Origin of the sequence: Acidovorax sp. sic0104, from assembly GCF_019219095.1 — a bacterium.
Lineage (GTDB): Bacteria > Pseudomonadota > Gammaproteobacteria > Burkholderiales > Burkholderiaceae_C > Acidovorax.
The window spans coordinates 1-112426 of record NZ_JAHUWH010000013.1 but is presented as its reverse complement, the minus strand read 5'-3'; the positions used below and the strand labels follow the sequence as shown (position 1 = coordinate 112426).

The following is a 112426-nucleotide window of genomic DNA, read 5'->3' as shown; positions in this document are numbered from 1 at the left end:
ACCTGCACCCCATCGAACGCCAGGACCTGCCGCCCCACCGGCACGGCGCTTTGCGGCAGCACCAGGGCGGTCGCCGATGGCGCAGCCAGGCGCAGCGCCGCGTCGCGCACCGCGTCGTTCAGCCGCTGCCGCTCCTGCTGCCGGCGCTCATGTTCGCGGCCAGCATGGGCCTGCGCGTTGTTCTTCTGGCGGCCGAGCAGGATGGGCGACTGGTTGGCCGCGCGCGCAGCCTCCTGCCCCCGTGCCGCACGGCGCTGCTGCGCATCGTGTTCGCGCTGCTGCGCGCGCAGGCCCCGGCCACGCTCGGTGCGGGCATGGTCCAGCGCGGCCTGCGCAGCATCGGTCTCGGCCTGCCGCTGCGCTTGGTACAGGTCCCAGTTGCCACCGTAGCTCTGCAGGCCCGCGGGAGACAGCTCGAGAATGCTGTCGGCGGCGGCCAGCAACTCGCGGTCATGGCTGGCCACCAACACGCTGCCCCGCCACTGCCGCAGCGCGGCGATGAGCCAGCGGCGGGCCGGCCGGTCCAGGTGATTGGTGGGTTCGTCCAGCAGCAACAGGTCGGCCCCGGACAGGAATGCGCCCGCCAGCGCCACGCGCATGCGCTCGCCGCCGCTGAGCCGCGCGGCGGCATGCCCGGGCGACAGCTGCGGCAGACCGATGGCGTGCAGAGCCTGCTGCCAGCGTGTGGGCAGGTCCCACCGCCCATCGGCCAGCAACAGATCCCCGGGCGATCCCTGCCCCGCCGCAAGCCGTGCCAGCGCCCCCAGCACGGGGCCCAGGCCGGCGATGCAGGCCACGGTGGCGTGGGGCGCCGCAGCCACCTCCTGCGCCACAGCGTGGACCGAATCACTGCCCTGCACCACGCCGCCAGCCGGCTGCAGCGTGCGGGCGGCCAACTGCAGCAAGACGCTCTTGCCGCTGCCATTGGCACCCACCAGGGCCGTCACGCCAGGCCCCAACGCCACGGTGACAGGCCGGGCCCACAGCGGCTGTCCATCAGGCGTGTGCCAGGAAACATCGCGCAGCTGAAGCACGCAGCGGTCTCGGTGCGAATCCGCACCACCCGCCAGCCCCGAGGCCCGGCAGTCGAAAGAAGATGATGATGAAGAATCAGAGGAAGACGCTGCAGCAGGGGCTGCGGCAACGCTGCGAAGGGCGCACTGGCCCCGTGGTGGTATCGCCATACAAAAGCACTCCAGACAAGACATGCAGCCCTCGCCCGGCCACAGGGGCAGGCGGGGGAACGGCTTGGAGGGGGCTTACAGGCGCATGGGAGTCGAGCCTCGGCAAAAAACAGGAAGGGCGCAATGTACCCGAATTCGCGCGCACACAAATTAACTTAACGTAAACCAATTACGAATAGTAGAATTACCTCCATCCATCTGAGGAGACATTGCATGAACGCCGTCCTGAAGCCCGACCTGGCCGCGCTGCCCGCGCCCGCTGCCATCCAGCAACTGCACCACTACGCCTACAAGGCCCGCGACGCCGAGGAAACGCGCCACTTCTACGAGGACATCCTGGGTCTTCCGCTCTACCACATCATCCAGAGCGACTACGTGCCCAGCACGGGCGAGTACTGCCCGTACACGCACTTCTTCTTTCGCCTGAAGGACGGCTCGTTCATCGCCTTCTTCGACCTGGGCGACGACGTGAAGGCCGAGCCGTCGCCCAACACGCCGCTGTGGGTCAACCACATCGCCTTCCGCGTGAACACCATCGAAGAGCTGGAGAACACCAAGCAGCGCCTGCAGGCCCACGGCATCGAGGTGCTGGGCGTGACGGACCACCACATCTTCAAGAGCATCTACTTCTTCGACCCCAACGGCATCCGCCTGGAGCTGTCGGCCCAGCTGGCCAATGAGGAGGCAATGGAGAAGGACAGCACGGTGGCGCATGCGCGCCTGAAGGAGTGGACCGCGCGCAAGGAGCAATGGCGCAAGGAGCGCGCCGAAGGCAAGGCGGCCCAGCCCCTCAAGCCGCAGCAGAACGACCGGCCGGAGTACGCGCGGGGCTGACCCTGGGGGCTCAGGGGCGCGGTGCGCGGTGCGCCACCGGGCGGATTTTCAGGTTTTCGGTGACCTCCGCCTTGACTGACAAGCGCCGACAGCTACAAATAGCATAGCAAACGATCAACGCTGTGCGCCCTTGCGGGCGCATGGCGTACCCCCCCCCCGGCCATCAGCCGCCTTGCTGCTGCGCCCGCATGATCTGATGCCGTTGCCAGTAGTGGCTCACCGTGGCGTTGAACCGGTCCTTGTCCTTCTTCAGGCCGCCGAGTTTGATCTTGCTCGTCCTGGCGCCCAGGCCCAGGGCGTTTTTCTCGGGGTGGGTCACGATCAGCGCGTTGCCGAAGCTGCTTTCCTTGAATTCCAGGCCCTTCACGGCGTCCCAGAACACGGTGGTCTCGTCGGCGCTGGTGCGGATGCCTTCGATGCTCACCTCCACGGTATCGTCGCCCTTGAGCGGGAACACCACGGGCGGGAAGTACTGCAATACGACGGCGCGCTCGGCGTCAGTGGCCGGCTCATAACGGTAGGCCAGGCTGCGCTCGTGGTCCTGCGCGAACTGCTGCTCGTAGTCGCTCCACAGGCGCTGCTCAATGGCATCGGCCGTGAGGATCTGCTGCACCCAGGTGGCCGCCGGCACGCGCACGGCGATGCCGCCCCAGTCCTGCTCTTTGAGGGCCATGCCGACATTGCGCAGGCGCTCGGGCATCGCCGGGTGGGTGTCGTAAGGGTGGGGCACGTTGGCCGTCTTCATCGCAGCCACGAAATCGTCCGACGCGGCATAGGGCGCCAGGCCCTGGGCCACGAAGCTCGCGATCCCCAGCGTGGCGTTGTCGTGCCGCTCGTTGCGGCCGAACAGCTCGTCCTCGATCTTGGCGCGGTACTGGGCGTAGGCGGCGATCTTGACGAGCGACTGCGCGATGGCTGCGGGCGAGATCAGCCTGGCGGCGATGCGGTCGGCCTTGAACTCGCGCTCGCGGCTGTCCCGGGCCAGCGCGATCTCGAAGATCATGCGGTACAGGTCCAGCAGCGGCAACACCACGGCCGAGAGCCCGCCCGCGCGAATGGCCTGGCGGTAGTGGTCGAACTGCACGAGCTTGGGGCCCAGCAGCGCGCTGTTCCTTGTATCGCCGCCACGCAGGTGGGCCAGTTCGTGGCCAAACACCGCGTCGGCTTCGGCCTGGTCGAGGATGCGCAGCAACGGCAGGCTGACGAACAGCGTGCGGCCGGTGAGCAGCTTGTCGCCCACCGCCAGCGGCGCTTCGGTCACGAAGAAGTTGGCATCGATGCCCGCCACGATGTGCCGGGGCGGCACAGTCTTCAGGCGCTCGGCCATGTGGCGGATGCGCTTCCACAGCAGGGGCGCATCCTCCTCGGACACCAGTTCGCCGACGGCGCGGCTCTGGGAATGCACGCGCTTGAAAATGCCCGCCACCGCCACCAGCACGCCCGCCAGCACCGCGAAGCCGACGAAGAGGACCAGTTTCGGCGAATACTGGTGAAAGAAGAACGCAGTGACCCAGAATGACAGCCATGCCGCCATCGCGCCCTGCACGGCAAGCGCGGCAGCGCTGGCCCAGGTGGTCAGGCGCCAGCCAGCGACGAAGCTGGCGTACTGCAGCGTGCGGTCGGCGAAGGCCAGCGCCCCCAGGCCCAGCACCGCGAGCAGCAGCAGTGCGCTGGCCACGATGGTCCACAGCGACGCCCTGCGCGCCATGTCGAACTGCCAGTTGTCCGAGAACCGGTCGCACAGCGCGTCGCGGTAGTGCTGTGCTGCGGGATCGGTGCCACGGCAGATGGTGGACGGGGGGTTGAGGCGAAAGTAGTCCTTGCGCGCCTGCTTCTCGGCGGCCGACATGCCTCTTTCAGCATCGATGCGCTCGCTGACGCCCGCCAGGAAGCCGGCGTCCTGGTCGCGCTGCACGTAGCCGCTGAAGACAAAGGTCACTGCCGGCACCAGGAACAGTGCGAGCAGCGCAGACACGAAGACCTTGGCCAGGCCTTTGCGGAAATCAGATGAAACGGTCATGGTTCGGATGGCTGTCATGGCAGCGCGGCCCCGAAACCGGCGCCCGGCGCGCCTTCTTTCATGGGTCACGCCACCGTTGTTATAGGTGGTGATCCGACGGGCGCCGTGCGCCCTCGACAGGAGCCCGGGCCGCTGCGCAGCGGCCGCCCCTCGCTCCTTGCGGCGGGATTATCGGCACACCCCAGCCAGCCGCCACAGGCTCAAGGTCACCATTGGCGAGAAGGACTGGACAGACGGCATGTGGGGCCGTACGCCACGGGCGCCCGGCAGGCACCAGCGGTCCCGTAAAATGCCCGGTCCATCTTGTCCGACCCGGCGCCGCACACCGTGGCCGCCGGGTCCCACCGCCCCATACCCCATGAGCTCGCCCCTGCAACAACCCGGCCTCGAAAGCCTGTCCAAGTCGTTTGAACCTGCCGCACTGGAAGCCCACTGGGGCCCCGAATGGGAAAAGCGCGGCTATGGCACCGCAGGCCACCGTGGCACGGGCCAGCCCCAGGCGGGCGAACCGGCCTTCTCCATCCAGTTGCCCCCGCCCAACGTCACGGGCACGCTGCACATGGGCCATGCGTTCAACCAGACGATCATGGACAGCCTCACGCGCTACCACCGCATGCGCGGCTTCAACACCGTCTGGGTACCGGGCACCGACCACGCCGGCATCGCCACGCAGATCGTGGTGGAGCGCCAGTTGCAGGAGCAGGGCATCAGCCGCTACGACATGGGCCCGACCCCGCCCGAGGCGCGCAAGAACTTCGTTTCCAAGGTATGGGAGTGGAAGGAAAAGTCCGGCAACACCATCACCACCCAGATGCGCCGCATGGGCGACAGCGTGGACTGGAGCCGCGAATACTTCACCATGGACGACAAGCTGAGCGCCGTGGTCACCGACACCTTCGTGAAGCTGTATGAACAGGGCCTGATCTACCGCGGCAAGCGCCTGGTGAACTGGGATCCGAAGCTGCAGTCCGCCGTGTCCGACCTGGAAGTCGAGAGCGAAGAGAAAGACGGCTCGCTCTGGCACATCGCCTACCCGCTGGCCGACGGCTCCGGCAGCCTCACGGTGGCCACCACCCGCCCCGAGACCATGCTGGGCGACGTGGCGCTGATGGTGCACCCCGAGGATGCCCGCTACACGCACCTCATCGGCAAGATGGTCAACCTGCCGCTGTGCAACCGCCAGATCCCCGTGATCGCCGACGAATACGTGGACAAGGAATTCGGCACGGGCGTGGTCAAGGTCACCCCCGCGCACGACCAGAACGACTACGCCGTGGGCCAGCGCCACAAGCTGCCCATGATCGTGGTGCTGACGCTGCAGGCCACCATCAACGAGAACGCGCCGCCCAAGTACCAGGGCATGGACCGCTTCGTGGCCCGCAAGGCCGTGGTGGCGGACCTCGAAGCCCTCGGCGCGCTGGTCGAGGTGAAGAAGCACAAGCTCATGGTGCCCATCTGCACCCGCACAGGCCAGGTGATCGAGCCGATGCTCACCGACCAGTGGTTCGTGGCCATGAGCAAGGTGTCCGAGCAGGACCCCACGGGCAAGAGCATTGCGCAAAAGGCCATCGATGCCGTGGCCAGCGGCGATGTGAAGTTCGTGCCCGAGAACTGGGTGAACACCTACAACCAGTGGATGAACAACATCCAGGACTGGTGCATCAGCCGCCAGCTGTGGTGGGGCCACCAGATCCCGGCCTGGTACGACGAAGACGGCAACGTGATCGTCGCCCGCACCGAAGCCGAGGCCCAGGCCAAGGCCCCGGGCAAGCAGCTGCGCCGCGACGAGGACGTGCTCGACACCTGGTACTCGTCCGCCCTCGTGCCCTTCAGCACCATGGGCTGGCCTGACCAAGGCACCGCCGAGACCGACGACTTCAACCTGTACCTGCCCAGCACCGTGCTGGTCACGGGCTACGACATCATCTTCTTCTGGGTCGCCCGGATGATCATGATGACCACGCACTTCACGGGCCGCGTGCCGTTCAAGCATGTGTACATCCACGGCCTGGTGCGCGACGCGCAGGGCAAGAAGATGTCCAAGTCCGAGGGCAACGTGCTCGACCCGGTGGACCTGATCGACGGCATCGCTCTGGAGCCGCTGCTCGACAAGCGCACCACCGGCCTGCGCAAGCCCGAGACCGCGCCCACCGTGCGCAAGAACACGCAAAAGGAATTCCCCGAAGGCATCCCGGCCTATGGTGCCGATGCGCTGCGCTTTACCTTCGCGGCGCTGGCCAGCCTGGGCCGCAGCATCAACTTCGACAGCAAGCGCTGCGAGGGCTACCGCAACTTCTGCAACAAGCTCTGGAACGCCAGCCGCTTCGTGCTGATGAACTGCGAAGGCCAGGATTGCGGCCTGAAAGAGCACACCAAGGAAGAGTGCCAGCCCGGCGGCAGCGCCCACGGCTACATGGAGTTCAGCCAGGCCGACCGCTGGATCACGTCGCTGCTGCAAAAGACCGAGGCCGAGGTCGCCAAGGGCTTCGAGGAGTACCGGCTGGACAACGTGGCCAACACGATCTACGACTTCGTCTGGAACGAGTACTGCGACTGGTATCTGGAGATCGCCAAGGTGCAGATCCAGAACGGCACCGAAGCGCAGCAGCGCGCCACGCGCCGCACGCTGATCCGCACGCTCGAAGCCATTCTGCGCCTGGCCCACCCGATCATCCCGTTCATCAGCGAAGCCTTGTGGCAGGTGGTGGCGCCTGTGGCCGGCATCCCTGGCGAGTCGGTCAGCATCGCCCGCTATCCGCAGGCCCAACTGGAAAAGATCGACGAAGCCGCGATCGCCCACATGGGCCGCGTGAAGGGCCTCGTGGACGCCTGCCGTGCCCTGCGGGGAGAGATGAACGTCTCGCCCTCCACCCGCCTGCCGATGTACGTGGTGGGCGACACCGACTTCATGCGCGGCGTGGCCCCCGTGCTGCAGGCGCTGGCCAAGCTCAGCGAGGTCAAGGTCTTCGACGACGAGGCCGCCTGGGCCGCCGCAGCGCAGGCCGCGCCCGTGGCCGTGGTGGGCGACGCCCGCATGTGCCTGTACATGGAGATCGACGTGGCGGCCGAGAAGGCCCGCCTGGCCAAGGAGATCGCCCGCATCGAGGGCGAGGTCGCCAAGGCCACCAACAAGCTCTCCAACGAGGCTTTTGTGGCCAAGGCACCGCCCGCCGTGATCGACCAGGAAAAGAAACGCATCGCCGACTTCGGCGCCACGCTGGGCCGCTTGCGCGATCAGCTGACACGGCTGGGCTAGAAACTACCGCCATACTGTCCGGCACCACGGGCCTGCCCAGCGGCGGCCCGGCCGGCCTCACCCCATTCCAATCCGCGAAGGTAAATCTCCATGTCCGTTGCCACCACCGTCCGCAAAGCCGTGTTCCCCGTCGCCGGCCTGGGCACCCGCTTCCTGCCCGCCACCAAGGCATCTCCGAAGGAAATGCTGCCCGTGGTCGACAAGCCGCTCATCCAGTATGCGGTGGAAGAAGCCTACGCTGCCGGTATCCGCCACATGATCTTCGTCACGGGCCGCAGCAAGCGCGCCATCGAAGACCACTTCGACACCGCCTACGAACTGGAAGCCGAGCTCGAAGCCGCCGGCAAGAAGGAGTTGCTGGACCTGGTGCGCTCCATCCAGCCCGACGACATGGACTGCGCCTTCGTGCGCCAGCCCCGCTCGCTGGGCCTGGGCCACGCCGTGTTGTGCGCCGAACCCCTGGTGGGCAAGGAGCCCTTTGCCGTGCTGCTGGCCGACGACCTGATGGTCGGCCCCCAGGGCGGCCAGCCCGTGCTGGCCCAGATGGCGACCGCCTTCCGCCAGCAGGGCCGCTCGGTCATCGCCGTGCAGGAAGTGCCGGAAGACCAGGTGCACAAGTACGGCATCGTCGCCGGTGAATCCGCCGGGGGCCCGCTGATCCGCATCGAGCGCATCGTCGAGAAACCCAAGGCCGACGTGGCCCCGTCGCGCATGGGCGTGGCCGGCCGCTACATCCTCACGCCCGGCGTGTTCGACGAGATCCGCAACCAGCCGCGCGGCGTGGGCGGCGAGATCCAGCTCACCGACGGCATCGCCCGCCTGATGCAGAACGAAGCCGTGTACGCGTTCCAGTACCAGGGCAAGCGGTACGACTGCGGCAGCAAGGAAGGCTTTCTGGAGGCGACGGTGGAACTGGCGTTGCGCCACCCGCAGGTGAGCAAGCACTTCCGCGAATACCTGAAGACGCTGGAGCTGTAAGCGGGGATTCGAGAATCGGGCGGGCTCGGGAATCGGGGTCCATCACCCCACCCGTTCGGGCTGAGCTTGTCGAAGCCAGCCACGGCCCTTACGCCGTCGACAGGCCCGCGATGTCAAGGCGATATCGGAGCGGAGCCTCGACAGCAAAAAACCCTCTCGCAGTGCATGAACGCTGCAGGAGGGTTTTGTTTTTTGCCTTGCAGGACACCGCTGAGCTGCCTGCAACGTGTGGCGTGTCAGCTCAGCGCCGCCGCAGCACGTGGATGTACTCCTCGCCCACCGTCTGCTGCTCCACCAGTTCGTTGCCCGTCTGCTTGGCAAACGCCTGAAAATCCCGCAGCGAGCCGCTATCGGTCGCCACCACCTTGAGCAACTGGCCGCTGGCCATGTCGGCCAGGGCCTTCTTGGCCTTGAGGATGGGCAGTGGGCAGTTCAGGCCCCGCGTGTCGACTTCTTTGTGGATGTCCATGGTGTTGTGTCCGTATCTTCTCTTGTGCGTCAGTCCTTGGGCGGCAGGTTCAGGCCGCGGCGGCGCTCCTCATTTTCCTCTGCCGTGAAGAACACCGGCTCATGCCCGCGCGTGCGCAGCCAGTCGGCCAGCGCATAGCCGGTGCCGGCGGGCCAGCACTTGAGTTCGTGCAGGTCATAGAACCGCCAGTCCACCAGCTCGGGCGACAGCCGCACCTCGCCCCGGGCCACCACATGGTAGGCAATGATGACCTGGTTCATGCGCAGAAACTCGTACGCCCCCACCATCGTGGTGGACAGCACATCGAGGTTGGTTTCTTCCTTCACCTCGCGCGCAATGCCCTCTTGCGGCGACTCGCCCGCCTCCATGAAGCCCGTGATCAGCGCGAACATCTTGGGCGGCCAGGCCGCATTGCGTGCCAGCAGCACCTTGCCATCCACCTCCACGATCGCGGCCAGCACGGGCGTGGGGTTGTTCCAGTGCGTCCAGCCGCAGGCGGGGCAGCGCAGGCGCTCCTTGTCACCGCCGTCTTCGGCCAGGGTGATGGGCTGCAGCGCGGTGCCGCAGTGGGTGCAAAAGCGGGTCTCGTAGTGCATATGCTCTTTTTTTGATAGCTATCAGCGCATGTCCATCAAGCGGCAGCGGCCATTTTCATCTCAAGAAAGCGGCACACAACCCGCCCTCCTCTCACCCACATCACGCGGGGAACACGCCTGTCGACAGGTAGCGGTCGCCCCGGTCGCACACCACGAAAACGATGGTGGCGTTGCTGTCGCGCGCGGCGATCTGCTGGGCCACCCAGCAGGCGCCGGCCGCCGAGATGCCCGCGAAGATGCCCTCTTCGCGCGCCAGGCGGCGGCACATGTCCTCGGCGTTGTCCTGGTTCACGTACACCAGCTCGTCCACGGTGCTTGCGTCGTAGATCTTGGGCAGGTATTCCTGCGGCCACTTGCGGATGCCGGGGATGCGCGAGCCCTCTTCGGGCTGCGCGCCGATGATCTGGATGGCTGGGTTTTTTTCCTTGAGGAACCGCGACACCCCGGTGATGGTGCCCGTGGTGCCCATCGCGCTCACGAAGTGCGTGATGCGCCCGCCGGTCTGCTCCCAGATCTCCGGGCCGGTGGTTTCATAGTGGATGCGGGGGTTGTCGGGGTTGCCGAACTGGTCGAGCACCTTGCCTTCGCCGCGCTTTTGCATGGCTTCGGCCAGGTCGCGCGCGTGCTCCATGCCGCCGCTCTTGGGCGTGAGCACCAGTTCTGCGCCAAAGGCCTTCATGGTCTGCGCCCGCTCGATGGACAGGTCCTCGGGCATGACGAGCACCATGCGGTAGCCCTTGATCGCGGCCGCCATCGCCAGCGCAATGCCCGTGTTGCCCGACGTGGCCTCGATCAGCGTGTCGCCGGGCCGGATGTCGCCGCGCTCCTCGGCCCTGCGGATCATCGACAGCGCCGGCCTGTCCTTCACCGATCCCGCCGGGTTGTTGCCCTCGAGCTTGCCCAGCACCACGTTGCCGCGCGCGGCATTTTCCTGGGCCCCAATGCGCTGCAGCGCGACCAGCGGCGTGCGGCCTACCGCGTCTTCGATCGTCGGATATTTCATGATCCCTACTGTGCCATAATTCCCGGCTTCACTCAGATACCCGCCCGGGTGGTGAAATTGGTAGACGCAGGGGACTCAAAATCCCCCGCCGCAAGGCGTGCCGGTTCGATTCCGGCCCCGGGCACCACGGCTTTTCGCGTCTGGTCAGCGTCATGTTGGTGACGGCCCAGCGAAGCGAGCCAGCAAGGCCCCTCCACCTGACGTGGAGGGGCCTTTTTTCATTTGCGGGAGCGGCCATCGCGCACATGCAGGCATGTCCCCAGACCATCGACCTTCTTGAAAAGACAGAGAGAACGCCCATGCAATTGAACGATGACCGCAGCCAAGCCACCCTGGCCATCAACCAGACGCTGACCGCAGCTGAAATCGAGAACCTGATCCGGGAGCTGGCCATCCTGCGTTCGCAGATGACCCCGGAAGTGCGCATGACGCCGAACGAAGGCGGGGAAGGCCAGGCGCCTGCCATCGCCCAGAACGAGCCCGCGCTGGCCTTCGAGCACCCTGCCCGCGACCCGCATGTCACCATGTACCTGCGCAGCACGGCATTGGGATGGACGGCCTGGCGCCTGCATCCTCAGACGCAGAAAGCCCTGGCGGAGTTCTTCCTTGCGCGGCTGCCTTCAGTGGGCCTGGGCAAGCCTGCCATCCCCAGGAAGTAAGCCCGCCTTGCGCAAAGTTACCTGCCCGCCTGCGCGGCGCGCAGTTCCTCCAGCGCTTCCTCGACGGCCCGCCGGTACTCCGGCGTGAGATCCTCGGTCTTGAGTTCGCGCTCGTGAAAGTGGGCGCGGTGCGGGTCCTTCTGCAGATCCTGAATCACTATGCCCTTGAGCTTCACATAGACAGCGTTGTCCATCGGGGTCTCCTGCAAGTGCCAAGAGCCCCGATGATCTACCCAAAAGCGCAAAGGGCGCCAGGGGGAATTGCCAGGACTCCGCCCGCAGCGCAACTGCGGCACCGCATTGTCCGCACAGGGTCACTGCGCGGCCAGGGTCATGAAGTCCTGTTCGTAGGATCTGGCGGACGCCACGGCCTTCAAGCGCTGCGAAGGCGTGGTGGCGTTGTGCACCTGGGCAAAGCCGGCGCAGCCTTCGGACACCAGCGTCTGCGCGTAGCTGCGATAGGCCGGGTCGGGAGATTGGTCGAACCGGGCCAGGTACTCGCGCAAAAGCTTCTTTGCCTGGGCGGTGTTTTGCCGGTCGCGGGCGATGGCCTGCAGCACCTGCACCAGGTCTTTCTGGCGGCGCAAGCGTTCGTTGTAGACGCGCTCGGGGTTGAAGGATGACCGAGCGATGAACTCGCGCAACGCGGCCTTTTGCGGCTCGTCCAGCCGGCCGTAGAAGCCTTCGGCCCGCGAGAGCAGTTCCTTGAAGCGGTGTTCACGAAGTTTCTCGGGCGTGGGGTCGAGCCATTCCTTGCGCCAGTCGGCATTGCTGTCGGCCTGCTTGCGTTCGAGCTGGCGGATCTGGCTGTCCGTCAGCTGCGAGGCCAGCCACAGCATCTTGGGCTCGGCCTGGCTGACCACCTGGTCGAGCTGGGTGCGGATATCGGCGTAGGTGCTGCAGGCCTGCTGCGCGGTCACGTCGTCCGCCAGCTGGCGCTGGACCTTTTGCAGCACCTGGGCATGCAGGGGCAGCATGGTGTCGCGGTGCCACTGGTGCAGGTCATCCAGCTCGTCGCGCACGCGTTCGCTCTGTGCGTCCGACAGGCCCAGGTAGCGGTTGATCTGCCACGCCATGAGCTGCGGCGCCTGGTTGTAGGCCAGCTTGACGGTGCTGCAGCCCTGGAGCAGCAGCGCCATCGCGGCGCCCAGAACGATAGCCCCCACGGCGCGCGCGACCGCGGCCTTGCCCAGCGCTGCCGGGCGCCGCTGGAGCGCTTGATCGGACTCGTTCACAACGGTCAGTTGTCTTGCCGTCGTATCAGCTGCCGCCCGTTGGCCGTGATGACCAGATCCCCGGATGCACCCTTGGAGATGAAGCCCCGCTCCAGCAAGCGCGCGGACACGTGTTCCTTGAGCGCATGGGGCATGGTGAGGGTCTCGCCCATTTCGAGTTGCTTCAAGGTCTCGATCTCGTCGACGGTGGGATCGAAATGCGGTGCATGGTAGGTCGTCATGGAAGGCACTCCCGGGTTGTGATGTTCAACTGACTCCCAGAGCGCCAGATTAGTTCAGCCCGGTGGCGCGTGCAAGCGCATTAACCTGGCGCAGGCATGGGACTGCTCCCTGCCTCGGCCACATCCTGCAGCCAGCGCGAAAACGCCGCCAGCACCGGGGACTGGGCTGGCTGCGCTGGGCTGACCAGGTAGTAGCCACGCTCGCCGCGCAGGGGCCGGGCGCAGGCCACCACCAGTTCGCCGCTGGCAAGCTCAGCCTCGATCAGCAATGGCGGGATCAGCGCCACACCCATGCCATGGCTGGCGGCCACGGCCAGCATGGAGAACAGCTCGTAACGCGGACCGTCCAGCGCGTGCGGCGCCTCCACTGCCATCGCGTCGAACCACTGGCGCCAGCCATAGGGGCGGGTGCTTTGCTGCAGCAGGGGCAACTCGGCCAGCGCTTCGGCCGCCACGGGCTGGTGGGCACGGCCGCGCCCGCGCGGCGCGGTGGATTCGAGCATGCGGGGGCTGCACACGGGCACCACGTCCTCGTGCATCAACAGCTGCGCCTGCACCCCGGGCCAGTTCGCCACCTGCTCGGGCGTGCCGGCATACAGCGCGGCGTCGAAGGTGGTGTCGGCGAACAGGAAGGGCCGCGTCTGCGTGTCGATGTGCACCACGATGTCGGGGTGCAACTGCGCGAGCTGCGGCAGGCGCGGGATGAGCCAGCGGGTGGCAAAGGTGGGCACGGCGGCCAGCGAGATGGTGCCGCCTTCACCCTGGTGGGCCATGACATCCAGCGTGTCGCGCTCCAGCCCCTGCAGCCAGCGCGCCACCTGGCGGCCGTAATGCGCGCCCGCGGGGGTCAGCACCACGCCGTGGCGCGTGCGGCGAAAGAGCTGCACCCCCAGGAATTCCTCCAGCGCCTGGATCTGGCGGGACACGGCGCTTTGGGTGAGCGACAGTTCCTGCGCCGCGCGCGTGTAGCTTTCGTGGCGGGCAGCGACCTCGAAGCACGCCAGGGCCTGGGTCGAAGGGATGTTGCGACGCATGATGGATGTGAACTTTTAATCCGGCAGCTTACAAGGCCGGGTGCAGGGCAAAGTATTCCATACATTCCAAAAGCGCATGTCTGGATGAAAACAACTCGCTTGCTACCGGTAGGGCACGAGCCTACGATGCAGCCCAGATCACCTTTCTTGCCACCCTTTTCTTTCGACCTGGAGACACGCACATGGCCCACGCCGCTTTTCAATGGGATGACCCGTTCCTTCTGAGCCAGCAACTGACCGACGACGAGCGCGCCATCCGCGATGCTGCCGCAGCGTATTGCCAGGACAAGCTGGCGCCCCGCGTGCTGGACGCCTTCCGCCACGAGAAGATGGACGTGAGCATCTTTCGCGAGATGGGCGAAGTGGGCCTTCTGGGCCCCACCATCCCCGAGCAGTACGGCGGCCCCGGCCTGTCGTACGTGGCCTACGGCCTGATCGCCCGCGAAGTCGAGCGTGTGGATTCGGGCTACCGCTCCATGGCCAGCGTGCAGTCGTCGCTGGTGATGGTGCCCATCCATGAATTCGGCACCGAAGCGCAAAAGCAGAAGTACCTGCCCAAGCTCGCCACCGGCGAGTGGATCGGCTGCTTCGGCCTGACCGAGCCCGACCACGGCTCCGACCCCGGCAGCATGGCCACGCGCGCCTACAAGGTCGATGGCGGATACAAGCTCAAGGGCAGCAAGATGTGGATCACCAACAGCCCCGTGGCCGACGTGTTCGTGGTCTGGGCCAAGGAAGTCTCCGAAGGCGGCGCCGTGGGCACCATCCGCGGCTTCGTTCTGGAAAAGGGCATGAAGGGCCTGACGGCACCCGCCATCCATGGCAAGGTGGGCCTGCGCGCCTCCATCACCGGCGAGATCGTGATGGACGACGTCTTCGTGCCCGAAGAAAACGCGTTTCCTGAAGTGCAGGGCCTCAAGGGCCCCTTCACCTGCCTGAACAGCGCCCGCTACGGCATCGCCTGGGGCGCCCTGGGTGCGGCCGAGTTCTGCTGGCACACGGCCCGCCAGTACACGCTGGACCGCAAGCAGTTCGGCCGCCCCCTGGCCGCCAACCAGCTCATCCAGAAGAAGCTGGCCGACATGCAGACCGAGATCGCCATCGGCCTGCAGGCCTGCCTGCAGTTCGGCCGCATGAAGGACGCGGGCACGGCCAGCGTGGAAGGCACCTCCATCATCAAGCGCAACAGCTGCGGCAAGGCGCTGGACATTGCCCGCCTGGCGCGCGACATGATGGGCGGCAATGGCATCAGCGACGAGTTTGGCGTGGCCCGCCACCTGGTGAACCTGGAAGTGGTGAACACGTACGAAGGCACACACGATGTGCATGCGCTGATCCTGGGCCGCGCGCAGACAGGCATCGCCGCGTTCTCGAACTGACCCCTGCACCAGCTCCCCTCTCCCCACCCTCTCCCGCGAGGGGAGAGGGTGTTGAGCGGGGTTCTCATACGCATATTTCAAGTATTTTTGGCTACTAGCGCTTGATAGATCAGCGCAAATAGCTATTAATTTAATAGCACATCGATCCTCCATGACCACACCCTCCCCCAACGCAGGCGCCCTCGCGGGCATCAAGGTGCTCGACCTCTCCCGCGTGCTGGCCGGGCCGTGGTGCACGCAGATCCTGGCCGACCTGGGTGCGGACGTGGTCAAGGTGGAGCGCCCCGGCGTGGGCGACGACACGCGCCAGTGGGGCCCGCCCTTTTTGAAAGACGCCGAGGGCAACGACACGGACCAGGCCAGCTACTACACCGCCTGCAACCGCAACAAGCGCTCGGTCACCATCGACATGGCCTCCCCCGAGGGTCAGGCGCTCATCAAGCAGATGGCGCTGGAGGCCGACATCGTGGTGGAGAACTTCAAGGTCGGCGGCCTCAAGCAGTACGGCCTGGACCAGACCAGCCTGCGTGCACTCAACCCGCGCCTCATCTACTGCTCCGTCACCGGCTTCGGCCAAGACGGGCCCTACGCCGAGCGTGCAGGCTACGACCTGATGGTGCAGGCCATGACGGGCCTGATGAGCATCACCGGCCAGGCCGACAGCCAGCCCGGCGGCGGCCCCATGCGCGTGGGCGTGGCGGTGATCGACCTGTTCACCGGCCTGTACGCCAGCAACGCCATCCTGGCCGCGCTGCACGTGCGCGACAACGCCGTGAGCGGAACGGGCCAGGGCCAGCACATCGACATGGCGCTGCTCGACGTGGGCATGGCCGTGCTGGCCAACCAGGCCTCGGGCTTCCTCGCCACCGGCAAGGCACCCGGCCGCATGGGCAACAGCCATCCCAGCCTCGCGCCCTACCAGGACTTCCCCACGCAGGACGGCAACATGCTGCTGGCCATTGGCAACGACGGGCAGTTCCAGCGCTTTTGTGCCGCAGCCGAGCAGCCCGAGTGGGCCGCCGACCCGCGCTTTGCCACCAACACGCTGCGCGTGAAGCACCGCGCCGACCTGATCCCCGCCATGGAGGCCGTGACGCGCACGCGCACCACCGCCGACTGGATCGCGCTGCTGGAAGACAAGGCCGTGCCCTGCGGCCCCATCAACACCATCGCCCAGGCGTTTGACGACGCGCAGGTGCAGGCCCGTGGCCTGGCCGTGACGCTGCCGCGCTGGAAGGACGGCGAGGCAGCCACCGACAAGGTGCAGCAGATCACCGGCGTGGCCAGCCCGCTGCGCCTGTCGGCCACGCCGCCCGTGCTGCGCAATGCACCACCGGCGCTGGGGCAGCACACGGATGAAGTGCTTGCCGAGATGGGGCTGGATGCGGCGCGCATTGCCACGCTGCGGGCCCAGGGCGTGGTGTAGCGGCACGCTTTTCCATCCACGCCGCAACGCCCCGCTCCGACAGGATGCGGGGCGTTGGTGCTTCCGGGGTTACTGCACGGGCTGCGCGGACTGCACCGGCAGTTCTGCCGCCGCCAGCAGGCAGTCCGTCACCTCGTCCGAGAAGTGCATCAGGCGGCCATCCAGCCAGACGGCATCTGACCCACTCGTGTCCGGCGCCGCAGGGGGCAAGCCATGGTCCAGCAGCGCCTGTGCGCAGCCTGCCCAATCGCCGCCTGGCTCCGGCGTGTTGATGGAACCCCAGGCGAGCGCACCGCAGGCGTTGTCCTCAAAACCATGCCGTGCCTGCCAGCGCGCGCCGTGCTCCAGCAGGAAACGGGTGAGCACCGCATCGCCCCGGAAGATGGCGTGGTGCAGCGCCGTGCCCTCCCAGTCGCCGCCCGGCGTGTCGATGGGCCAGCCCAGGCGCACCATCAGCCGCACGGCACTACCGCAGTCCGGCTGCGCCGCCAGCTCGGGCAGCAGTCGCTGCTGGATGGGCGTCAGCCGCCGCACAAAAACCGGCTGGGCGGCCAGCAAAGCATTCGCCTGCGCTTCGTCGCCCTGCGCACATGCCGCCACAAAAGCTTCGTCGGCGGGTATGTCGCCCACGCCCAGCACCCCGCGCAGAAAGGCCGCGACCTCTGGCAGGCCGTAGCGCAGCGCCTGGATGTGCGCAGGCGTGCCCTCGGCAGTGACCGCCTCAGCGTCGGCCCCAGCCGCGACCAGCGCCTGCACATGGGCCAGCGACCGGCGGCGGCGCAACGCCCACTGCAGCGGCGCCGCGCCGGAGGCGCTACCACCCAGGGGCTCGTTGGGGTCCGCGCCATGGGCGAGCAGCAGTTGCAGTGCGGGCAGGTCGTCCATGTCGAGAACGCGGTGCAGCGCGTGCGTGCCCGGCACCCGCGCACCCGCCGCCAGCAAGAGTTGCAAGCACTCCAGGCTGCCCAGCGCGTGGTACAGCGACTCGCCATCGTTGGGGTCTGCCCCCGCCGCCAGCAGCAGGCGGGTGATGCCCGCGTGGTGGTGCGCCCCGGCCGCACCATACAGGGCCGACAGCGGGTGCGAGGCATCGGGCGCCTGCAGCGATGCTGGCGGCCAGCGGCTGCCCACGCGCTGATGGGGGTCGGCGCCCGCGCGCAGCAGCAGGTCGACGCAGGCCAGCAAACCGTCGGCAAACGCGGGCAGCCGCGCCAGGCTGGAATGGGTGACGGCGATCAGCGGTGGCAGCTGCAGCGGGCCGCCGTGCCGGTGCACCCAGGTCGGGTCGCGCGCCACGTGTTCGCGCAGCCGGGCCACGTCGCCCACGGCGCAGGCCAGCCAGATGTCCTGGTCCGGCTGTGGCACAACGCCCTGCGCCCACAGCTGCTCGGCCAGCGCGGGCCGTGCGGTGTGATTGCCACCGGCAATATCGCCTGCGTACACCAGCCGCAGCCACAGCAGCGCGGCGCGCGCGGGATCATCCGCCAGCGCGCAGCGCGCCAGCACAAAAGCCTGGAACTGCGGCCATGAAGCAAAGCCGTGCTCGCGCGCCAGGCACCACTGCGCGTGGTGCAGCCGCAGGTCGGTGCCTGCAGGCAGGCCCAGCGGCTGCAGGCGTGCCAGCGCAGCGGCATCGCCCGCACGCGCCTCGGCCAGCAGCGTTTTGGCTTGTTTCTTGAGGTGGCCCAAGTCGGGCCGGGGGGGAAGACGTTTCACGAGAACCTCCGTGCATGGAACGCCGACGGCCTGCAGTTCCGGCAGCACAAAGGGGGGAACGAACTCAAGGAGTCGGCAAGTGGGTTGCACCCTGTCCGCAGGCCCGGGCGCGGCTTGCTTCCGCGCTGGGCGGGATCTTACCCGCGCCGTCCACCAAAATGCTTGTACAAAAAATTACAAACGGCCCACAATGCACGAGAACGGGTCCGAGACCCCTGTTGCACCTCCCCACGGGCTGGGTGGTGCGCATCTGCAGTCTTCTTCGCTCCCCCCGCGTTGGTTGCCACGAGACCAAGGAGTCCGCCATGAAGCTCAGCCTCAAGCTCCCCCTGGCCTTTACCGCCGCATTGCTGCTGCTGTTCGCGGCGGCGCTGTTCGGCATCAGCCGCCTGAACCAGGCGCTCGACACCTACCAGACCACTGTGGCGCAGAGCTTCGAGCACGAGCGGCTGGCGTCCGGCATGCTCAATGACTTCAAGGTGCAGGTGCAGGAGTGGAAGAACGTGCTGCTGCGCGGCAAGGACCCGGCCCAGCTGACGCGCTACTGGGCAGCGTTTGAAAAGCAGGAAAAGGCCATCAAGGACGGGGTGCAGAAGCTGATCGCCGCCCTGCCCCCGGGCGATGGGCGCGAGCGGGTGAGCCAGTTTGCCCAGGCGCACGAGCGCATGGGTGCAGCCTATCGCAAGGGATTTGAAGCCTTCAAGGCCGCCGATCACGACCCGCAAGCGGGCGACAGGGCCGTGGCAGGCATGGACCGCGAACCCTCGCAGCTGCTGGACCAGGCAGGTGAGCTGATCGCCAAGGCCAGCAGCGAGGTGGCCGAGCGTGCCGCCGCCACCGCGCAGCGCGCCACCACCATCAGCCTGGGCGTGATGCTGGTCGTGTGTGCCCTGGGCATCGCCGGGGCCGTGGCCTTCAGCCGCACCGTGGTGAACCCGCTGGACAACGCTGTGCGCGTGTCGCAGGCCGTGGCCGGGGGTGACCTGACCGTGGCGCGGCATGTGCAGGGCAAGGACGAGATCGCCTTGCTGCTCAACGCGCTGCATGCCATGCAGCAAAGCCTGTCGCGCGTGGTGAGCAACGTGCGCAACAACGCCGACAGCGTGGCCGCCGCCAGCACCGAGATCGCGCAGGGCAACAACGACCTGAGCGCACGCACCGAGCAGCAGGCCAGCGCGCTGGAGGAGACCTCGGCGTCGATGGAAGAGCTGAGTTCCACCGTGCAGGCCAATGCCGACAACGCCCGACAGGCCAACCAGCTGGCGGTGAGTGCGTCCTCCGTGGCCGTGCAGGGCGGCGACGTCGTGGCCGAGGTGGTGAGCACCATGAAAGGCATCAACGACAGCAGCAAGAAGATCGCGGACATCATCAGCGTGATCGACGGCATTGCCTTTCAGACCAACATCCTTGCGCTCAACGCCGCCGTCGAGGCAGCCCGTGCGGGTGAGCAGGGCCGGGGTTTTGCCGTGGTCGCCAGCGAAGTGCGCAGCCTGGCCGGCCGCAGCGCCGAGGCGGCTCGGGAGATCAAGAGCCTGATCCACACCAGCGTGGAGCGCGTGGAGCAAGGCACAGCCCTGGTCGACAGGGCCGGCGCCACGATGACGGAGGTGGTGGCTTCTATCCGCCGCGTGACCGACATCGTGGGCGAGATCAGCGCCGCCAGCAGCGAGCAGAGCGCGGGCGTGGCCCAGGTCGGCGAAGCCGTGATGCAGATGGACCAGGCCACGCAGCAGAACGCGGCGCTGGTGGAGCAAAGCGCCGCAGCGGCCGACAGCCTGAAGGTGCAGGCGCAGCAGCTGGTGGACGCGGTGTCGGTGTTCCGCCTGTCGCCGGGCGAGCCGGGCGCAGCAGCACAAGGGCGGGTGGCGCGGGCGCCGCGGCTGGCGGCGGCCTGAGCATCGGCGCAGAGCCTGGGTGGAAGCAAAAACTGCCGCCAGCGCCCACCCATCAAGCGCCAGTAGCTACATTTTTCATAGCATTCGGTACTTGAAGTGCTTGTGAAGCGCCGGCGCACCAGCGCCCGCAGGCACGTCAGTCGCCGTGCGCCGGCTCCAGCGCCTTGTACTGCGCCATGGTGCGCAGACAGGCATCGGCGACCTCGGTGCCCTTCTTCACGAAGTGCTCGCGGAAGAACTTCAGGTGGTCTTCGTGTTCGTGGAAGTCGCGCGGCGTGAGCACGGCGGACATCACGGGCACCTCGGTATCGAGCTGCACGCGCATCAGGCCGTCGATGACGGCGGTGGTCACGAACTCATGCCGGTAGATGCCGCCGTTGACCACCAGCGCACAGGCCACGATGGCGTCATAACGGCCGCTTTGCGCCAGACGCTTGGCCAGGAGCGGGATCTCGAAGGCTCCGGGCACTTCGAACTGCTCGATCTGCCCGGCGGGCAGCCCGTTGCGCGCGAACTCGGCCACGGCGGCATCACGGGACTTGTGGACGATGTCCCGGTGCCAGCCCGCGCAGATGATCGCGACGCGCTCGCTGCGGCGCACCGTGGCTGCGGCAATGGCTGACTGGGAAGGAATGGACTGATTCATGGACTTGTCTCAAAACGAGGAAGGATTACCAGAATCAGGGCGCGCGAACAGGACTGCCGCACGCCGGCAGCACCACGCGCACCACCCCACGCCACACCGGCCTGCCAACGGGGACGGTGACGGATCACCACCCCGAAGCACACAACACCGGACACGCCGCGCAGGCGCACGCACGGCACCACCCTTGCGGGCAGCCCATGGTTTCGCGGTCTCTTTCATCCGGACTGTGACCGTCGGCCCTGGCATCTCACCAGATCTGCTGACCCCGGGCCGCCGCCACTTCTGGCAAGGCCCAGGCGCTCGCGGGCTGCTGCGGTACAGCTGTGAACACAGCCGCCTGCAGATACCGCCGGTGGGGAATTTCGCCCCGCCCTGAGAACGCTGCCGGCCTGCAGAGCGATTTCACGATCGTGCAGGCCGGCCGACGCATTTTAGGGGGTTACCCGTAGCGCCTGCAGTCGCTCAGGCGATGGCCCTGTTGCCACTGTTTACGCACATCACCCTTCAGCGCACCTTCTCGCAGCCGCCCTCGACCCAGGCCGTGGCGCTGGCGGGCGTGAGCTTGAAGGTCGGCGGCGCAGACGCCCGCGCCAGTTCTTCGCCCAGCTCGTTCTGGGCGCTCAGCGTGGCCGTGGCGCCCTCTTCGTCGGGCACGATGGTCAGGGCCACCTTCAGGCGCTGCCCGTTCACGGTGACCGACACGTTCTTGTGGAGTTGCGCATGCAGCTGCTGCTCGTGGCGGCGCAGCACCTCGCTGGCGGTCTTGACCAGCGTGTGGAAGGCCGAGACGTCGAGCGGCTTTGGGTTCTTCTTGTCGCGCCCCATGGTCCAGGGGCCCACCAGCGCGGGCTCGGCCTCGCCCTTGAGTGTCATGGCCACGGCCCAGCCGTCGTCGTCCTCGTTCTTGATGACCTGCGCGGTCCACTGGCCGTCGCTCCAAAGGCGGGGCTCCTGGATGGTGTCGGGCGTGTCAGGGGTGTCTTGCATGGAGAGGGGGTCACAGAAGGTTCAAGGGAAAGGGCGCAGAGCATAACGGCCCGGGGCGGGCCCCTCTGCAAGGCATTTTCAATAACCTCTGGTTATCGATAACCGTGTGCTCGCAGACTCCAGATGCATTCCGGTCAGGGTCCATCGGCGGCAGGGCTTGCCACCTCGCGCAGCACGTCGGTGAAGGCCTGCATCGCGGGCGTGGGCGGCTCGCCCAGCCGGGTGATGAGGCCGTAGTCGGGCATGCGGTCCGGCAGGTCCACTGGAATGCGTGCCAGCAGGCCCTTGGCGATGTACCGCTCCACCAGCGCCTGGGGCTGCAGCGACAGCATGTCGGTGGTCTGCATCAATTCCAGAGCGAACAGGAACGACGGGGTCTCCACCACGCCCGAGCTCAGCGCCAGGCCGCGTTGCCCGAAGATGTCGTCCGACACCTTGCGCACCGCGGTGGACGTGGGGTACAGGATCCACGGCCAGTGCGACAGCTCCGCCATGTCCAGGTCGCGCGCGCCGCGCAAGGGGTGGTGCAGGCCGCCCACCGCCAGCAGCGGCTCGCTCGACAGGCGCTCGTAGTGGAACTGCGCACGCTGCGCCTCGTCGGTGAAGCGGCCGATCATCAGGTCGATCTTGCGCTCGGCCAGCCACACGATCAGCTGGTCGCTGCTTTGCTCGAGCACCTTCACCACCAGCAGCGGGCGCAGGCGCTGGATCTCGGCCACCGACGCCGTCAGCACGTGCGCGGCCGACCCCGTGATGGCGCCAATCGTCAGGTGGCCATGGCCTCCCTCCTTCAGCGCATTGAATTCATCGACGAACTTGCGGTGGCCGGCGAGCGCGCTGGCCGCGTAGCGCAGCGTGAACAGACCCAGCTCGTTGGGCCGCATGCCGCGCGAGAGGCGCTCGAAGAGGCGCGATTCGAGGATCTCTTCGATGTCCATCAGGATCTTGGTGGCCGCCGGCTGCGTGATGTGCATCTGCTCGGCGGTCAGGCGCAGGTTGCGCGTCTGGCCCAGGATGTCCAGGAACTGCAGATGCCGAAAGCGCAGCCGCGCGCAGGCCTGCGCCATCGACAAGGGTTTACCCGAAACTGGAACAGAGGCCACGGCAACTCATCAGCATTTGGAATGGATGCTAGCAAAAAAGTGAGTGGACCCAGGGCCTGTCGAAACCTAATCTCTCGCCTGCGTCGGGAGGGTCCCGCAGAGACCCGATGGCGCCGGTGGGCCGTCTTCTTTGACATGCGCCACCGTGCCCCAGCCATTCCATATCCGGAGACAAACACCATGCAATTCAAAGCCCTGGCCCTGGCGGCCACGATCCTGGCCGCCGTGGCCGCCCCCGTGTCGGCGCAGATCAAGGACCATGTGTTCAAGGTCGGCATCGGCCTGAACGACGACCACCCCCAGGCGCAGGCCGTCAAGCACTTTGCCGAGCAGCTCTCGGCCAAGAGCGGCGGCAAGCTGGTGGCCAAGCTGTACGCCAGCGGCTCGCTGGGCAACGACGTGAGCATGACCTCGGCACTGCGTGGCGGCACGCTGGAGATGACGGTGCCCGACAGTTCCACGCTGATGTCGCTGATCAAGCCATTCGGCGTGCTGAACCTGCCGCTCACCTTCAACAACGAACAAGAAGCCGACGCCGTGCTCGACGGCCCCTTCGGCCAGAAGCTGCTGGCCAAGCTGCCCGAGAAGGGCCTGGTGGGCCTGGGCTTCTGGGAAAACGGCTTTCGCCACGTGACCAACTCGCGCCGCCCCATCACCAAGGCCGAAGACCTGGCCGGCCTGAAGCTGCGCGTGATCCAAAGCCCGCTGTTCCTGGACACCTTCAACGCGCTGGGCGCCAACGCCACGCCCATGCCCTTTACCGAGCTGTACTCGGCCATGGAGCAGGCGGCGGTCGATGGGCAAGAGAACCCGCCCGCCACCATCCTGTCCAGCAAGTTCTATGAAGTGCAAAAGCACCTGGTGCTCTCGCGCCACATGTACAGCGCCTGGGTGCTGCTGATGTCCAAGAAGACCTGGGATGGCCTGTCGACGCAGGAGCAGAAGATCGTGCAGGAGGCCGCACGCGAGGCCACGCTGTTCGAGCGCAAGACCATCCGCGCCTTCAGCGACAAGGCGCTGGGCGAGCTCAAGAAAGTGGGCATGCAGGTGACCGAGCTGGCCCCGGCCGAGCAGGCCAAGATGCGCGCCAAGCTGCAGCCGGTGCTGGCCAAGTACGCCAAGGAATTCGGCGAGGAGACCACGGGCGAAATGAACGCCGAGCTGGCCAAGGTGCGCGGCGGAAAGTAGTTTTTCGGCTCTGCCCCACCGTTCACCGAGCGCAGTCGAATCGCTGCGCAAGGCTTCGACAGGCTCAGCCTGAACGGGTTGGGTTTGATCGAAGCGCCGTGCAGAGCTTCGACAAGCCTGTCCTGAGCCTGTCGAAGGGCTCAGCCCGAACGGATGGGGTTCGATTTCAAGCATGCCAACGCCCTGGCGCTGCGCGCCTCCCGCCTTCTGACACATCGCGATCCATGACCAAAACACCCCGCCGCCCCTTCCGCTCCCGCGAATGGTTCGCCGACCCTGCGCGCTCGGACATGACCGCGCTCTACCTCGAGCGTTTCATGAACTACGGGCTCACGCCCGAAGAACTGCGTTCGGGCCGCCCCATCATCGGCATCGCGCAGACCGGCAGCGACCTGTCGCCCTGCAACCGCATCCACGTGGAGCTGGCGCGCCGCGTGCGCGAGGGTATCCGCGATGCCGGGGGCATCCCGATGGAATTTCCGGTGCACCCCATCTTCGAGAACTGCCGCCGCCCCACGGCCGCGCTGGACCGCAACCTCGCCTACCTGGGGTTGGTGGAGATCCTGTACGGCTACCCCATCGACGCGGTGGTGCTGACCACCGGCTGCGACAAGACGACGCCGGCCGGCATCATGGCGGCGTCCACGGTGGACATCCCGGCCATCGTGCTCTCGGGCGGCCCCATGCTGGACGGCTGGCACGACGGTGACCTGGTGGGCTCGGGCACGGTGATCTGGCGCAGCCGCCGCCAGCTCGCCGCGGGCGAGATCGACGAAGAAGAATTCCTGCAGCGCGCCTGCAGCAGCGCCCCGTCGGCCGGCCACTGCAACACCATGGGCACCGCATCGACCATGAACGCGGTGGCCGAGGCGCTGGGCCTGTCGCTGCCGGGCTGCGCCGCCATTCCGGCCCCCTACCGCGAACGCGGGCAGATGGCGTACGAGACCGGGCGGCGCATCGTGGACATGGCCTTCGAGGACCTGCGCCCTTCGCGCATCCTGACCCGCGAGAGTTTTCTCAACGCGCTGTCGGTGATCAGCGTGGCCGGGGGCAGCAGCAATGCGCAGGTGCACATCATGGCCATGGCCCGTCACGCGGGCGTGGACCTGCGCCCCGAGGACTGGACGCAGCATGCCTACGACCTGCCACTGCTGCTGAACATGCAGCCCGCCGGCAAATTCCTGGGCGAGCGGTTCTTTCGCGCCGGAGGCGTGCCCGCGCTGATGTGGGAGCTGCAGCAGGCCGGCCGCCTGCATGCCGATGCCTTGAGCGTGACCGGCAAGTCCATCGCCGACAACCTGCAGGGCCGCGAGACGCGCGACCGCGAGGTGATCTTCCCGTTCAACGCACCGCTGATGGAAAAAGCCGGCTTCCTGGTGCTGCACGGGAACCTGTTCGACTTCGGCATCATGAAGACATCGGTGATCTCCGAGTCCTTCCGCCAGCGCTACCTGAGCAAACCGGGCGCTGAAGGCATCTTCGAAGCGCGCGCCGTGGTGTTCGAGGGCGCCGACGACTACCACGCACGCATCAACGACCCGTCGCTCCATATCGACGAGGGCTGCATCCTGGTGATGCGCGGCGCGGGCCCCATCGGCTGGCCCGGCTCGGCGGAGGTGGTCAACATGCAGCCGCCCGACGCGCTGATCCGCCGCGGCATCACCGCCCTGCCCACGCTGGGCGACGGCCGCCAGTCGGGTACGGCGGACAGCCCGTCGATCCTGAACGTCTCGCCCGAAAGCGCGGTGGGCGGGGGCCTCTCCTGGCTGCACAGCGGCGACACGATACGCATCGACCTGAACGCTGGCCGCTGCGATGCGCTGGTGGCGCCCGAAGAGATCGAGCGCCGCCGCCGCGAGCTGCCCGCGCCGCCCATCCCCCAAAGCCAGTCACCCTGGGAGGCGCTTTACCGCGAGAAGACCGGGCAGCTGGTCGATGGCGCAACGCTCGACTTTGCGCTTGACTACCGGCGCATCTCGGAACACACGCCGCGGCACAACCATTGATGGGGGCGTGCGGTGCAAAGCGTGTGACCTCATACCCACCGCCACTCCACATCCAACTCGGCCCCACCCGTTCGGGCTGAGCCTGTCGAGGCCTTGCGCAGCGTTTCGACAAGCTCAACGTGAACGGATGGGGGGTGATGCAGGGACTGGATGCCGAACATCTGGCGCAACCCTCACCAAGCCGCGACCGTGAACACATCGAGCACAGCACGAGAACTTTTCTTCAAGGAATCCAATGAGCGACACCTCCGCATCCGCTGCCCCACAACGGGCGACGCAAGCGCCAGCCCTGCCCCGCGACACCCTCCCCGAGGACGGCCTGGCCGGCACGCTGGTCGGCCGCGCCTGGGTGCCCGGCGATGTGCCGGGCCCCGCAGTGATCGCCCTGCGCACCGACGGCGTGTTCGACCTGAGCCGCCATTACCCCACCATGAGCACGCTGCTCGACACCCCGGCCCCCGCCGATGCGGCACGTGCTGCGCCAGGCCAGTACTTGTGCAGCGTGGACGAGTTGCTGGGCCACAGCCTGCCGGGCACACGCGATGCCACGCGCCCCTGGCTGCTCGCTCCCTGCGACCTGCAGGTGGTCAAGGCCGCAGGCGTGACCTTCGCGGCCAGCCTGATCGAGCGGGTGATCGAAGAGCAGGCCCGGGGCGACGCCAGCCGTGCGCAGGCCTTGCGCAACCAGGTGGTCGGGCTGATCGGAGAGAACCTGGCCAACATCCGCCCGGGCTCGCCGGAGGCGATGGAACTCAAGGCATTGCTGCAGGCGAAAGGCCTGTGGTCTCAGTACCTCGAAGTGGGCATCGGCCCCGACGCGGAGGTCTTCACCAAGGCCCCGGTTCTCGCGTCAGTGGGCACGGGCGAGGACATCGGCATCCGCGCGGATTCGGCGTGGAACAACCCCGAGCCCGAGGTGGTGCTGGCGGTCAACAGCCGGGGTGACATCGTGGGCGCCACGCTGGGCAACGACGTGAACCTGCGCGACATCGAGGGCCGCAGCGCGCTGCTGCTGGGCAAGGCCAAGGACAACAACGCTTCGTGCGCCATCGGCCCGTTCATCCGGCTGTTCGACGCGGACTTCGGCCTGGCCGATGTGCGCCGCGAGACGGTGCACCTGCGCGTGGCGGGCACCGACGGCTTCACGCTGCGCGGCATCAACACCATGGCCAGCATCAGCCGCGACCCGGCAGACCTGGTGGCCCAGACGCTGGCCGCGCACCAGTACCCGGACGGCTTCATGCTCTTCCTGGGCACGCTGTTCGCGCCCATCGAAGACCGCGACCAGCCCGGCGGCGGCTTCACCCACAAGCTGGGCGACGTGGTCACCATCCAGAGCGCCTGGCTGGGCGCGCTGCACAACACCGTGACGCACAGCGAGACGGCGCCGCCCTGGCGATTCGGCCTGCGGGCATTCATCAGCAACCTGGCTGCGCGGGGGCTACTGCAAGGCGCGGCGCTGTGAGCGCGCAGCAACCAGACCCTGCAACCGCCCGCCGCAAAAACCACCGTCTCCGGAGATCGCCATGCTCAACACCCTCATCGACCGCTACGTGCGGGCCATCAACCTCTTCATCGCGCTGGCGCTGGGCGTGATGGTGGTGCTGGTCTTTGGCAACGTCGTGCTGCGCTATGCCTTCAACTCGGGTATCACGGTCAGCGAGGAGCTGTCGCGCTGGCTCTTCGTCTGGATCACCTTCCTGGGCGGTGTCGCTGCCATCAAGGAAAACGCGCACCTGGGCACGGACATGCTGGTGTCGCGCCTGCCTGTGCGGGGCAAGAAGGCCTGCATGGTGGCGGGCCACGTGTTGATGCTCTACATCACCTGGCTGTTCTTCGACGGCAGTTGGAAGCAGACGCAGATCAATTGGGACGTCGAGGCCCCGGTCACCGGCGCGTCGATGGCCATCTTCTACGCCTCGGGTGTGGTGTTTTCGGTGTGCGCCGGTTTCCTGCTGGTGTTGCAGCTGCTGCGCGTGGTGACCGGCAAGGCCAGCGAAGACGAGCTGGTGATGGTCAAGGAATCCGAAGAGCAGGCCGAACTCGAGGCGCTGCAGGCCGAGCTGGCGCGCGAGAACGCGGCTGCGCAGGCGTCGGGCCAGACACCGCCACGCAGCGACCGCGGATCCTGAGACGGCACAAAAAGAACGGAGACAACAACATGACCGTGCTGATTTTCCTGGGCAGCCTGATCGGCGCCATGGCCTTGGGCATCCCCATCGCCTATGCATTGCTGGCCAGCGGCGTCGCCTTGATGTGGCAGCTGGACCTGTTCGACGCACAGATCCTCGCGCAGAACTTCATCAACGGCGCCGACAGCTTTCCGCTGCTTGCCGTGCCCTTCTTCATGCTGGCCGGCGAAATCATGAACGTGGGCGGGCTGTCTCAGCGCATCGTCAACTTCGCGCTGGCCCTGGTGGGGCATGTGAAGGGCGGCCTGGGCTATGTCGTCATCCTCGCTGCGTGCCTGCTGTCGTCGCTGTCGGGTTCGGCCGTGGCCGATGCGGCAGCGCTCACGGCGCTGCTGCTGCCGATGATGATCAAGGCCGGGCACAAGAAGGAGGTATCGGGCGGGCTGATCGCGGCCTCGGGGGTCATCGGCCCCATCATTCCGCCCTCCATCGGCTTCGTGATCTTCGGCGTGGCGGCCAACGTGTCGATCAGCAAGCTGTTCATCGCGGGCATCGTGCCCGGCATCATGATCGGTGCGGGCTTGGCCGCGACGTGGTGGTGGGTGGGCCGCAAGGAAAAGCTGGCCCTGCCCGAGAAGAAAAGCACGGTCGAAGTCTGGCGCGCCGCGCGCGAGTCGATATGGGCGCTGACCTTGCCGGTGTTTATCCTGGTGGGCCTGCGCATAGGTGTCTTCACGCCGACCGAGGCCGCCGTGGTGGCGGCCGTGTACTCGCTTTTCGTCGCGAGCGTGATCTACCGCGAGCTGCCGCTGCGCGCGCTGCTGCCCATCCTGACCACCGCCGCCAAGACCACGGCGGTGGTGATGTTCCTGGTCGCTGCGGCCATGGTGTCGTCGTGGCTCATCACCGTGGCCAACCTGCCCGCGCAGATGGTGGAGCTTCTGAAGCCCTTCATGGGCAACCAGACGCTGCTGCTGATCGCGATCATGGTGCTGGTGATGCTGGTGGGCACGGCCATGGACATGACGCCCACCATCCTGATCCTGACTCCCGTGCTGATGCCCGTGATCAAGGCCGCGGGCATCGACCCGGTGTACTTCGGCGTGCTGTTCATCATCAACAACTCCATCGGCCTGGTCACGCCGCCGGTGGGCACCATCCTGAACGTGGTGGCCGGCGTGGGGCGCATGAAGATGGACGAGGTGACGCGCGGTGTGCTGCCCTTCATGGCGGCCGAATTCGCGGTGATGTTCATCATGGTGCTGTTCCCGCAAACGGTGCTGGCGCCGCTGCGCTGGTTCACTGGCTGACGCATGCACCCACGCCACGCAGCGCTCTTGTTCAACCCCTATCACGCCCATCCGACCATGACACTTCGACTTGCAGGAAAGACCGCGTTTCTCACCGCCGCCGGCCAGGGCATCGGGCGCGCCACCGCCATCGCCTTCGCCGCCCAGGGCGCGCGCGTGATCGCCACCGACATCAACGCTGCCGCTCTGGCCAGCCTGCACGCCGACACCGGCTGTGAAACCCGCGTTCTGGACGTGACACAGGCCCGGGCCGTGCGCGATGCCGCAGCGGCCGTGGGGCCGGTGGACGTGCTCTTCAACGGCGCTGGCTTCGTGCATGCGGGCAGCCTGCTCGACTGCACGGACGATGAGTGGGACTTTGCGTTCGAGCTGAACGTGCGCGCGCAATTTCGCACCATCCGGGCGTTCCTGCCCGGCATGCTGGAGCGCGGCGCAGGGTCCATCATCAATGTTGCTTCGGTGGCGGGGAGCATCAAGGGCGCGCCCCGGCGTTTTGTCTACGGCACCACCAAGGCGGCGGTCGTGGGCCTGACCAAGTCGGTGGCCGCCGATTTCGTGGCCCAGGGCATCCGCTGCAACGCCATCTGCCCGGGCACCGTGATGTCGCCGTCGCTGCAGGACCGCATCACCGCACAGGCCCGCGCCACCGGCCAGAGCCTGGCCGCCGTCGAGGCCGGCTTTGTCGAGCGCCAGCCCATGGGCCGCCTTGGCCGCGCCGAGGAGGTCGCGGCGCTGGCCGTGTACCTGGCGAGCGACGAGTCATCGTTCACCACGGGCACCGCCCAGGTCATCGACGGCGGCTGGTCCAACTGATTTCATCTACGCTCTGCGTTTCTCCCCCCCAATCACCCCACCACTCACGGCAAACACCATGAAGCTGCTTCGCCACGGCCCCAAGGGCCATGAAAAACCCGCCCTGCTGCACACTGATGGCACGGTGCGCGACCTGTGCGGCGTGCTGCCCGACATCGGCCCCGCCACCCTCGCACCGCAGGGCCTGGCAGCGCTGGCCGCCATCGACGCCGGCACGCTGCCCGTGGTGCCCCCGGGACGCCTGGCGGTGCCGTGGACGGGAATGCGCAAGTTCATTGCCATCGGCCTGAACTACGCCGACCACGCCGCCGAGGCGGGTATGGCCATCCCGCAGGAGCCCATCGTCTTCACCAAGACCGTCGATTGCGCCGTGGGCTGCAACCACCCCGTGGTGCTGCCACAAGGCTCGGTCAAATCCGACTGGGAGGTGGAACTGGGCGTGGTGATCGGCACGCGCGCCCGCTACGTGAGCGAGGCGGACGCACTGCAGCACGTGGCCGGCTACTGCACCATCAACGACATCTCCGAGCGCGAGTACCAGCTGGAGCGCGGCGGCACCTGGGACAAGGGCAAGGGCTGCGACACCTTCGGCCCCATCGGCCCCTGGCTGGTGACCGCCGACGAAGTGGGCGACCCGCAGAACCTGGGCATGTGGCTGGACGTCAACGGCGAGCGCCAGCAGACCGGCAACACCCGCACGATGATCTTCACCGTGGCGCAGCTGGTGAGCTACCTGAGCCGCTTCATGACGCTCGAGCCCGGCGACCTGATCACCACCGGCACTCCCCCCGGCGTGGGCATGGGCAAGAAGCCTGCGGCGCAGTTCCTCAAGCCCGGCGACGTCATGCGCCTGGGCATCGAGAAGCTGGGCGAGCAGGAGCAGACCGTGTTCGCGTGGGACCCGAAGCTGATCGACGGCTGAGCCGGCAGGCCGAGTGCGGCGGGGGCGTTTCCCCTTCAAAACGCCTTTCAATGCTTTCTGACAAAGCGCCAATAGCTATCAAAAATAGAGCAATCGTTGTGACTCAAAACGCCAAGCCGTAGCGCAGCTGCACGAAGTCCTCGCCAGGATTGGGCTTGCGGATGCCACCGTTGGAGACATGCCGCACGATGAGCATCACCTCGTGCTGCCGGCGCGCGCCGAAGTTGAAGCCGACGCCTTGGTGGTCGGTGAAGTTGAAGCGCGTGCTGAAGGTCTTATGGCGTGTGGCGTAGTGCCCGTCGAGCACCGACACGCCGATGCCCCCTTCCATGAACCACGCGGACCGCCCGCCATCAAAGCGCAGACGCAGCGTGGGCACCAGCGCCAGCTGGGTCCAACTCCGCCGCTCGGACGCTGCCGTGCCCGCCGGGGCCCGCCAGTGCGCGATGTGCGCGTCCCAATGCCCCGAGAGAGCGCCCCCGAGAAACGACCGGCGCCAGTCCCATGGCAGCTGCACCCCGAACGATGCCAGGCCCACATCCCCTGCTGCGCGGGCCCCGTCGATGAACATACGGCGCGGCTCCGGCGGCGCCTGCTGCGCGTCGGCCATGGCGGATGCCAAGCCAAGCGCAGCCGCCAAGGCGCATGGCACCAGCCGGCGCCATGAGCGCTGGAGTGCGGGCGAGCGGGTTGAAAAGGGGGTGTGCCGAGCGTTCGGCAAAGAAAGAGTGTGCACAGGGACTCCGAAAGCACTGGGTTGCCGGCGGACTGTGCAAGCCGCCCCCAGTACACCGACCGCGCGTGGACACTCTGGCACTGGCGTCCAGCCACGAGGTTCGGGCAGCCGTTGGAGTCTTCTTGCAATTTTTTACCGCCTCCGACATATCGTGCCGCTGCTGCAGGTTAGCGCTCTGTAGGACAAGCGCTTTTCAATCCCCGTGAGCACCCGGTCGCTCCACGCAGTGGCGCTGCCGGGTCCCGGCGCCTACATTGCTCAATGCGCCACGGTGAACCGCTGCTGCACGTGGCGCGGGGCTTCCAGTTCGTCGGCGATTGCCACGGCCAGGTCCTTCACGCTGATGCCGCCGGGCTGTTCGCCGTTCATCAGGGGCGCTTCGGTGCCCAGGCGGTACTTGCCGGTGCGCTCGCCGGGCGCCAGCAGGATGGGGGGCGAGAGGAAGGTCCAGTCCAGGGTGTTTTCCGTGCGGATCCAGTTCAGGGCCTCGCGGGCGGCCAGCGCGCCCTGCTTCCATTCGGCCGGAAACTCCGGCGTGTCCACCAGTTGCACGCCGGGCGCGACGAACAGGCTGCCGGCACCGCCCACCACCAGCAAGCGCCGCACGCCCGCCTGCTTGGTGCCATCAATGATGGCGCGCGTGCCCTTGAGGAACTGGTCGTGGATGTCGGGCACCGTCCAGCCGGGGTTGTAAGCACTGACCACGGCGTCATGGCCGGCAGCGGCCTTGGCGATCTGGCCGGCATCCTGGGCGTCGGCCGCGACGACCGTCAGGCCTTCACGCGCAGTCAACTTGGCCGGATTGCGGGCCAGCACGGTCACGCGGTGGCCGCGCTGCAGCAGTTCATCCAGCACGGCCGAGCCGACAAAGCCGGTGGCACCGATCAGGGCGATGTTCATGGGAATGGTCCTTGAAGTCAGAAGTTGGGATGCAGTGAGAATAGGGGCTTGTCAAAGTGCGCGGTAGAGGCCATAAAACGCCTTATCCTTGAAGCCCCACTTCACAATGAAGCCAGATTGACGGATGGACGACCTCAAACGCATGGCGGTTTTCGCCGCCGTGGTGCAGCATGGCTCGATGAGCGGCGCAGCGCGGGCGCTGGGCATGAGCACATCGGCGGTAAGCCAGCAGGTACGCAAGCTCGAGAGCGATGGAGGGGTAACGCTGCTGCACCGTTCCACACGCAAACTGGCGCTCACCGAAGCCGGCCAGCGCTACCACGCGCGCTGCGCCGCCATGTGGGCGGCGGCCGAGCAGGCGCGGGCCGAGCTGGCAGCATCCCGCGACGCGCCCAGCGGCGAGCTGCGGCTGTCGGCCACGGTGGGCTTCGCGCGGCACATCGCCCCCGCGCTGGGCGACCTGCTGGCCGCGCACCCGGCGCTGCGCCTGCGGCTGCTGGTGGATGACGCCACCATCGACCTGATCAATGCCCGCATCGACCTGGCGGTGCGCTACGGCCGCCTGGCCGACTCCACCTGGGCCGCCCGCCGCCTGGGCGGCATGCAGTGGCGGCTGTGCGCATCCCCCGCCTGGGTGGCGGCGCATGGCCGGCCCGAACACCCTGACGCCTTGCTCGCGCACAGCTGGCTGGGCTTTGCACGCGAGAACGGCGGCCTCGTCATCGACCTGCGCAGCCCTGCGGGCGAGCCCCGCGCGCTGCGGGTGGAGCCGCGCATCGCCAGCAACAACCAGCTGTCGATCCAGCAGATGTGCGAGGCGGGGCTGGGCCTGGCGCTGGTGGGCAGCATGGACTCGCACGACGCGCTGCAGGCCGGGCGGCTGGTGCAGCTGCTGCCGGACTGGTCGTTCGGCACCATGGACATCTGGGCGGTCACGCCCCAGCGCGACGCCCAGCCGGCCAAGGTGCGCCAGGCCATCGCCGCACTGCAGGCCTACCTGCGCCAGGTGCCGGGCGTCACGGACTGAGCGGGCCGCGCCACAGGCGGTGGACGAAAACTTCTGGCCGCCAGCCCGCACGATGGGGTACAAAGCCTGGGGCAGACCCCACCGTTGCGGATCCAGGGCGTGTGGCCTTGCCGTGGGCAGGGATATGGAGCCCTGTCTGTGTCGGCGCCGCGACGGCACGATGCTGCAGCGCACTATTCGGGTATTGCCTGAAGATTTAGCGTACTGCGCACCCCGTTCTCCTCCTAGAATTTGTAAAAGCGCGTATCTTTTTTCTGCGCGAAGGATCCATCATGAAAGCAGTGCAGCAGGACATCGACGAGCGGACCAATCTCACCAGCACCAACAAGTTCGAGCTGCTGCTGTTTCGCCTGGGGGTCGACAACGTTCTCGGGAAATCCGAGCTCTTTGGCATCAACGTCTTCAAGATCCGCGAGATCGTGGCCATGCCCAGCATCACCCCGATCGCGGGCACCACAGCCCACTCGCTCGGGGTGGTCAATCTTCGCGGCCAGGTGATCCCGGTGCTGGACATGCCCTCCATCGTGGGGTGCAAGCCGCAAACGGGCCTGAACATCATGCTGGTGACCGAGTACGCGCGCACCACGCAGGCGTTTGCGGTCGAATCGGTGGAAGACATCGTGCGGCTGGACTGGAAGCAGGTGCTCTCGGCCGAAACCAGCGGCGCCAAGGGCAAGCTGGTTACCAGCATCGCCCGCCTGGACGGCAATACCGACGAATCGCGCCTGGCCCAGGTGCTGGACGTCGAAGCCATTCTGCAGATGGTGTCGCCTTCCGACGGCCATGAGGTCACCGAAGAGAAGGTGGGCGCCAAGCTCAAGCTCAAGCCTGGCACGATGATCCTGGCGGCCGATGATTCCTTTGTCGCCCGCTCGCTCATCGAGCAGGAACTGAAGGCGCTCAAGGCACCTTATGAAATGGTCAAGTCCGGCAAGGAAGCCTGGGACCGGCTCAACGTCATCGCCAAGAACGCAGAAGCCGAAGGCAAGACGGTGCTCGACCGCGTCGCCATGGTACTGACGGACCTGGAGATGCCCGAGATGGACGGTTTCACGCTCACCCGCAACATCAAGCAGGATGCGCGTTTTCACGGCCTGCCAGTCGTCATCCACTCATCCCTGTCAGGTTCGGCCAACGAAGACCACGTGCGCAGCGTCGGTGCCGACGGCTACGTCGCCAAGTTCGTGGCGGAAGACCTGGCTGAAACCATTCGGCGCGTGCTGCCCAAGTAAAGAGCGGCGTCTGCCATCCGGCGCTTTTGCCATGCGCTGGATTGTCATCGAAGCACTTTTCAGCACCCACCGCTTGCCAGTCAAGCGGTGGGTGCTATGCATTTTGATGATGGCGCCGGCGACACTTGCTGCGATGTCCAGCAGCATGGGAATCTGTCCTACCTGCAGGATCGCAGTCCGGTCAACCAAACCCCTCCCTCGAACGCTAAAGTTACGACGCGTGAACACGCAGTCCACGAATTTGTAACATCCCGCCGGGGTGCTTTTCGGGGGCTTTACGAGCAGGTTGGAACGCCCACGCCCTGCCGGGGGTCTGAACAGTATGAAAAACACATTCGCCCGCATCATCTCCATCGCGGTCCTGGGCGCCGCAGCGACCGGTTGCGCCACTGTGCCGGGCGACCCGTACTATGAGCCGTCCTACCAGCAGCCTGGGTATTACACCTCGCAGCCCGTGTACTCCAGCCCCCCGCCGGTCTACCCCGCGTATTCGGCGCCTCCTTCGGTCATCTACTATGGTGGCCGTGACCGCGACGACCGCTGGGAGCGGGACCGCAACCGCAACGACTGGCGCGAGCGCGAACGCGACCGGGAACGCATGGAACGCGAACGCGAGAGGGACCGCGCTGAACGCGACCGTGCCGCGCGTGAACGCGACCGCCGCGACCAGCAGGCCCGCGATGCAGACCGCCGCCAGCGTGACCGTGAACAGGCCATGCGCGAGCAGGCCGAGCGCGACCGCCGCGCCGCGGAAGACCGCCGCAACCGCGAGTCCCGCCCCGGTCGCATCGCGCCTGGCAGCTACACGCCTGACGGCCATGACTGGCGCGCGCGGCAGGGCTCCAACAACCCTGACAAGCCCTGATGCACAGGACACGCAGTGACTGCAACCGGCGACCCGCTGCACGGGTTCGCCTTGCACCTGTGGCCTGTGTGATGAGTGCAGCGCGCTGAGCGCCTGCGGGTTGCGCAGGCGCACCGGCCACCGCCATGCTGTCGCGCGGTCAGCTTTGGAGCGAAAATCCGCGCACCCTTCGCCTTCTTTCTCAGGTCACCGCCATGACGATCCGCCTGCAACACCTTCTGCTGTGCCTGTGTGCAGCCACCTTGGGGACCACGGTGCAGGCGCAGGTGCTGCGCTGTACCGATGCCCGCACCGGAAAGGTGACATACACCGACGGTGAATGCGCGGGGGGTACGGCGGCCCGCGAGGTCGAGGCGCGCAAGACCCCGCAAGAGATCCAGCAAGAGCGCGAACAGGCCGCCGAGGCGCTGGAGCGCAAGCAGCAGCGCCAGCAGGCGGAAGCGCTCGCCGCCGAGACGGACGCCCGCCGCACTGCCGAACGCGACCGCGCCAGGGCAGCGCAGGCCGCCGCAGCCGTTCCCCAACCGCAAGACTACGCCCGCTCCGCCGAATGCGCACGCTCGCGGCGCAACCTGGACATGGTGGCATCGGGCTTGTCCCGGTCCAACTACGAGCAGGACGTGCGCCTGGAAACCGCCCAGCGCCAGGTGGACCTTGATTGCCTGGGCCCACAGGGCTATGCCGACGTTGAACGGGCGCGCGCCAACCAGCCCCGCGTGGTGGTCGTGCCCCCGCGCTATCCGCCCGTTCAACTGCCGCCTCAATCCCCCCCGCGCTTGACGCATTGCGGAGACTTCCGGTGCACCGACAACCAGGGCAACAGCTATCCCCGCGTGGGGCCGGGGCGCTTTCCCGGCCCAGGCGGCGTGTGCCGCACCAACGGCGGCCAGGCCCCTTGCTGAAGCAGATCTGGCCGCATCAAGCAGCCACCGCGCCCGAGGGGACCTACGGGGGCCAGCGACGGGCCCGCTAGCGCCCGCGCAAGCCCTCTGTCACCGTCGGATAGCGCAGCACCAGCCCCAGCTCTGACAGCATGCGCCGGTTGTCCAGCCTGCGCGATTCGCTCATGAAGCTCAGCAGCATCACAGACAGCTGCTCCCGCGCTGCGCTGCGCTCAACGCGCGCCGGGCGCGGCAGGCCATACAGGTCGGCCGCCAGGTCAAAGTAGTCGCCCATCTTGAGCGATGTCTGGTCGCTCACGTTGTAGATGCGCTGCGGCCGGGCGCGCCACAGTGCAGCCAGGCAGGCGCGCGCCAGGTCGTCGGCGTGGATGTGGTTGGTGAACACATCGTCCTCCGGCACCAGCACCGGGGTGCCGCGGCGCAGGCGGGCCTCCGGCGTGCCACCTTCGCGGTCGGGGGCGTAGATGCCCGGAATGCGCAGCACACTGGCGCGCACGCCCGCACGGCCCAGGTGGCGCACTGCGCGCTCGGCGTTCACGCGGCGTTGTGCACGCGGCGTGCCGGGGGCCACGGCACGCGTCTCGGGCACCAGGGCGCCGCCGCAGTCGCCGTACACGCCGGTGGTGGATGCGTACACGAACGACACCGGCAGGCTGCGCAGCCGAAGCGCCCGGGCCAGTGCCACGGTGCGTGGATCGCGCCACCAACCCTGGCCGCCAGCGCCTTCACCGGGCGGCGGTGCCAGGTGCAACACCCGCGTGGCAATGCCCGACAGCCGCCTGAGCGTGGCCGCGTCGTCCAGGTTGCCGCGCAGCGGGCGGATGCCTTGGGCGCGCAAGGCTGCAGTGCGCTCGGGGCTCGACGTGAGCGCCAGCAACTGCATGCGCTCGGCTCCCGGGCCGGTGTGCAGTTGGCGCGCCACGCGTTGACCCACGTCACCGCAACCCACGATCAGCAGGCGCTCGCGGCGGAAACGCGCCGGCAGGGCGCCAAGGGGGTTTTGGTTTGAAGGCAAAATCGGTCCGTTTACTCAGCCGGGTGAATGCGAAGAACACCGGTTCTTGAAGAAGTACGTTCCCAAGGATACCCACAAGATGACCAGCGCCGAGACCGCGAGCCCCAGAGCCTTCCAGATCACCGTACAGCCCAGCGGCCGCGCTTTCACCGCCAACGCCGGCGAAGCCATCCTGGCCGCCGCCATCCGCAGCGGCGTTGGCCTGCCCTACGGCTGCAAGGACGGCGCCTGCGGCTCGTGCAAGTGCAAGAAGATCAGTGGTGCCGTGCACCACGGTGCCCACCAGTCCAAGGCACTCACAGCCGACGAAGAGGCCGCTGGCCTGGTGCTCACCTGCTGCGCCGAGCCACTGACCGACGTGGTGCTGGAATCGCGCCAGGTCACCGACGAGAGCGCCTACCCCATCAAGAAGATGCCAGTGCGCGTGTCCACCCTCACCAAGGCATCGCACGACGTGATGCAGGTGCGGCTGCAGTTGCCCGCAGCCGACACCTTCCGCTACCACGCGGGCCAGTACATCGAGTTCATCCTGCGCGACGGCGCACGCCGTGCGTACTCGATGGCCAACGCGCCGCACACGCAGGCCGAGGCGCCGGGCGTGGAGCTGCACATCCGCCACATGGCGGGCGGCAAGTTCACCGACCACGTGTTCGGCGCGATGAAGGAAAGGGAGATCCTGCGGGTCGAAGGCCCGTTCGGCAGCTTCTTCCTGCGCGAGGACTCCGACAAGCCCATCGTGCTGCTGGCGTCGGGCACAGGCTTTGCGCCCATCAAGGCGCTCATCGAGCACATGCAGTTCAAGGCCACCACGCGGCCCACGGTGCTCTACTGGGGCGGTCGCCGGCCCGGCGACCTGTACATGCATGACTGGGTGCTGGCCCGCGCGGCCGAGATGCCGCACCTGACCTATGTGCCCGTGGTGTCCGACGCAGAGCCCGAAGACGGCTGGACGGGCCGCACGGGTTTCGTGCACCAGGCCGTGCTCGATGATTTCGCCGACCTTTCGGGCCACCAGGTGTACGCCTGCGGCGCGCCCATCGTGGTCGAGTCCGCACGGGACAGCTACAGCGCGCAGCGCGGCCTGCCGCCCGAAGAGTTCTACGCCGACGCCTTCACTTCCGAAGCGGATAAGCATGGTCCCCCCTGAGGCGCTGCGCCTGGGGTTTCCGCCAGAGGCGTCAACTCTGCGAAGACGTCCAAGCCTGCACTGGCAAGCTCGGAGCCGCGGCTTCTCAGCCCCCGAGCGGGGACGCACCCGGTGGACTGGCGCAGCCAGATCCACGGGTGCACTGGCCTTGACCGCGCCCGTTTTTCGGGCCGGGGATGCTGTCGAGCAACACCCTGGACCATTGAAATGATCAAGCTGCGCCGTGCGCTGCGGGGCGCGGGCTCCACGGTCACTGTTCTGTGCGTGGCCGTGCTGATGGTGCTGGGGGCTGGGGAATGGGCCACGCGCAATGAGCTCGATAGCCAATGGGACAACCTGCGCCGCTCGGCCGAGGTGCAGGCGCTGGCGCTGCGGGGCGTGGCCACGCGTTACAGCTATCTGCCCTTCACCGCCGCGCAGCAGCCCCTGGTGGCGCAGTTACTGCGCAATCCCACCTCGCCGCAGGTGCGCGAGGCTGCCAACGCCTACTTGCAGACCGTCAACACCCGCGCGGGCTCCGACACGCTGTACGTGATGGATGTCCAGGGCATGACCCTGGCGTCGAGCAACTGGGACACCCCGAGCAGCTTCGTCGACCAGAACTATGGCAACCGGCCGTATTTTCGCGACGCGCTGCACGGGCTGACAGGCCGCTTCTACGGCGTGGGCAAGACCACGGGCGAGCCCGGCCTCTTTGCGTCCGCACCCGTTCAGCAGGCCGACGGCAAGGTGATCGGCGTGGTGGCCGTGAAGGTGCGCATGCAGCCCATCGTGGACACCTGGTCGCAGCTGCGGGACCCGGTGTTCGTGGCCGATGAGCGCGGCATCGTGTTCCTGGGCTCGGTGGCGCCCTGGCTCTACAAGACCACCCGGCCACTGCCGCACGATGCAGTGCAGCAGGTACAGCACGACGAGCAGTACGGCGCTCAATGGTCGCCGGAGCCGGTGCCCTGGAAGCTGGAGCTGCCTGCCGACCAGCCCGGCGGGCAGCTGCGCGTGCCGGACACCGGCAAGGAATACCTGGCGTACGAGGAGCCCCTGCCCGACCTGGGCTGGTCGCTGACCATCACGGCCGACAGCAAGGTGGTGGCCGTGGCCCGCCAGCAGGCCTGGGCGCTGGCCAGCCTGGCTTCGGGCCTGCTGGTGCTGGGCGCGCTGTACTGGCAACTGCGCGAACGTCGCCTCGCCGAGAATCGCCAGGCGCGCATCGAGCTGGAGCAGCGGGTGCACGAACGCACCCACGCGCTGCAGCAGGCGCAGGCGTTCCGCCAGTCGATGGAAGACTCGCTGCTGGTGGGCATGCGGGCACGCGACCTGGACGGCCGCATCGTCTATGTGAACGCCGCGATGTGCGACATGGTGGGCTACACAGCTTCCGAGCTCATCGGCCAGCGCCCACCCTATCCCTACTGGCACCCCGACGATCTGGACCGCCACTGGCACGACGTGGATACCGTCCAGGCCGGCAAGGCCTCACCCCAGGGCCGCGAAAACCGGCTGCGGCACCGCAACGGCTCGGACGTGCACACCATGTTCTACACCACACGGCTCATCGATGGCAGCGGCCACCACATCGGCTGGATGAGCTCGGTGGTGGACATCACGGCACAGAAGCGGGCCGAAGAGCAGCAGCAGCAGCGCGAAACCCAACTGCAGCGCGTGCAGCGAGTTATCACCGTGGGCGAGATGGCCTCCACGCTGGCGCACGAGCTCAACCAGCCGCTGGCGGCACTGGTCAACTACGCGGCCGCCGCCAAGTCCCTGGCAGCGCAGGGCAAGGCACAACTGTTGCACGACACCCTGGCCGCCCTTTCGACCCAGGCGCTGCGCGCGGCCGACATCGTCGGGCGCATCCGCCGCTGGGTACGCCAGCACCCCCAGGCGCGCGAGGCCTGCGACCTCAATGCTGCCGTGGACCAATCGCTCGCCCTGCTGCTGCGCGCCGAAGCCCGCCGGCACGGCGTGGCCGTGCGGCTCGACCTGGCCCGCGAACCGGTGCAGGTCAGTGCTGACCGCGTGCTGCTGGAACAGGTGGTGATGAACCTGGGCCTGAATGCGCTGCAGGCCATGCAATCGCATGCGACGCCGCCTGCAGGGCACGAGCTGCTGCTGCGAACCACCACCGAAGCGGGCCGTGCGTCCCTGCAAGTGCTGGACCGTGGCCCGGGCCTTTTGCCCGAAATCGCCGACCGCCTGTTCGAGCCGTTCTTCACCACCCGCTCCGACGGCCTGGGTCTGGGCCTGAACATCTGCCGCTCCATCGTCGAGAGCATGGGAGGCGAGCTGCTGGCCCGCAACCGCGAAGGCGGCGGCGCGATCTTCGAGATCCGGCTTCCTCTGCAAACAGCGCCGCCCTCAGACCTGCCATGACAGACCATCGCCCCACCCCCACCGCAGTCGTTGACGCACCAGCGCTGCACGTCTACATCGTGGACGACGACGAAGGCGTGCGCCATTCGCTCGCCGCGCTGCTGCTGGCCGGCGGCCATGTGGCCGAGCCCTTTGAGAGCGGTGCCGACTTTCTGGCCCGTGCCGACCTGTCGCGTCCCGGCTGCGTGCTGCTGGACCTGCGCATGGACGGCATGAGCGGCCTGCAGGTCTTCGACGCGATGCGGCAACGAGGCTCGGTGCTCAAGACCGTGTTCCTCTCCGCCCACGGCGAGCTGGCCTCCGCCGTCGCAGCCGTCAAACAGGGTGCGGTGGACTGGCTTGAAAAACCCTGCGACGAAGCCACGCTGCTGGCGGCGGTGCACCGCGCGGCCACCCTGTCGCAAGAGGTGGCCGTCCACACACAGCGGCGCGCCTTGCTGATGGAGCGGTGGACCGCCCTGAGCCCGCGCCAGCAGGAGGTGGCGCGCCTGCTGGCCACCGGCATCAGCAGCAAGGAGGCCGCCCGAGCCCTGGCCCAGCGCGACCCGGAGCGCCCCATCGACCCGCGCACCGTGGACACGCACCGCTCGGCCATTTTTCTCAAGCTGGACATCCGCTCGTCGCACGAACTGGGCATGCTCGTGGAAGACCTCGGGCTCTCCAGAACCCCGCCATAACCCCAATGAACGCCCTGCCCGAAGGTTTTCGTAAGCCTTCTTACGATTTTTTTGCACAATGGCACCCATGAACCGCAGAAACATCCTCATCGCCAGCGCCACTGCCACCGCAGCGGCTTTCTTCTCCCACGGCGCGCTCGCGCAGGACTCGGGCCAGCCCATCCGGCTGATCGTTCCCTATGCAGCGGGCGGCCCCATCGACGTGACGGCCCGTGCGCTGGCCGAGCGCGTGCGCGACTCGCTGGGCACGGTGATCATCGACAACAAGGGCGGAGCGGGCGGCAACATCGGTGCCGACGCCATCGCCAAGGCCGCACCGGACGGCCTGACCATCGGCATCGCGGCCACCGCAACGCACGCGGTCAACCCCTGGCTGTACACCAAGATGCCGTACGACGCCGCCAAGGACTTTGCAGGCATCACGCAGATGGTGCGCGTGCCCAATGTGCTGGTCATCAACGCGGCAAAGGCCGAGCAACTCAAGATCCACACTGTGGCCGATCTGATCGCCTACGCCAAGGCCAACCCCGCCAAGCTGAACTACGGCAGTGGCGGCAACGGCAGCGCCGGCCACCTGGCGGGCGAGATGTTCAAGCAGCGCGCGGGCATCTTCGCGCTGCACATCCCCTACCGTGGCGCCAACCCTGCCCAGCTCGCGCTGCTGGCGGGCGAGGTGGACTTCAACATCGACAACCTGGCCGCCGCCGCGCCCAACATCCGCGCGGGCAAGCTCAAGGCGCTGGCCGTGACCTCGCTGGACGCATCGCCCTCGCTGCCCGGCGTGCCGCCGCTGTCGGCCACGTTCAAGGGCTTTTCCATCGACACCTGGTGGGGCCTCGTAGCGCCCGCGGCCACGCCCAAGCCCATCATCGACAAGCTGAACAAGGCTTTCGTGGCCGCCCTGAACGCGCCGGAGACCAAGACCCGCTTTGGCGCCCTGCTCGCCGAACCCGTGGCCACCACGCCCGCGCAGTTCGACAGCTTCATGGCCGCCGAGCGCGCCAAGTACCAGCAGGTGGTGAAGGCCTCGGGCGCGAAGGTGGATTGAGAACTTCGATCTCCACCGGCCTCTGGCGCTTTCCCAGAAAGCGCTTGTTGCTATCATTAATATAGCATTTCATTCAACGGAGACGGACCGCCCACACCGACGGCCCCCATCCTTGCGCCAGGGGCCGCAGGCTATGCTTGAGCGGCAAGCCACGCGCCATCCTGGCCGGGCGTTGTCCACAACGTACGGCGGCAATACCTGCGCAGCAGGTCGATCACCGTGTCGACCTGATCGAGGGGCAGTTGCAGGTGCAAGGCGCCGCCTCCAGGTCCCTGGGTGAGCAGATTCAGGGTGTACGCGCCGTTGTATTCGTAGCAGTGCACTTGCGCGACTTCCGACCCGCAGTCCAGCAGCGGCGCATGGCACATGGCGATGCCGTACAAGTTGCCTGCTTCAGAGAAGCGCATGGATGCCAGGTCCGCCTCCAGCGCATCGACGATGCGCATGTATTCGGGGAGATAGCTGTGCCAGAGCCGCTGGCTCCACTTCTCGCGGATCTCGGCATAGCCCAGGGTGGCTTTGGCCTCGCCGCCGTACTCGCCTCGGAGGTCCAGCCCCCGCAGGCGCTGCGCCAGTTCCAGGGGCGATTCGCCATGGCGACTGGGCAGTGCGGGAGCTTCGAGCAGCTCATAGGCACTCATGCATCTGTCCGTGTCCGCCTCGGACTTGAGCAGCGCGGTCAGCAGGCTGTCGCCGTCGCGGGTATAGCCCGCCTTCAACTGCCAAGGCAGGCTCTCCCCTGCTTTGATCAGGTCGCTCTGGGATGCGCCCTCCACCACGAACTGCACCAGCGCCTCGACGCTATCAAAGGTGCGCGTCTTCTTCTGAATCTGCGCAACCACCTTGTGCGGTAAATAGACCTCGGTGGCCAGATCGCTGCCCACGCTCAGGTAACTGCCGCTGAGGTGCTTCTTGCAGAACTTGCGCAGTTGCTCGTAAAAGTCGTCGGCCACCCAGCGGCCTTCCTGCGTGAACTTGAAGCGGATGGCCTGCCCTGCATGCAGGAACTCCAGCACCATCTTGCCGCCGACGCTCCCTTCGGCTCGCGCGTTTTCGGGGGCGAACTCTCCCTGGGTGGCCTGTGCGAATTCCTGGAGCACCCCCACGTAGTCGGCCGCCTCGGCGATGCACTTCGGGTCCAGCTCGCAGATCCGCTCGGGAACCATGTGATGGAAGATCTGGCCCAGGTGGGCGCCGTCCCAGTCCTTGGGCAGGGGCTGAAAGGCGATGCCAGCTTTCTTGAAGATGGCGGCAATGGTTTGGGACGTTTTGGTCATCAAAAACAGTCTCTCTGCTTACTCTGGAAAGCGCTTTGCGCTACGTTTTGCATAGCGTTTCGTCAATGGCCCAGGTGATTGCCAGCGGCGCCAGCCGTGCCCTGCTGCCTTCCGGCGAGAGGTCGCCGATGTCGCGGTAATAGGCCAGATAGGCCGGCAGGAAGGCCTGCTCGAACGCAGTGGGCGCGCTGGCAGTGGCGATGTCGATGGTGAAGCACCCGTCGAACTTGCGGTCCGGCACGTCATCGCCCTGTTGGTACGCGCCTTTGCAGGTGTCGCCCAACAACCGGCCCAGCTCCAGCGCGGCACAGCGGATCGCACGGTTGGGGCAAGCATCCTGGATGCGCAGGCGGTAACCGTGTTTGCCCTTGACGGTGGAGCGCGTCTGGCTGACTTCGACGACCGGGCTCGCATCCGTCTGGAGCAAAGCGGGGCTCAGCACATCGCCGGGCTGCCACAGCACCACCGCGTTGTCCGCCAGCAGCGTCTTGCGCTTGAGCTGCAGATAGTTCTGCCCCGCCAGGAAACCGCCTTGGAACGTGATGATCCAGGTATCGGACCACTCCATCTCCTGCACCGTGGCGTTGACACCGTCGAGCGGCAGGGCGATCAGGCTCTGTCGCTCCCGATCATGGTCGATCGCCGCATAGATGCGTTGCGTGTCGTGCCACAGCAGCAGCTTGGCCTGCCCCACGTCCAGGGGCTCGGCGAAGCGATGGAGCGTCTGCGGCGACGGGTCTTGGCCTTGCGGCGCCAGCCGGTGCATGCCCTCGGCATCCACCCACAGGTTGCTGCCATCCGGCAATGCGCAGACCCCCAGGATCGCGCCCGCGACGGGCAGGAGGCCGCGGGCCTGCAGGCTGCGCAGGTCGAAGAGCTGGTACGTGGAGGGGGCGTTGCCCGTGCGCAGAAAAGCCAGTGCGTCCGTGAAGTGCGCCAGTTCCTGTCGCCCCGCTCCGTGCCTTTGCAAGGTGTAGCGGGCGTGGAGTTCGCCATCCGGGCGATAGATCTCCGAGTATTCGCTTTCGGGATATGTGTAGGTGTCGGTCATCACGATGGCGGCACGGCCGAAGTGCTTGGGGCCCAGCCGTTGGGGTAGCGATGCCAGGCGTTCGCCATTCCAATCGTGCAGGATGACGAGGCGTTCATTGCGCGGGGACGCCGCGCAATAGGCATCCGAGCCCCCCAGCAGCACGCCGTGAAGGTGCCATTCCTTGTCGCCATGTCGGACGATGGTCGGCGGGCCCTCGGCGTAGTGCACGCGGGCAGCAACGCCCGGCGCGCTGAAGCGCAGGAAGGTTGGCTCCGGGGGCACCAGCCGTGCGTGGCCGTTGCAGATCAGCGCCGCCGATTCTTCGGTGCCGATGAACATCGCATCGCCGCGCTGCTCGAAAGTGAAGTTGCCGACGATGTTGATCAACATGGTTTTCCGTGCCGGGCACGCCCATCAAAGCAATCTTCTCCCTCCAGGCAGCTCCGCAGGGGCTCTCGCGTCAAGGTTTGCGTCAAGGTTCGCGTCAAGAAAAACTTCTCCTCATGACGTCCTGGCTGCAAGGGACACTTTTGCAGTCGGCCAGGACCCAGGAAATATACGGAGAATGGCGCCCGTTCCAGGCGTTTGCCGGTGGACAAGTTGTCAGCCGCCAAACTGCCTTGCGCTTGCAAAAAGGCGGCTCCTGCAACGCCGCGACCCTGGCCCTTCCAAGAACCTGTTGGAAGGGGCCGCACACATCACCATGAATAGAAACGAACGACGGGCCCTGCTCACCTGGACGCCGGCGTGCTCGACGTGGACGCACCTTGGGACGACAGCTCGCGGGTGCTGCACCGCATCTGCCAGGGCAACAACCGCTATGTGCCCGAGCTGATCCGCCTGTCGCGCGACGTGCATGCCCCCGAAGCCGGCGACCCGCTGCGCACGCCGCTGTGGATGGCCGTCGTCTCCTGCAGCGACCTTGCCGTAGGTGCACTGCTGGCCTGCGGTGCCGACCCGTCCACACCGGCCTCGTACGGCCAGCCCCTCCTGGACCTGGCACGGAACGCTCAGAAGATGAAGAAGCACAAGAACCTGCGCGGCCAGGTCGACCGCATCGTCACCATGCTGGAGACGGGCGGCGCCTGGCCGCAGGCCGCGTGTTCCGCATGAGCGGTGGCGGTACCGGTCAGCAAGACCCTGCAACTGCAACTGAGCGATCTTTTGAACCCGGCCCGACTCCACCCCGTCGATAGCATCCGCCGCTACCCAGTGCTGCGAAACTGCTGCCTGTACGCCGACGGCGCAATGCCCAGCGTGGCCGCGAAGTGCTGCCGCAGGGATACGGCCGAGCCGAAGCCGGCCTCGATGGCCACAGCCTCGACGGATTGGTCGCCACCCTCCAGCAGTTGCTGCGCGAGCGCGACGCGCTGGTTCTGCAGCCACTGGCCCACCGTGGTGCCGGTGACCTGGCGAAAGCGCCGCGTGAAGGTGCGCGGGCTCATCACCGCGCGCTCGGCCAGCGACTGCAGCGTATGGGTCTCGTGCAGGTGCTCGCCCAGCCACTGCAGCAGCGGGGCCAGGCGGTCGCCGCGCACCGATGGGGCCACGGGCTTCTCGATGTACTGTGCCTGGCCGCCCTGGCGGTGGGGCGCCACCACCATGCGGCGCGCGGCACGGTTGGCGGCCTCGGCGCCATGCTGCTGGCGCAGCAGGTGCAGGCAGCAGTCGATGCCCGCAGCCGTACCGGCCGACGTGAGCACCGTGCCATCCTCCACGTACAGCACCTCGGGGCGCGGCACGACCCGCGGATAGCGCCGCGCGAACTCCTGCGCCAGCGCCCAGTGCGTGGTCGCTGCGCGGCCATCGAGCAGCCCCGCTTCGGCCAGCACGAAGGCGCCCAGGCACAGGCCCACGATGCGCGCGCCCCGGCCGTGCGCGGCCCGCAGCGCAGCGAGCAGCGCGGCCGGCGCGGGCGCCAGATCGTCGCGCCAGGACGGCACCACGACCACCTGCGCGCGCCGCAGCGCCGCCAGGCCGTGCTCCACGTCGATGCCGAAGCCGGCCGAGGTGCGCAGCCGCCCGGGCTGCACGCCGCACACCACCACCCGGTAGCGGTGCGCGCCCTTGTCCGTGCGGTCCTCGCCGAAGACCAGGCACGGCACCGACAGGTGAAAGGGGCTGATGCCGTCGAAAGCCACGACCGCCACGGTGCCCGGCGCGGGAGGCATTGCAGCGGGGGTTGCGGTGGGCCTTCCTGGGGCTGGGGTAGCGGTTTGCATGATGGCTTGATTTTATCGATCAGTGGCAATCAGGCCACTTTCGGCCCACGCGCGCAGCACGAACAATCACCCCATCCATTTCAACCCGCACCCGTTCCTCCATCCAACTTCAAGGCCCCATCCATGACTGCAGCCCCCTCCACCCCCCGCCGCGCCCTGATCGTCATCGACGTGCAGAACGAATACTTCGAAGGCGGCAATCTGCCCATTGAATTCCCGCCCGTGGCCGACACGCTGCCCCGCATCACCCAGGCCATGGACACTGCCCGCGCTGCCGGTGTGCCGGTGATCGTGGTGCAGCACACCGCCCCACCCGGCGCCCCCGTGTTCGACAAGGCGACCGAGCGCTGGCAGTTGCACCCCGAAGTGGCGCGGCGCCCCGCAGACCACCGCATCGAAAAGAGCCTCGCGAGCGCCTTCACCCACACCGGCCTGGCCCAATGGCTGGCCGAGCGCGGCATCGACACGCTGACGGTGGTGGGCTACATGACGCACAACTGCGATGCCAGCACCATCTACGAAGCGTCGCACCGCGGGCTGGCGGTGGAGTTCCTGGCCGATGCGACCGGTGCCCTGCCTTACACCAATGCAGCGGGCAGCGCGAGCGCCGAAGAGATCCACCGGGTGTTCAGCGTGGTGTTCCACAGCAACTTTGCCGCCGCGGTGTCCACGGCCGACTGGGTTGCCGCAGTGCAGGCCGGACAACCGCTGGCCAAGGACAACGTGTACGCATCGAACCTGCGCGCTCGGCAGGCCGCCTGATTGCGCCCAGACCGCACTATTTACAGTGAATTCGGGCCACAGCGCTTACCCACAAAGCGCCGGCAGCTACTGAATAAATAGCAAATCGATGGTCGCTACCAGGCCTGGTCCAGGCGCTCGATGTGCTGGCTGCGCACCGCGTCCAGCCAGGCGGGCTCGACCAGCCCCGGTGCGATCTCGGCCAGGGGCACAAGGACGAAGGCCCGCTCCCGCATGCGTGGGTGGGGCACCGTGAGCGTGGGTGTGCTGATGGCCAGGTCGCCGCAGAGCAGGATGTCCAGGTCCAGCGTACGTGGTGCGTTGCGATAGGGGCGTTCACGCCCGGCCGTTGCTTCGATGGCCTGCAGCGCTGCCAGCAACTCCTCGGGCGCAAGAGTCGATCGCAGCGCTACGACGGCGTTGTGGAAGTCGGGCCCGGCGGCGTCCACGGGTGCGCTGCGGTACAGCGCCGAGCACTGCAGCACCTGCGCGCCCGGCAGGGCCTCCATGGCCTGCACGGCGCCGCGCAACGCCGCAGGGGCGTCGCCCAGGTTGGCACCCAGGCCGATGTAGGCAAGGAATTCAGGCATCCGTGGCGGGGCCGGGGCCGGAGCCCGCGCTGTCACCCCCACCGCCACCCGGCTTGCGGCGACGCCGGCGGCGCTTCTTGGGCGCGGCGGCTGCGTCGCCCGAGAATTCGGCCGCATCCTCGCCTGGGTCGGCAGCGTTCGCAGCACCATCTTCGCGCGGCGTGGCAGCAGACGCAGACGCAGGCACCGGCGCAGGGCGCGGCACCCGCTTGACCACGGGCTGCTGCGCCTTCTGGCGAGCCCGCTGCTCTTCCTTGGCCTGATCCATCAGGTCTTCGCGGCGCTCGTCGTCAGCGCCCTGGAAGTCCTGCCACCACTCGGCCAGGGCTTCGTCCACCTCGCCCACATCGGCGCGCAGGCGCAAGAAGTCGAAGCCCGCACGGAAGCGTGGCTGTATCACCATGCCAAACGGCGTGCTGCCCACACGCTTTTCAAAGCGGGGCTGCATGACCCAGATCTCGCGCATGTCGGCGGCCAGCTTGCCACGGCCCGACACATCGCCGATGCGCTTGTCGAACACGTCGTCAATGGCATCCTGCAGCGCGGGCAGAGGGTGCTGGCGCTGGGCCAGGCGCTCCGTCCAGCTCTTGCGCACGTCTTCCCACAGCACGCAGGCGAGCAAAAAGCTGGGGGCCACAGGCTTGCCCTCGTTGACGCGGCGGTCCGTGTCGAGCAACGCGGCCTTCACGAACGGGGTGTCCGCACGCTCCACCGCCACATCCAGCAGCGGGTAGATGCCCTTGGCCAGGCCCAGCTTGCGCAGTTGCTCGACGCTGGCGATCGAGTGCCCGGTCTGCAGCAGCTTGAGCATCTCGTCGAACATGCGGCTTTGCGGCACGTCGGCCAGCAGGGCCTGCGACTGCACCAGGGGCGCCACGGTCTTGGCGTCGATGGTGAAGCCCAGGCCGCTGAGCTTGGCGGCAAAGCGCACGGCGCGGATGATGCGCACCGGGTCTTCGCGGTAGCGCGTGGCCGGGTCCCCGATCATGCGCAAGGTCTTCTTCTTCGCGTCCTGGATGCCCTTGTGGTAATCCACCACAACCTGGGAAACGGGGTCGTAGTACATCGCGTTCACGGTGAAGTCCCGGCGCGTGGCGTCTTCGTCCTGCGGGCCCCAGACGTTGTCGCGCAGCACGCGGCCGGAAGCATCCACCGCATGCTGCATGCCCGCCAGCGCTGCCTTGGAGGTCTTTTCATTGCCGCTGACCTGCCCTGCCGCGCTGTTGTCCAGGTATGCGCGGAACGTGGAGACTTCGATCACCTCATGCTCACGGCCCCGGCCATGCACGACGTGCACGATGCGAAAGCGCTTGCCGATGATGAAGGCGCGGCGGAACAGCCCCTTGACCTGCTCGGGCGTGGCGTTGGTGGCGACGTCAAAGTCCTTGGGCCGCAGGCCCAGCAGCAGGTCGCGCACGGCGCCCCCCACGATGTAAGCCTCGTAGCCGGCCTGCTTGAGCGTGGCCACCACATCGGCGGCACGGCGGTCCACCAGTTCGGGATTGATGCCGTGCACGGCGGCGGACACCTCTTCGCGCTTGCCGAAATGCGGCTTGCCGCCCGAGGTGCCGGGGGTCGATTTGCCCAGCAGTTTGTCGATGAACTTCTTGATCATGGGTGCGAGTGAAGCAAAAGGTCTGGCGCCAGGGCGCGGGGGTCAGGACGCGGGGTCCTCGTGGGCTTCAGTCTGGGAGAACAGGTCCAGTATGCGCCAGCCGCGCTCCTGGGCCATCGCGCGCAGGCGCGGGTCGGGGTTGGTCGCCACGGGACGGTCCACCTTTTCGAGCAGGGGCACGTCGTTCATGGAGTCGCTGTAGAAAGTGCTGTCCACGTCCGCCCAGGCCAGCCCGCGCTCCGCCAGCCATGCCTCCATGCGGCGAACCTTGCCCTCGCGCATGGTGGGCACGCCTTCGATCTCGCCGGTATACCAGTGGGTGAGCGGGTCGCGGGCCAGTTGCACGGCCAGCAGCGCATCATCGGCCACGCCCAGCGCCTGGGCGATGGGGCGCGTCACGAACTCATTGGTGGCGGTCACGATGAGCACGGTGTCGCCCGCATCCTGGTGCTGGCGGATGAGGTCAAGCGCCTGGGGCTTGATCGCCGGGCCGATCACGTCACGCATGAACTGCGCATGGGCGGCCGCCGAGGCCTCGGGCCCGCGCAGGCGCACGGCTTCGGTCGCAAAGCGCACGTAGTCGTGCACATTGAGCGTGCCGGCCTGGTAGTGGGCGTAGAACTCGCCGTTGCGGCGCGCGAACTCCACCGGGTCGTTCCAGCCGATGCGGATGGTGAATTCGCCCCATTCATAGTCGGAGTCGAGCGGGAGCAGCGTGTGGTCGAGATCGAACAGCGCAAGCCGCAGGCGGCGGGTATCAGAGGTCATTCAGGTTCACAAAAGGCAAAGAAGGGCGCCTCGTCATTCCGACTCGAGCATGGTCTTGAGCAAGGGTATGGTGATGGCCCGCTGGGTGCGCAGCGCAAAGGCATCAAGCTGGTCGAGCAGCAGCATCAGGCTGCCCAGGTCGCGCGAGAAGCGATTGAGCATGTAGTCCATCACGTCGTCGCCCAGAAACACGCCCCGCGCATCGGCCTCCTGGCGCAGCACCGAACGGCGCTCGGCCTCGCCCAGCAGCTGCAGCTGGAATACATGGCCCCAGCCCAGGCGGCTGCGCAGGTCGTCGCGCAGAGGCAGGTCGGCCGGAGGCAGGTTGCCGGCGGCCAGCACCCAGCGCTGGCTGCCGCTGGCAGGGCTGATCGCATTCACGAACCAGTTGAAGGCGGTGGCCTGCTGGGCGGTGTCGTACAGGTGCACGTCGTCCATGACGATGGCGGCCCAGCCCTCGTCGAAATCCGGGGGCTCGGCCACCGACGGGTCCAGCCAGCCGACGCTCGCGCCCTGCTCCTTGAGGGATTGGCGCACGGCCTTGAGCAGGTGGGTCTTGCCGCTACCGGGCTCGCCCCAGAGGTAGGTGGGCACCGGCGAGCGGGTGGCCTGGCTGCTGCCGTCGCCCGCTGCCAGGCGCAGATGCTGGAGGGCCGCCTCATTGGGGCCGGCAAAGAAACGCGCCAGGGTGGGCCCCGTGGCCAGGCCGATGTCCAGCGCCAGTTGCTTCATCATGCGCAGCCCTCCGCACGGCGCGGCTGGCGCTTGGCGAGGGGTGCGGGAGCGGCGGACAGGGAAGGAATCAGCAGCGGCATCACATGTGGGTGGGAAGGCGCCTGGCCGTAGGTGACTGCGGCGGCACGCGGCGGCAAAGTGGCTTGGGGCGCATTGTCGGGGCACCCTTCTCTTGCGAAGAGGCCGAACGACATCAAGCGATTTTAGACTGCCCCACAGGCCGTGCGGCCCGGCCCGGTGCGGGCGACCCGCCGCCGAGCCCTCGTCGCCCGCCCGCACATCGCCAACCGGCACCCGCCTGGCGCGGGAGCGATGCCGTGCGGCCGCTCGACACCGCGTCGTCAGGCCACAGCTTCCCAGCGGCCGGTGCGCTCGGACCGCCACAGGGCGTCTATCACCCGCGCCTGCGCCACCGCATCTTCCACGCCGGCGCCTTGCGGGCCGTGCCCTGCGTCGCGCACCCGCCGGGAAAAGTCCTCCACCTGCAGCCGGTACTGGTCGGCCGCAGGCAGGGTTTCGACCGTGACGCTGCTGCCGTCGAGCCGGCCCCCCTCATCCAGCGCCAGGTGCATGGGCTCGCCCCGGGCCGCATTGAAGGGTATGAACAGCTCGATGCGGCCCAGGGTGCCCACCACCTGCACCCGCTGGAAACGCACGCTCTGGGTCGAGACGGTGAAGTTCAGCTGCCGACCGGCGCCGAAATCCAGCAGGGCGCTGGTGAGCCGGTCGGTGCCCATGCGCGGGTCGCGATCCACGAGCGAGACGGCGCGCAGCGGCTCGGCCTCGAACAGATAGCGCCCCGCCAGCACGGCATAGCAGCCGATGTCGTACAGCGCCCCGCCGCCGATGCCGGGCTGGTTGCGGATATTGCCCGGGTCGTCGTTGAAGTACGAGAAGAACACCTGCACCGCCTGCAGCTCGCCGATGCGCCCGGCCCGCACCAGCTCACGGGCGCGCCGCCACTGCGGATGGTGGCGCACCATGAAGGCCTCTTCGATCAGGACCTGGGCGGATGCAGCCCGCAGGGTCTCGGCTTCGGCGGCGCTGAGCGCCACCGGTTTCTCGCACAGCACGTGCTTGCCCGCTGCGGCTGCCTGCAAGGTCAGAGGCACATGCAGGTGGTTGGGCAGCGGGTTGTAGATGGCTTCGATCTGCGGGTCGGCCAGAAGCGCTTCATAGCTTCCATAGGCCTGAGCGATGCCCAGGGTCCGCGCCGCCTCCTGCGCGGCCGGCAAGGAGCGCGAGGCAATCGCCCGCACCTCGACCAGCGGGCTGGACTGCATCGCAGGGATCACCTGCTGCAGGCCGATCCTGGCGGTGCTCAACACACCCCATGCGACGGGTTTCATGTTCTCTCCAACGAATGGCGGCCAGAGGCGGATCACAGGTAGCTGTTGAGCAGGTTTTCCAGAAGCTCCTGCCGCCCCGACGCGGGGCGCGTGTCGCGGTTGCGCTCCAGTGCCCGCTCTGCCACCTGGCCAAGCCCCAGCCGGCCGGCCAGCAGGTCCTGGCCGAACTCGCCGCCCCAGCCAGCATAGCGCGCATCGACATGGCGGGCCAGGCGCCCGTCGGCGAGCATCTTCTCGGCCACCAGCAGCGCACGCGCGGACACATCCATGCCGCCGATGTGTCCGTGGAACATGTCTTCGGCGTCAATCGACTGGCGCCGCACCTTGGCGTCGAAGTTCAGCCCTCCCGTGGTGAAGCCGCCGGCCTGCAGGATCAGGTACAGCGCCAGCGCGGTCTCGGGCACGCTGTTCGGGAACTGGTCGGTGTCCCAGCCGCACTGCATGTCGCCGCGGTTCATGTCGATGGAGCCGAAGATGCCCAGGTCGATGGCGGTGGCGATCTCGTGCTCGAAGCTGTGGCCCGACAGCGTCGCGTGGTTGGCTTCGATATTGACCTTGACCTCCTTGTCTAGGCCGTAGCGCGCCAGAAAGCCATAGACCGTGGCGGTGTCGAAGTCGTACTGGTGCTTGGTGGGCTCCCGCGGCTTGGGCTCGATCAGGATCGTGCCCTTGAAGCCGATCTTGTGCTTGTACTCCACCACCATGTTCAGAAAGCGCCCCAGCTGGTCCAGCTCCTGCCCGACGCGGGTGTTGAGCAGGGTTTCGTAGCCTTCGCGGCCGCCCCAGAGCACGTAGTTCTCACCGCCGAGCTTGAGCGTCGCGTCCATCGCCTCTTTCACCTGGAGCGCGGCCAGTGCGAATATCTCGGGATCGGGGTTGGTGGCCGCGCCCGACATGAAGCGGCGGTGGCTGAACAGATTGGCCGTGCCCCATAGCAGCTTCATGCCGGTGGCAGCCTGCTTGGCCTGCAGCACGTCGATCATTTCGTGCAGGTGGTTCACGCTCTCGCGGGGCGTGCTGCCTTCGGGCGCCACGTCCCGGTCATGGAAGCAGTAATACGGAGCGCCCAGACGGGCGAAGAAGTCGAACGCTGCATCGGCCTTCAGGCGCGCAGCGGCCATGGGGTTGGCCACCTGCTGCCAGGGGCGCTCGAAGGTGCCGTCGTAACCGAACGGGTCGAACCCGTTCCAGCAGAAGCTGTGCCAATAGCACACCGCAAAGCGCAGGTGGTCTTCCATGCGCTTGCCCAGCACAAGGCGGTCCTTGTCGTACCACTTGAAGGCCAGCGGGTTGGTGGACTGCGGCCCTTCGTAGGCGATGGGGGCCATTTCGGAAAAGTAAGTGCTCATGAAGGTTCTCGGCGAGGGACATCAGGACCTGCGGTACAGGCTGCGAAAAAGGGCATGGCGCGGCGCGAGCAACACGCGCTCGCCGGCGTCGGGCTGGTAGACGGTGTCGATGGGCGGTGGCAGGCAGATGGACTCCATCGAGGCACCCGTACTCAGCGCCGCAAGGCGGGCCGCGCCCAGAGCACCGCCGACGGCCGAATCGCCGTGCGTGGCGATCTCCACGTTCAGCGCGCTGGCCAGCATCTGCGCCCAGAAGGCGCTGCGCGCACCGCCGCCCACCAGCGAAAGGCGGTGCACCTGGCTGCCTGCGGCGTGCAGCGCGGTCAGGCCATCCAGCAGGCCAAAGCTCACGCCCTCCATCACCGCATAGCCCAGGCGCGCGGCGTCGGTGTCGAAGTCCAGGCCGTGAAAGCTGCCACGCACCTGGGCGTCGTTGTGGGGGGTCCGCTCACCGCTCAGGTAGGGCAGGAACAGCGGCGCCGCTGCGCGGTCTCTGGCGCTCAATGCCTGCGCGCGCGCCGCAATCTCTCCCGCGTGCGCGGACCCGAGCAGTTGGGCGACCCATTGCAGCGCGCTGGCGGCCGCAAGCATCACGCTCATCTGGTGCCAGCGGCCCGGCACGGCGTGGCAGAACGCATGCGTGGCACTGGCGGGGTTGGGCTGATAGGTGGGTGTGACGACGAACAGCACGCCGCTGGTGCCCAGCGAGAGAAAGCCCTGGCCGCGCGCTACTGCGCCCATGCCCACGGCGCTGGCTGCGTTGTCACCCGCACCGCCCGCCACCAGCGTGCCGGCTGGCAGGCCCAGCGCCTGCGCCACATCGGCGCGCAATGTGCCGCTGGCGGCACTGCCCTCCACCAGGCGCGGCATGTGCCGGCGGGCAAGTCCGGTCAGCGCGAGCAATTCATCCGACCAGTCGCGGCGCTGCACGTCCAGCCACAGCGTGCCGCTCGCATCCGACATGTCGCTCACATGCTCGCCCGTCAGCATCAAGCGAACGTGGTCCTTGGGCAGCAGCACCTTGTGCACGCGCCGGAACACCTCGGGCTCGTGGCGCGCCACCCAGCGCAGCTTGGGGGCGGTGAAGCCCGGCATGGCCAGGCTGCCGCCCAGGGCGCTCAGGGCCGGCAGCTCGCGCATCATGGCTGCGCACTCGTCGGCGCTGCGGGTGTCATTCCACAGGATGGCGGGGCGCAGCACGCGGTCGTGTGCGTCCAGCAGCACGGCACCGTGCATCTGTCCCGACAGGCCGATGCCCTGGGTGGCCGCGTATTCGCGGGGGTGCGCGGCCCGCAGGCCGGCCAGTGCCGCCAGGGTGGCGGCCCACCAGTCGGCTGGATCCTGCTCGCTGTGGCCCGGGTGTGGGCGCGACACCGACAGGGCCGCGCCCGAAGACCCGACGACACGCTGGTCCGGGGCGAGCAACAGAGCCTTGACTTCCGAGGTGCCGATGTCGATGCCGATATACATGGATGATGGATGGAAAATTTCAGTGGGAAGCGGCTGAGGGCAGATTGCGCAATGAAACTCTGGATGTTTCCGCAGGTGCGCAGGCACCCGATGCGCCCACGGCAGCCGGTGCATGCATGGGCCGCAATTCGTGGTGCAGCACCAGAGCAGCAGCGCCCACCGCGGAAGCCAGCAGGCCGTAGCGGGCTGCGCGCACCGGGGGCGCTGCCACGCCGGCGCTGGCTGCGTATGCCGACAGCGTGTCGCCCGCAGTACGCACCAGGGCCGGATACCGCTCACACGACGGGCCACCCACCACCAGGGCACCGGGGTTGAATGTGGTCCAGAGGTTCTGCAGCACGACGCCCAGGTAGACACCGCCGCGCGCAGCGTCCGCATCGCGGCCCAATGCGCGGGCGCCGAAGAAGGTTTCGGCACAGCCCTTGCGTCCGCACGAGCAAGGTGGCCCGTCGATCTGAAGGATGCTGTGGCCGATTTCGCCGGCCATGCCTTGCAGCCCGGTGAACAGCCGGTCGTTGAGCACGATGCCCGCGCCAACGCCCACGCCGCAGGTCACGAAGATCAGCGAGTCCATCGCTTCACCGTCTGCAAACTCGTACTCGCTGAGCGCGGCGGTGTCCGCCTCGTTCTGCACATGCACCGCCACCGGCGGGCTGCCCGCGTCGGCCAGCGCACGCGTGATCAGCGGCAGGAAGGCAACGTCGCGCCATCCCAGGTTGGGCGCAAAGCGAATGGTGCCGGTGGCCTCGTCGAACGCACCGGGCACACCGATGCCCACGCCCGATACCGTGGCCTGCCTGGCCGCCAGCTCGGCCTGCGCGCGCACCACCAGGGCCGCCACCTCGCGGCACACGGCGGCGGGGTCGCGGTCAGCCAGGGGCTCTTCGGCGGAGCACAGCACCTCGCCGGTGACCGACACGCCCACCACCCGCAGCGACTCGACGCCGATCTCCACGCCCACCATGGCGCGGCGGCTGCCATCAAGGCGCAGCGGGGTGGACGGGCGGCCCATGCCTTGCGCGGCTGCCAGCCCGGTCTCTGCGAACCAGCCTTCTTCGATCAGCTCCCGCACCAGCAGGCTGACGGTGGATTTGGTCAGGCCGCTCTCCTGGGCCAGTTGCGCGCGCGAGAGGCTGCCGCGCTGGCGCAGCAGCCGCAGCAGCACGCTGCGGTTGATGCGCTTGACAAGTTGCTGGTCGCCGGTGGTTTTCATGCAAAGTGGGTTGAAAGGCGCGGACCGCGGGCTCACAGGCCGTGGTACTGCGCTTTTCCTTCAGGTTGTTTGCCAGCGATGATCATGCCCAGGACTTCGTCCTCGGTGACGTCGGCGGTGCGGTAGGCGCCCACCAGCCGGCCGTTCTTCATGACGGCCAGCCGGTCGCTCAGGCCGAACACGTCGGGCATGTCGTGGGTGATGAGAAAGATGCCCACCCCCTCGGCCTTGAGCTGGCGCACCAAGCGGCCCACCATGGCGGTCTCCTCGGGGCCGAGCGCAGCGGTAGGCTCGTCCATGATGAGGATGCGGGCGTTGAAGTAGATGGCGCGCGAGATCGCCACCACCTGGCGCTGCCCGCCCGACAGGCGCCGCACCGGCGTGCGCACGTTGCGGAAGTTCTTGTTCAGCCGCTCGAAGACCTTGCGGGCCTCGGCGTCCATGCGATGGTCATCCAGCGTGCGCCAGCGCGTGAGCAGCTCGCGGCCGAGGAACAGGTTGGCCACCGCGTCCAGGTTGTCGGCCAGCGCCAGCGTCTGGTAGATCGACTCGATGCCGCGCCGCTGCGCGTCGGCCGGCGTGCGGATGTTCGCGGCCTCGCCCTGCACCAGCACTTCGCCACTGTCGATGGGGTAGGCACCGGCCAGCATCTTCATCAGCGTGGACTTGCCCGCGCCGTTGTGGCCCAGCAGGGCCACGACCTCGCCGGGGTGCAGGGTCAGGCTCACGTCGTCCACCGCACGCACGCCGCCGAAGGCCTTGCGGATGTTGCGCATCTCGACCAGCGGGGCGCTCATGCGGCATCTCCCGTCACGCGGCGGTATACGACATCGAACACCACCGCCGCGATCAGCACCTGGCCGATGATCACGTAGCGCAGGCCGATGGAGATATCAAGCAGCAGGAGGCCGCTGTCGATGCTCTGCATGATGAGCGCGCCCAGCACCGACCCCAGGATGGAGCCGCTGCCGCCGGCCAGCGCCGTGCCGCCGATTACGGCGGCCGCGATCACGAACAGCTCCATGCCCGTGCCCAGCGAGTTGGTGCCGGCATTGAGCCGTGCGATCGACACCATGGCGGCGATGGTGATGAGCACTCCCATCAGCGCGAAAAGCATCAGCGTGACCTTGCGCACCGGAATGCCCACCAGCGCCGCCGCCTCGGGGTTGCCGCCAATGGCGAACACATAGCGCCCGAAGCGCATGCGCCGCACGATGAAGGACAGCACCACAGCCACCCCGCCCCATATCAGCACCGGGATGGGCACGCCCTGGGGCGTGTCCTTGGTCGGGATCTGGTAGGCGTTCATGGTGGCGACAAAGCCCACGGCAATGACGGCCGGCACCGCCGCCACAAGCGCATCCAGCCACAGGGGCGGGCTGGGCACGCCGTACGCAGCCTGGGCCCGGCGGCGCATCCAGGTCTTGAGGCCCAGCAGCGCCACCAGCACTGCAGCGAGCACCCAGCCGGCCTGCACGCCGATGGCGCCGTCGAAGCCGCCGCCCAGGCGCTGGAAGAACGCATCGCTCACCGGCTGCGTCTTTCCGTCAGCCACCAGGAACGCAGCACCGCGAAACGACATCAGCCCGCCCAGCGTGACCACGAACGACGGCACGCCCAGCATCGCCGTGAGCGCGCCCTGGTACAGCGACACCCCGATGGCCACGGCCAGGCCCGCCAGCGAGGCTTCGACCCAATGCCAGCCGGCGGTGTACATCAGCGTGGCGATCAGCACTCCGACGAAACCCATCACCGAGCCCACGGACAGATCGATGTGCCGCGCCACGATGACCAGCACCACCACCGTGGCCACGATGCCCACCACCGCTGTCTGCTGCGCGATGTTGTAGAGGTTCTCGGGCGACAGGAACAACCCGCCCGAGAGGATGTTGAACACGATGGCGGTGGCCACCAGCACGGCACCCATCAACACCAGCCGCCAGTCGATGGACAGCTGCCTCAGGGCATTGGGAACAGGGCTCACAAGCGCACTCCGCCAGAGATATGAGAAGAGATCAGGGCAGCCCGCGGGCTGCGGGCTTTCTGCTCATTGAGAAATCTTCTTCGAACTTGAAACATCCGTTCGGGTTGAGCTTGTCGAAACCTTGCGCGGCGCTTCGACAAGCTCAGCGTGAACGGTTTGAGTAGGTTCGTGTCTGATCAACAAGGGGACACACAGCCCCCCGGCGCGACTACCAGCAGAGCGCCGTCACTTGCAGGCGGCAGGCGCCCTGGCCGCGTCCACGCCCTTGCACAGCGCATCCTTCTTGATCCAGCCCGCCGTGACCACCAGGTCCAGGTTCTTGGCGGTGATGGGCACGGGCTTGAGAAACTGCGCCTGCAGCGACACCTTCTTCTCGCCGCCGTTCCAGGTCTGAGCGCCGGCCACCTTCTGCCCCTTGGCCAGCGACACTGCGGCCGTTGCGGCGTCGCGCCCCAGGTCGCGGGCATCCTTCCAGACCGACACGGTCTGCGTGCCCTGCGCCACGCGGTTGAGCGCGGCGTGGTCGCCGTCCTGGCCCGAGACGGGGATGCCCTTGATGCCCTTGGCCGTCAGCGCCGCCACCACGCCACCGGCCGTGCCGTCGTTGGAGGCCACCACGGCGTCGATCTTGCCGCCGCTCTTGGTGATGATCTGCTCCATGTTTTTCTGCGCCACTTCGGGCTTCCAGCCCTCGGTGTATTCCTCGCCAACGATCTTGATGTCGCCCTTGGTGATGGCCGCCTCGATCACCTCCTGCTGTCCGCCGCGCAGGAAGTTGGCGTTCGGGTCCGTGGGCGATCCCTTGATCATCACGTAGTTGCCCTTGGGCCTGGCCTCGAACACTGCGCGCGCCTGCATGCGGCCGACCTCGACGTTGTCGAAGGTGATGTAGAACACGCCCGGCGCCTCGATCAGGCGGTCGTAGGCGAGCACCGGAATCTTCTGCTGCGCGGCCTTATTGACGGCGGGCAGGATGGCGTCCTTGTCCATCGCCAGCACGATCAGCACCTTGGCGCCCTTGGCGATGAGCGAGTCCACATCCGACAACTGCTTTTCGGGCGAGCCGCCCGCGTCGGCGCTGATGTAGCTGGCGCCCAGCTTGGCAAGCTGATCCTTGATGGCCTTCTCGTCGGTCTTCCAGCGCTCTTCCTGGAAGTTGGACCAGCTCACGCCCACGACCTGGGCCCACGCTCCGGCGCTGGCCAGGCCGAACGCCAGTGCGGCCAAAGTTGTCTTCAGTTTCATTCTTGTCTCCATAGGACGGCCTCGTGCGGGCCTTGGGTTTTGGTGAACGATTCGCTGACTGCCTGCCGCGCCGCGACCCCTCTCGCCGCCCCCGGCAACCAGGGGCCAGCCACCGACATAGTGCGAGCGACGAACAAATTATGGAATCTTCACGCGAGGGCCCGCATCCGTGCAAACCCGACATAGTTTGATGAGTGAACTTATATGTGTGCGGCGACACGAGAATATGGCGATCGAGTGGGTAGCGCAGCCCTTTCCGACCTCAAAGCCCCCGCCCAGACAGGGCTGAGGCAGGGCGCCCTTGCGGTGCCCCTTAAAATCGCCGGATTCCAGCCCGCCCGGCGGGTCTACCAGCACCAAAGCCTTTCCATGAGCTCCTCTGCCTCCTCCACCCCCATCTCCTACAAAGACGCCGGCGTCGACATCGACGCGGGCGACGCGCTGGTCGAGCGCATCAAGCCGCTGGCCAAGAAGACCATGCGCGAAGGCGTGCTGGCGGGCATCGGCGGCTTCGGCGCGCTGTTCGAAGTGCCCAAGCGCTACCAGGAGCCCGTGCTCGTGTCCGGCACCGATGGTGTGGGCACCAAGCTCAAGCTGGCGTTCGAATGGAACATGCACGACACCGTGGGCATCGACCTGGTGGCCATGAGCGTGAACGACGTGCTGGTGCAGGGAGCGGAGCCCCTTTTCTTCCTGGACTACTTCGCCTGCGGCAAGCTGGACGTGGACACCGCTGCCGCAGTGGTCGGCGGCATCGCCAAGGGTTGCGAGCTGTCGGGCTGCGCGCTGATTGGCGGCGAAACGGCAGAAATGCCCGGCATGTACCCCGCCGGTGAATACGATCTGGCCGGCTTCGCAGTGGGTGCGGTGGAAAAGTCCAAGATCCTGACCGGCAGGGACGTGAAGCCCGGCGATGTGGTGCTGGGCCTGGCGTCCGCCGGCGTGCACTCCAACGGTTTCAGCCTGGTGCGCAAGTGCATCGAGCGCGCAGGCGCCAGCGCTCCCGCCACACTGGACGGCAAGCCCTTCAAGCAGGCCATCATGGAGCCCACCCGCCTGTATGTGAAGAATGTGCTGGCCGCGCTGGCACAGCATCCTCATTCTGGGGATGCCGACGCGACCGGCGGGATCAAGGCCCTGGCCCACATCACCGGTGGCGGCCTGCTGGAGAACATTCCCCGTGTGCTGCCCGAAGGCACCGCCGCCCACCTCCAAAAGGGCAGCTGGCCCCAGACAGAGCTGTTCGCATGGCTGCAGAAGACGGCCGGCATCGATGACATCGAGATGAACCGCACCTTCAACAACGGCATCGGCATGGTGGTGGTGGTGCATGCCGCCGCTGCCGAGGCCGTGGCCGCCACGCTGCAGGCTGCGGGCGAGCAGGTGTACGCCATCGGCAAGATCGCCGCACGCGGCGACGGCGCCGCCGTGGTCGTGGCCTGACGGGCGGCCCTCATCGAGACCGCAACCCACGTCACGCCCCGCGCATGGCGCAGCGCCCTCCCCTGCCCGCCCTCGCTCCGCAGCCTGAGCCTGTCACGCTGCCGCCCCGGCCGCTGAGCCGGGGCATCGTCGTGGCCAGCTACCTGCTGGTGGCGGGCGTGCTGCTGCTGGTGATGTGGCGCGGTCTGCTGCCGGGCCTGCTGTGCGTGTGCCTGGGCTTTCTCGTCACCCGGGCCTTCACCCGCTGGATGGCGGGCGGACTGGGACGGTTGCAGCGCCAGGCCATGCCATCGCCCGCCACCCTGCGGGTGGCTCAGGTGGCGGCAGCCGCCCTGGTGATGCTGCTGCCGCTGGCCCTCCTGGCAACCGGCCTGACACACTCGCGCGGCTACCTCGTCAGTGCACCACAGCAGTACCAGGAACTCCTCACCTACATGGCCCGCACGGTACTGGAACTGCGCCTGAAGCTGCCGGCCGACATGGCCTCGCACCTGCCCGAGGGAGCGGCCGACATCCAGCGCATCATCGCCAGCTATCTGGGCGCCAAGGCGGGAGCGCTGGCGATGGCGGGGCGCGCCTGGCTCGGCAGCGTATTGTTCGCCTACGTGGGCCTGCTCATCGGGGCGCTGGCGGCCGTTCGCCCCCCGGCACTGGCGCGCGGACCGCTGGCCCAGCAGCTGAAGCTGCGCATCACGCTGTTCGGCGAAGCCTTCCGCCAGATCGTGGCCGCCCAGTTCTGGATTGCCACTTTCAACACCCTGCTCACGGCGATGTTCCTGCTGTTCGTCCTGCCGCTGTGGGACCTGGAGCTGCCCTACACGCCCATGCTCATCACCTTCACCTTCGTCGCGGGTCTGGTGCCGATCGTGGGCAACCTGGTGTGCAACGTGGTAATCACCATCGTGGGCCTGTCGGTCTCACCGCTGGCGGCGGCTGCCTGCCTGGGCTTTCTGATCCTGATCCACAAGGCCGAGTACGTGATCAACGCCAAGGTGGTCGGCCGCCGCACGCAGATGGGCGTGTGGGAGCTGCTGTCCGTGATGTTCGTCGCCGAGGCCGTCTTCGGCCCTGCAGGACTGGTGGCGGCGCCGCTGTTCTACGCCTACCTCAAGAAAGAGCTGGTGGCTGCGCGCCTGGTGTAGACGTCTCAAGCCCCTGGTGCCGTGGCACCCCGCGCACCGTTCATTGCGCGCCCGGTTCCCCCGGGATTGCCCGCGCAGCCAGCATCCCTGCGGGTTTGTGCCAAGCGAGCCCCACTGTATCCAGCAGTAACCTGACGCGGTGCGGCGCCCCTTGCCGCGGACAGAAGGCTCTCGATGACGATCGCAAGAAAACTGGCCCTTCTGGTGCTGAGTGCCGTTCTCGGCATCGCAGTGATGACCGCGTGGTTCCTGGTCTCCGAGCGCAAACTCATCCTGGAGGAGCGCCAGACCGGCGTGCGCCAGGTCGTGGAGGCTGCGCATGGCATCGCCACGCATTTCCATGAATTGAGCACCAAGGGCGGCATGCCCGATGAAGAGGCGCGCAAGCGCGCGGCAGCCGCGATACAGGCCGTGCGCTACAGCGGCACCGAATACGTGTGGATCAACGACATGCACCCGCGCATGGTGATGCACCCCGTGCGCCCTGAGCTCAACGGCCAGGATCTGACCGCCAACAAGGACCCCAACGGCAAGCAGCTGTTCGTCGAGTTCGTGCGGACCGTGCAGTCCAGCGGCGCGGGTTTCGTGCCTTACCTGTGGCCCAAGGCGGGCAGTGACACGCCGGTAGAAAAAACCTCATACGTCAAGGGCTTCGCGCCCTGGGGCTGGGTGATCGGGTCGGGCGTGTACATCGACACCGTGGACTCGGCCATCTGGAAGCGCGCCCTGGGGTTTGGCGCCATCGCGCTGGTGCTGGGCGTGGCGCTTCTGGTGGTGGGCACGCTGATCTCGCGCAACCTGCTCGGGCAGCTCGGCGGCGAGCCCGACTATGCACGCGGTATCGCGCGCAGCATTTCCGAGGGCGACCTGTCCGTGGCCGTGGCCACCCGCCAGGGCGACCGCTCGAGCCTGCTGGTGGACATGCAGGCCATGCAGGGCAACCTGCACCGCATCGTGCAGCGCGTGCGCGACGGCACCGAGCACATCGCCAGCGCCTCGCAGGAGATCGCCCTGGGCAACCAGGACCTGTCGGGCCGCACCGAGTCGCAGGCGAGCGCGCTGGAGCAGACTGCCGCGTCGATGGAGGAGATGACCTCCAACGTGAAGCAGAACGCCGACAACGCGCGCCAGGCCAGTGTGCTGGCACAGTCTGCCTCGGAGGTGGCGCGCCAGGGCGGCGCGGTGGTCGAGAAGGTGGTGCAGACCATGGGCTCCATCGACGCGTCCTCGCGCAAGGTGTCGGACATCACCGGCGTGATCGAGGGCATCGCGTTCCAGACCAACATCCTGGCGCTGAACGCCGCCGTGGAAGCCGCGCGCGCCGGCGAGCAAGGCCGCGGCTTCGCGGTGGTGGCCACCGAGGTGCGCAACCTGGCGCAGCGCTCGTCCGAGGCGGCCAAGGAGATCAAGGCCCTCATCAGCCGCTCGGCCGACGAGGTCCGCCAGGGCACGCAGCTCGCTCAGGAGGCCGGCACCACCATGCAGAACGTGGTGAACAGCGTGCAGCGCGTGTCCTCGGTGATCGAGGAGATCAGCCAGGCCAGCCGCGAGCAGACCGACGGCATCGAGCAGATCAACCAGGCCGTGGCGCAGATGGACCAGGGCACGCAGCAGAACGCGGCCCTGGTGGAGCAGGCCACCGCCGCTGCCGCCGCGCTGCAGCAGCAGGCACACGACCTCCAGCAGGTGGTGGCGGCCTTCCACCTGCAGGCCGGGCATGGGGGCGACCATGGCGCACCCGCCCTGCCCACCACAGGGGCGCCGCGCCAGCTCCGCTGAGGACAATGGCACACGGGGCTGCGCTGGCGCAATAACGCCCTGCCGGGCACAACGCGGTGTCCCACCACAGCAGCGTGCGACCGTGCGGCTGGACGCTACTCTATTGATAGCTGGCAGCGCTTACCCATCCAGCGGAAGAGCGCTTTTCTCCTCAGATCCTCCGCCGGTCGAATTGCCGGGCCACGAACGACCAGACCAGCGCCGAGGCGTCCGGCCCCGCTGGGTCGCTGTAGGGCTGATGGGCCGCGCCGCCGCTCCAGGCGTGCGCGAGGCCCGCCACCTCGCGCAGGGCCACCACGGTGCGCCCCCGGGCCTTGAATTCCGTCACCTGCATGGCATGCCGCTGGCCCCGTTGCAAGGTGCGCACGGCCCCGGCACGGGCACCCAGCGCCTCGGCCCAAAGCGCCGCCGTGGCCGAAGCATTGCGCACCGACACCACATTGTCCGCATCTCCATGCAGGACCAGGAGCGGGGGCAGCGCGGGGCCCGTGCCTGACGGGGAGGCAGAAGGCACCGCGGCGGACGCGGCAGCCGCCGCCTTCGACAGCAGGCCGGGCAACCGGTGCAACCGGGGCTCAGGCAGTTGCGCGTCGCGCCGCCCATGCATCGCGGCCAGGGCAGTAGCTGCCGATTCGGCAGTGCCAGGTGCCACGCCCGAATGCATGGCCACGGCGCAGAATCGGTGCGGGTACGTGCCCGCCATCAGCACGGCCATGCTGGCACCTGCCGACAGGCCGGCCACCGCGACACGCGCAAGATCCACCGGCTGACGCCGCGCGACCTTGTCGACTGCGGCGAGCAAGGTGGCTGCCTCGGCATCCGCCTTGCCGTTGCGGCGCTCAAACCAGTTCCAGCAGCCGTGCGCGTTGGCCACGCGCTCCTGCTCCGGGTACAGCACCAGGAAGCGCTCTCGCGCTGCCAGACGATTCATGCGCGACGAGACCGCCAGGTCCCAGCCCGTCTGCCCGCAGCCGTGCAGCATCACCAGCAGTGGAAAGGTCTCGCCAGGGCGCGGCCCCAGCCCCGGCGGCACGAAGAGGTGGTAGCGCCGCGCGCCGGCCGGCCCCGGCGCAACGCCGGCGAGCCAGTCGCCCCGAACGGGGTTGCGCGGCTTGCGTGCGCCACGCACGGCGGCCGGCAGGGCGCCTGGCGCCGATGCCTTGCGCAGCGGTGCCACCGCCTTGGCCGGACGCACAGGACGTGTGGCACGTACCAGCGCCTTCAGGTTGCGCTGATACGCCCGCGTCAGCGCTGACAGGGAGAACATGCGAGAGCGTCGGGCCATGGAGATGTGAGGTTGCTAGCCGGTCGTTGAAGCTTGTGCGGGGCAGGCCGGCTTTGCGGAATGCGCCCACCGAATAAGGGAAAACCCTAGCCACCATAACAGCATCCAGGCCACCACGCACGAACACTATCAATTTAATAGCTATCCGCCATTTACCAGTATGCGCTGATAGCAATTTCGGCTGGTATTTTCAGTCCGGAGGGTGCTGCTCCACAACGTTGCCTCGCTCGCCCGACCCTGGTTGCCTACCTGTTGCAGCAGCGCTCCTGATCGATGTCGCAATTTGATCGGAATTTGTCCTGCCGGGTTCGGACACCCACTGCGGTGAGAGGCAAGATAAGCGCCATGGCATCACGCCGGACGATGCGGCCAGCAACTGATTTCGTCCGATAGTGATGGATTCAAGTGAGTTGAAGCTACCCGCCCCGCCGGAAGGACACCCCGATGCGCATCACCGTCTGCGAACTCCCCTACCAGCCCGCGCTGCTCGACCCCGCCTGGGCCGCGCTGTGCGCGCACACCCGCGCCGAACGCTCCGAACTCGTGCTGCTGCCCGAGTTCGCGTTTGCCGAACCCGTGTGGGAAACCTTGCCCATGGACCCCGCCCGCTGGGACGCCGCCGTGGCCTTGAGCGACGCCTGGCAGACCCGCCTGCACGAGTTGGGCGCCCGCTGGGTGGTGGGTGCGCGCCCGGTCACCGATGGCGCTCGGCGCTTCAACGAAGGCTTTGCGTGGTCGCCCGAAGGGGGCCATGTTCCACTGCGGCGCAAGTTCCACCTGCCCGACGAACCGGGGGGTTGGGAGGCGCGCTGGTTCGAACGCGGCGATGCGGCCTTTTCCCGCTTCGAAGCCGGGGAGTTGGCGTTCGGACTCAACATCTGCTCCGAGCTCTGGGCGCTGGAGACCTACGGCACATACGCCGCGCAAGCACCCGTGCAGGCCATCCTTTCGCCACGCGCGACGGCCGCCGCCACCACCGCCAAGTGGCTGGCCGTGGGCACCGTCGCCGCTGTGCGCACCGGCGCCTACAGCCTGTCATCCAACCGTGTGGACAGCACAGCCGGCACCTACGGCGGCACGGGCTGGGCCATCAGCCCCGACGGCGTGCTGCTGGCGCGCACCTCGCCCACGCAGCCGTTCGTCACCGTGGACCTGGACCTGCAGGCCCCGGCCGCAGCGCAGTCCACCTACCCGCGCTACGTCTTTTCTGCCACTGCCCCATCGCAACCCGCTCCCGCACCATGACCGACGCCACTGCAGCCCGTACCCTCACTGCCAACACACTGAACATAGCCATCCTCGTCTTCGACGAAGTGGAGGCCCTGGACCTCGCTGGCCCCTACGAGGTGTTCACTACCGCCACCCGCATGCACAAGCGCCTGCAGCCTGGCGCACCCGCGCCGTTTGCCGTGCAGTGCGTGGCCCGCAGCCTGGCCCCCGTGCAGGCGCGTGCCGGCCTGCGCGTGCTGCCCGACGCCGACTTCGCCACTGCCATCGCGCCCGACGTGCTCGTCGTGCCCGGCGGCGTTGTGGACGCCACAGCGGCCTGCGCCGAAACCCGCGCCTGGGTGGCCCGGGCCGCACAGGGCGCGCAGATCACGGCGTCGGTGTGCACCGGGGCGTTCATCCTGGCGGCGGCCGGTGTGGTCACCGGCGGGCCCGTCACCACGCACTGGGAGGACATCGCCGACCTGCGCGCGCAGTTTCCGGCGCTGCAGGTGCAGGAGAATGTGCGCTGGGTGGACCGCGGCACGCTCGTCACCTCCGCCGGCATCAGCGCCGGGATCGACATGAGCCTGCACCTGGTCACGCGCCTGGCGGGTGCCGGGCTGTCGCAGCGTACCGCCCGCCAGATGGACACGCCATGGAAGGAGTGAAGCCCCCTGAACCGCTTCGCGGCTTCCGCCGAGGGAGACGCCACCCGTGGCCCGGCAAAGCCGGTTCCCCGATGGCGCTGGCCTGCAGGCGCGCCGGTTTTGACGGGCGGTGAACCAACCCACCCGTTCGGGCTGAGCCTGTCGACGCCAGGGCACTGCACGCGCTCAGCCCTTTCACCAGTGGGGGCGAACGGTTAAAACGATGCCGCCGCCTGCCATCAACCAACAACCATCCCACTGCGATGCCCGACACCCCGCTCGCCGCCATCCACGTCTACTTCGCCCTGCTCCCCGGCAGCCTGGTGCTGGACTGGGCAGGCCCCGCTGAAGCGTTGCGCATCGCCAACCAGACCTTGCGCGCACGCGGACTGCCCGAGCGCTTCGTGCAGCACTTCGTGAGCCCCACGCCCGATGCCATGTCCTCGGTGGGCGTCGCCCTCTCCGGCCTCGCGCCGCTGCCCGACACCCTGCCCAGCCCCGCCTGGGTGGTGCTGGTGGGCCTGGCGGGCCAGCGCATCGATGTGGCCGGCACCGAAGCACAGGCGCTGCTGCACTGGCTGCGCGGCCTGCGGCTGGCGGCCGGGCAACTGGAACTGGTGACGGTGTGCGCTGGCGCGGTGCTCGCGGCGCACGCAGGGCTGCTGACGGGCCGCCGCGCCACCACGCACCATCTTCATCTGGATGAGCTGGCCGAGGTGGACCCGCGCTGCGACGTGGCTGCCAACCGCGTGTTCGTGACTGACGGGCCCGTGTACACCAGCGCGGGCGTGACCACCGGCATCGACCTGCTGCTGCACCGCATCTCGGACCTGTGCGGCCCCACGGTGGCTGTGCAGGTGGCGCAGGCCATGGTGATCGGGCTGCGGCGCGGACCCGACGACCCGCAGTTCTCCCCCTTTCTGCACCACCGCAACCACCTCCATGCGGCTTTGCACCGCGTGCAGGATGCCGTGGGCCAGCAGCCCCAGGCCGAGTGGAGCGTGCCAGCCATGGCCGAGATCGCGCACACGTCCCCGCGCCACCTGACACGGCTGTTCCTGGAGCATGCGGGCATCGCGCCGCTGTCCTACCTGCGCCGCATCCGCCTGGCCACGGCCGAGGCGGCGCTGCAGTCCGGGCGCAACGTGACGCAGGCGGCACAATTGGCCGGCTTCAGCTCCGACACGCAACTGCGCCGCGCCTGGCATCAGTTCGGCCGGGGCGGCACGCCCTCCCAGAGCCCGGCGCGCAAATCGCCGCGCTGACAGGAATGGGCTGCCGGGGCTGCGGCCCAGCCCATAATCAAGGCCCATCGCGACTGCCTCCCCACCGCCATGAAAGAGCCCCCGCGCCCCGCCAACGAGGACGACCGCCTGCAGGCCCTGCGGCAGTTGCTGATCCTGGACACCCCGCCCGAAGAGCGCTTCGACCGGCTCGCCGCCTTCGCCGCCGAAGAGTTCGACATGCCCATCGTGCTGCTGTCGCTCATCGACGAAGACCGGCAGTGGTTCAAGGCCCGCGTCGGACTGGACGTGTGCGAGACCGGGCGCGGCATCTCGTTCTGCGGCCACGCCATCCTGCAGGACGAGACCATGGTGGTGCCGGATGCGACGCTGGACGACCGCTTTGTCGACAACCCCATGGTCACGGGCGATCCGCACATCCATTTCTACGCGGGTGCGCCGCTCAAGATGCCGGGCGGGCAAAACATCGGCACGCTGTGCCTCATCGACCGCGCACCGCGCCAGCTCGACGAGGTCGACCTGGCCATCCTCGCGTCGCTGCGCGACCTGGCGGTGGAGGAGCTGGTGCGCCGCGCCCACGAGGAGGCGGCCCCATGAGCGCCACCTCGCAGCAAGACATCCTGCTGGTCGAGCCCAGCTCGCTCACCGGCAGCATCATCGTGGCCACCGCACGCCAGCTGAACCTGCCGCCGGTGCGCCAGGTCAACAGTGTGCGCAACGCGCAGCAGCAGTTGACGAACAAGGGCTTCTCGGGCGTCATCGTCTCGCTGGACGAGACCGCCGAGGCTGTGGGGCTGCTGGAGCAGTTGCGCAACGCCCAGTTCGCGGTGGACGCCCAGGTGCCCGTGGCCGTCACCACCGACCGGGTCGACGCCTCCACCGCCGTGCAGATGAAAGCCCTGCAAGTGCGGCGCGTGCTGCTCAAGCCGTTCAAGGTGCGGGATGTGATCTCGACGATCCAGATGCTCAAGGGCGCGGCGCAGAGGCCCTGAATCTTGCCTTTTCAGGGCTCTGCGGCTTGCCTCCCTAGCGCGAGTAGCTACAAAAACAGGAGCTGCTCGACGGGGCGCCTGGTGCGTGGCACCACGGTGCCCCAGCGCAGCTACGTCGTCTGGGTGGGCCTCAGTACACCTCGGGCACGTACATCGACGCGGGCACGGGCTGGCGCAGGTATTCGGGGTTGCGCACGCGCTCGGGCAGCACGACGGGGGGGTGAGGCACTTCCTGGTAGGGCATCTGCGAAAGCAGGTGCGCGATGCAGTTCAGGCGCGCCTTTTTCTTGTCCACGGCTTGCACCACCCACCACGGCGCCTCGGGTATGTGGGTGCGCTCGAGCATGGTTTCCTTGGCCTTGGTGTAGGCCTCCCAGCGCACGCGGCTTTCCAGGTCCATGGGGCTCAATTTCCACTGCTTTAGCGGATCGTGGATGCGGCCCAGGAAGCGCAGGTGCTGCTCCTCGTCGGTGATGGAGAACCAGTACTTGACGAGGCGGATGCCCGAGCGCACGAGCATCTTCTCGAACTCTGGCACGGTGCGAAAGAACTCCTCGTACTCGTCGTCGGAGCAAAAACCCATCACGCGCTCCACTCCCGCGCGGTTGTACCAGCTGCGGTCGAACAGCACCATCTCGCCCGCAGCGGGCAGGTGCGCCACATAGCGCTGAAAGTACCACTGCGTGCGCTCGCGGTCGTTCGGCGCGGGCAGTGCGGCCACACGGGCCACGCGGGGGTTCAGGCGCTGGGTGATGCGCTTGATCACGCCGCCCTTGCCGGCTGCATCGCGACCCTCGAACAGGATCACCACCTTCTCGCGGCTGTGCTGCACCCAGTCCTGCAACTTGACCAGTTCGCCTTGCAGCCGGAACAGGTCCTTGAAATACTGCTGGCGGGCCAGCTTGTCTGCGGCCGTGGGCGCGCCGATGTCGTCCACCTCGCGGTCTTCGATCTCCAGCTCCAGCTCCTCGTCGTAGCTGTCGATCAGGTCATTGGCAATGCGTTGCATCAGTTCCTGGGTGTCGAGGGCGTTGTTGTAGAGCATGGCTTTGAAAATTGGGCGTCGAAAAGACGGCCATGGTCGCCAGGGCCGATGACGCTGTCGTGACAAAGAGATGACTGGCGCGTGATGTGTCACGGCAGCGTCATACCCCAGAGCCACCATGCATGTCCGTGTCCACTCCAGCCGCATCCCATCCTACTCCTGGCCCGCCCGCCATGGCCGGACTCAATACCAGCCTCAACTATGGGGGTGATGCCGCCGGACTCATCTGCGGCTACCTGCTGGGCGAGGACGGACCGCCGCGCGGGGTCGACTCGGTGCAGGCGGCGCAGTGGCTGGCAGCAGCCGGGCCGGGCGACGCCCCCAAGCCGCGGGGCGAATTCCTGTGGCTGCATTTCAACCTGAGCCAGGCCCAGGCCGTGCGCTGGATGGAGCGGCATGCGGATCTGCCAGAGGCGTTCTTCGATGCGCTCAAGGATCGGTCCGTCTCCACGCGCATCGAGCGCGACGACGACACGCTGATCGCCGTGCTCAACGACGCACACTTCGACTTTGCATTCGAGCCCTCGGACATCGCCACGCTGTGGACCAGCGTCGCGCCACACCTGATGGTGACGGGGCGCACCCGCCCGTTGCGCTCGGTGGACGCACTGCGCACCGCGGTGCGCAGTGGCCAGGCGCCGCGCTCCAGCGTGGGCCTGCTCGCTGAGCTGATGCGCACGCAGGCCGAGGGCCTGGTGGACATCGTGCGCGGCGTGACACAGCGCATCGACGACGTGGAGGACGAGCTGCTGGCCGGCCGCCTGGACCACAAGCGCGCCCGCCTGGGCGTGCTGCGGCGGCTGCTGGTGCGCCTGCAGCGGCTGCTGGCGCCCGAGCCTGCGGCGCTGTTCCGGCTGCTGCAGCATCCGCCCCTGTGGATGAGTGCGGACGACGCGCAGGAGCTGCGCGACTCCACCGAAGAGTTCTCGGTGGTGCTGCGCGACATGCAGGGCCTGCAAGAGCGCATCAAGCTGCTGCAGGAAGAGATCGCCGCGAGCGTGCAGGAGGCCAACAGCCGCAGCCTGTTCGTGCTGACGGTGGTCACGGTGCTGGCGCTGCCCATCAACATTCTGGCGGGCCTGTTCGGCATGAACGTGGGCGGCGTGCCGCTGGCCGATGAGCCCCACGGCTTCTGGATCATCGTGGCGGTGGTGGTGGCCTTCACGGCGGTGGCGGGCTGGCTGGCACTGCGGGACGCACGCGAGCGGTAGGCAAAGCGGCGCTCTCCCCGGGGCTGAGGCCGGGCATGTCTACAATGCCGCCCCTTGCCCGCATCCGATTCGCCCTCCCCTGCCCCGCGCCTCCTGCCATGAACATCGTCGTCAACGAAGAACTCAAAGCCTACATCGAACCCCTGACCCCCGACGAGCACGAGGCGCTGGAGCGCAGCATCCTGGCCGAAGGCTGCCGTGACGCGCTGGTGCTGTGGGGCGATGTGCTGGTGGACGGCCACAACCGCTACGGCATCTGCCAGAAGCACGGCCTGCCTTTCCAGACGGTGCAGAACCCGCGCTTCCAGTCGATGGAAGACGTGCACCTGTGGATGATCGACCAGCACCTGGGGCGCCGCAGCGTGTCCGACTTCCAGCGCGGCGTGCTGGCGCTACGCAAGCGCGAGATCATCGCGGACCGCAAGACGCGGGCCGCCACGGCGGCCGAACCCGCCGAATCAACCGCCGCAGCCACGCCCGATGTGCTGCCGGCAGCCGCCCCCGAAGCGATGGCCGCCTTGCCCGCGCCGGACCCGTTGAGCAGCCGCGAGGCCATCGCCAAGGCCGCCCGGCTGAGCAGCAGCCAGGTGGTGATGATCGAAAAGATCCAGAAGCAGGCCGCGCCCGAGCTGGTGGCTGCGGTGAAGTCCGGCACCATCTCGATCAACGCCGCCGCCGCCGTGGCCACACTGCCCGCCGAGGAGCAGGTGGCCGCCGTCGCCGCCGGGAAGGACGAGCTCAAGCAGGCCGCCAAGCGCGTGCGCGAGCAGAGCAAGCGCAAGCCCAAGGAAGATGCCCCATCGCCAGAGATCGAAGGCGCTGACTCCGACACTGGCGCAGGCGCCGACGAACTACAGGCGCTGCGCCACCGCGTGGCCGAACTCACGGCCGAAAACACCGAACTGCGCCGGCAGTTGTCGCAGCTGCAGGCCGCCATGCCAGCGGACAGCGCGCCGTTCTAGGCACTGGGCCACGCCACGTTCGGCCCCGACCCCAGCGTTCCCAGAGCGCGGGCGCAGGCGGCAGGTCTGCCTGCGCTGCAGAAGATCAGTTCGCGCTGCGCAGGGCGCTCAGGCGGTCGGAGATCAGGTCGATGTCAAGCCCGTCCTCGACATGGTCGAGGTAGGTCTCCAGGTCCGCCACGGCCTCGGCGGTGTTGCCCCTCTCGGCATGCGCCAGTCCCCGGTCGCGCCACTCGCCCCAGGCTTGGGGCTGCAGCACGATCAGGCGGTCCAGCACGCAGATCAGGCGCTGCCAGTCCTGCTGGGTACGGTGCACTTCCTTCAGATTGCGCAACATGCGAGCGATGATGTCGCGCGGCGTGGCGGCCTGCAAATACAGGCCCAGCGGCACGTCGTAGTCGTCCACCAGGCCGCTCTGGCGCTTGTAGGGCTCCAGCCGCTCTGACAGCTCCTCGCGGCTGAGCGACTGGCCGGAGATGGGGTCGAGCACCACCTGGCCCTTGGGCAGCAGCACCTTGACCATGAAATGCCCGGGAAACGCAATCCCGCGCACATGCAGGCCCAGGCCCTGGGCCAGCTCCATCCATAGAACTGCGAGCGAGATCGGGATGCCCCGGCGCGTGCGCAGCACGGCATTGAGGTAGCTGTTCTCGGGGTCGTAGTAATTGTTGACGTTCCCGCCGAATCCCATGTCGGCGAAGAAGAATTGATTGAGCGTGCGCAGACGCTGCAGCGCCGGCGCATCGGCCGGCAGGCGGCGCCTGATGCGCGCGAGCAGCTGGTCCATGTCTCCCAGCAGCAGCTGCACATCCAATTCGGGGTACTCGTCCTGGGCCAGGCTGGCGGCGGCTTCCAGCAGCGGAAAGTGGTCGTCGCTTTGCACCAGCGATGCAAAGTACTCCAGCGAAGTGGGCACGGAAAGACTCAAAGGCATGGCACGGTTGTAAGTGCACCCTGCCCTGGCGTCAAGCTGCAGAAAACCAGGTTTTACCGGGCTGTTGCCGATACCGCCAGGGTCAGCGCCGCAGCAGTTGGCGCAGCTTGAGCCCCGCCGCCCACAGCGCGCCGAAGTACAGCACGGCGGCAGCCGCCATCAGCGCGGCCAACAGCCCTATGCGTTGCAGGGCCTGCCCCTTCATGTCCACCCAGTCGAAATGCTGCGAACCCCAGAGCAGCAGCACGGCCAGCAGGGCACTGGCGGCGATCACCTGCAAGGCAAACAAGCCCCAGCCCGGCAGGGGCTGGTAGCTGCCGCGCCGCAGCAGGCCCGCCAGCAGCCACAGCGCATTCACCAGCGCGCCCAGGCCTATCGACAAGGCCAGCCCTGCGTGTGCGATCCAGGGCACCAGGGCGATGTTGAGCAATTGGGTGATCACCAGCACGATGATGGCGATCTTGACGGGGGTGCGCACATCCTGGCTGGCGTAGTACCCGGGCGCCAGCACCTTGATGGCCACGATGCCGAGCAGCCCCGCACCATAGCCCGACAGCGCCAGCGCGATCTGCCCCACATCGCCATCGGTGAGCTTGCCGTAGTGGAACAGCGTGGCCACCAGCGGTGTGGAAAAGGTCAGCAGCGCCACCGCGCAGGGCACGGCCAGCAGCACCACGATGCGCAGGCCCCAGTCCAGCATGGCCGAGTATTTCTCGGCGTCGCCCGCCGCCTTGGCCGCCGTGAGCTGCGGTGTGAGCACCACGCCCAGCGCCACGCCCAGCAGCGCGGTGGGGAACTCCATCAACCGGTCCGCATAGAACAGCCAGGTCACGCTGCCCGGCGCCAGGTACGAGGCGATCTGCGTGTTGATCATGAGCGAGATCTGCGCCACACCCACGCCCAGCACCGCCGGCCCCATGAGCGTGAGCACGCGGCGCACGCTGGGGTCGGCCCAGGCTGCGCGCACCGTGCCCCAGGTGACGCCGATGCGCGGCATGAGACCGAGGCGCACCAGCGCCGGCACCTGCACGGCCAATTGCAGTACGCCGCCCAGCATCACCCCGCCCGCCATGGCAAAGATGGGCTCGATGCCGCGTGCCTCGAGTTGCGGCGCGCCCAGCCAGGCGGCAGCGATCATGCACACATTGAGCAGCACGGGTGATGCGGCGGGAACGGCGAAGTGCTTCCAGGTGTTGAGAATGCCGGCCGCCAGCGCGACCATGGACATGAAGCCGATATACGGGAACATGAAGCGCGTCATCAGCACCGCTGCGTCGTAGGCCTCGGCGTTCTGGCGCAGGCCGCTGGCCAGCGCCCATACCAGCAGCGGCGCGCCGACCACGCCCAGGATGCAGACCAGCAGCAGCACCCAGGCCAGTGCGGTGGCCACGGCCGAAATGAGCTTGTGCGTGGCTTCCTCGCCGTGCTGCGTCTTGGCGGTGCCCAGCACCGGCACGAAGGCCTGGCTGAATGCCCCTTCGGCAAACAGCCGTCGGAACAGATTGGGGATGCGGAAGGCGACCTGGAAGGCGTCGGTCAAGGCGTTGGCCCCGAACATCGAGGCCATCAGCAGCTGGCTCATGAGTCCCGTCACACGGGAGGCCAGGGTCAACAGAGATACGGTGGAGGCGGCTTTGAGCAGTGACACTGAAGGAGTGTAGCCCCCTTGAGCCGCGGCGCGCCTTCCCCCTCATGGGAGACGCAGCCGGTGGCCTGGCGAAGCCCACGCCCTGGTGCGCTGGCGATGGCGCGGCGCCAGTTTTGACGGTTGTAGCCTCGAAATCTGCCCTGGGCTATAATCGCGGGCTTTGCTGGCATCATCCTCAGACCCAAGGAACTAAACAATGGCATCCGCTAAACCCAAGAAGAAGAACCCACGCCTGGCGTCGGGCCGCAAGCGCGTCCGTCAGGACACCAAGCTGAACGCAGCCAACACCTCGCTGCGCTCCAAGTACCGTACCGCTGTCAAGAACGTCGAGAAGGCTGTTCTGGCTGGCGACAAGACCAAGGCAACCGAACTTTTCGCCAAGATGCAAGCCGTGGTGGACTCCGTGGCCGACAAGGGCATCTTCCACAAGAACAAGGCTGCTCGCGACAAGAGCCGTCTGTCCGCCAAGGTGAAGACCCTGGCTCTGGCAGCCGCTTAATTTCATTCTCCGCCTGATTCACTTCAGGCAAACAGCCCGAACGGCACCTGCCGTTCGCCGTTTGTAACGGGTGCGCTGCCAGCAAACGAACAAAACCGCCTTCGGGCGGTTTTTTCGTTTCCGAATGCTTTGTGCCGATTCGGCGCGCCGTATCCTGAACCGTCGCGCCAGAATGCACTCCGTCAGGCTTTACGGTCAATTATGGATTGATCATAATTATTGAAATTTCATAAAAAACCATAAACCATGACGTTCCGCCGCACCGCCCTTGCCGAGCAGATGGCCACGCAGTTGCTCAGGCCCTCGTTCCTGGACACGTCCCTGCGCTCCGGCCTGTTCCTGTCGGGCCAGCGGCGGGTGGGCAAGACCACGTTCCTCGCGACGGACCTGATCCCGGCGCTGGAGGCCTTGGGCGCCATCGTGGTCTATGTGGATTTGTGGAGCCAGCCGCAGGCCAACCCGGCCGACCTGGTGCACGAGGCCATCCGCAAGACGCTCAAGGAACTGCAGACGCCCGGCTCGGGCATCCTGAAGCGCCTCCAACAGGTCGCCAGTGTCGAGGCCGGTGCGGCGGGGTTCAAGTTCGGCTTCAAGCTGGCCGACGTGGGCAAGGACGACGGCACCAGCCTGGCCCGCGCCTTCGAAGCACTGATCGACCAGGCCAAAACCAACGTGGTGCTCATCATCGACGAGGTACAGCACGCCCTGGGCAGCGCCGACGGCGACCACCTGCTGCACGCGCTCAAGGCTGCGCGCGACGCCATCAACACCCGCCCCGGCACCCCCGGCTACTTTTTGTTCATCGGCACCGGCTCGCACCGGGCGCGCGTGCAGGAGCTCACGCTCAAGGGCAACCAGGCCTTCAACGGCGCGGTGACCAATGAGTTCCCGGTGCTGGGTCGGGACTTCATCGACTACGTGCTGGAGCAGGTCCGCCCGCAGTTGGGCGCGATGCTGCCTTCGGCCGACGTCACAGAATCGGCCTTTCGCAGCATGGGCAGCCGGCCGGAAGAACTGATGAAGGCGCTCAACGTGCTGCGCAGCCTGCACGCCGATGCCCTGCCAGACGAGCACCTGCCCACCATTGCGCAGTCGCTGGGCGCCGCGGCGGCCGACGTGGAACTGCAGAAGGTGGAAGCCATGGGCCCGCTGGCCGAAGCGGTGTTCTCGCGCATCTGCAGCATCGGCGGCGACGTGAAGGGCGTCTTCACCGGCGAAGCGCTCAAAGCCTACGCAGCCCAGATCGGCCGCGACGTCACGGCCCAGGAAGTCCAGAGCATCATCGGCATGTTGACCTCGGCCAATCTGCTCATGCGCGTGAAGCACGGGCACTACGGCGTGACCGACCCGTTCGTGGAAAAGGCCTGGATGAACCGGCTGCAGGCGGACCAGTTGCTGCGCGCAGGACCTGCGGGCGACCCACCCCGGCTCTACAACCAGCCCCAGGGGCGCTGAGCCCCGACAACGGCGGGGTGCGCCGCCCCCTTCAGGCCTTGGGCGGCGGGTCGGGCAGCAGGCAGGCCTCGGCCACCTGCAGGTTGTTGTCGCGTGCGAAATTGATGACGAAATCCCACGCCATGGGCTCGTGCCCTTGCAGGTCGCGGTGCACCACCACGCACTTGACGCCATTCATCGTCGTCGGAATGCACCAGGGCGAATAGCTCAGATGGCTGCCAGGCCGCGCTCCGCCCGGGCGAAAGCTGCTCATCACCCCGGCCAGCCGCTCGGCCCAGTCGCTGGGGCGAAAGGTCTTCCCGTCATGGGTGATGCCCTGAATGAAGACTTCTTTGGAGGAGGGGGAAACCATCGGGGGATTGGAGTGGTAATGAGCGCGTCCGGATGCAGGATCACTGCATGCTGCACCGCAACGCGACATTCTAACTCTTATATAAGAGCTAGCCCCCTAATCCACCGCCGTCATCGGGAATCCGCCCCGGATTGCTGGTAACGCACTGCATTGCAGTAATGCGCAATCGTCAACAGCCGTTCACCGTGCTCCCCCTAGAATCGTGCTTCGTTTCCTCGGGCTCGATCCCCCAAAAGGGCAGCCCATTCACCGCACCGTCAGGAGATTTCTGCATGACCGCTACCACCCCGGCAGCTTCGCCCCACGTGATGAACACCTACGGCCGCGTCCCCATCGCGCTGGCCCGTGGCCAGGGCAGCCGAGTCTGGGATGTCAACGGCAAGGAATACCTCGATGGCCTGGGCGGCATCGCCGTGAACACGCTGGGCCACAACCACGCCAAGCTCGTGCCCGCGCTGCAAGACCAGCTCACCAAGCTCATCCACACCTCCAACTACTACCACGTGCCGCTGCAGGAGCAGCTTGCCGCCAAGCTGGTGGAGCTGTCGGGCATGCAGAACGTGTTCTTCTGCAACTCGGGCCTGGAGGCCAATGAGGCAGCCCTGAAGATCGCACGCAAGTTCGGCGTGGACAAAGGCATCGCCAAGCCCGAGATCGTGGTGTACGAGAAGGCCTTTCACGGCCGCTCCATCGCCACCATGTCGGCCACCGGCAACCCCAAGATCCACAACGGCTTCGGCCCGCTGGTCGAAGGCTTCATCCGCGTGCCGCTCAACGATATCGAGGCCATCAATAAGGCCACCGAGGGCAACCCCAACGTGGTGGCCGTGTTCTTCGAGACCATCCAGGGCGAAGGCGGCATCAACGGCATGCGCATCGAATACCTGCAGCAGCTGCGCAAGCTGTGCGACGAGCGCGGCTGGCTCATGATGATCGACGAAGTGCAGTGCGGCATGGGCCGCACCGGCAAGTGGTTTGCCCACCAATGGGCGGGCATCGTGCCCGACGTGATGCCCCTGGCCAAGGGCCTGGGCTCGGGCGTGCCGATCGGCGCGGTGGTGGCCGGCCCCAAGGCCGCCAACGTGCTGCAGCCCGGCAACCACGGCACCACCTTCGGCGGCAACCCGCTGGCCATGCGCGCCGGGGTCGAGACCATCCGCATCATGGAAGAAGACGGCCTGCTGGCCAACGCAGCCAAGGTGGGCGACCACCTGCGCGCAGCGCTGCAGCGCGAGCTGGGCAGCCTGCCCGGCGTGAAGGAAATCCGCGGCCAGGGCCTGATGCTGGGCATCGAACTGGCCAAGCCCTGCGGCGCCCTGATCGCCCGCGCGGCCGAGGCTGGCCTGCTGCTGTCCGTCACGGCCGACACCGTGATCCGCCTGGTGCCGCCGCTGATCCTCACCACCACCGAGGCCGACGAGATCGTTGCCAAGCTGACCCCGCTGGTCAAGGCCATCCTGGCTGAATGAAGAGCAAGCACGCCATGACGCTGAAACATTACCTGCAGTTCAACGACCTCACCGCCGACGAATACGCGTACCTTTTTGAGCGCGCCGCGCTCATCAAGAAGAAGTTCAAGGCCTACGAAAAGCACCACCCCCTGGTGGACCGCACCCTGGCCATGATCTTCGAGAAGGCCAGCACCCGCACCCGCGTAAGCTTCGAGGCCGGCATGTACCAGCTGGGCGGCTCCGTGGTGCACCTGACCACGGGCGACAGCCAGCTGGGCCGCGCCGAGCCCATCGAGGACAGCGCCAAGGTCATCAGCCGCATGACCGACCTGGTGATGATCCGCACTTACGAGCAGAGCAAGATCGAGCGCTTCGCCGCCAACTCGCGCGTGCCCGTCATCAACGGCCTGACCAACGAGTACCACCCCTGCCAGATCCTGGCGGACATCTTCACCTACATCGAGCACCGTGGCTCCATCGCCGGCAAGACCGTGGCCTGGGTGGGTGACGGCAACAACATGGCCAACACCTGGCTGCAGGCGGCGTCACTGCTGGGCTTCAAGGTGCATGTGAGCACACCGCGCGGCTACGAAGTGGACGAGAAACTGGCCGCTGGCGCCCGCGGGATCAGCGCAGGCTGCTATCAATTCTTTAGCAACCCACTGGATGCCTGCCAGGGTGCCGACCTGGTCACCACCGACGTGTGGACCAGCATGGGCTACGAGGCCGAGAACGAAGAGCGCAGATTAGCCTTTGCCGACTGGTGCGTGGACACCGAGATGATGGCCGCCGCCAAGCCGGATGCCCTCTTCATGCACTGCCTGCCCGCCCACCGGGGCGAAGAGGTCGAAGCGGATGTGATCGACGGGCCGCAATCAGTGGTGTGGGACGAGGCGGAAAACAGGATGCACGTGCAGAAGGCACTCATGGAGTACCTTTTGCTCGGCCGGATTGCATGACATGCAATCCGGTGGCGCGCCAGCGCCAGCAGCCTGTTTCGGCGCAGGCTCATGTCCGCACAGCGGACATGAAGCGGCCGCAGGCCGCGCGCCGAAGCCACAGCAGGATGCACGTGCAGAAGGCACTCATGGAGTACCTTCTGCTCGGCCGCGTGGCCTGATCCACCGCTCCACCATGCCCTGGCGCCGCCAGCCCGTCCACAGCGCCGAACTGCAGGCGCACTGGAACGCGCTGGGCCAGGCGTTGGGCCGCGACACCCCCGCCTGGCGCGCCGAGGGCCGCCGCCTCATCCTGAGCTGGGCCCACTGGCCCCGCGCGTACCACGACACCACGCACCTGTGGGCCTGCCTTCGGCACCTGCAGGCCGTGCAGGACCCGCAGCCCGGTGTCCTGCAAGACCCCCATGCCGTGGCCCTGGCGCTGTGGTACCACGACGCGGTCTACTGGCCCTGGAGCCGCCACAACGAGCAGCGCAGCGCTGACTGGGCCGTGCGCTTTCTGCGCAGCCAGGGACTGCCCGAAACCATGGTTCTCAGCGTGCACCAGCACATCCTCGACACCCGCCACAACCCGGGCACCCTGGCCGGTGACGCGCAATGGGTCGTCGATATCGACCTGGCCATCCTCGGCCAGAGTGATGCGGTGTACCGCCAGTTCGAGCGCAACGTGCGGCGTGAGTACTTCTTTGTCCGCTGGCCGCGGTATGTAGCGGGGCGCAGCGCAGTGCTACGGGGTTTCTTGGAGCGGCCGCGCATCTACGGCACGGAATGGTTCCATGAGCGCCATGAAACGCAGGCGCGCATCAACTTGAGCAACGCCTTGGCAGCGCTGCAAGCTGGAAAGATCCACGCCTGAGCACCCGTATCAGTTGCAGGGTTCGAATCGCTTGCACTCGTCAGCAATGTGAATGGCGGTCAGCGTGTTTTCACCGTCCATGCGCCGGGCCTGAAACCTGACCCATGCGCCCTCGGAGATGCCGGCCAGAAGGCTTGCGTCGACCACGCGAAAGGTCTGCGTCGCGAACGGAATCTTCGCGCGGGGCAGCAACTTCAGGCGCACAAAAAGCCTCTCGCCGCTGCTCCCGCTTTCACGGTCCACGGACACCACACGCGCTCGCGTGTAGACCGCCTCTGTGGCCCCTTGATCAGCTGCCTGAGCGGTGGCAGTGCCAGCACCGATCATCGCCCAGGCCGCCAGAAACCAAACACCGCGCAGCATGGTCAAAACGCCCACGCGCCCAACTGGTAGTAGTCGAACCCACTTGTGCGCCCGCCCAGGCATTGGGCCAGGAAATCTTCGGTCTTGCGGTACATGGTGAGGTTGTTGCTCCACTTCTGGTTGCCATGGCCGTCGCCGGTGAAGGTGACGTAGTCCACCTCCTTGCCCGCCTTGCGCAGAGCGGCCACCATCCATTCAGACTGCTCCAGCTTCACCCGAGGGTCGTTCACGCCATGCATGATGAGGATGGGCTTTTGCGCATGCTCGGCGTGGTACAGGGGCGACTTGGCATCCATGCGGGCTCGGTCCGCAGTCACTGCCGGATTGCCCACATAGCGATGCCACCAGGGCAGGCCCAGCTCCCAATACGGCGGCGCGGACTCCAGCAGGCGAGCGATGTCCGTCACGCCCACCACGTCCACGGCACAGGCAAAGACCTCTGGGGTAAAGGTCGCGCCGACCAGCGCCGAGTAACCGCCGTAGCTTGCGCCGTAGATCGCCACGCGCTTAGTGTCGGCCACGCCCTGCTCCACAGCCCAACGCACACCGTCCACCAAGTCATCGTGCATGCGTCCCGCGAATTCACCCATGGCTCTTTCCATGTGCGCGCGGCCATAGCCGCTGGAACCCCGGTAGTTGACCTGCAGCACGGCATAGCCCCGGTTGGCCAGAAACTGCTGCATCGCACGGCTTGTGGCCCCATCGCCCCAGCGGTCGCGCGCCCACGGACCACCATGCACCAGCAGCACCATCGGCAAGCGTTGCGGCACCACTCCCTGAGGCAGTGTGAGGTATCCATGCACCGTCAAGCCGTCGCGAGCGACGTAGGTGATGGGCCTGGTCGGTGCCAGGTCCTTGGCAATCAGGCTCAGGCGGTTTTCCCCCAGTAGCCGTGGCTCTTGCCCTTCGCGCAGCAGATAGCTGCGCGTGCCTCGGTCCGTCGAGACGGATACCGCCAACACAGTGTCGGTGCGGTCCATGCTGGTCACGAACACCTCTGCTGGCTGTTCGCCCGCCAGTGCGGACAGCCGCGCGGCCAACGCGGGGTCGAACACCTGGCGCGCCGGGTAGCCTGGCATGAAGTTGGCCACCAAAGGCTCGCGCGTTCGGCGGCTCAGCGTTACGCTGTCCAGGTCCACATCGGGCGATGCGAACAACTCATCCTCGGCGCCGGTGATCATGTCGAGCCGCACCAGCGCCAGCTTGTCTCGGCCACGGTTGGACAGAGCCCACGCCTTGCGCCCCTCGTCGTGCAGGCCAAAGATGCTGAGGGTGTCCCAGCGGCTGCGCTGCGCTACGGTGACCCAGCTACCGGCCTCGGTGCCTGGACGCTCCAGCAGGGCCTCGTCGCCACGCAACTGCGTGCGCGCCCGCAGCTGGCCGCTGGGGTCCACGCCCCACCAGTTGACGTTGCCAGGGTTGGTGGCCAACAGCACCGGCGCGCCGCCTGCAGCGCTGACCCGGTACAGGTCGAAGACTTTCTTGTCGCGCTGGTTGGAAGTGACGGTGAAGTCGCCAGTGCCCTCCACGGCGTCCACAAAATGCGCCACCGAACGGGGCGCTGGCATCAGCTCGCGCAAGTCCGTGCCGGGGCCTTCCACTTCGCCCGCAAAGATGCGCGTGTTCTCATCGCCCCTGAGGTCTGCCGTGATGCCCAGCCAGCGGCTGTCTGCACTGAAGCGGATTGACCGGGCCCGGATACGGAAGGCCTTGGCACTGCCACCGTCGATAGGCTGCACCCAGATCGCGGGCACCACGCCATCCACGCCGAACCAGGCGATGCGCTGGCCGTCCGGCGATACCCGGTAACCACCGGTGGACTGCCGGCTGGCCACGAAGTCGCGCACCGGCACCAGATCGGGCAAGTGACCGCCCACCAGCGCAGGGTGCGCAGGGCCGCTGGCGCAACCCGCCAGCCACAACGCACACACCGCCAGACCAGCCCATGTGCAGAACCGTTTCATTTGCATGCCACCCGCTCCCGATATTGCTGGTTGATGTGCTTGGGATTGTGAAAGGGCCCAGCTTAAGGCACGCCAAAGAAGGCCCGGCGATCGCGCACGCCACAGGCTGCATCGCATTGCCAACCCCCACAATCCCCCCATGCACATCCTGCTCATCGAAGACGACCTGGACCTGGGCCGCGCGCTGCAGTCCGCGCTCAAGGTCGAGGGCCTGACCAGCGAGTGGCTGCGCCGCGCCGTGGACGCGCCCGCCACAGTGGATGCCACCACCGTGGACTGCGTGCTGCTGGACCTGACGCTGCCGGACGGAAGCGGCTTCGACCTGCTGGCACGCTGGCGGGCGCAGGGCGAACAGGTGCCCATCATCGTGATCACCGCGCGCTCGGCGGTGGAGGACCGGCTGGCGGGGCTGGACGGCGGCGCGGACGACTTTGTGATCAAGCCCTTTGCCACGGCCGAGCTGATGTCGCGCATCCGCGCGGTACTGCGCCGCAGCGCGCGGCAGGCCAGCGAGCGCTGGGTGCTGGGCGAGCTGGTCATCGAGCCGCGCCGCCACCTGGCGCTGCGTGGCGACGAAGCGCTGGACCTGTCGCCGCGTGAATTCCAGCTGCTGCTGGAGCTGGCGCGCGAGCCCGGCGCCGTCGTGCCCAAGGGCGTGATCGCGCAACGGCTGGACCCGCTGGGCGAGCCGGTGGACTTTGGCGCGATCGAGGTGCATGTGTCCAACCTGCGCCGCAAGATCGGGCCGGAGCTGATTCGCACGGTGCGGGGCGTGGGCTATTTGCTGCAGGCAGGGCATGGCGCCCCTTGAATCGCTCCGCGCCCGCCGCCATGAATCACTGAAATGAGAAGCGAACCTCACAGCGTGCGCACCGCATGGCAGCGCCTGGCAGAACCCACCCTGGTGCGTCGCAGCGTGGCCTCGGTGATGGCGGCATTCGTGATCGTGTGGGGCGTGCTGCTCAGCTACAACTACATCAACTACAAACAGGCCATCACCTACGACCCGGGCCTGGCGAAGTACGGCGATGCAGTGCTGGAGTCGCTCGCGCCCATTGCAGACCCCGCGCAGGCGGCTGCTGCCCTGGCATCAACCGACCAATGGACCAACATCCGGCGCCGCCAGGTGGGGGTGTTGCCGGGCACCCTGCTGCACGAGCTCAAGGACGCCGCCACCGGACAGCTGGTATTCGCATCGCCCAGCCTGCGACAGCTGACGCCGCCACCCACCACGCCAGCAGCGGTGGGTGTGATCACCGAAGCCCCGCTGGGTGAGACCATCCACCGCATCTACACCGGCAGCAACGCGCGCTGGGCCCTGCGTGTGATCGAGCCCAAACGCATGGACGCCAACTTCCTGCAGTCCAGCGGACGCGCACTGCTGCCCTACCTGCTGCTGGCCTCACCCTTTGTGCTGCTGCCCGTGTGGCTGTCGGTGCGCAACGGCCTGCAGCCCCTGCAGCAACTGGCGAGCCGCATCGCGCAGCGCGGCAAGGACGACCTGCAGCCCGTAGGCTTCAATGCCCAGCACCGCGAACTCAAGCCGCTGGAGCAGTCGCTGGACCACCTCTTCGCGCAGCTGCGCCAGAAGGTCGAGCGCGAGCGCGCCTTCGTGCAGGACGCCGCGCACGAGATCCGCACGCCGCTGGCCGTGATCACAGCGCAAGCCCATGTCATGGCGCGCTCGCAAAGCGAGGACGAGCGCACCGAGGCCCAGGCGCATCTGGAGCAGGCCATTGCACGCACCTCGCACCTGGCGCAGCAGTTGCTGGACCTGGCCGCGCTCGACGAAGCCCAGCGCCCGGCCCCGCGCGACCTGGACGTGGCGCAGTGGCTGCGCGCCGCCCTGGCGCAGGCCGTGCCGCAGGCGATGGCGCGGCAGATCGAACTGTCCCTGGACGCGCCCGACAGTCTGCCCGCGCGGCTGGACCTGCCTGCCCTGGAATCGGTGGTGCACAACCTGCTGGACAACGCCGTGCGCTACGCCCTGGCGGGAGGCACCGTGGCGGTGGGCCTGCGGGCGGACAACAGCGGCACGACCTTGCAATTGGCGGTGCAGGACGACGGCCCCGGCATTCCGGCGGCCGAGCAAGGCAAGGTCTTCGAGCGCTTCTACCGGGGCCCGGGCCATGCGGCCAGCACCGGCAGCGGTGGCCACAACGATGCAGGCCATGCCACCAACGGCTCCGGCCTGGGCCTGGCCATCGTGCGCCAGGCAGCGCTGCGCATGGGCGGGCAGGTGCGGCTGGGCCAGGGGCTGGGTGGGCGGGGCGTGGGCTTCTTCGTGGAGATACCGCTGGCTGCGCGCCGGAGCTGATGCAGCGCTGATCCGAGCGGGCCATGGCCGTCATGACAACCGCTGGACATCGGCCTGATGAGCTTAAGCCTCAGCGAACGGATTGGGGGTATGTGACGCATGTGGCCAATAAGGCCGCCCAAGCCACCCAAGCCACCCAAGCCTCCTAGATGCTCCAGCGCCCGCTACCGCTTGATGGACAAGCGCAAGCAGCTACAAATAATATAGCAAACCATATCAATGCCGCGAGCGTGGCATGGCCACTGTTTTCTCCGCAGCCTCGCCCGGCGACGATGCTGCAGGACCGCAGCCACCGCCACCGCTACTGCAGGTGCTGCACCCCCCACCGCCGTCCCCGCTGCCGCAGCCCGGTGCCTGCACCAGCGCCGGATGCACCCGGCCCAGGCGTTGCCGCCAGCCCTGGGGCATGTAGCGCCACGCCACATAGAGCATGGCAACGGCCACGATCAGGCCGACGATGATGTCCTGGGCCATGGTTGTCTAACCTCCACCCATCGCCAGTGCGATGCGGTACGTCACGAAGCTGGCCAGGTAGGCCAGCGCAAACAGGTACGCCGTCATGATCAACGGGTACCGCCAGCTGTTGGTCTCGCGCTTGACGGTGGCGATGGTCGACAGGCACTGCGGCGCAAAGATGAACCACACCAGCAGCGACAACGCCGTGGCCAGTGACCATTGGGCGGCGATCAGCGGGCCCAGCTGCGCGGCAGTCTCCTCGCCCGTGGCAGACAGCGCGTATACGGTGCCCAAGGCCCCCACGGCCACCTCGCGCGCGGCCATGCCGGGCACCAGGGCGATGGAGATCTGCCAGTTGAAACCGATGGGCGCAAAGACGACGGCCAGCAGGCTGCCGATCTTGCCCGCCAGGCTGTATTCGATGGCGGGCCCGGTGGCGCCCACCGGTGGCGCCGGGAACGACGACAAGAACCACAGCAGCACGGTGAGCGCCAGGATGATGCCGCCCACGCGGCGCAGGAAGATCTTGGCGCGCTCCCACAGGCCGATGGCCAGACTGCGCAGGCTGGGCCAGCGGTAGGTGGGCAGCTCCATCAGCAGCGGCGCGGCGCCGGTGTTGGTGCGCGCCAGCCGGGCCACGGCCGCCACGGCCATGGCGCTGACGATGCCGCCCACGTACAGCGCGAACAGCACCAGGCCCTGCAGGTTGAACACACCGGCCACCGTGCGCTCCGGGATAAAGGCCGCGATGAGCAGCGCATACACCGGCAAACGCGCCGAGCAGGTCATGAGCGGCGCGATCATGATCGTCACCAGCCGGTCGCGCCAGCTCGGGATGGACCGGGTGGCCATGATGCCGGGAATGGCGCACGCAAAGCTCGACAGGAGCGGGATGAACGAGCGGCCCGACAGGCCCACCACGCCCATCACCCGGTCCAGCAGAAACGCCGCGCGCGGCAGGTAGCCCGAGTCTTCCAGCACCAGGATGAAGAAGAACAGGATCAGGATCTGCGGCAGGAACACCACCACCCCGCCCGCACCGGCGATGATGCCGTCGGTGAGCAGGCTGCGCAGCGTGCCCTCGCCCATGTTCGCATTCACCCACGCAGCAGCGGCCTCGGTGGCGGCCTTGATCCAGTCCATGGGCGCGGCGGCCCAACTGAACACGGCCTGGAACATCAGGAACAGCGTGACGGCCAGCAGCACCATGCCCCACACCGGGTGCAGCACCACCGCGTCGATGCGGTCGTCGCGGTGCAGGCTGACCTGCGGCGCGCGCACTGCCAGGTCGATGATGCGGCGCACCTGCTGGTGCAGCTGCATCACCTGCTGCTGCGCGCTGCCTTCGGGCATCGCCAGCGGCACCTGCGCGGCGGCCAGCGCCGCGGGCTGCGCGGTGTCCAGCCACTGCACCAGTTCTTGCGCACCGCCGCCCCGCACGCCCACCGTGGCCAGCACCGGCATGCCCAGCTCGCGCCCCAGCGCCTCGCGGTCGATCACGATGCCCTGGCGCTCGGCAACGTCGCTCATGTTCAGCACCAGCACCATGGGCAGGCCCAGCGCGCGCGCCTCCAGCACCAGGCGCAGGTTCAGCCGCAGGTGGGTGGCGTCGGTCACGCAGACCAGCACCTCGGGCGCGGGCTCGCCCGCCCGACGGCCGGTGACGATGTCGCGCGTGACGGCCTCGTCCATGCTCTGCGCATGCAGGCTGTAGGCGCCCGGAAGGTCCAGCACGCGCACGCGCCGGCCGCTGGCGGTCTGCAGCGAACCTTCCTTGCGCTCCACGGTCACGCCGGCGTAGTTGGCCACCTTCTGGCGCGCGCCGGTCAGCAGGTTGAAGAGCGCGGTCTTGCCGCAGTTGGGGTTGCCCAGCAGCGCGATGCGCAGCGGCGCGGCGGCAGCGGTGCCCTGCCCGCTCATGGCCGCACCTCCACCTGCACCATCGACGCCTCGCTGCGGCGCAAGGCAAACGTCGCCTGCCCCACCCGCACCGCGATCGGGTCCACCCCCAAGCCGCCGCGGGCGATCACACGCACCGCCTCACCCGGGAGGAAGCCGATCTCCATCAGGCGCAGCACCGTGCCTTCTTCCTGGTCGCCGCTGGCACTGCGCAGCCCTGTCACCAGCGCGGGGGTGTGCAGGGGCAGCCGGTCAAGAGCAGTGGATGGCGCAGGGCCAGGAGAGAGCTGCTGCGGGACAGCGGCGCCATCGTGCGGAGAGGTCATCGGAGTTTGATTGTTTGAATGTTATTGATTCTCATTTTAATGATGCTACCTTCGCGGATTGGTTCCCTCGGGGACTGCGATTGATGCAGCGCAAGTCGAGCCAGGGGTTGCTGTCGGTCAGCTCGCTGCTTGCTCTGGCAGGGATGCACACCCGCTTTGGCGCCAATGTCAGTCGCCTTTGGCACGGAAATCATGCAACTCCGGGGAATCCGCTTTGCAGGCTTCCAGGCTATCCATCCGCCTGTGGGGGCCGATGGCAGGTGGTGGCTCTTCGCCAAGGCCCAGCGCGTCGAGTACCGTGGCTTGTCGGTCAAGACTTCCGCAGCAGTACACGCAGCCCGGGTGAGCCACGGCACCATGAGAACTCGCCAGATCGTTTAGGCTTCAACAAAATATGAACGATGTTGGAAATAACCGACACCATGGTTTTTCCGGGACATGCAAACTTTGTCCCATGCCAACCAGCCCCTCTTCTTCCACCACCCGCAGGCTCTGGGACATCTCGCCGCCCGTGCATGCGGGCAGCCCCGTGTTCCCGGGCGACACGGCGTACAGCCAGCAGTGGTGCGCCACCATCGGGCCCGGCTGCCCGGTGAACGTGAGCGCGATCACGCTGTCGCCGCATGTGGGCGCCCATGCTGACGCGCCGCTGCACTACGACGAGCGCGGCGCCAGCATCGGCGACGTTTCGCTCGACGCATTTCTGGGGCCCTGCCGCGTGATCCACGCCATCGCACGCGGGCCGCTCATCACCTGGGACCACATCGCCCATGCGGTGGACTCGACCTTGCCCCAGCGCGTGCTGGTGCGCACTTACGAACACATGCCGCAGGACCGCTGGGACGGCCAACTGGCCGCCTACGCGCCCGACACCATCGAGCGCCTGGCCGACCTGGGCGTGCTGCTGGTGGGCATCGACACCGCCAGCATCGACCCGGCGGACAGCAAGACGCTCGACAGCCACCAGGTCATCCGCCGCCGCGGCCTGCGCGTGCTGGAGAACCTGGTGCTCGACAACGTGTCCGAGGGCGACTACGAGCTGATCGCCCTGCCGCTGAAGCTGACGACCGCCGACGCGTCGCCGGTGCGTGCCATCCTGCGCTCGCTGTAGCGCCCGAATTTCAAGCCCTACAAGGCTCCAGCGCTTTCCCCATCAGCGCCGATAGCTACCAAAACAGAAGCAAACGATCTCATCACCATGACCACCACCTTGCAAGACTGCCGCGCACTCGACGCGCAGGACCCCATCGCCCCGCTGCGCGATCACTTCACGCTGCCGCAGGGCGTGATCTACCTGGACGGCAACTCGCTGGGCGTGGCGCCCAAGGCTGCCGCCGCGCGCGTGGCCGACGTGGTGACGCGCGAGTGGGCCACCGACCTCATCAAATCCTGGAACACCGCGAGCTGGTTCGACCTGCCCCAGCGCCTGGGCAACCAGCTGGCCCCGCTGATCGGCGCCGGCCCGAACGAAGTGGTCTGCACCGACAGCACTTCGATCAACCTGTACAAGGTGCTGAGCGCGGCCCTGAACATTGCCCGCGAAGACGGCCCCGCGCGCAAGCGCATCGTGAGCGAGCGCAGCAACTTCCCGACCGACCTGTACATCGCCGAAGGCCTGTGCAAGGAGCGCGGGCTGGAGCTGGTGCTGGTGGAGCCCGAGGAGATCACCGCCGCGCTGACCCCCGGCGTCGCCGTGCTGATGCTCACCCACGTGAACTACCGCACCGGCGCCATGCACGACATGGCCGCCATCACCGCCGCCGCGCATGCGCAGGGCATTCTGTGCGTGTGGGACCTGGCGCACAGCGCGGGCGCGGTGCCGGTCGATCTGAACGGCGCGGGCGCAGACTTCTCCATCGGCTGCGGCTACAAGTACCTGAATGGCGGCCCCGGCGCACCGGCCTTCGTGTGGGTGCACCCGCGCCACGCCAGCCGTTTCTGGCAGCCGCTGTCGGGCTGGTGGGGCCACGCGGCGCCGTTCCAGTTCACGCCCGACTACCAGCCTGCGGCCGGCATCACGCGCTACCTGTGCGGCACGCAGCCCATCATCAGTTTGTCGGCCCTGCAGTGCGGGCTGGACGTGTTCACCGCCGCGCAGGCGCTGGGCGGCATGGCCGCGCTGCGCACCAAGTCGCTCGCGCTCACCGACCTGTTCATCCGCCTGGTGGAGGAGCGCTGCGCGGGCCACGGCCTGGGCCTGGCCACTCCGCGCGAGCATGCCCAGCGCGGCTCGCAGGTGTGCCTGACGCGCGACGAAGGCCAGGGCGTGAACGGCCAGGGCAGCGGGGCGTATGCCATCGTGCAGGCACTGATCGCGCGCGGCGTCATCGGCGACTTCCGCAAGGGAGACGGCGGCAAGGGTCCGCACAAGGACATCCTGCGCTTTGGCTTCACGCCGCTGTACCTGGGCTTTGAAGACGTGTGGAACGCCGTGGAGCATCTGCGCCAGGTGCTGGAAAGCGGCGAGTGGCAGAAGGCCGAGTTCAACCAGACGCATGCGGTGACCTGATACGTATCAGCAATCAAGAACTTCAACCCGCTCACTGAGCGCCGTCGAAGCGCCGCGCGAGGCTTCGACAGGCTCAGCCCGAACGGTTTTGTTTGATCGAACGCGAATACGCACGACGCCACGCGAACGCAGGAGACCCACGATGTGCCCCTTTTCCCAAACCCCCGCAACCATCAGCGAAACCTCCGGCACAGCCCTGCCCGAATCCATCGTGCACGAGGAGCGCGCCCAGCTCGACTTCAGCCAGTCGATGAGCTACGGCGACTACCTGCAGCTCGACGCCATCCTCACCGCGCAAAAGCCGCTGTCGCCCGCGCACGACGAGATGCTGTTCATCGTGCAGCACCAGACCAGCGAGCTGTGGATGAAGCTCATGCTCCACGAGCTGCGCGCGGCCATTGCGCACATCGCCAACGACGAGCTGCAGATGGCCTTCAAGATGCTGGCGCGCGTCTCCAAGATCATGGAGCAGCTGGTGCACGCCTGGGACGTGCTGGCCACCATGACGCCGCCCGAGTACACCGCCATGCGCCCGTACCTGGGCCAGTCCAGCGGCTTTCAGAGCTACCAGTACCGCAGCATCGAGTTTGCCCTGGGCAACAAGAACCGCGCCATGCTCAAGCCCCACGAGCACCGCGCCGACCTGCTGGCCCAGGTGCAGGCCGCGTACGAGGCGCCCTCGCTGTACGACGAGGCCCTGCGCCTGCTGGCGCGCCGCGGCATCCCCGTGCCCGCCAGCCACCTGGAGCGGGACTGGACGCAACCGTACGCAGAAAGCGACGGCGTGGAGCAGGCCTGGCTGGTGGTGTACCGCAACCCCAAGGAGCACTGGGACCTGTACCAGCTGGGCGAGGAGCTCACCGACCTGGAAGACGCATTCCGCCTGTGGCGCTTCAGGCACGTGACCACCGTGGAACGCGTGATCGGCTTCAAGCGCGGCACGGGCGGCACCGGCGGCGTGAGCTACCTGCGCAAGATGCTGGACGTGGTGCTGTTCCCCGAGATCTGGAAGCTGCGCACGGACCTGTGACCACTCATGGGCAGACACCAAAATGGCTGCCAACGCTTTCTGTACATGCGCAGCAAGCTACTTTTTTTATAGCGATCAATATCGCTGAGGATAAAGGGCCGCAGGCCCGCGCAAGGCCCGGCGACGCCTTCGCCTCAGTCGCCCATCTTGGTGAACACCAGCCCCCCTGACAGCTGGTATGCCGCGTTGTCCACCTGGAGGCTGCGCTCGCTGGCGATGTCAAAGCGGCCGTAGAGTTCGGGCGAGTCGCCGTCGAGGAGGGGCGTGGAGACCACCATGGACCGCAAGCCCAGCGTGCCATTGCGGGTGTTCACTTCCAGGCGCGCCGCGCCCTGGTAGCCCCTCAGCGGGGGCGGCGTGCCGATCATCGTCGGTGCCATGTAGACCCGGGCCGGGAACGCGATGCGCACCAGGCCGTCCACACTCAGCACGTCAAGCACGGGCCGCACGCCATCGAGCGTGGTGATGCTGCCCCGCCCGCCCAGCTTCTGGGTCGCCAGCAGCCGGCCCTGCGCCGCGTTGCGCACATCGAACAGCGCAAGCTGGATGCCATCGGCCACCCCGCCCTGCGCGCTGTCCCTGCCGACGCCCAGCAACAAGCCACCGGGCAGCGGAAACATCTGGTCCGCAAAGCCGCCTGCTGCCAGCTCGCCTGCCAAGGACGGTGCGGCGGCACTGGCCAGGTCCAGCACCCACACGGGCTCTGCCGTGGCAGAGTTGGTGGCCAAGGTGGTGGCATATGCGCGAACACCTGCGAAATGCACGACGTCCACCTGCTGGTCCCCGCGCGATGTGCGCAGCTTGATGGGCAACCGGGCCTGCACGCCCAGGCGGCTGTCGCTGCCACTGTCGCGCAGCACGGTCAGCAGCGCCGGCGAGGCCGGCTGCGCCTGGATGCTCACGGGCGGCATGCCGCTCTGGCCCACCGTGCCGGTGAAGGTCAGCACGCGCAGATCGTTCTGGTACTCGTTCAGACGCGACGGCATGCGGCGCAGGTCCCAGCCCAGGTGGCCGTCCACGCTTCCGGACGCGTCGTAGTCCACCTGCGAACCGCGAAAGCTGAACTTGTGGATGTCCGTTCGGCTGGCGGCCGGGAACGCCGCGCTGGCCACATCGCCGCCCATGCGGTACTGGCGCGAGCTGGCCACATACACGCTGCGCGCGCCCATGTGCAAGGCTTCGCTGCCACCGGCAAAGCAGCGGCTGGTCCGCGCCAGGCCCGAGGATGTGAGGTCGATGGCGGTGATGGACGTCAGCTGCAGGGCCAGCGATGCATTGCCCGGCTGAACCAGGCAGTCGCCCTCGGTGACCAGCGGTTGCGGCGCGCCGCCGTCCACGCGCAAGGTGGGAATCAGCGCAGCCGCCGTCAGGTCCTTCAACGCCGCCTCCACCGCCGATGCCGAGGCGCCCGCAGGCACGTTGAACCGCGTGAGATCCGGCGACCACGTGCTGACCAGGTACAGGGTGTTGCCAATCAGCCGGCTGCCCACCAACAGCCCGTCAATGCGCATCCGCTTGACCGGCTCGGGCGCAGAGTCCTTGCCGAGGGTGAACACGTCCAGGGACAGCGTGCGGCTGTACTCGGGCAGCACGGTAGTTGCTGCATCAGGCGCTTCCGCTGCAGCCACGACAGGCTGCCGGCCTGCATACGGGTCTTGCTGCGACAGCACTGCGGCACGCGTTCCGCCAACGGCCACATAGAACCCGTGCGGGATGAACTGGGCGTCCAGCGTGGCGCGGCCCACGCTGCCCAGGCTGCCATCGGCCGCGCGGGCCATGGCCGACAGACGGGGCGGCTCACGGCCCGCGCCGGTGGGGTAGCCCCGGTGCAGGCCATAGACCATCTTGCCGTTGCTCTTGAGCAGGCCGTCCTCTTCCACCACATCGCCCACCAGCGGCGTGCCCGTGTTCGTGACCACGCTGCCGGCGGCGCTGAGGGCACCCACCGTGGGCACGGTGATGGCGGTTGCGCTGAAACCCAGCGCCGCACGCTGCGCGATCCGGGCCTTGAAGTACGCGACCAGGTCACCCGGGCGCGCGGCCTGCAGCCTCGCCTCGTTGGACGGGCCCGGCCCCCCGCCCTCGGGGCCACTGCCCCCGCAGCCGGTCGCCAGCGCGGTCGCCGCCACGGCCAGCCAGGCGGGCGATGCCCCCGCCACCCTTCGCGCCAACTCCTTGTACGCCATTGATTTCTCCCTGAGGTTTTTTTGAACATCCCGCGCGCCGGTTTCGCCACCTGCTGCGCTGAAAATGCGTTCATTGGAACTGAGTGGGATAATATCCCACACAATTCAAACCGGTCAACCAGATGACAATGGCCACACGCCACAGACTCTTCGTTTTTGATCGACCGCATGCCCTCCCGCTCTGCCATCGTCCTGGCCTCCGCCCTGCATGTGTTGCGCCCTCTGGCGCGGCTGCTGCTGCGCAATGGCGTGGCCTATCCGGCCTTTGCCACGGCCATGAAGAAGGTGTTTCTGGAGGCGGCCCACGACGAGCTTCTTGCCAGCGGCAAGAAGACCACCGACAGCGCCGTGAGCCTGATGTCCGGCGTGCACCGGCGCGACGTGCGCAACCTGGGGCGCCTGGCGGAGCCCGCCTCCGAGGACGAGCCCGCAGAAACCCCGCTGAACATGGCCAGCCAGGTCGCCGCGCGCTGGCTGAGCCAGGCCGACTGCCTGGACGACGAAGGCCAGCCGCGCGCGCTGCCACGCGGCAGCGGTCCCGGCAGTGACGGCGATGCACCCAGCTTCGATGCGCTGGTGGCCGGCATCAGCAGCGACGTGCGGCCCCGCGCCGTGCTCGATGAGCTCGTGCGCCTGGGCATGGCCGAAGAAAGCGGCGACGGACACATCCGGCTGCTGGCCGCGGGTTTCGTTCCGCGCCAGGGGTTTGCAGAAATGGCCCAGCTCATGCAGGACAACCTGCACGACCATCTCGCCGCCGCCAGCCTCAACCTGCAGGGCGGCCACAACTATCTGGAGCAGGCGGTGTTCGTGGACCAGCTGAGTGAGGAGTCCGCCCGGCGCCTGCATGCCGTGGCCGCCAAGGCGTGGCGCCAGGCCTTCAAGACGGTGATGACCGAGGCCCAGGCCCGCTACGACCACGACCGGCAACACACCCCGCCCGGCGAGCGCAACCGGCGCGCCCGCTTTGGCAGCTACTTCTATGCCGCAGACAACGATGAACGCCCTTCCTGACATCCTCGCCCGCGCAGTCCGCTGGCTGCTCCTGGCCCCTCTGCTGGCCCTGGCCGCGTGCGGCCCCGGCACCGGGGGCACGGGCACCGGGCCGATCAACGGCGTGTTCCACTTCGCAGGTTCGGGCTTTTCGGCCGGCGCGCCTTGCACCAACTGTGGTCAGGCCAACCTTCAACTGGACAACGAACGGGTCGAGATGACCATCTCCTGCCGTCGCTTCATTCACACGGACCCGTGGGAAATCGACGCCGACGGCCTGGCCGTCGTGAACGGCGCTTTCGAAACCACGGAATTCGTCGACGGCGTGGCGCAGGCCCGCTCGGTGCCCGCCGTCATGCATTTGCAGTTCAGCGAGGCGCGGGCCGACAGCCAGGAAGTGGCCGTCACGGTGCGCGATGCCAATGGCAACCATCTGGTGGCGCCACTGACGCTGGAGCAGCGGCCCGCAGCCACGTCGCCCGAGGCGTGTGCACCGGGCGGCTAGGAATCCTCTGCACGAATCGAGTTGCCAAGGGCGCGCTGCAGACCGCCCGAGTCCTCAGATGCACACGGCGCGATGATTCGTGCAGAGGGTCCCTAGGGCCTGGCTGGAGAAGAGGGGAAAGACGCGGACGGGCTGCGCAGGGTGCGGCGCGGCCCGTGGAAAAAGTCTACAAGGCGGGGGAGGAGCGATACGGACGGACTACCGCACGCTGCCTTGCGAGCCGCCTGCCACCATCATCGGGCGGCTGCTGCGGCACCAGATGGGTGCCAGATGGCCGATCTGGATGGTCAGCTCATTGCCTTTGCCCAGCACCGTGGTCGGACCATTGCTGTAGGCGTAACCGGACTCGGCGGCCTGCTTGGGCAGATCGACCGTCCAGCCGCTGCGCAGCAGCACACCCATGCCTTGCTCGGGGTAGAACTGCATCTCGACCTTTTCTCCGTTGCCGCACGCGAACTGCATGCTGCTGCGGTCCACGGGCTCCGAAAAAGCCTGCATCGCGGGAGGCTGGGTTGCGCACCCAGCCAGCATGAGGGTCGCCAGCGCACCCGAACCCAGCAAAACCATCTTCTTCATCGGTCACTCCTGACATCGCGGTGTGCCTTGCGCGCACCCGACAACAACCTTCCAGTTCCAACACCTCGGGGCCTGCGGTTTGGCTGCCCCTGGTTGCACCAAGCACAAACCTTGCCACTGCCACCTGCCTGCGCCGCCCGGGGGGTATCACCGGGTTGCACCCTTCGTCCAGACTTGCTTGCGAGAGACCGAAACCATCGACTTCAGAACTTTCCCGTCACCCGGCGAGGCATGTACACAAGAGTGCCCCAGGGCCAGAGGCCCGTCATTGGGGTGATCCCCAGATCGAGAGCCGCCTCTAAAGTCTGCTCCCGGTCTGTGGCGTCCCCATGACGGCACCGAAAGCCCTGGATTACCGTTTCATTGCCATCACGGGCCGGCCCAATCGGCCTTTGGACTGCTGGATTGCAAGCAGATGTTGCAAAGAAAGCAGCCCCAGGGCGGTGCGCGGGGCACACCACGCTGCAGATCGGGACATACCCTTAGGACCTGCCGGAAGGACATTTCGCGCAGGCAGACCGGTTGTCCACCCCGGCGACAGCGCCTGTGGCGATCTGCAGGTACGCTCGCTGCACATCCGCCGCCATGGAGACCCGCCCCTTGACTGCCGTCGCCCCGCCCTCGCCTGCCGCACCGTCTTCCCCGCCTCCCGGCCTGCTGCTGCCGGCGCGCACCGCATGGGTGATGCTGCTGGCGCTGGTGTCCGGCTTTGCACTGAGCCAGGCGTTTCGCACCATCACCGCCATCATGGCCACCGGGCTGCGTACGGAGTTCGGCCTGTCGGCCCAGGCCCTGGGCGTTTTCGCCGGCGCGTTTGCGTTCGCCTTCGGCACCATGCAGCTCTTCATGGGCGTGGGAATCGACCTGTATGGCGTGCGGCGCACGCTGCTGGTGACTTTTCCGCTGGCGGTCGCGGGTTCGCTGCTGTCTGCGCTCGCGCCCGGCTACGGCACCGTGCTGCTGGGCCAGGTGCTGATCGGCGTGGGCTGTGCCCCGGCCTTTCTGGTGTGCACGGTGTTCATTGCGCGCTACTTCGCGGCCAGCCGGTTTGCGATGGTGTCGGGCGTGGCGATGGGCGTGGGCGGGCTGGGCATGCTCTTCACCGGCACGCCGCTGGCGTGGCTGGTGCAGCAGTCGTCCTGGCGCATGGGGTTTGCCGTGCTGGCGGGGCTGGCTGCGCTGGCCTGGCTGCTGATTTTCTGGAAGGTGCACGAGCCCGCCCACGCAGGCCACGGCACCCAGCCGCGTGAATCGGTCGGGCAGGCGGTGCGGGGGTTCGGCGCGCTGTTCCTTGTGCCGCACACCGCCGGGATCATGCTGCTGGCGCTGATGACGTATGCATCGTTCCTGACCCTGCGCGGTCTGTGGCTCGGGCCCCTGCTGATCGAGCGGCACGACTACTCGCTCGTGGCCAGCGGCAACGTGGCGATGCTGGCGTCGCTGGTGTCCTTGTTCACGCCCGCGCTGTTCGGCCGCATGGACCCGGGTCCGGCGCGCCGACGCCGCTGGCTGCTGGGCTTCACGGTGCTGCTGGCGGCGTTGTTCACCGCCATCGGCCTGCTGCACGCCGAATGGCTGGACGTGGCGGGCTCCATCGCCGTGTGCCTGCTGTCAGGCTACATGGTGCTGCAGTACGCGGACGTGCGCTCGGCCTACCCGGCAGCGATGACGGGTCGGGCCATGGCGGTGTTCACCATGGCGCTGTTCCTGGGCGTGGCGCTGATGCAGTGGGCCACGGGCCTGGCTGCATCGGTGGCCAGCGCACGCGGTGCCGACCCCTATGTCGCCGTGATGCTCACCATCGCGGGCATGCTGGCGGCGGGCGCAGCGGCGTTCAGGCTGCTGCCCGCGCCCCCGCGTTGATCGACGGGCCGGGAGGGCACAGCGCCAGCCCTGCACCCCGCACGCGCCACCACTGCAGCACGCCAAAGAGCAGCTCGAACGCGGTAAAGCCCAGCACGATGGCATTGGCCCCCTGGGCCACCGCGTAGACCTGCCACGCGGCGAACAGCAAGCGCGCCACGCCATCGAGCCGCCCGAGCAGCAGCGTAGGCGCCGCAATGCGCGCGATGGACCACACCACCACCACCGACCCCAGCAGATTGGCCAGCAGCATGTGCGTGGCATCCAGCGGGTGCAGCGTGCCCGACAAGGCCAGTGCCTGGGCCAGCGCGGCCAACTGCGCGTACAGCCAGGCAAAGGTCCAGGGCAGCGCGAACGGCCAGGTGACGAGCAGGTCGTACCAGCCGCTGGCGCGCACGATGCGCAGGTAGTCGGGCTCAGAAAAAGCAGGCAAGGTGGCCATGGCAAGGGGTCTTCGAAGTGGATGAAGCGCCGAGCTTCAGGCCTGAAGTACGCTTCAGGGTCAAGCGCTTTCCACACGTTCACCACTTCTCTTGAGGGCTCCACGATGAACCTGATCCAGCTGACCGACCTGCAACCTGGCGACATCCGCCGCATCTGGTCGCTGGTGAACGACGCGCAGGCACCTGCTCCGGGCGGCACCGTGGCGTGGTCTTTCGAAGGCAACGGCATCCGCACGCGCACGACCTTCATCGAGGCGTTCCGGCAACTGGGGCTGGCATTCACCGAGCTGCCACACCTGCTCAAGACCGGGGAGCGGCCCGAGGACCTGGCGGGCTACCTGGACCCGTTCTACGCGCTGTACGTGGTGCGTGAGTCCGACCACCCCCGGCTGTCGGCCTTCGCGGCCGCATCGCGCCACCCCGTGATCAACGCGATGTCGGCCCAGGGCCACCCGTGCGAGGTCCTCACCGACGCGTATTACGTGGACACGCAAGTCAAGCCGCTGCAGGACGCCCGCGTGTGCCTGTGGGGCCCCAGCACCAATGTGTTCCGCTCGTGGCATGAACTGGCGCAGGTGCTCGGGTTCGAGCTGGTGCAGGTGTGCCATCGTCGCTTCCACGAAGCGCTGCCGCACGTCACCTTCGTGGAACCCTCGGCACTGCCGGGTGACGCGGACGTTGTCATCACCGACAGCTGGCCGGCCAGCGCCGAGGCAGACGCCGCCACGCAATCCGACCTGGCGCCCCTGACCGAGGAGCACCTGGCAGCGATGGGCTCTCCCGCCCTGCTGCCCACACCCCCTTTCACGCTGGGCCGCGAGCTGGCGGTGGACCCGGTGGGATACCCGGGCTTTGTGGGGTATGCACAAAAGGAGCTGTTGCTGCCCGTGCAAAAAGCCATCGTGCGCTGGGTGCTTGCATCGGCCGAGGCCGGCAACGGGGGGCCGCATGCTGATCGGTGAACTCGCCATCGCATCGGGCCTCACCCGCGAGGCGTTGCGCTTCTACGAGCAGCAGGGCCTGATCCGCGCCCGCCGGCTGGGCAACGGCTACCGCGACTACCCGCCCGAGGCGGTGATGCTGGTGCAGTACATCCGCACCGCACAGCAACTGGGTTTCACGCTGGCCGAGATCGGCGACCGCCTGCCCGGCATCTGAGACGCGCCGGACCCCGCACCGGCACTGGCCGAAGTGCTGTCGGCCAAGCTCGGCGAGATCGACGCACGCATCGCCGCACTGCAGGCCCTGCGCCAGACGCTGGCCGAGCGCGTGGCCACCGACTGCCCGCTGCGGGCGGCATCTGCCCGCCAATGACCTGCCCAAAATCCTATAGGGGATTGCACTCGAACCCTTCGGGCAAATGCGCATCCCTGTGATGATGACCGGTCAGTCCAGCAGCATGAACACCCGCGGCAGGTATCGTGAGTGAGCAGCCGCAGGCTGCCAGGAGCAGTCGGTGGCGGCTAGCGAAAGCGGACGCTTGACGTTCGACATGAGCGGCAGTTGGTCGCTTGCCGACAGCTGCCCGCTCAATGGAGGGGTTAGTTGTACCTCGTTGACTAGGCTCTGAACTAGGTACGGATTTGGGCTCAGAGTCAGACCTGCACATCGCTTGCGGCGCAAGAGCTACACCGATAGCAAACATCAACACCGAGGCCCCCATGCGCACAAACAGCCTTGAGTGAAGTGAAGCAAACACCCCAAGTGCAAGCAACACAAGGACGCCAGGCACAAGGAGCTCCTGGCATCCGAGTACCGCGAACAATAGCCCAGCAGAACCAGGCCGCACAAGACGCCAATCGAGATCACCACAGACGCTTTCAAGGGGCGCCTAACTTTTGACATGAGAGGCTAGGCCGCTGTTTCACTGAGGATGCTTTCGTAGTGCAGCAGATCTTCCGGCGAGAAGCAGCAGAAGACAACCTCTTGAATGGACGAGCCTTGCTTGAGGCTCTCACGCACGCTACCAATAGCGACTCTGGCGGCAAGCGCAATGGGATAGCCATAGATACCTGTACTTATGCTTGGGAAGGCTAAGGATGTGAGGCTTCTCTCGGCCGCCAACTCCACTGAGCGGCGGTAGCAACTAGCGAGCAACTCGGCTTCACCGTTGGCTCCACCACGCCAAACTGGACCGACTGTATGGATGATGTACTTCGCTTGTAGGCGGTAGCCCTTGGTGACCTTAGCCTCGCCCGTCTTGCACCCGCCTAGAAGCCGACATTCGTGGATGAGCTCCGGGCCTGCAGCTCGATGAATAGCGCCATCAACTCCGCCACCGCCAAGCAACGAAGAGTTTGCGGCGTTGACGATTGCCTCGATCTGCAGCTTTGTTATGTCAGAGCGAAGCGCACGGAGCGACGTAGACATACCAAGCGGCCTAACGTGGTGTATCCCGCAAAACTTGCAGGATGAACTGGACCTTGCGGGATATTCTGGACACTGATTTCTCCTGAAAATGGCTCGCAGATTGGGCTTGCGGTCAGCGCGCTGTTCGAAAGCACAGGTCAAATTTCCGACAAACCCGGCAGGCAACAACTCAACAAACTATAGCTTGCCAGCAGGCAGGCACCAGGCACTGAGACAGCGCGGTTTGGACGTCAAGCCAGTGGGTACTGAGTCAACGGTAGCTTTGCGGTGGTTTCGTCCACTGGCTGATTAGGGCCCAGAGCCGTCTTTTCGTTAGCTTCCTGGACGGTGAGTTGACTACCCTGGCAGGACGTGATGTTTAACATGTCAGTCCATCAAGCCGTCTACGGCGGCCGCTAACTTTCACGTTTGGGATTCCATTGCCCTCCGTTCACACATTCAACGTCTTTGCCGACTACTTTCAATTCGTCGTTCAAGATGAAGAGTCGAAAGATGACTTCGCTTCCATTTGGACGGAAGAAGCCCTTGCTATTCAGACAGCATTCGGGAAGTCCGCTGTCTGCCCCGGTACGCTCAGGAACGTCGAGGTACCCGTTGAGATCGTCGTTGAAAATAGCGATCCGCACATTTCCTTAGGTGATGTTGACCATGCCGTTGAAGGCAGTATTGAAGTGCAATCTGGTCGACTCGTCGTCATGGGCTGCACAGAGTACTTTCCAGACGCTCCGCGACTGCATGTCCATCCAGGCACATACCGGGCTCTGGCGGTTATGACAGGCATTGGGAGTATCCAAAACGAGTGGGACCCAGCGAATGACAAGTACATCGTGTACCTTTGGCCAAGATCAGCGAGACGGCCCAAACTTCTCAAGCACTGGAAAGCTGACACTTAACCCGCTTGCATGAGTGGACCTCACCAGCTGACCGCACACTGCTTTGCAATAGATAGTGGCTCCTCACGGCCCGTCTGTTTCGCCCTCGCAGTGCTAGCGTTGAGCGTCCGCTTTCATTGAAGGTAACCGACAGCTCCTGGCCATTTTCAGCCCTCGTGCTGAGTGTTCGCTTGCTTTCGAATTGAGAACGTGACCGTGAAGTTGGGGTCGACCACCACTTCTCCGGTGCTCCGAAGGCGGTACTCACCGGGTGGCGCTTCTCGAAACGAGCGCGTATCAGGAGGTAGGTTGTATTGCTCGCCGTCCCGTAGGCCTTGCAGCGATAGCAGGATTCCGCTGTGCTCATCTGCATGGACGACGCGACCGAACAGTTGTTGCTGCTCGAAAGGCTCCTCTGCCCCCGCTTCAAAATAGGCCAGTCCGACGAGAACAATTTTCCCTGGGAGCTGCATCGCAAGGGCGATATCCCATGGATGCGCGTCATTGAAGTGGTTGCTCATGCCTGGGAGCCTGCCTTTAATTTGAAAGTCTGCTGCTGGCCGAATTCTGCCGTACAAGTGCCCCAGGACAGCGGGTTGCCGAGATGTCATCGGTGTCGGCGGAGTGGTCAGATCGAAATGGCTCAGCGTTCAGGTGCGTCCCGAATAGCAGAGCTATTGACTGCGCACCGCGCCTTGCATTCCATCCCGGCAGGGTACTTGTGCGACTCCGAAAAAGATCGTGAACAATTTCCAAGCCTCCAAAGCTTACCCATCAAGCGCCAGAAGCTATCAATACAGGAGCAATCCGAACGCTGGCGCGACACCCTTGCATTTCGCCCGGCGCATTTCGCTGCAGTGCACTGCGCTCGCCCAGCCCGACCTTGCCTATCCCACAGGCCCCGGCACCGTGTGCAGCAGCACCGGGTGGTTGCCGTAGGCATCCACGCTCTCGATCTGCACCCCGAAGCCCCACAGGCGTGCCACGTGGCGCAGCACCTCCTGGGTGTCGTCGCCCAGTGGCCGGCCCTGGTACTGGGTATGGCGCAGGGTCAGGCTGCGGTCGCCGCGCAGGTTCACGTTCCACACCTGGATGTTGGGCTCGCGCGTGCCCAGGTCATACTGCTGCGACAGGATCTGGCGCAGGTGGCGGTAGCCGTTCTCGTCGTGGATTTCGCTGACCAGGAGGTCATTGAGGGCGGGGTCGTCGTGCAGGGCAAACAGGCGCATCTCGCGCATCAGGTGCGGGCTCAGGTACTGGCCGATGAAGCTTTCATCCTTGAAGTTGCGCATGGCATGGTCCAGCGTGGGCAGCCACGGTGCGCCCGCGATATCGGGGAACCAGTGGCGGTCTTCGTCCGTGGGGTTCTGGCAGATGCGCTGTATGTCGCGGTACATGGCAAAACCCAGCGCATAGGGGTTGATGCCGCTGTAGGCGCGGTGACCCACGGGCGGCTGAAAGACCACATTGGTGTGCGAGCCCAGCCATTCCATCATCACCCCGTCGCTCAGGTAGCCGTCGTCGTACAGGGTGTTGAGCAGCGTGTAGTGCCAGAAGGTGGCCCAGCCTTCGTTCATGACCTGGCTCTGGCGCTGGGGGTAGAAGTACTGCGCGATCTTGCGAACGATGCGCACGACCTCTCGCTGCCAAGGCTCCAGCAGCGGCGCGTTCTTCTCGATGAAGTACAGGATGTTCTCCTGAGGCTCCTGCGGAACACGGCTGTGGTCCTGCGTGGCACCGTCCTTGCCGGGGCGCGTGGGCAGGGTGCGCCACAGTTCGTTGACCTGCTGCTGGGCGTAGGCCTCGCGCTGCTCGCGCTCCAGCCGCTCGCGCGCCAGGCTTTTCTTGGAAGGCCGCCGGTATCGATCCACCCCGAAGTTGGCCAGCGCATGGCACGAGTCAAGCAGCCGCTCCACCTCGTCGAAACCGTAGCGTTCCTCGCACTGGGCCACGTAGTCTTTGGCATAGACAAGGTAGTCGATGATGGAGGACGCATCCGTCCACATGCGAAACAGGTAGTTGCCCTTGAAGAAGCTGTTGTGCCCGTACGCCGCGTGGGCGATCACCAGTGCCTGCATGGCAGTGGTGTTCTCCTCCATCAGGTAGCTGATGCAGGGGTTGGAGTTGATGACGATCTCGTAGGCCAGCCCCATGTGCCCGCGCCGGTAGCGCCGCTCTGTGGCGAGGAACTCCTTGCCATAGCTCCAGTGGCGGTAGTTCACCGGCATGCCCACGCTGGAGTAGGCATCCATCATCTGCTCGGCCGTGATGACCTCGAGCTGGTTGGGGTAGGTGTCCAGGCCGAAGCGCTCGGCCGTGGCGGCAATGGCCGCGTGGTAGCGCTCGATCAGCTCGAAGGTCCAGTCGCTCGGGTCAGGCAGCGGCTGCGCGGGGCGGGCTCCGGCGGGCCTCGGCTGCTCGGGCACGGTGGGGTGGCGCCGCTCGCCGACGACCGCCGTCTTCCAGGGGTTGTCGCGCATGCGGCGCTCCAGGACCGGGTACTGGGCCATGTTGGTCATGGGGTCACCTCCGTGCTCGGCACTGCGGTGCGAGCGGGGCTTGAGAGGCTGGGCGCGGCACTCATACCTGCACCCCCTCCTTCTTGAAAAGGTCGCGGAACACGGGGTAGATGTCCCCCGGCTCGGAGACCTTGCGCATCGCGAAGTGGGCGAACAGCGGCAGCAGCTGGCTGTACTCAGTCCACAGGTTCTGCTCCTCCTGCGCCACCTGCACATAGGCGAAATGGCGCACCAGCGGCAGGATGCGGTCCACCAGCAGGTTGCGGCAGTTGCCGCTGTCATTGTTGAAGTTGTCGCCGTCACTGGCCTGGGCCACATAGATGTTCCAGTCGCCCGAGGGGTAGCGCGCGCGCATGATCTGGTCGAGCAGCACCAGCGCGCTGCTGACCACCGTGCCGCCGCTCTCGGTGGAATGAAAGAACTGCTCTTCGTTCACCTCTGCCGCCTGGGTGTGGTGGCGGATGAAGACGATGTCGATGGTCTCGTAGTGCCGCGTGAGGAACAGGTACAGCAGGATGAAGAAACGCTTGGCCAGGTCCTTGCGCGCCTGGTCCATGGAGCCCGAGACATCCATCAGACAGAACATCACCGCCTGGCTGCTGGGCACGGGCACCTGCACGCGCGAGCGAAATCGCAAGTCGATGGGGTCGAGATACGGTATTCGGCGCGTGCGCTCCCTGAGCAGGTCGATGCGGCCCTGCAGCTCGGCCACCGCTTCGCTGGTGCCGTCGTCCTGCGCGAGCAGCGCCTCAAGCTGCGCCTGCAATGCCTGCAGCTCACGGTGCGCCGACTGCCCGAGGGCGATGCGCCGCCCGAGCGCCCCGCGCATGGTGCGCAGCACCGCCAGGTTGTTGGGTATGCCGTTCTGGCTGTAGCCGGCGCGGCGTGACTTGTACTTCGGGTTCTCGCCGATGTGGGTGCGCAGCAGGTTGGGCAGGGCCAGGTCCTCGAAGAAGAGCTGCATGAACTCCTCCTTGGTCAGCGTGAAGGTGAAGTCGTCCTCCCCCTCCCCGCTGTCGCTGGCCTGCGACCCGCCGCCACCGCCACCGCCGCGCGGCCGCTCTATTCGGTCGCCGCGCACATGCTCTGCGTTGCCCGGGTGCACCCGGTCATGGATGCCGCCCCTGCCGTGGTGGAACACCGGCTCGCCGATGTCCTTCTTCGGGATGGTGATGCTCTCGGCCTGCTCGATGTCGCGGATGCCGCGCTGCGACACGGCGCGGCGCACGCTTTCGGCGATCTGCTCCTTGAAGCGGCGCACGAAGCGCTCGCGGTTGCCTACCGATTTGTTCTTGCCGGCGAGCCTGCGGTCGATGATTTGCAGTGCCATCCCTTGCTCCCATCATGGGCCAGCGCCCCGGCGGGGATGCACTGGCAAAACCTCAAGCGCTGCTGCGTGGGCCGCTGCGCGGCTAACTAGCTGCTCTTTCTGACGCGCAGGTACCACTCGCACAGCAGCCGGACCTGCTTGGGCGTATAGCCCTTGTCCACCATGCGGGTGACGAAGTCCTCGTGCTTGCGCGCCTCCTCGGCACTGGCCTTGGCGTTGAAGCTGATGACGGGCAGCAGTTCCTCGGTGTTGGAGAACATCTTCTTCTCGATCACCAGGCGCAGCTTCTCGTAGCTGGTCCAGCTCGGGTTGTGGCCCTGGTTGTTGGCGCGCGCGCGCAGCACGAAGTTGACGATCTCGTTGCGGAAGTCCTTGGGGTTGGCGATGCCCGCCGGTTTTTCGATCTTCTCGAGCTCGGCATTCAGCGCGCCGCGATCGAACACCTCGCCGGTGTCGGTGTCGCGGTACTCGTTGTCCTGGATCCAGTAGTCGGCGTAGGTGACGTAGCGGTCGAAGATGTTCTGCCCGTACTCGCTGTAGCTCTCCAGGTATGCCGTCTGGATCTCCTTGCCGATGAATTCTGCATAGCGCGGCGAGAGGAATTCCTTGATGTAGCTGGTGTACTTGGTCTCCAGCTCCGCCGGGAACTGCTCGCGCGAGATCTGCTGCTCCAGCACATACATCAGGTGCACCGGGTTGGCCGCCACCTCGGCGCTGTCGAAGTTGAAGACCCGCGAAAGGATCTTGAACGCGAAGCGCGTGGAAATGCCGGTCATGCCCTCGTCCACGCCCGCGTAGTCGCGGTACTCCTGGTAGCTCTTGGCGCGCGGGTCGGTGTCTTTCAGGCTCTCGCCGTCATACACCTGCATCTTGCTGAAGATGCTCGAATTCTCGGGCTCCTTCAGGCGCGTCAAGATGCCGAACTGCGCCATCATCTTGAGCGTGCCGGGGGCGCACACCGCATTGCCCAGCGACGACTCGCGGATCAGCTTGTCGTAGATGCGGATCTCCTCGCTCACGCGCAGGCAGTAGGGCACCTTGACGATGTAGATGCGGTCGAGGAACGCCTCGTTGTTCTTGTTGTTGCGAAACGCCTTCCACTCGCTCTCGTTGCTGTGGGCCAGCACCACGCCGTCGAACGGGATGGCGCCGAAGCCCTCGGTGCCCTTGTAGTTGCCCTCCTGCGTGGCCGTGAGCAACGGATGCAGCACCTTGATGGGCGCCTTGAACATCTCCACGAATTCGAGCAAACCCTGATTGGCCAGGCAAAGGCCGCCGCTGTAGCTGTAGGCATCGGTGTCGTCCTGAGCAAAGGTTTCCAGCTTGCGGATGTCGACCTTGCCCACCAGGCTTGAAATGTCCTGGTTGTTCTCATCGCCCGGCTCCGTCTTGGCAATGCCGACTTGCTTCAAGACGCTGGGGTAGCGCTTGACGACCTTGAACTGCCGGATGTCGCCGCCGAACTCGTCGAGCCGCTTGACGGCCCAGGGCGAGAGCACGCGCTGCAGATAACGCCGGGGGATGCCGAACTGCTCCTCCAGCACCGGGCCGTCCTCCAGCGCATCGAACAGGCCCAGCGGCGACTCGTTCACCGGCGAACCCTTGAGCGCGTAGAACGGGACCTTCTGCATCAGCAGCTTGAGCCGCTCGGCAATGGAACTCTTGCCACCGCCCACGGGGCCGAGCAGGTAGAGGATCTGCTTGCGCTCTTCCAGCCCCTGCGCGGCGTGACGGAAAAAGCTCACCACCTGCTCGATGGAGTCTTCCATGCCGTAGAACTCGGCGAACGCGGGGTAGCGTTTGATGACCTTGTTGGCGAAGAGGCGCGACAGGCGCGGATCATTGCGCGTGTCGACCATCTCGGGCTCGCCGATGGCGGCCAGCATGCGCTGGGCGGCCGTGGCGTAGGCCATGGGATCGCGCTTGCACTCGGCAAGGTACTCGTCGATCGACATCTCTTCTTCGCGGCCACGGGCGTAGCGCGCGGCGAAATTGCTGATGGCATCCATACGACCTCCTGTGGTGGTCTCCTGGCGGGCTCAGGAGATGCCACGGTGTTGCAGTGAGACTCGCTACCGGCTCATCTCTTTGTAGCACCACGGTCCGCCCTTGAACAGGGTATTTGTGTGCGCAAGACGTGCTTTTTACAACCATGCCCGCAATGGGATAGAGCGTGGCACACTGCATAAGTTCAGCATGATTTCAAGCAGGATTCACCGGGCCATTGCCGGTCATCCAGCGCCTGCCGTTGGCCGTTGAGTGGTGCTACAGCGAACTCGCGCTGGAGCCGTCGCCCCGGTAAAGCCAGGGCACATCCAGCACCCGCTCGCCCAGCAGGCGCAGCGACCAGTCCCGCCCCCAGCGCACAGGCCCCACCGCATGGAAGATGCGCCCGTTGCGCGTCGAGCGCGCCTGCACCCGCGCATTGCGCTGCCAGCGGTTCAGTGCGTAGCGGCGCAGGCGCAGCGGCACATCCAGGTCGTGCATGGCCAGTGCGCGCTGCAGCTCGGCCGCATCCTCGATGGCCATGCCGGCCCCCTGGGCGAGATATGGGCGCATGGGGTGGGCTGCGTCGCCCAGCAGGCCCACCAGCCCGCGCGCCATCTCGTCGGCATTGCGCACCGGTGGGCGGTCGCACAGCGGCCACAGGCGCCATCCGGCAGGACTGCGGTCGCTCACGCTGCGCAGCAAGTCCTGCAGCGCGCCGCACGTGCCTTGCAAAGCGTGGTCCAGGCCTGCGGCGTTGGCCGCGTGGTCCCAGTTCTCGAGATCCTGCGGCGCGGCCCCCTGCACGATGACGACGATGTTCTGCAGCTCGCCACGGCGCACGGGGTATTGCACGGCATGCAGGCGCGGCCCCAGCCAGGCCGTGACCTGGCCCGTGCGCAGCGCCTGGGGCAGCGCATGCTGCGGCACCAGGGCGCGGTACGCCAGGTGCCCGGTGACGCGGGGCGCAACAGGGCCGAGCAGTTGCATGCGCGTGCGGCTCCACAGGCCGTCGGCGCCGATGAGCGCATCGCCCTCCACCTCCTTGCCCAGGCTGGTGCGCACGGTGACGGCGCTGCCGTCGTCGGCAAAGCTGTCGATGGCCTGCGCCAGGTGCAATTGCGTGTCGGTGTACTTGTTCACTGCCACGAGCAGCAGGTCGTGCAGGTCGGCGCGGTGGATGGTGGCGTAGGCAGCGCCGTAGCGCTGCACTGCCGCCGGACCCAGCGGCAGCACGGCCAACTCGCTTCCGCTGACGGCGCTGCGCACCTGCAGGCGGCTCGGGAAAGCCGCCACGGCCTGCAGCGGCTGCTGCAGGCCCCAGGCCTGCAAGCGGCGCACCACGTTGGGCCCTATCTGCACGCCCGCGCCCACCTCGCTGAATGCGGCGGCGCGCTCGTAAAGCCGCACATCCCAGCCCGCGCGCGACGCGCCCAGGGCTGCTGCCAGGCCGCCAATGCCGCCTCCGGCGACCAATACCTGCTTCTTCATGCGGCGATTGTGCCGTGCGGGCGCTTACTCGGGCTTGTCATTGCGCAAGCGTGCTGCAAACCCCTGTCACGCCGTCACAGCGCGGGGCGCAGCGCACGCTCGAGCACCTCGGCCGGCATGGGGCGGCCGAAGAGGTAGCCCTGGAAAGCCTGGCATCCGTGGCGCTGCAAGAATTCAAGCTGGCCCGTGGTCTCCACGCCTTCGGCCACCACGGCCAGGTCCATGCTGTGCGCCAGGGCGAGGATGGTGCGCACGATGGCCGCGTCGTTGGGATCGGTCTGCAGGTCACGCACGAAACCCTGGTCGATCTTGAGCTGGTCCAGAGGCAGCCGCTTCAGCGAGGACAGCGACGAGTACCCTGTGCCGAAGTCGTCCAGCGAGAAGCCTACGCCGTAGCGGCGCAGGTATTCCATGCGCGAGATCACGTCCTCCACGTCTGTCAGCAGCAGGCTCTCGGTGAGCTCGAGCTTCAGGCGTTCGGGGTTCGCGCCGCTCTTGTGCAGGATGCCCAGCATCTGCTCCACGAAGTCGGGCTGGCGGAACTGCCGCACACTGACATTCACCGACAGGAAGAACTGGCGCGTGAGCGAGCTGCGCGACCAGGCCACCAACTGCGCGCAGGCGGCTTCGAGCACCCAGTGCCCGATGGGGAGGATGAGCCCCGTCTGCTCGGCCAGCGGGATGAATTCGGCCGGCGACACCAATCCGCGGCGTGGGTGCCTCCAGCGCACCAGCGCTTCTGCACCCAGCAATCGGCCCTTGCCGTCCACCACGGGCTGGTAGTACAGGACGAATTCCTTCTCCTGCAGACCGCGGCGCAGGTCGGCCTCCAAGGCGGAGCGGGTGCTTACGGCGGCCTGCATGTCCGGATCGAAGAAGCGCTGGGTGTTGCGCCCGGCAGCCTTGGCCTGGTACATGGCCAGGTCTGCATGCTTGAGCAACTCGTCCACGCTGCCCGTCTGCTGGCCGAACAGCGCGATGCCGATGCTGGGCGTGCTGTGGTGGCTGGTCTCGCCCAGCACGTAGGGCGCGCCCAGCGTGGTGGCGATGTGGCTGGCCACGAGGGCGGCTTCGGCGCTGGCGTGGGCGCCGTCAGCGCTCAGCCCCTCCACCAGCACCACGAATTCGTCGCCGCCAAACCGCGCAACGGTATCGGCCTCCCGCACGCAGGTGCTCAAGCGCTGCGCGACTTGCAGCAGCAGTTGGTCGCCGGTGTCGTGGCCCAGGGTGTCGTTCAGATCCTTGAAGTTGTCGAGGTCGATGAACAGCAGCGCGCCCTGCGCGCCCGAGCGAGCGACGGCCGCCATGGCGCGTTGCAGCCGGTCCACCAGCATGCGGCGGTTGGGCAGGCCGGTGAGAACGTCGTAGAACGCCAGACGCTCGATCTGGCTTTCGACCTCCTTGCGCTCGGTGATGTCGCGGCCCACGCCGCGGTAGCCGCGCAGCGTGCCCTGCGCATCCACCACAGGCACGCCGCTGACCGAGATCCAGTGCATGCTGCCGTCAGGCCGCTGGCGCTGCAGCTCCAGGTCGCGAAACGGCTGGCGCGCCCGCAGCACGGCGCGGTGGGCGGCCCAGTCGGTCTCGGACATGTTGAGGGCACCGAGTTCCCAGCGGGTGTGGCCCAGCACGTCCGACAGCGGCAGGCCATTGACGCTCAAGTCCCCGGCCAGCTGCACGAATCGGCCTTCGGCATCGTGCTCCCAGTACCAGTCGGAGGACAGGTCGGAGAGCGAGCGAAAGCGCATCTCGCTCTCGCGCAGTTCGTTTTCCACCCGCACGTAGTCACTCACGTCGGTGAAGGTGCGCACCAGGCTGCCATCCGGCAAGGTGGTGGTGCGCACCTCCAGTGTGTGCCCTTCGCGCGTTGTGCGCCAGTACAGCGCGGGTGCGGGGGCCACGGCGCCCCCAGCCACGTAGTCGTGGCCGCGCCGGTCCACCAGGCTGTAGCCTTGGCCGAAATCTCCGCGTTCGGCCTGCACGCGGGTCAGGTCAGCCATCGTGGGGCGCGCGGCCATCAGGGACTCGGGCAGGTTCAGGAGCTCCAGCACGCGCTGGTTGTAGACCGTGATGCGCCCGTCCTGACCGGTCTTGAAGATGCCCTGGCTCATGCTGGCCAACGTGGCCTGCAGCGCCGTCCGCTGCTCCTGCAGCAAGGCGAGCGCATCCTGCCAGATGCGTACATCCACCATGCGCACGGGCTGCTGGCCCTGCACGCTGGCGCTTTTCATGAGCGCGGCCAGGCGGTGGAGCAACTCGCCCAGGTGGGCCGTGCCGTCGGCGTCGCGCAGTACGTAGTCGCCCAGGCCGCAGCGGAAGGCGCGCGCGGCAAGGGCCTCCTGCTGGGCGTCGATGCACATCAGCACGGGCCGACCCGCGCACAGCTCCAGCACGTCGGGCAGTTCTTGCACCGAGGGCTTCAGGCACAACACCACCGCATCCCATGCCTGGGAGGCCAGGGGTGCCACGGCCGTCTCGGGGGCCGGGCTGTTCACCAGGCGCCAGTCGGGGTGATTGACGGCGATGAGCCGCCGCGCAAGCGCCGCATGCTGCGTGTCGCTGTCCACCCAAAGGACACCGGGCCCGCTCATGCGCCGGACCCCATGGGTGCGGCGCCGGGAGCCGCCGACAGGTTGTGCTCGCGCGCGAACACGTCCACCGGCACGGGCCGCCCAAACAGATATCCCTGGAACCCCTCGCAGCCATGCAGCCGCAAAAAGCTCAGCTGCCCCGTCGTCTCCACCCCCTCGGCCACCACGTCCAGGTCCAGGCTCCGCGCCAGCGCCAATATCG

100 protein-coding genes, 1 tRNA gene, 1 pseudogene and 1 riboswitch (1 of these 103 cut by a window edge) are annotated in these 112426 nt (G+C 67.2%); of the genes and pseudogenes, 51 read left to right on the top strand and 51 right to left on the bottom strand.

Annotated features, from left to right (window positions below; all coding sequences use genetic code 11):
* Positions 1-1034 carry the 5' portion of an ABC-F family ATP-binding cassette domain-containing protein gene (locus KW835_RS19675; RefSeq protein WP_339385448.1) on the bottom strand. Its footprint begins 598 nt before the window's first position, so the window shows 1034 of its 1632 coding nt (coding positions 1-1034); the start codon lies at positions 1032-1034; the stop codon falls past the left edge of the window.
* A gap of 363 nt (positions 1035-1397) precedes the next feature.
* Between KW835_RS19675 and KW835_RS19670 the strand changes: the two genes are divergently transcribed.
* The gene (locus tag KW835_RS19670) at positions 1398-2018 is read left to right on the top strand and encodes a VOC family protein (RefSeq protein WP_218385534.1); all 621 of its coding nucleotides are present in this window, start codon (positions 1398-1400) and stop codon (positions 2016-2018) included.
* Between the two features lie 163 nt (positions 2019-2181).
* Here KW835_RS19670 and KW835_RS19665 read toward each other — a convergent pair whose 3' ends face one another.
* Positions 2182-4038 (bottom strand): M48 family metallopeptidase, encoded by a 1857-nt coding sequence (locus KW835_RS19665; protein WP_218385532.1) that lies wholly within the window; start codon positions 4036-4038, stop codon positions 2182-2184.
* 358 nt (positions 4039-4396) lie between these two features.
* Between KW835_RS19665 and KW835_RS19660 the strand changes: the two genes are divergently transcribed.
* Both KW835_RS19660 and galU read left to right on the top strand, forming a co-directional pair.
* On the top strand, positions 4397-7294 hold the full coding sequence (locus tag KW835_RS19660; RefSeq protein ID WP_218385530.1) for a valine--tRNA ligase: 2898 nt from the start codon (positions 4397-4399) through the stop codon (positions 7292-7294).
* A 90-nt stretch (positions 7295-7384) separates the two neighbouring features.
* Positions 7385-8272, top strand: coding sequence for a UTP--glucose-1-phosphate uridylyltransferase GalU (galU, locus tag KW835_RS19655; RefSeq protein ID WP_218385522.1), 888 nt, complete (start codon positions 7385-7387; stop codon positions 8270-8272).
* 241 nt (positions 8273-8513) lie between these two features.
* Here galU and KW835_RS19650 read toward each other — a convergent pair whose 3' ends face one another.
* The 3 genes from KW835_RS19650 to cysM form a co-directional block, all read right to left on the bottom strand.
* Positions 8514-8741, bottom strand: a complete 228-nt coding sequence (locus KW835_RS19650; RefSeq protein WP_056167055.1) for a sulfurtransferase TusA family protein — start codon at positions 8739-8741, stop codon at positions 8514-8516.
* A 29-nt stretch (positions 8742-8770) separates the two neighbouring features.
* Positions 8771-9337 (bottom strand): NUDIX domain-containing protein, encoded by a 567-nt coding sequence (locus KW835_RS19645; protein WP_218385520.1) that lies wholly within the window; start codon positions 9335-9337, stop codon positions 8771-8773.
* Between the two features lie 100 nt (positions 9338-9437).
* Positions 9438-10340, bottom strand: coding sequence for a cysteine synthase CysM (cysM, locus tag KW835_RS19640; protein ID WP_218385518.1), 903 nt, complete (start codon positions 10338-10340; stop codon positions 9438-9440).
* Positions 10341-10382: 42 nt separating this feature from the next.
* Here cysM and KW835_RS19635 point away from each other — a divergent pair.
* Positions 10383-10467, top strand: a tRNA-Leu gene (locus KW835_RS19635).
* Between the two features lie 172 nt (positions 10468-10639).
* Positions 10640-10999 (top strand): hypothetical protein, encoded by a 360-nt coding sequence (locus tag KW835_RS19630; RefSeq protein ID WP_218385516.1) that lies wholly within the window; start codon positions 10640-10642, stop codon positions 10997-10999.
* 17 nt (positions 11000-11016) lie between these two features.
* Here the strand turns inward: KW835_RS19630 and KW835_RS19625 are convergent, their stop codons facing one another.
* From KW835_RS19625 to KW835_RS19610, 4 genes are all read right to left on the bottom strand, one after another.
* The gene (locus KW835_RS19625) at positions 11017-11193 is read right to left on the bottom strand and encodes a hypothetical protein (protein WP_218385515.1); all 177 of its coding nucleotides are present in this window, start codon (positions 11191-11193) and stop codon (positions 11017-11019) included.
* A 120-nt stretch (positions 11194-11313) separates the two neighbouring features.
* Positions 11314-12234, bottom strand: a complete 921-nt coding sequence (locus tag KW835_RS19620; protein WP_339385447.1) for a DUF6279 family lipoprotein — start codon at positions 12232-12234, stop codon at positions 11314-11316.
* A 5-nt stretch (positions 12235-12239) separates the two neighbouring features.
* Positions 12240-12455: a hypothetical protein gene (locus KW835_RS19615; protein ID WP_218385513.1), complete on the bottom strand. Its 216-nt coding sequence runs from the start codon at positions 12453-12455 to the stop codon at positions 12240-12242.
* An 80-nt stretch (positions 12456-12535) separates the two neighbouring features.
* Entirely contained in the window at positions 12536-13489 is a 954-nt protein-coding gene (locus tag KW835_RS19610; RefSeq protein ID WP_218385511.1) for a LysR family transcriptional regulator, read from the bottom strand.
* A gap of 182 nt (positions 13490-13671) precedes the next feature.
* On the opposite strand from KW835_RS19610, the gene KW835_RS19605 reads away from it, so the two are divergent.
* Both KW835_RS19605 and KW835_RS19600 read left to right on the top strand, forming a co-directional pair.
* The gene (locus KW835_RS19605; RefSeq protein ID WP_218385509.1) at positions 13672-14868 is read left to right on the top strand and encodes an acyl-CoA dehydrogenase; all 1197 of its coding nucleotides are present in this window, start codon (positions 13672-13674) and stop codon (positions 14866-14868) included.
* A 151-nt stretch (positions 14869-15019) separates the two neighbouring features.
* The gene (locus KW835_RS19600) at positions 15020-16294 is read left to right on the top strand and encodes a CaiB/BaiF CoA-transferase family protein (RefSeq protein ID WP_218385507.1); all 1275 of its coding nucleotides are present in this window, start codon (positions 15020-15022) and stop codon (positions 16292-16294) included.
* A 69-nt stretch (positions 16295-16363) separates the two neighbouring features.
* Here KW835_RS19600 and KW835_RS19595 read toward each other — a convergent pair whose 3' ends face one another.
* A complete protein-coding gene (locus tag KW835_RS19595) occupies positions 16364-18010 on the bottom strand; it encodes a hypothetical protein (RefSeq protein ID WP_218385505.1) in 1647 nt (548 codons plus the stop codon).
* A 305-nt stretch (positions 18011-18315) separates the two neighbouring features.
* Between KW835_RS19595 and KW835_RS19590 the strand changes: the two genes are divergently transcribed.
* Positions 18316-19905: a methyl-accepting chemotaxis protein gene (locus KW835_RS19590; protein ID WP_218385503.1), complete on the top strand. Its 1590-nt coding sequence runs from the start codon at positions 18316-18318 to the stop codon at positions 19903-19905.
* Positions 19906-20041: 136 nt separating this feature from the next.
* Here the strand turns inward: KW835_RS19590 and KW835_RS19585 are convergent, their stop codons facing one another.
* From KW835_RS19585 to KW835_RS19575, 3 genes are all read right to left on the bottom strand, one after another.
* Positions 20042-20551 carry a 6,7-dimethyl-8-ribityllumazine synthase gene (locus KW835_RS19585; protein ID WP_218385501.1) on the bottom strand — a complete coding sequence of 170 codons (510 nt, stop codon included), beginning with the start codon at positions 20549-20551 and terminating at the stop codon, positions 20042-20044.
* Positions 20552-20754: 203 nt separating this feature from the next.
* Positions 20755-20935, bottom strand: a riboswitch (FMN riboswitch).
* Positions 20936-21055: 120 nt separating this feature from the next.
* On the bottom strand, positions 21056-21538 hold the full coding sequence (locus KW835_RS19580; protein WP_218385500.1) for a hypothetical protein: 483 nt from the start codon (positions 21536-21538) through the stop codon (positions 21056-21058).
* A 134-nt stretch (positions 21539-21672) separates the two neighbouring features.
* A complete protein-coding gene (locus KW835_RS19575; protein ID WP_218385622.1) occupies positions 21673-22605 on the bottom strand; it encodes a LysR substrate-binding domain-containing protein in 933 nt (310 codons plus the stop codon).
* 216 nt (positions 22606-22821) lie between these two features.
* Here KW835_RS19575 and KW835_RS19570 point away from each other — a divergent pair, with 216 nt between their 5' ends.
* From KW835_RS19570 to KW835_RS19540, 7 genes are all read left to right on the top strand, one after another.
* Entirely contained in the window at positions 22822-23829 is a 1008-nt protein-coding gene (locus KW835_RS19570; RefSeq protein ID WP_218385498.1) for a TRAP transporter substrate-binding protein, read from the top strand.
* Positions 23830-24053: 224 nt separating this feature from the next.
* Positions 24054-25835 (top strand): IlvD/Edd family dehydratase, encoded by a 1782-nt coding sequence (locus tag KW835_RS19565; protein ID WP_218385496.1) that lies wholly within the window; start codon positions 24054-24056, stop codon positions 25833-25835.
* A 235-nt stretch (positions 25836-26070) separates the two neighbouring features.
* Positions 26071-27300, top strand: coding sequence for a fumarylacetoacetate hydrolase family protein (locus KW835_RS19560; RefSeq protein ID WP_218385494.1), 1230 nt, complete (start codon positions 26071-26073; stop codon positions 27298-27300).
* 61 nt (positions 27301-27361) lie between these two features.
* Complete coding sequence (locus tag KW835_RS19555) at positions 27362-27967, top strand: TRAP transporter small permease (protein WP_218385492.1); 606 nt, start codon at positions 27362-27364, stop codon at positions 27965-27967.
* Positions 27968-27996: 29 nt separating this feature from the next.
* Positions 27997-29277 (top strand): TRAP transporter large permease subunit, encoded by a 1281-nt coding sequence (locus KW835_RS19550; RefSeq protein ID WP_218385490.1) that lies wholly within the window; start codon positions 27997-27999, stop codon positions 29275-29277.
* A 57-nt stretch (positions 29278-29334) separates the two neighbouring features.
* A complete protein-coding gene (locus KW835_RS19545; protein ID WP_218385488.1) occupies positions 29335-30090 on the top strand; it encodes an SDR family oxidoreductase in 756 nt (251 codons plus the stop codon).
* Between the two features lie 58 nt (positions 30091-30148).
* Positions 30149-31012: a fumarylacetoacetate hydrolase family protein gene (locus KW835_RS19540; RefSeq protein ID WP_218385486.1), complete on the top strand. Its 864-nt coding sequence runs from the start codon at positions 30149-30151 to the stop codon at positions 31010-31012.
* A gap of 103 nt (positions 31013-31115) precedes the next feature.
* Here KW835_RS19540 and KW835_RS19535 read toward each other — a convergent pair whose 3' ends face one another.
* Both KW835_RS19535 and KW835_RS19530 read right to left on the bottom strand, forming a co-directional pair.
* Positions 31116-31622: an acyloxyacyl hydrolase gene (locus KW835_RS19535; RefSeq protein ID WP_218385484.1), complete on the bottom strand. Its 507-nt coding sequence runs from the start codon at positions 31620-31622 to the stop codon at positions 31116-31118.
* A 384-nt stretch (positions 31623-32006) separates the two neighbouring features.
* On the bottom strand, positions 32007-32648 hold the full coding sequence (locus tag KW835_RS19530; protein ID WP_218385482.1) for an NAD(P)-dependent oxidoreductase: 642 nt from the start codon (positions 32646-32648) through the stop codon (positions 32007-32009).
* A 124-nt stretch (positions 32649-32772) separates the two neighbouring features.
* Here KW835_RS19530 and KW835_RS19525 point away from each other — a divergent pair, with 124 nt between their 5' ends.
* The 4 genes from KW835_RS19525 (at position 32773) to KW835_RS19510 (ending at position 36674) form a co-directional block, all read left to right on the top strand.
* Positions 32773-33675 (top strand): LysR family transcriptional regulator, encoded by a 903-nt coding sequence (locus KW835_RS19525; RefSeq protein WP_218385480.1) that lies wholly within the window; start codon positions 32773-32775, stop codon positions 33673-33675.
* Between the two features lie 272 nt (positions 33676-33947).
* Positions 33948-34907: a chemotaxis protein gene (locus KW835_RS19520; RefSeq protein ID WP_218385479.1), complete on the top strand. Its 960-nt coding sequence runs from the start codon at positions 33948-33950 to the stop codon at positions 34905-34907.
* 322 nt (positions 34908-35229) lie between these two features.
* Positions 35230-35772 (top strand): hypothetical protein, encoded by a 543-nt coding sequence (locus KW835_RS19515; RefSeq protein WP_255593682.1) that lies wholly within the window; start codon positions 35230-35232, stop codon positions 35770-35772.
* A gap of 194 nt (positions 35773-35966) precedes the next feature.
* Positions 35967-36674: a DUF4124 domain-containing protein gene (locus KW835_RS19510; RefSeq protein ID WP_218385477.1), complete on the top strand. Its 708-nt coding sequence runs from the start codon at positions 35967-35969 to the stop codon at positions 36672-36674.
* A 67-nt stretch (positions 36675-36741) separates the two neighbouring features.
* On the opposite strand, the gene KW835_RS19505 is transcribed toward KW835_RS19510, so the two are convergent.
* Positions 36742-37689, bottom strand: a complete 948-nt coding sequence (locus KW835_RS19505) for an SDR family oxidoreductase (protein WP_218385475.1) — start codon at positions 37687-37689, stop codon at positions 36742-36744.
* Between the two features lie 79 nt (positions 37690-37768).
* On the opposite strand from KW835_RS19505, the gene KW835_RS19500 reads away from it, so the two are divergent.
* The 4 genes from KW835_RS19500 (at position 37769) to KW835_RS19485 (ending at position 42931) form a co-directional block, all read left to right on the top strand.
* Complete coding sequence (locus KW835_RS19500; RefSeq protein WP_218385619.1) at positions 37769-38836, top strand: CDP-6-deoxy-delta-3,4-glucoseen reductase; 1068 nt, start codon at positions 37769-37771, stop codon at positions 38834-38836.
* A 207-nt stretch (positions 38837-39043) separates the two neighbouring features.
* Complete coding sequence (locus tag KW835_RS19495; RefSeq protein ID WP_218385473.1) at positions 39044-41206, top strand: PAS domain S-box protein; 2163 nt, start codon at positions 39044-39046, stop codon at positions 41204-41206.
* Positions 41203-41883: a response regulator transcription factor gene (locus KW835_RS19490; RefSeq protein ID WP_218385471.1), complete on the top strand. Its 681-nt coding sequence runs from the start codon at positions 41203-41205 to the stop codon at positions 41881-41883. The genes KW835_RS19495 and KW835_RS19490 overlap by 4 nt, the downstream gene beginning before the upstream one ends.
* Before the next feature lie 67 nt (positions 41884-41950).
* Complete coding sequence (locus tag KW835_RS19485) at positions 41951-42931, top strand: tripartite tricarboxylate transporter substrate binding protein (RefSeq protein WP_218385469.1); 981 nt, start codon at positions 41951-41953, stop codon at positions 42929-42931.
* 131 nt (positions 42932-43062) lie between these two features.
* On the opposite strand, the gene KW835_RS19480 is transcribed toward KW835_RS19485, so the two are convergent.
* Positions 43063-44208, bottom strand: a complete 1146-nt coding sequence (locus KW835_RS19480; protein ID WP_218385467.1) for a hypothetical protein — start codon at positions 44206-44208, stop codon at positions 43063-43065.
* Positions 44209-44248: 40 nt separating this feature from the next.
* On the bottom strand, positions 44249-45631 hold the full coding sequence (locus KW835_RS19475; RefSeq protein ID WP_218385465.1) for a hypothetical protein: 1383 nt from the start codon (positions 45629-45631) through the stop codon (positions 44249-44251).
* 357 nt (positions 45632-45988) lie between these two features.
* Between KW835_RS19475 and KW835_RS19470 the strand changes: the two genes are divergently transcribed.
* Entirely contained in the window at positions 45989-46354 is a 366-nt protein-coding gene (locus KW835_RS19470) for a hypothetical protein (RefSeq protein WP_218385464.1), read from the top strand.
* A gap of 92 nt (positions 46355-46446) precedes the next feature.
* Here the strand turns inward: KW835_RS19470 and KW835_RS19465 are convergent, their stop codons facing one another.
* Positions 46447-47412 (bottom strand): GlxA family transcriptional regulator, encoded by a 966-nt coding sequence (locus KW835_RS19465; protein WP_218385617.1) that lies wholly within the window; start codon positions 47410-47412, stop codon positions 46447-46449.
* A 174-nt stretch (positions 47413-47586) separates the two neighbouring features.
* Between KW835_RS19465 and KW835_RS19460 the strand changes: the two genes are divergently transcribed.
* Positions 47587-48225, top strand: coding sequence for a cysteine hydrolase family protein (locus tag KW835_RS19460; protein WP_218385463.1), 639 nt, complete (start codon positions 47587-47589; stop codon positions 48223-48225).
* A gap of 95 nt (positions 48226-48320) precedes the next feature.
* Here the strand turns inward: KW835_RS19460 and folK are convergent, their stop codons facing one another.
* From folK to xylF, 11 genes are all read right to left on the bottom strand, one after another.
* Positions 48321-48794 (bottom strand): 2-amino-4-hydroxy-6-hydroxymethyldihydropteridine diphosphokinase, encoded by a 474-nt coding sequence (gene folK / locus KW835_RS19455; protein WP_218385461.1) that lies wholly within the window; start codon positions 48792-48794, stop codon positions 48321-48323.
* Positions 48787-50409, bottom strand: a complete 1623-nt coding sequence (gene pcnB, locus KW835_RS19450; protein WP_218385460.1) for a polynucleotide adenylyltransferase PcnB — start codon at positions 50407-50409, stop codon at positions 48787-48789. Before pcnB ends, folK begins: the two co-directional genes overlap by 8 nt.
* 42 nt (positions 50410-50451) lie before the next feature.
* Positions 50452-51177 (bottom strand): HAD family phosphatase, encoded by a 726-nt coding sequence (locus KW835_RS19445; RefSeq protein WP_218385458.1) that lies wholly within the window; start codon positions 51175-51177, stop codon positions 50452-50454.
* Positions 51178-51210: 33 nt separating this feature from the next.
* Positions 51211-51909 carry a DnaA regulatory inactivator Hda gene (gene hda / locus KW835_RS19440; protein WP_218385615.1) on the bottom strand — a complete coding sequence of 233 codons (699 nt, stop codon included), beginning with the start codon at positions 51907-51909 and terminating at the stop codon, positions 51211-51213.
* Positions 51910-52253: 344 nt separating this feature from the next.
* On the bottom strand, positions 52254-53261 hold the full coding sequence (locus KW835_RS19435; protein WP_218385457.1) for a Gfo/Idh/MocA family protein: 1008 nt from the start codon (positions 53259-53261) through the stop codon (positions 52254-52256).
* Positions 53262-53293: 32 nt separating this feature from the next.
* Positions 53294-54610: a xylose isomerase gene (gene xylA / locus KW835_RS19430; protein WP_218385455.1), complete on the bottom strand. Its 1317-nt coding sequence runs from the start codon at positions 54608-54610 to the stop codon at positions 53294-53296.
* Between the two features lie 21 nt (positions 54611-54631).
* Complete coding sequence (xylB, locus tag KW835_RS19425) at positions 54632-56080, bottom strand: xylulokinase (protein ID WP_218385453.1); 1449 nt, start codon at positions 56078-56080, stop codon at positions 54632-54634.
* 19 nt (positions 56081-56099) lie between these two features.
* Positions 56100-57293: an ROK family transcriptional regulator gene (locus tag KW835_RS19420; RefSeq protein WP_255593680.1), complete on the bottom strand. Its 1194-nt coding sequence runs from the start codon at positions 57291-57293 to the stop codon at positions 56100-56102.
* Positions 57294-57325: 32 nt separating this feature from the next.
* Positions 57326-58090 carry an ATP-binding cassette domain-containing protein gene (locus KW835_RS19415; protein ID WP_218385452.1) on the bottom strand — a complete coding sequence of 255 codons (765 nt, stop codon included), beginning with the start codon at positions 58088-58090 and terminating at the stop codon, positions 57326-57328.
* On the bottom strand, positions 58087-59220 hold the full coding sequence (locus KW835_RS19410; RefSeq protein WP_218385613.1) for a sugar ABC transporter permease: 1134 nt from the start codon (positions 59218-59220) through the stop codon (positions 58087-58089). Before KW835_RS19410 ends, KW835_RS19415 begins: the two co-directional genes overlap by 4 nt.
* A 282-nt stretch (positions 59221-59502) precedes the next feature.
* Complete coding sequence (gene xylF / locus KW835_RS19405) at positions 59503-60522, bottom strand: D-xylose ABC transporter substrate-binding protein (protein WP_218385450.1); 1020 nt, start codon at positions 60520-60522, stop codon at positions 59503-59505.
* A 369-nt stretch (positions 60523-60891) separates the two neighbouring features.
* Here xylF and purM point away from each other — a divergent pair, with 369 nt between their 5' ends.
* The 3 genes from purM to KW835_RS19390 all read left to right on the top strand — a co-directional run bounded on the left by purM (position 60892) and on the right by KW835_RS19390 (position 64886).
* A complete protein-coding gene (purM, locus tag KW835_RS19400; protein ID WP_218385449.1) occupies positions 60892-61965 on the top strand; it encodes a phosphoribosylformylglycinamidine cyclo-ligase in 1074 nt (357 codons plus the stop codon).
* Between the two features lie 44 nt (positions 61966-62009).
* Complete coding sequence (locus KW835_RS19395) at positions 62010-63107, top strand: AI-2E family transporter (RefSeq protein ID WP_218385447.1); 1098 nt, start codon at positions 62010-62012, stop codon at positions 63105-63107.
* Positions 63108-63281: 174 nt separating this feature from the next.
* Positions 63282-64886, top strand: a complete 1605-nt coding sequence (locus KW835_RS19390) for a methyl-accepting chemotaxis protein (protein ID WP_218385446.1) — start codon at positions 63282-63284, stop codon at positions 64884-64886.
* Between the two features lie 151 nt (positions 64887-65037).
* Here KW835_RS19390 and KW835_RS19385 read toward each other — a convergent pair whose 3' ends face one another.
* Positions 65038-66171 (bottom strand): PHB depolymerase family esterase, encoded by a 1134-nt coding sequence (locus KW835_RS19385; protein ID WP_218385444.1) that lies wholly within the window; start codon positions 66169-66171, stop codon positions 65038-65040.
* Between the two features lie 444 nt (positions 66172-66615).
* Between KW835_RS19385 and KW835_RS19380 the strand changes: the two genes are divergently transcribed.
* The 5 genes from KW835_RS19380 (at position 66616) to KW835_RS19360 (ending at position 70263) form a co-directional block, all read left to right on the top strand.
* Positions 66616-67416, top strand: a complete 801-nt coding sequence (locus KW835_RS19380; RefSeq protein ID WP_218385443.1) for a carbon-nitrogen hydrolase family protein — start codon at positions 66616-66618, stop codon at positions 67414-67416.
* On the top strand, positions 67413-68048 hold the full coding sequence (locus tag KW835_RS19375; RefSeq protein WP_218385439.1) for a DJ-1/PfpI family protein: 636 nt from the start codon (positions 67413-67415) through the stop codon (positions 68046-68048). The genes KW835_RS19380 and KW835_RS19375 overlap by 4 nt, the downstream gene beginning before the upstream one ends.
* Before the next feature lie 242 nt (positions 68049-68290).
* The gene (locus KW835_RS19370) at positions 68291-69292 is read left to right on the top strand and encodes a GlxA family transcriptional regulator (RefSeq protein ID WP_218385437.1); all 1002 of its coding nucleotides are present in this window, start codon (positions 68291-68293) and stop codon (positions 69290-69292) included.
* 69 nt (positions 69293-69361) lie between these two features.
* A complete protein-coding gene (locus KW835_RS19365; RefSeq protein WP_218385436.1) occupies positions 69362-69868 on the top strand; it encodes a GAF domain-containing protein in 507 nt (168 codons plus the stop codon).
* Complete coding sequence (locus KW835_RS19360; protein WP_218385435.1) at positions 69865-70263, top strand: histidine kinase; 399 nt, start codon at positions 69865-69867, stop codon at positions 70261-70263. Before KW835_RS19365 ends, KW835_RS19360 begins: the two co-directional genes overlap by 4 nt.
* A gap of 130 nt (positions 70264-70393) precedes the next feature.
* Here KW835_RS19360 and ppk2 read toward each other — a convergent pair whose 3' ends face one another.
* On the bottom strand, positions 70394-71308 hold the full coding sequence (gene ppk2 / locus KW835_RS19355; protein ID WP_218385433.1) for a polyphosphate kinase 2: 915 nt from the start codon (positions 71306-71308) through the stop codon (positions 70394-70396).
* Between the two features lie 173 nt (positions 71309-71481).
* Here ppk2 and KW835_RS19350 point away from each other — a divergent pair, with 173 nt between their 5' ends.
* The gene (locus KW835_RS19350; RefSeq protein WP_218385431.1) at positions 71482-72519 is read left to right on the top strand and encodes a transporter; all 1038 of its coding nucleotides are present in this window, start codon (positions 71482-71484) and stop codon (positions 72517-72519) included.
* A gap of 98 nt (positions 72520-72617) precedes the next feature.
* Positions 72618-73481, top strand: coding sequence for a plasmid replication/partition related protein (locus KW835_RS19345; protein WP_218385430.1), 864 nt, complete (start codon positions 72618-72620; stop codon positions 73479-73481).
* 85 nt (positions 73482-73566) lie between these two features.
* Here the strand turns inward: KW835_RS19345 and KW835_RS19340 are convergent, their stop codons facing one another.
* Together KW835_RS19340 and murJ are read right to left on the bottom strand one after the other, a co-directional pair.
* Positions 73567-74415 carry a SirB1 family protein gene (locus tag KW835_RS19340; RefSeq protein WP_218385428.1) on the bottom strand — a complete coding sequence of 283 codons (849 nt, stop codon included), beginning with the start codon at positions 74413-74415 and terminating at the stop codon, positions 73567-73569.
* 82 nt (positions 74416-74497) lie between these two features.
* A complete protein-coding gene (gene murJ, locus KW835_RS19335; RefSeq protein WP_218385427.1) occupies positions 74498-76063 on the bottom strand; it encodes a murein biosynthesis integral membrane protein MurJ in 1566 nt (521 codons plus the stop codon).
* Between the two features lie 196 nt (positions 76064-76259).
* Between murJ and rpsT the strand changes: the two genes are divergently transcribed.
* Together rpsT and KW835_RS19325 are read left to right on the top strand one after the other, a co-directional pair.
* Positions 76260-76562 (top strand): 30S ribosomal protein S20, encoded by a 303-nt coding sequence (gene rpsT, locus KW835_RS19330; RefSeq protein ID WP_056167912.1) that lies wholly within the window; start codon positions 76260-76262, stop codon positions 76560-76562.
* A 246-nt stretch (positions 76563-76808) separates the two neighbouring features.
* Complete coding sequence (locus tag KW835_RS19325) at positions 76809-78017, top strand: AAA family ATPase (RefSeq protein WP_218385425.1); 1209 nt, start codon at positions 76809-76811, stop codon at positions 78015-78017.
* 31 nt (positions 78018-78048) lie between these two features.
* Here KW835_RS19325 and KW835_RS19320 read toward each other — a convergent pair whose 3' ends face one another.
* The gene (locus KW835_RS19320) at positions 78049-78369 is read right to left on the bottom strand and encodes a DUF3579 domain-containing protein (RefSeq protein WP_218385424.1); all 321 of its coding nucleotides are present in this window, start codon (positions 78367-78369) and stop codon (positions 78049-78051) included.
* Positions 78370-78641: 272 nt separating this feature from the next.
* On the opposite strand from KW835_RS19320, the gene KW835_RS19315 reads away from it, so the two are divergent.
* The 3 genes from KW835_RS19315 (at position 78642) to KW835_RS19305 (ending at position 81635) form a co-directional block, all read left to right on the top strand.
* Positions 78642-79838 carry an aspartate aminotransferase family protein gene (locus KW835_RS19315; protein WP_218385422.1) on the top strand — a complete coding sequence of 399 codons (1197 nt, stop codon included), beginning with the start codon at positions 78642-78644 and terminating at the stop codon, positions 79836-79838.
* 20 nt (positions 79839-79858) lie between these two features.
* Complete coding sequence (gene argF, locus KW835_RS19310; protein ID WP_370633659.1) at positions 79859-80779, top strand: ornithine carbamoyltransferase; 921 nt, start codon at positions 79859-79861, stop codon at positions 80777-80779.
* A 175-nt stretch (positions 80780-80954) separates the two neighbouring features.
* Positions 80955-81635, top strand: a complete 681-nt coding sequence (locus tag KW835_RS19305) for a hypothetical protein (RefSeq protein WP_218385419.1) — start codon at positions 80955-80957, stop codon at positions 81633-81635.
* 9 nt (positions 81636-81644) lie between these two features.
* On the opposite strand, the gene KW835_RS19300 is transcribed toward KW835_RS19305, so the two are convergent.
* Together KW835_RS19300 and KW835_RS19295 are read right to left on the bottom strand one after the other, a co-directional pair.
* Positions 81645-81998, bottom strand: a complete 354-nt coding sequence (locus tag KW835_RS19300; RefSeq protein ID WP_218385417.1) for a copper-binding protein — start codon at positions 81996-81998, stop codon at positions 81645-81647.
* A gap of 2 nt (positions 81999-82000) precedes the next feature.
* Positions 82001-83968 (bottom strand): S9 family peptidase, encoded by a 1968-nt coding sequence (locus tag KW835_RS19295; protein WP_218385415.1) that lies wholly within the window; start codon positions 83966-83968, stop codon positions 82001-82003.
* 133 nt (positions 83969-84101) lie between these two features.
* Here KW835_RS19295 and KW835_RS19290 point away from each other — a divergent pair, with 133 nt between their 5' ends.
* Both KW835_RS19290 and KW835_RS19285 read left to right on the top strand, forming a co-directional pair.
* Entirely contained in the window at positions 84102-84773 is a 672-nt protein-coding gene (locus KW835_RS19290) for a response regulator transcription factor (protein WP_218385414.1), read from the top strand.
* 33 nt (positions 84774-84806) lie between these two features.
* Entirely contained in the window at positions 84807-86279 is a 1473-nt protein-coding gene (locus KW835_RS19285; RefSeq protein WP_218385411.1) for a HAMP domain-containing sensor histidine kinase, read from the top strand.
* Positions 86280-86495: 216 nt separating this feature from the next.
* On the opposite strand, the gene KW835_RS19280 is transcribed toward KW835_RS19285, so the two are convergent.
* Genes KW835_RS19280 through KW835_RS19270 form a run of 3 tightly spaced genes read right to left on the bottom strand, consistent with a single transcriptional unit; the run spans position 86496 to position 88960 of the window.
* Positions 86496-86753, bottom strand: a complete 258-nt coding sequence (locus KW835_RS19280; RefSeq protein WP_255593677.1) for a hypothetical protein — start codon at positions 86751-86753, stop codon at positions 86496-86498.
* A 6-nt stretch (positions 86754-86759) separates the two neighbouring features.
* Positions 86760-88655: a ferrous iron transporter B gene (locus tag KW835_RS19275; protein ID WP_218385409.1), complete on the bottom strand. Its 1896-nt coding sequence runs from the start codon at positions 88653-88655 to the stop codon at positions 86760-86762.
* Positions 88652-88960 (bottom strand): FeoA family protein, encoded by a 309-nt coding sequence (locus KW835_RS19270; RefSeq protein WP_218385407.1) that lies wholly within the window; start codon positions 88958-88960, stop codon positions 88652-88654. The genes KW835_RS19275 and KW835_RS19270 overlap by 4 nt, the downstream gene beginning before the upstream one ends.
* Before the next feature lie 454 nt (positions 88961-89414).
* Here KW835_RS19270 and kynB point away from each other — a divergent pair, with 454 nt between their 5' ends.
* From kynB to kynA, 3 genes are all read left to right on the top strand, one after another.
* The gene (gene kynB, locus KW835_RS19265; RefSeq protein WP_218385405.1) at positions 89415-90071 is read left to right on the top strand and encodes an arylformamidase; all 657 of its coding nucleotides are present in this window, start codon (positions 89415-89417) and stop codon (positions 90069-90071) included.
* An 87-nt stretch (positions 90072-90158) separates the two neighbouring features.
* Positions 90159-91469, top strand: coding sequence for a kynureninase (gene kynU / locus KW835_RS19260; RefSeq protein ID WP_218385404.1), 1311 nt, complete (start codon positions 90159-90161; stop codon positions 91467-91469).
* A gap of 142 nt (positions 91470-91611) precedes the next feature.
* Positions 91612-92499, top strand: coding sequence for a tryptophan 2,3-dioxygenase (gene kynA / locus KW835_RS19255; RefSeq protein ID WP_218385402.1), 888 nt, complete (start codon positions 91612-91614; stop codon positions 92497-92499).
* Positions 92500-92633: 134 nt separating this feature from the next.
* Here kynA and KW835_RS19250 read toward each other — a convergent pair whose 3' ends face one another.
* Entirely contained in the window at positions 92634-94685 is a 2052-nt protein-coding gene (locus tag KW835_RS19250; RefSeq protein WP_218385400.1) for a beta-propeller domain-containing protein, read from the bottom strand.
* A 168-nt stretch (positions 94686-94853) separates the two neighbouring features.
* Between KW835_RS19250 and KW835_RS19245 the strand changes: the two genes are divergently transcribed.
* Together KW835_RS19245 and KW835_RS19240 are read left to right on the top strand one after the other, a co-directional pair.
* Entirely contained in the window at positions 94854-95699 is an 846-nt protein-coding gene (locus KW835_RS19245) for a DUF6502 family protein (RefSeq protein WP_218385398.1), read from the top strand.
* Entirely contained in the window at positions 95683-96183 is a 501-nt protein-coding gene (locus KW835_RS19240; RefSeq protein ID WP_218385396.1) for a hypothetical protein, read from the top strand. Before KW835_RS19245 ends, KW835_RS19240 begins: the two co-directional genes overlap by 17 nt.
* 198 nt (positions 96184-96381) lie before the next feature.
* Here KW835_RS19240 and KW835_RS19235 read toward each other — a convergent pair whose 3' ends face one another.
* Positions 96382-96759, bottom strand: coding sequence for an MliC family protein (locus KW835_RS19235; RefSeq protein WP_218385395.1), 378 nt, complete (start codon positions 96757-96759; stop codon positions 96382-96384).
* A 684-nt stretch (positions 96760-97443) separates the two neighbouring features.
* Here KW835_RS19235 and KW835_RS19230 point away from each other — a divergent pair.
* Positions 97444-98622, top strand: coding sequence for an MFS transporter (locus KW835_RS19230; protein WP_255593689.1), 1179 nt, complete (start codon positions 97444-97446; stop codon positions 98620-98622).
* On the opposite strand, the gene KW835_RS19225 is transcribed toward KW835_RS19230, so the two are convergent.
* Positions 98594-99064, bottom strand: a complete 471-nt coding sequence (locus KW835_RS19225; protein ID WP_218385392.1) for a hypothetical protein — start codon at positions 99062-99064, stop codon at positions 98594-98596. The genes KW835_RS19230 and KW835_RS19225 overlap by 29 nt on opposite strands.
* A 105-nt stretch (positions 99065-99169) precedes the next feature.
* Here KW835_RS19225 and KW835_RS19220 point away from each other — a divergent pair, with 105 nt between their 5' ends.
* Positions 99170-100027 carry an ornithine carbamoyltransferase gene (locus tag KW835_RS19220; RefSeq protein WP_218385391.1) on the top strand — a complete coding sequence of 286 codons (858 nt, stop codon included), beginning with the start codon at positions 99170-99172 and terminating at the stop codon, positions 100025-100027.
* Positions 100014-100379 (top strand): annotated as a pseudogene (locus KW835_RS19215) (MerR family transcriptional regulator). The gene KW835_RS19220 and the pseudogene KW835_RS19215 overlap by 14 nt, the downstream one beginning before the upstream one ends.
* A gap of 537 nt (positions 100380-100916) precedes the next feature.
* Here the strand turns inward: KW835_RS19215 and KW835_RS19210 are convergent.
* The gene (locus KW835_RS19210) at positions 100917-101435 is read right to left on the bottom strand and encodes an O-acetyl-ADP-ribose deacetylase (RefSeq protein WP_218385389.1); all 519 of its coding nucleotides are present in this window, start codon (positions 101433-101435) and stop codon (positions 100917-100919) included.
* A 419-nt stretch (positions 101436-101854) separates the two neighbouring features.
* On the opposite strand from KW835_RS19210, the gene KW835_RS19205 reads away from it, so the two are divergent.
* A complete protein-coding gene (locus KW835_RS19205; RefSeq protein WP_218385387.1) occupies positions 101855-102328 on the top strand; it encodes a hypothetical protein in 474 nt (157 codons plus the stop codon).
* A gap of 146 nt (positions 102329-102474) precedes the next feature.
* On the opposite strand, the gene KW835_RS19200 is transcribed toward KW835_RS19205, so the two are convergent.
* The 7 genes from KW835_RS19200 to KW835_RS19170 all read right to left on the bottom strand — a co-directional run.
* Positions 102475-102828, bottom strand: coding sequence for a hypothetical protein (locus KW835_RS19200; protein WP_218385385.1), 354 nt, complete (start codon positions 102826-102828; stop codon positions 102475-102477).
* A 366-nt stretch (positions 102829-103194) separates the two neighbouring features.
* A complete protein-coding gene (locus KW835_RS19195; RefSeq protein WP_218385383.1) occupies positions 103195-104826 on the bottom strand; it encodes a SpoVR family protein in 1632 nt (543 codons plus the stop codon).
* Positions 104827-104887: 61 nt separating this feature from the next.
* Positions 104888-106156 (bottom strand): YeaH/YhbH family protein, encoded by a 1269-nt coding sequence (locus tag KW835_RS19190; protein ID WP_218385382.1) that lies wholly within the window; start codon positions 106154-106156, stop codon positions 104888-104890.
* Positions 106157-106242: 86 nt separating this feature from the next.
* Positions 106243-108165: a PrkA family serine protein kinase gene (locus KW835_RS19185; RefSeq protein ID WP_218385380.1), complete on the bottom strand. Its 1923-nt coding sequence runs from the start codon at positions 108163-108165 to the stop codon at positions 106243-106245.
* Between the two features lie 256 nt (positions 108166-108421).
* On the bottom strand, positions 108422-109633 hold the full coding sequence (locus tag KW835_RS19180; RefSeq protein WP_218385378.1) for an FAD-dependent monooxygenase: 1212 nt from the start codon (positions 109631-109633) through the stop codon (positions 108422-108424).
* A gap of 74 nt (positions 109634-109707) precedes the next feature.
* The gene (locus KW835_RS19175; RefSeq protein WP_218385377.1) at positions 109708-112224 is read right to left on the bottom strand and encodes a bifunctional diguanylate cyclase/phosphodiesterase; all 2517 of its coding nucleotides are present in this window, start codon (positions 112222-112224) and stop codon (positions 109708-109710) included.
* Positions 112221-112426: EAL domain-containing protein (locus KW835_RS19170; protein ID WP_218385376.1), on the bottom strand; the 206-nt coding region annotated here is incomplete at its 5' end. The genes KW835_RS19170 and KW835_RS19175, both read right to left, overlap by 4 nt.

What these genes read in the sequence shown, in the direction of transcription:
- KW835_RS19535 (WP_218385484.1), bottom strand. Translation starts at nt 31,622, where the DNA reads ATGGCCGACGCGCAGCAGGCGCCGCCGGAGCCGCGCCGTATGTTCATC.
- cysM (WP_218385518.1), bottom strand. Translation starts at nt 10,340, where the DNA reads ATGAAATATCCGACGATCGAAGACGCGGTAGGCCGCACGCCGCTGGTC.
- KW835_RS19185 (WP_218385380.1), bottom strand. Translation starts at nt 108,165, where the DNA reads ATGGATGCCATCAGCAATTTCGCCGCGCGCTACGCCCGTGGCCGCGAA.
- rpsT (WP_056167912.1), top strand. Translation starts at nt 76,260, where the DNA reads ATGGCATCCGCTAAACCCAAGAAGAAGAACCCACGCCTGGCGTCGGGC.
- KW835_RS19570 (WP_218385498.1), top strand. Translation starts at nt 22,822, where the DNA reads ATGCAATTCAAAGCCCTGGCCCTGGCGGCCACGATCCTGGCCGCCGTG.
- pcnB (WP_218385460.1), bottom strand. Translation starts at nt 50,409, where the DNA reads ATGATCAAGAAGTTCATCGACAAACTGCTGGGCAAATCGACCCCCGGC.
- KW835_RS19180 (WP_218385378.1), bottom strand. Translation starts at nt 109,633, where the DNA reads ATGAAGAAGCAGGTATTGGTCGCCGGAGGCGGCATTGGCGGCCTGGCA.
- KW835_RS19610 (WP_218385511.1), bottom strand. Translation starts at nt 13,489, where the DNA reads ATGCGTCGCAACATCCCTTCGACCCAGGCCCTGGCGTGCTTCGAGGTC.
- KW835_RS19585 (WP_218385501.1), bottom strand. Translation starts at nt 20,551, where the DNA reads ATGAATCAGTCCATTCCTTCCCAGTCAGCCATTGCCGCAGCCACGGTG.
- KW835_RS19660 (WP_218385530.1), top strand. Translation starts at nt 4,397, where the DNA reads ATGAGCTCGCCCCTGCAACAACCCGGCCTCGAAAGCCTGTCCAAGTCG.
- xylB (WP_218385453.1), bottom strand. Translation starts at nt 56,080, where the DNA reads ATGTATATCGGCATCGACATCGGCACCTCGGAAGTCAAGGCTCTGTTG.
- KW835_RS19500 (WP_218385619.1), top strand. Translation starts at nt 37,769, where the DNA reads ATGACCAGCGCCGAGACCGCGAGCCCCAGAGCCTTCCAGATCACCGTA.
- xylF (WP_218385450.1), bottom strand. Translation starts at nt 60,522, where the DNA reads ATGAAACTGAAGACAACTTTGGCCGCACTGGCGTTCGGCCTGGCCAGC.
- KW835_RS19225 (WP_218385392.1), bottom strand. Translation starts at nt 99,064, where the DNA reads ATGGCCACCTTGCCTGCTTTTTCTGAGCCCGACTACCTGCGCATCGTG.
- ppk2 (WP_218385433.1), bottom strand. Translation starts at nt 71,308, where the DNA reads ATGCTCTACAACAACGCCCTCGACACCCAGGAACTGATGCAACGCATT.
- KW835_RS19345 (WP_218385430.1), top strand. Translation starts at nt 72,618, where the DNA reads ATGAACATCGTCGTCAACGAAGAACTCAAAGCCTACATCGAACCCCTG.
- KW835_RS19485 (WP_218385469.1), top strand. Translation starts at nt 41,951, where the DNA reads ATGAACCGCAGAAACATCCTCATCGCCAGCGCCACTGCCACCGCAGCG.
- KW835_RS19410 (WP_218385613.1), bottom strand. Translation starts at nt 59,220, where the DNA reads ATGGGTGCCGTGCTGGTGGCCACCGCCATCGTGTTCAACATCCTCTCG.
- KW835_RS19550 (WP_218385490.1), top strand. Translation starts at nt 27,997, where the DNA reads ATGACCGTGCTGATTTTCCTGGGCAGCCTGATCGGCGCCATGGCCTTG.
- KW835_RS19320 (WP_218385424.1), bottom strand. Translation starts at nt 78,369, where the DNA reads ATGGTTTCCCCCTCCTCCAAAGAAGTCTTCATTCAGGGCATCACCCAT.
- KW835_RS19475 (WP_218385465.1), bottom strand. Translation starts at nt 45,631, where the DNA reads ATGTTGATCAACATCGTCGGCAACTTCACTTTCGAGCAGCGCGGCGAT.
- KW835_RS19350 (WP_218385431.1), top strand. Translation starts at nt 71,482, where the DNA reads ATGGCCGGACTCAATACCAGCCTCAACTATGGGGGTGATGCCGCCGGA.
- KW835_RS19305 (WP_218385419.1), top strand. Translation starts at nt 80,955, where the DNA reads ATGCCCTGGCGCCGCCAGCCCGTCCACAGCGCCGAACTGCAGGCGCAC.
- KW835_RS19445 (WP_218385458.1), bottom strand. Translation starts at nt 51,177, where the DNA reads ATGACCTCTGATACCCGCCGCCTGCGGCTTGCGCTGTTCGATCTCGAC.
- KW835_RS19665 (WP_218385532.1), bottom strand. Translation starts at nt 4,038, where the DNA reads ATGACCGTTTCATCTGATTTCCGCAAAGGCCTGGCCAAGGTCTTCGTG.
- KW835_RS19670 (WP_218385534.1), top strand. Translation starts at nt 1,398, where the DNA reads ATGAACGCCGTCCTGAAGCCCGACCTGGCCGCGCTGCCCGCGCCCGCT.
- KW835_RS19380 (WP_218385443.1), top strand. Translation starts at nt 66,616, where the DNA reads ATGCGCATCACCGTCTGCGAACTCCCCTACCAGCCCGCGCTGCTCGAC.
- KW835_RS19605 (WP_218385509.1), top strand. Translation starts at nt 13,672, where the DNA reads ATGGCCCACGCCGCTTTTCAATGGGATGACCCGTTCCTTCTGAGCCAG.
- KW835_RS19385 (WP_218385444.1), bottom strand. Translation starts at nt 66,171, where the DNA reads ATGGCCCGACGCTCTCGCATGTTCTCCCTGTCAGCGCTGACGCGGGCG.
- KW835_RS19630 (WP_218385516.1), top strand. Translation starts at nt 10,640, where the DNA reads ATGCAATTGAACGATGACCGCAGCCAAGCCACCCTGGCCATCAACCAG.
- KW835_RS19530 (WP_218385482.1), bottom strand. Translation starts at nt 32,648, where the DNA reads ATGAACATCGCCCTGATCGGTGCCACCGGCTTTGTCGGCTCGGCCGTG.
- kynB (WP_218385405.1), top strand. Translation starts at nt 89,415, where the DNA reads ATGCCAACCAGCCCCTCTTCTTCCACCACCCGCAGGCTCTGGGACATC.
- KW835_RS19510 (WP_218385477.1), top strand. Translation starts at nt 35,967, where the DNA reads ATGACGATCCGCCTGCAACACCTTCTGCTGTGCCTGTGTGCAGCCACC.
- KW835_RS19295 (WP_218385415.1), bottom strand. Translation starts at nt 83,968, where the DNA reads ATGCAAATGAAACGGTTCTGCACATGGGCTGGTCTGGCGGTGTGTGCG.
- KW835_RS19285 (WP_218385411.1), top strand. Translation starts at nt 84,807, where the DNA reads ATGAGAAGCGAACCTCACAGCGTGCGCACCGCATGGCAGCGCCTGGCA.
- KW835_RS19465 (WP_218385617.1), bottom strand. Translation starts at nt 47,412, where the DNA reads ATGCCTCCCGCGCCGGGCACCGTGGCGGTCGTGGCTTTCGACGGCATC.
- KW835_RS19480 (WP_218385467.1), bottom strand. Translation starts at nt 44,208, where the DNA reads ATGACCAAAACGTCCCAAACCATTGCCGCCATCTTCAAGAAAGCTGGC.
- KW835_RS19220 (WP_218385391.1), top strand. Translation starts at nt 99,170, where the DNA reads ATGAACCTGATCCAGCTGACCGACCTGCAACCTGGCGACATCCGCCGC.
- KW835_RS19390 (WP_218385446.1), top strand. Translation starts at nt 63,282, where the DNA reads ATGACGATCGCAAGAAAACTGGCCCTTCTGGTGCTGAGTGCCGTTCTC.
- KW835_RS19190 (WP_218385382.1), bottom strand. Translation starts at nt 106,156, where the DNA reads ATGGCACTGCAAATCATCGACCGCAGGCTCGCCGGCAAGAACAAATCG.
- KW835_RS19615 (WP_218385513.1), bottom strand. Translation starts at nt 12,455, where the DNA reads ATGACGACCTACCATGCACCGCATTTCGATCCCACCGTCGACGAGATC.
- KW835_RS19370 (WP_218385437.1), top strand. Translation starts at nt 68,291, where the DNA reads ATGCCCGACACCCCGCTCGCCGCCATCCACGTCTACTTCGCCCTGCTC.
- KW835_RS19565 (WP_218385496.1), top strand. Translation starts at nt 24,054, where the DNA reads ATGACCAAAACACCCCGCCGCCCCTTCCGCTCCCGCGAATGGTTCGCC.
- KW835_RS19650 (WP_056167055.1), bottom strand. Translation starts at nt 8,741, where the DNA reads ATGGACATCCACAAAGAAGTCGACACGCGGGGCCTGAACTGCCCACTG.
- KW835_RS19280 (WP_255593677.1), bottom strand. Translation starts at nt 86,753, where the DNA reads ATGGCCCAGGACATCATCGTCGGCCTGATCGTGGCCGTTGCCATGCTC.
- kynA (WP_218385402.1), top strand. Translation starts at nt 91,612, where the DNA reads ATGTGCCCCTTTTCCCAAACCCCCGCAACCATCAGCGAAACCTCCGGC.
- KW835_RS19625 (WP_218385515.1), bottom strand. Translation starts at nt 11,193, where the DNA reads ATGGACAACGCTGTCTATGTGAAGCTCAAGGGCATAGTGATTCAGGAT.
- KW835_RS19575 (WP_218385622.1), bottom strand. Translation starts at nt 22,605, where the DNA reads ATGGCGCAGGCCTGCGCGCGGCTGCGCTTTCGGCATCTGCAGTTCCTG.
- KW835_RS19270 (WP_218385407.1), bottom strand. Translation starts at nt 88,960, where the DNA reads ATGACCTCTCCGCACGATGGCGCCGCTGTCCCGCAGCAGCTCTCTCCT.
- kynU (WP_218385404.1), top strand. Translation starts at nt 90,159, where the DNA reads ATGACCACCACCTTGCAAGACTGCCGCGCACTCGACGCGCAGGACCCC.
- KW835_RS19300 (WP_218385417.1), bottom strand. Translation starts at nt 81,998, where the DNA reads ATGCTGCGCGGTGTTTGGTTTCTGGCGGCCTGGGCGATGATCGGTGCT.
- KW835_RS19175 (WP_218385377.1), bottom strand. Translation starts at nt 112,224, where the DNA reads ATGAGCGGGCCCGGTGTCCTTTGGGTGGACAGCGACACGCAGCATGCG.
- KW835_RS19490 (WP_218385471.1), top strand. Translation starts at nt 41,203, where the DNA reads ATGACAGACCATCGCCCCACCCCCACCGCAGTCGTTGACGCACCAGCG.
- KW835_RS19555 (WP_218385492.1), top strand. Translation starts at nt 27,362, where the DNA reads ATGCTCAACACCCTCATCGACCGCTACGTGCGGGCCATCAACCTCTTC.
- KW835_RS19540 (WP_218385486.1), top strand. Translation starts at nt 30,149, where the DNA reads ATGAAGCTGCTTCGCCACGGCCCCAAGGGCCATGAAAAACCCGCCCTG.
- KW835_RS19235 (WP_218385395.1), bottom strand. Translation starts at nt 96,759, where the DNA reads ATGAAGAAGATGGTTTTGCTGGGTTCGGGTGCGCTGGCGACCCTCATG.
- KW835_RS19210 (WP_218385389.1), bottom strand. Translation starts at nt 101,435, where the DNA reads ATGTCTACGTCGCTCCGTGCGCTTCGCTCTGACATAACAAAGCTGCAG.
- KW835_RS19495 (WP_218385473.1), top strand. Translation starts at nt 39,044, where the DNA reads ATGATCAAGCTGCGCCGTGCGCTGCGGGGCGCGGGCTCCACGGTCACT.
- purM (WP_218385449.1), top strand. Translation starts at nt 60,892, where the DNA reads ATGAGCTCCTCTGCCTCCTCCACCCCCATCTCCTACAAAGACGCCGGC.
- KW835_RS19580 (WP_218385500.1), bottom strand. Translation starts at nt 21,538, where the DNA reads ATGCAAGACACCCCTGACACGCCCGACACCATCCAGGAGCCCCGCCTT.
- KW835_RS19200 (WP_218385385.1), bottom strand. Translation starts at nt 102,828, where the DNA reads ATGAGCAACCACTTCAATGACGCGCATCCATGGGATATCGCCCTTGCG.
- KW835_RS19645 (WP_218385520.1), bottom strand. Translation starts at nt 9,337, where the DNA reads ATGCACTACGAGACCCGCTTTTGCACCCACTGCGGCACCGCGCTGCAG.
- KW835_RS19240 (WP_218385396.1), top strand. Translation starts at nt 95,683, where the DNA reads ATGAACGCCCTTCCTGACATCCTCGCCCGCGCAGTCCGCTGGCTGCTC.
- KW835_RS19545 (WP_218385488.1), top strand. Translation starts at nt 29,335, where the DNA reads ATGACACTTCGACTTGCAGGAAAGACCGCGTTTCTCACCGCCGCCGGC.
- KW835_RS19600 (WP_218385507.1), top strand. Translation starts at nt 15,020, where the DNA reads ATGACCACACCCTCCCCCAACGCAGGCGCCCTCGCGGGCATCAAGGTG.
- KW835_RS19275 (WP_218385409.1), bottom strand. Translation starts at nt 88,655, where the DNA reads ATGAGCGGGCAGGGCACCGCTGCCGCCGCGCCGCTGCGCATCGCGCTG.
- KW835_RS19360 (WP_218385435.1), top strand. Translation starts at nt 69,865, where the DNA reads ATGAGCGCCACCTCGCAGCAAGACATCCTGCTGGTCGAGCCCAGCTCG.
- KW835_RS19590 (WP_218385503.1), top strand. Translation starts at nt 18,316, where the DNA reads ATGAAGCTCAGCCTCAAGCTCCCCCTGGCCTTTACCGCCGCATTGCTG.
- KW835_RS19195 (WP_218385383.1), bottom strand. Translation starts at nt 104,826, where the DNA reads ATGACCAACATGGCCCAGTACCCGGTCCTGGAGCGCCGCATGCGCGAC.
- KW835_RS19415 (WP_218385452.1), bottom strand. Translation starts at nt 58,090, where the DNA reads ATGAGCGCCCCGCTGGTCGAGATGCGCAACATCCGCAAGGCCTTCGGC.
- KW835_RS19560 (WP_218385494.1), top strand. Translation starts at nt 26,071, where the DNA reads ATGAGCGACACCTCCGCATCCGCTGCCCCACAACGGGCGACGCAAGCG.
- KW835_RS19525 (WP_218385480.1), top strand. Translation starts at nt 32,773, where the DNA reads ATGGACGACCTCAAACGCATGGCGGTTTTCGCCGCCGTGGTGCAGCAT.
- KW835_RS19365 (WP_218385436.1), top strand. Translation starts at nt 69,362, where the DNA reads ATGAAAGAGCCCCCGCGCCCCGCCAACGAGGACGACCGCCTGCAGGCC.
- KW835_RS19290 (WP_218385414.1), top strand. Translation starts at nt 84,102, where the DNA reads ATGCACATCCTGCTCATCGAAGACGACCTGGACCTGGGCCGCGCGCTG.
- KW835_RS19250 (WP_218385400.1), bottom strand. Translation starts at nt 94,685, where the DNA reads ATGGCGTACAAGGAGTTGGCGCGAAGGGTGGCGGGGGCATCGCCCGCC.
- KW835_RS19245 (WP_218385398.1), top strand. Translation starts at nt 94,854, where the DNA reads ATGCCCTCCCGCTCTGCCATCGTCCTGGCCTCCGCCCTGCATGTGTTG.
- KW835_RS19460 (WP_218385463.1), top strand. Translation starts at nt 47,587, where the DNA reads ATGACTGCAGCCCCCTCCACCCCCCGCCGCGCCCTGATCGTCATCGAC.
- KW835_RS19395 (WP_218385447.1), top strand. Translation starts at nt 62,010, where the DNA reads ATGGCGCAGCGCCCTCCCCTGCCCGCCCTCGCTCCGCAGCCTGAGCCT.
- hda (WP_218385615.1), bottom strand. Translation starts at nt 51,909, where the DNA reads ATGAAGCAACTGGCGCTGGACATCGGCCTGGCCACGGGGCCCACCCTG.
- KW835_RS19520 (WP_218385479.1), top strand. Translation starts at nt 33,948, where the DNA reads ATGAAAGCAGTGCAGCAGGACATCGACGAGCGGACCAATCTCACCAGC.
- KW835_RS19325 (WP_218385425.1), top strand. Translation starts at nt 76,809, where the DNA reads ATGACGTTCCGCCGCACCGCCCTTGCCGAGCAGATGGCCACGCAGTTG.
- folK (WP_218385461.1), bottom strand. Translation starts at nt 48,794, where the DNA reads ATGCCTGAATTCCTTGCCTACATCGGCCTGGGTGCCAACCTGGGCGAC.
- KW835_RS19340 (WP_218385428.1), bottom strand. Translation starts at nt 74,415, where the DNA reads ATGCCTTTGAGTCTTTCCGTGCCCACTTCGCTGGAGTACTTTGCATCG.
- KW835_RS19515 (WP_255593682.1), top strand. Translation starts at nt 35,230, where the DNA reads ATGAAAAACACATTCGCCCGCATCATCTCCATCGCGGTCCTGGGCGCC.
- xylA (WP_218385455.1), bottom strand. Translation starts at nt 54,610, where the DNA reads ATGAGCACTTACTTTTCCGAAATGGCCCCCATCGCCTACGAAGGGCCG.
- KW835_RS19375 (WP_218385439.1), top strand. Translation starts at nt 67,413, where the DNA reads ATGACCGACGCCACTGCAGCCCGTACCCTCACTGCCAACACACTGAAC.
- KW835_RS19315 (WP_218385422.1), top strand. Translation starts at nt 78,642, where the DNA reads ATGACCGCTACCACCCCGGCAGCTTCGCCCCACGTGATGAACACCTAC.
- KW835_RS19230 (WP_255593689.1), top strand. Translation starts at nt 97,444, where the DNA reads ATGCTGCTGGCGCTGGTGTCCGGCTTTGCACTGAGCCAGGCGTTTCGC.
- galU (WP_218385522.1), top strand. Translation starts at nt 7,385, where the DNA reads ATGTCCGTTGCCACCACCGTCCGCAAAGCCGTGTTCCCCGTCGCCGGC.
- KW835_RS19420 (WP_255593680.1), bottom strand. Translation starts at nt 57,293, where the DNA reads ATGAAAACCACCGGCGACCAGCAACTTGTCAAGCGCATCAACCGCAGC.
- KW835_RS19435 (WP_218385457.1), bottom strand. Translation starts at nt 53,261, where the DNA reads ATGAAACCCGTCGCATGGGGTGTGTTGAGCACCGCCAGGATCGGCCTG.